Raw genomic sequence first — 113749 nt, forward strand, 5'->3', positions numbered from 1 at the left:
AGACCGGCCAGGCCCCCAGCGCCCCGCCGGCCGCGAACGGCAGCACGTCGCGCAGCGTCGCCCACAGCGCGCACGATGGGGCATCCTCGATCAGCGTCGCGGTTCCGAACGGCGCCAGCAATTCGCGCAGCGAGCCGGCGCGGTGGGCGGCCGACGCCGTGATGCCCTCAAGCCGCAGCAAGGTCATCGCCTCGCCCTGGCCTGCAATGTCGCCGAGCCCGTCGGTCTTGGCCCTGAACGCCGATTTCGGCAGGTGCGCGGCGCCGGAGACGTCGAAGGGCGAGCCGAGCGCGGCGGTCATCGCCTTGTTGGCGGCGGCATCATCTAACCCGCGCAGCAACAGCGTCCGCTCGGCCTCGGGCTTGGGCATCACCTTGAGCGTGACCTCGGTCATCACCGACAGCGTGCCCCAAGAGCCCGCGAGCAGCTTGCAAAGGTCGTAGCCGGTGACGTTCTTCACCACCTTGCCGCCGGTCTTGAAGCTGTCCCCGAAACCGGAGACGGCATGCGCGCCGAGCAGATGGTCGCGCGCCCCGCCGGCCCGGATCCGCCGCGGGCCGGCGAGCCCGGCCGCGATCATGCCGGCGATGGTGCCCGATACCGCCGTGCCGAGCAGCGGCGCGGTGTTGACAGGCTCGAAGGCGAATTGCTGGTTCTTGGCATCGATCAGGGAGAGCACGTCGGCGAGCGGCGCCCCGGCCTGGAGCGTCACGATCAGTTCGTTGGGCTCGTAGGAGGTCACGGCGTTCAGCGCGGAGATGTCGAGCACGGCGTTGGTCGCCATGGCATGGCCAATGCTGCGCTTGCTGCCATGGCCGATGATCTCGAGCGGCTGCTCATTGGCAATCGCCGCGCGCACCACCTCTTCGACGTCTTTGGCGTCTCTGACCCTGAGCGTATCCACGGGAAAAGCCGGTAGCGAAATTCGCTACCAAAATCAAATGCGGCGTGGCGCCGGGCACCCATTGCCGGCGCGCTCGGGACCTCCATCGGCCTCCCAACGCTTCGGTCATCACCGAAGCGTTCACGACATCGACACTTCGATGAACGGCGAACCAACCGGACCGGCGCTCGCTACAAGCTCAGACCGATCGCGATCGAGACTGAAGTCCAGCAGCGAGGAGGATGACCATGAATCACTACGCTACGCAGAAATCCCTCAGCGACGCCGTCGACGGCGGCGGTCTGCTCGTCGTCGCGCAATGGGAGGCAAAGCCCGGCGAGGCCGACAAGGTCGCCGGGATCCTCGACCGCTTCCTGCCGGACGCGCAGCGCGAGGACGGCGTCAAATTGTTCCTGATCTCGCGCGGCAAGGACAATCCGGCCCAGTTTCTGTTCTACGAATTGTTCCGCGACGAGGCCGCTTTCAAGGCGCATCAGGAGAGCGCGCATTTCAAGACATGGATCGCCGGCGAAGCCCTGCCGCTGCTGGCCAAGCGCGAGCGGGCGCAATACGGGTTGCTGTGAGGTCGCGGGAAAGGGCTCGCACCGCGAGCCCTTTCGCGAGCGCCTAGAACCGCGGGATGTCCGGGAACGGCAGCTTCCCCGCGTGGACATGCATGCGGCCGAGCTCGGCGCAGCGGTGCAGGGTCGGAAATACTTTTCCGGGATTGAGCAGGCCCTGCGCGTCGAAAGCGCATTTCAGGCGCTGCTGCTGGTTGAGATCGATCTCGGTGAACATGTCGCCCATGAGGTCGCGCTTCTCGATGCCGACGCCGTGCTCGCCGGTGAGCACGCCGCCGAACTCGACGCAGGCGCGCAGGATGTCGGCGCCGAACGCCTCGGCGCGCTCGATCTCGCCCGGCTTGTTGGCATCGTAGAGGATCAGCGGGTGCAGATTGCCGTCGCCGGCGTGGAACACGTTGGCGCAGCCGAGCTGGTATTTTTCCGAGAGCTCGCGGATGCGCGCGAGCGCCTTCGGCAGCGCGCCGCGGGGGATCGTGCCGTCCATGCAGAGATAGTCGGGCGAGATGCGGCCGACGGCCGGAAACGCCGCCTTACGGCCGGCCCAGAACAGATTCCGCTCGGCTTCCGAGGTCGAGATCTGGCAGGTGGTCGAGCCACAGGCATTGGCGATGGTCTCGACGCGCGTGATCAGCTCGTCGACCTCGATCTTGGGCCCGTCGAGCTCGATGATCAGCAGCGCCTCGACATCGAGCGGATAGCCGGCATGGACGAAGGCCTCCGCGGCGTGGATCGCGGGCTTGTCCATCATCTCCATGCCGCCGGGGATGATGCCGGCGCCGATGATGCGCGCCACGCATTCGCCGGCTGCCTCGACTTGTGCAAAGCCGACCATCAGCGCGCGGGCCGTCTCCGGCTTTTGCAGGATCCGCACCGTGATCTCGGTGATGACGCCGAGCAGGCCTTCCGAGCCGGTGATGACGCCCATCAGATCGTAGCCGGCGTTTTCCGCGGACTTGCCGCCGATGCGCAGGATCTCGCCGCTCATCAGCACGATCTCGCAGCCCAGCACGTTGTTGGTGGTCATGCCGTATTTCAGGCAGTGCACGCCGCCGGAATTCTCCGCGACATTGCCGCCGATCGAGCAGGCGATCTGCGAGGACGGATCGGGCGCGTAGTAAAAGCCGGCATCGGCGACCGCCTGGCTGATCGCGAGGTTGGTGACGCCGGGCTCGGTCACGACGACGCGGTTGTCGAAATCGATCTCGCGGATGCGCTTGAACTTGCCGAGCCCGAGCAGCACGCCGTCCTCCAGCGGCAGTGCGCCGCCTGATAGCGATGTGCCGGAGCCGCGCGGCACCACCTTGATGCCCTGCGCGGCACAATATTTCAGGACGCGCGAAACCTGCTCGGTCGTATCGGGCAGCACGACGACCATCGGCGGCTGGCGATAGGCGGTCAGCCCGTCGGATTCATAGGCCCGCATCTCAACAGGCGTATCGATCACGCCCTCGCCGGGCACGATTGCGCGCAAGGCGGCGACGATCTCGCTGCGGCGCGCCAGCACGGCCTGGTCACTCGCGGGCATCATGATGGCCATATTACGAAGCCTTCGTCCGACGGAGGGAATTGTCCCGGCAAATCAATCATGTCTTGCCGTCTTTGGGTAGGTCCTCCGAAGGTCGCATTGCTTTGTTGCAGCGCAAGTTCTCTCTGGGGCAAGTCTGATATCAGGAAACCTGTCAAAGTTTCGCGGCTTGTCCACCTGCACCGGACCTGCCAAAACCACGACCTCCATCTGACCCGGGAAGAGACGAAGAGCACCCTTATGACAAAACTGACTTTCGGCGCGCTGGTTGCCCTCGCCATGACTGCCGCAGCGTCCACCGCCATATCTTCCGCGATGGCGCAGGATGCCGCCGCCGGCAAGACGTCGTTCAACAAATGCCTGGCCTGCCACGCGATCGGCGAAGGCGCCAAGAACAAGGTCGGCCCCGAGCTCAACGGTCTCAACGGCCGCAAGTCCGGAACTGCGCCGGACTACAATTATTCGGACGCGAACAAGAATTCCGGCATCACCTGGGATGAAGCCACGTTCAAGGAGTACATCAAGGACCCCAAGGCCAAGATTCCCGGCACCAAGATGGCGTTCGCCGGCATCAAGAACGAGACGGAGGTCAACAATCTCTGGACCTTCATCTCGCAGTTCGACAAGGACGGGAAAATCAAGCAGTAACCGCACGTACGACGGCCTGGGCTTCGGTTCTGATCGAATCAGAGCCGAAGCTCTGACGCGCTTTGGTCACACGAAGCGATATCTTCTTCGCGCGAAGACGCTTTAGTCGGCGGCGGCCTGCGCCGGGACGATTTTCCCGATCATCGTCTCGATCTCCGTCTTCACCAGATCCGGCACGGCGTTCTGCACCATGTGGCCGAGATCGGGCAGCACGATCAGCTTCGCATTCGGCACCAATGCTGCGAACGGCCCCGCGTGGATGGCGGTTTTCACCGTCTTGTCGGGCTCGCCGGCGATGATCGTGACAGGTGCCTTGATCTCGCCATAGCGTGCGACCTGCGCGGCAACCGACTCCTTCAGCGTCACCAGATCATAGGCATTGGCGATGAACTCGCGCGGGCGCAGCAGGAGCGGCGTCGCGGAGTCCTGCACGAAACCATCCGGCATAATTTGCGGCAGGAACACGGTGCGTGCGCCGGTCTCCGTGACGAAATAGCCGAGCGGCAGCGTGATGGTATAGGCGAGCAGTGGACCAACGACGGGCGTTGCGATGAGCTCGTTGTAGCGGCCGACGCCGCCGCGCCAGGGATGGGTGACGGGCGCCAGCATCACGAGGCCGGCGACGCGGGCCGGATGATCGAGTGCGAGGCGCGCGCCGAGCGCGCCGCTCCAGGAATGCACGACGAAGACCGCGCGATCGATCCCGAGCTTTTGAAGCGCCTCGTCGATCATCCGCGCCTGAACCTGCGGCGTCGAATCCTGCCGTCGCGCGCGTGTGCTCCAGCCGTGGCCGGGACGGTCGATCAGGACGACGCGATGATCCTGGGCGAGAAGGTCGCCGAGCGGGCGCCGCATCGCTTCGAGATTGGAGCTCGCGCCATGCAGCATCACGATCGGCAGGCCAGCCTCGCGCGCACCGATATCGACGACGTGAAGGACAGCGCCCTGGACCTCGATCATGCGGCCCTGCGGCGGAAAGGCGCGCTGCACGGCGAGGACACCCGCCTGCGTAACCAGCGCCAGCAGAACCAGCGCCGTCACGACTGACATCACGATCATGGAGAGAATCCGGGCAATCCAGGGCACTTCACAATTACGAGCGTGGCGCGCGGCAGTTTCGCCCCGGGCAGTTCGGCACTTCCACAGAAATTAAGGGGGCTGTGGATATGTCCATAATTGCCAAACAGAAAAAGCAAATAGAATCAATGATATTGCTCTGCGACACGCAAGCTTCGGACCAGCTTCATGCGACCGTCATCGCGGCTTCCATATAATCGCCACGGTCGGTTCCGCCATTTAGGCGCGGGTGGGCGCCGATCCTCATCGCAGCCTTCAGAGGATGCGGGACAGGCCGGCAGGATTTTTCCTGGTTTGAACCGGAGAATTTCGATGAGCTTCAGATCGAATGACACTGCAATCGACGAAATCGTCGCAAGCTGCAACGGCGACCTGCGCGGTGCCGTGCGGGCACTGCTCCTGATCAACGAGCATCTCGAGGCCGAGCTTGCCAAGGCCTACGCCGCAGCGGCCGATCGCGGCCTCGCCGAGCGCGGCAGCAGCGTCCTGCATTAGTCCTGGTTCGTACCGTCCCCGGTCTTTTCCTCGTCAGGAGAGAGTGCGGGACAGGCGCGAATCGTCGAGCGGGCAAGCTTGGCATCGGCCCTGGACTTGTAGGGACCGTCGCCGAACCAGATGTCGCCGATGATGACCGGATTGCTGGTCACGATGTCGCATTTGCCGGTTGCGCGATTGCCGACCACCCAGAACAGTCCGTCGGCCAGGCTCATCGTCCCCGACGCGAGCAGCAAGCTACCCGCAAAGATCAAACGCTTCATGGCTGTGCTCCTGCGATGCAGGTAGGCCTGTCGCGGTGCGGGCAATAGGCCTCAAAACGCCGCGCGTCCGATCGTGGTTAATCCGCAGCCGCCGCATTCACTCAAGAACCGATCGAATTCTCGGCTAGATGTCGCGGCCTTCGACCTTCTCGGTCAGCGCCTTGACCTGGTCGGGGATCTTCTCGAGGTGCGGATTGACGGCGAGCGCCTTGCGGTAGGCCTCGAGCGCACGCTTCTCGTCACCGACCTCCTGCATGATCATGCCGAGCCCCGCGAGCGCGCCGAAATGGCGAGGCTCGCGGATCAGCACCTCGCGGATGTCGGCGAGCGAGCGGGCGTAGTCATTCTGCATGTAATAGAGCGTGGCGCGCCGGTTCCAAGCCTCGATGTAGTCGGGCCTGAGCTTGATCACCGAGTCCAGCAGCTTGATCGCAACCTCGATCTTCTGCGCGTCCACCGCGGTCTTGGCCCGCGCCATCAAGAGCGACGCGGTGTCGCTCGGCGTCTGCAGCCAGATCGCCCAGATCCGCGCCTCGACATGCTTGGCGCTGGCCTCGTCAGGCGCCGCCTTCAGCGCGCCGAACAGGAAATCGAGATTCTTGCTGCGGTCGACCTTGGGCAGCTTGGAGGGGGCCTCCGGCAGCTTCTTCTGCTTGCCGGGCGGGCTCGGCGGCTCGATCTGCTGCGCCAAGGCAGGAGCCACAAAGGCCGGAGCGAGGCTAGTGGCGCCCAAGACAAGGACCAGGCACAGCGTGCGCGCGAAAGGGAATCTCACTACCATGGTGAAAGTCTAAACGCGCAAAGCCGCCCTTGCAAAGCAAAGGCGGCGTCAAACTCGTGTGAGGCCGTGGTCTTGCGGGCGCGCGACGGCCCTCGGCAGGGCTCAGCCCTGGCGAGCCTTGAAGCGGCGCTGCACCTTGTTGATCACATAGACCCGGCCCTTGCGGCGGACCAGGCGGTTGGCGCGATGGCGACCGCGCAGCGATTTCAGCGAGTTACGGACCTTCATGGCGGAATCCTGAACGTTCGAAAGGCCGTGTTCGGCACTACCGTTTCGGCACGCGCGAATGTGGCAAAATGAGATCTTTCCCGCTGGCGGACCGACCGCCCGGGACGGGGCGGTTCTTAAGGCATTGCAGGAGGTGATGTCAATGTTAACTGCCCGGTTCCGAACCGGCAATTTCGCGAAAACAACCCCATGCACAGTAGAAGCGGCCGGATCGGGCCGATTTGTCCCGCCGGGGGCCAGGGACAGCAACGACTTTTGCGGACTGTGGTTTTGCCTCCGGCCACGCCTTGCCAAATTCGTTATATCATATAATCAATTTGGCAACCCGTCGGGAGGAAACCAATGCCGAAGCTGAAGCTGCCGAATATCGACGACGTCGTCGCCATCGACATCCACACCCATGCCGAGGAGCCCTGCGGCTGCCACGCCGACGACGGCTATGACGACTTCCAGGCGCAGATGGCGGAATACTTCAAGTCGCCGAACAAGCATCCGCCGACGGTGCCGGAGACCGCGGCCTACTACCGCTCCAAGAACATCGCCGCGGTGATCTTCCCTGTCGATGCCGAGCGCGAGACCGGCTTCCGCCGCTACAACAATTACGAGATGCTGGAGGTCGCCTCCGACCATCTCGACGTCCTCATCCCCTTCGTCTCGATCGACCCGCACAAGGGCAAGCTCGGCGCGCGCGAGGCGCGCAAGCTGATCGAGGAGTACGGCGTGCGCGGCTTCAAATTCCACCCGACCATGCAGGGCTTCTACGCCAACGACCGCATGGCCTACCCGCTCTACGAAGAGATCAACAATGGCGGCGCGATCGCGCTGTTTCACACCGGCCAGACCGGCGTCGGCTCGGGCATGCCGGGCGGCATGGGCATGCGGCTGAAATATTCCAACCCGATGTACATGGACGACGTCGCGGCCGATTTCCCCGACCTCAAGATCATCCTCGCCCACCCCTCCTTCCCCTGGCAGGAAGAGGCCCTGTCGGTCGCGACCCACAAGCCGAACGTCTACATCGACCTGTCGGGCTGGTCGCCGAAATATTTCCCGCCGATCCTCGTGCGCTACATCAACTCGATCCTGCAGGACAAGATGCTGTTCGGCTCGGACTGGCCGGTGATCACGCCGGACCGCTGGCTGTCGGACTTCGCCAAGATCGACATCCGCGACGAGATCCGGCCGAAGGTGCTCAAGGCCAACGCGCGCAAGATGCTCGGGATTTAAGACCTGATCGAATGACCCTTGCCTAGAGCACGAACGGTGGTGCGTTCCCTCCCCCCTGCAGGCTAGGGAGACGGGTAGCGGTTGTCGGCAGACGCATCGGGCGTGGGCACGCGACGGAAAGAGTCCCCGTGTGCCCCCTCCCCCGCCTCTCCCCCGCAAGCAGGGCAATCGCATGTGGGGCGGGTTGCCTGTGGCCATCCTTCGAGACGCCCGCCCTTGGCGGGCCCTCAGGATGGGGACCGAGTGTGGTGCACCTGCGGTCCGGATCTAACGACGCATCTATGCTTGGACAAAGATCCGTCCTGCTGTCGGAATCCGCGGGCCTCACTCGTCCTTTGATTCCAAGGAGGCAGTATCATGACGCGATTGCAAGCCGGGGAAATTCTTTCAATCGATGGCCACGGCGGGTGTCAGGTGCGAGCTCGCGCGTCGGCACCGTAACGCCCAAGATTCGTAGCCGGTTCCCGTAACAACTCAGCCGGTTGCAACGGATAAAGCGCATGACCTGAACAAGGAAGCACACCATGTTCGTCGGCTTTGAATCCTGTCTCATAGACCTTGAAGCTGCCCCGATCTTTGCGAGGGTCGCAGGGCAAGGCCCGCCCCTGCTCCTGCTGCACGGCTTCCCTGAGACCCATTTGATGTGGCGGGATATTGCGCCAATCCTGGCACAAGAATTTACGGTGGTCTGCGCTGATCTGCGCGGGTACGGACAGAGCGGCACGCCGGCATCGACCACGGATCACGGCCCTTACACAAAGCGTGCGATGGCTGAAGACATGGTGAACCTCATGAAGCGACTTGGTCATGACCGCTTCATGGTTGTCGGGCACGACCGCGGAGGACGCGTTGCATATCGAATGGCTCTTGATTGTCCGTCAGTTGTCCGAAAGCTTGCTGTTCTCGACGTCATACCGACGGCGGAGGCATGGGACCGAGCCGATGCCCGCTTTGCACTGAGCTTCTGGCCGTGGAGCCTGCTTGCTCAGCCTGCTCCACTCCCGGAGGACATGATCGGCGCCGCAGCAGATTCCGTCATCCAAGCCGCGTTATCGGGCTGGGGCTCTCCACCTTCGATCTTCCCCCAGGCGGTTCGCGCAAACTACGCGGCAATGCTCAAAGACCGCGAACACCTGCATGCGATATGCGAGGAGTACCGCGCGGCCGCAACGCTCGATCGCGATCACGATGCGGCCGATCGCAGCACTGCAAGGAAAATTGCGTGCCCGGTTCTGGCCCTTTGGAGCGGCAACGGCGGATTAGCGACGTGGTATCTTGAAGAAGGGGGCCCGTTGGCAATCTGGCGCGCATGGTGCGAGAAAGTGGAGGGACATGCCGTGGCGGGTGGTCACTTTTTCCCCGAAGAGTTTCCATCGCAAACCGCCCAGGAATTGGTCGCCTTCCTTGAAGTCTAAAGCGCGATGAGATTTGGTTGAATCGTCTTCGCGCTTTAGGTTGTTGTTGACGCATGATCTTTCCGGAAAACCGCTTCGCACTTTTCCGGATCATGCTTTAGGGCCGCAAACTCCTTCATCGAGCCTTCTTCCGCTGCGATTGCGCTCGCTGATGCGGCGCTCGCGGATTCTTGTCACTGAGGCGACCCTAAAACTCCAGCTTGTCGCGTATGGCGTCGAGTCCGGCCCTGGCGCAGGCTTCGTCAGCATCCCCGCCAGGTGCCCCGGACACACCGACGGCTCCGACCAGCGAGCCGCCGGCTTCGACAATCAATCCGCCTCCTATGATGACCGCGCCGGGGAGATTGCGGATACCGGCTTGCATCATGCCAGGTTGGCTGACGGCATTGAGTTCGGTGGTGCTGGTACGGAATGTTGCTGCGGTCCACGCCTTGCCCGAGGCCGTTGAAACGGTGTGCACGCCTGCGAACCTGTCACGAAGGATCACCTGTGTCCCACCAAAGCGATCGACGACTGCGACGGCGACCTGGTACCCGCGGGATCGGCAATCTTCAAGCGATGCCCGGGCCAGATCCAGTGCCAGCTCGGGACTCAGGGATTTGTAGGTCGTAAGCGGCTCCTGTCCCATTGCCGAGTGCGCGAGCGTCAACAGGACGGTGGTCGCAAGCAGGTTTCGAGCGAGCATGGTTTCTCCGACGTGAGCAGGTCGATGCCGACGGTAACCTAAAGCGCGATGCGATTGGGATGAATCGTCATCGCGCTTCTTGTTCGAGTATGATCTTCTCGAAAAACGGCGGCACACTTTTCCGGATCATGCTCTAGTTCAGCGCACCGTATGTCAGGTCGTCGAACACGGTGACACTGTCCGCCTTGGTCCACAAGCCGATCATGCCGGCGTCCCTGATCGATTCGTCCTTGACCTCGAACATCGGCTTGCCGTCATACGTCACCTTGAACTGCGTTCCCACAAATTCGCAACGCAGGGTATGCCATTGCCCTGATGGCACCGATACCTTGACGCCATAGCCGCCTTTCCGGCCGACGATATCGAGCGCGCTGCGAACACCTTTGATCGTCTTGTAGAGCACAACATTGTCTTCAAGCGCGTTGGCCCGCACGACGTAGTAATTGTCGGCATCCCTCGCGCGCCAGACGATACCGGCAGCGCGATCCTCGGAACCCGCGAGCGCCTTGAACTTGACCTCGATGAACCCGTCCAAAATGCTGGTGCCTTTCCTGAGGGCCACCGGAAACGTCGCCTGACCAGATTGTTTCAGGACGTTCGGCTTGCTTGGCGCCGTCGACTCCGCCTCGACCGTCCATTTGGGCTGGCCGCGCCCCGTCATGGTCAGGGTCCAGCCTTCAGGCGAAGCTCCGGTTGCTGCATCGTCAAAATTCACAGTTTCCGCCATCGCGTTTCCTTCCGCTGACAATAGGAGCGATGCCGCCCCCAACAATGCCACGCTCATCTTCTTCACGACGTCTAAGCTTCCCGCCTGTATCGATCATACAGTGTTGCCGCGTTGTCCCATTTGATCGCTTCCATGTAGATGTCGACATACTTCGCGGCCGCAGCGCCATAATCCATGTGATAGGCGTGCTCATACATGTCGAGCACCAACACGGGGCGTCCGCCGGCCAACGTCGTCGTGTGGTCGGCGGCCCACTGATTGACGAGCCGCTTGTCGCGCGGCGAGTAGGAAAGAATCACCCAGCCGGAGCCGCCACCTTCGGCCTTGCCCATGGCGGAGAACTCCGCGCGCCACCGCTCCATGCTGCCGAAATCGCGTGCAATCGCGTCGGCAAGTGCTGCGCTCGGTTTGCCGGCACCGCCGAGCCCGTCGAAATAGATTTCATGAAGGATCATCGAGTTTGACGCGACGAGTTCCTCGCGCTTCAGGCCGTTGATGACGAAATTCGGAGCTTTCGCGAAGTCGAGCTCGGCGAGTTGCGTTCCGATCGCATTGAGCCGCTTCACGGCGCCGACATAATTGTTCTCGTAATGGCTGACGAGCACCTTCTCCGAGATCCCGGCAATGGATTTCGGATCGAACGGCATCGGCTTGGGCTGGTATGTCATTGGCTTGGCTCCTGCTGGCTGATTGGCTTGCGCAAGGGCTTGCGTCCCCGCGATGATTGCGGTCGATGCCGCGGCGGCCCCCACGCCCCTGATGAAGTCTCGGCGGTCGGTATTGATGGNTCATGGGGTTCTCCACCTGATCGTCGTCCCGAACGTGCCCCGCCTGCTCGCGAGCTCATGCTGCTCGCCGTCTTGTCGGGTGCGCAAATCGGCCGCGCGGTCCTGGTCGATACGGACATCGACGAGGGGCGGCGCGCTGGCGGCGCCAATATGACGGGACAATTTTTCTGATGAGGTCGAGGTGCAAGAAGACATGCAGCGTCCTTGGTGACCAGGACGCGATACTTGGGCATGTCGCCTCGCGGGGAGATCGCAAATCCCCGTGCCCCGAATGAAACGCCTGCCGGCGGCAGTGTCAATCCGCCGCGAGGATCGAAAGGATGACGAATTTTTGAAGACGCTTGCACAAACTCGGAGAAGCGTCAGCACCGCAGCGCATTGCGGGCTTCGATCCCGTTGATCGAAGCCCGCAGGTCCAGGCGAAGACATCAGACCTGCGCCAGGCCTCCGTCGACGAACACCTCGCCGCCGGTCATGAAGCTGCTGTCCGAGGATGCCAGGAACGCAGCCACCGCGCCTGTCTCGGCGGGGTCGCCCACACGCCCGATGGGCGTAGCGCTTCCGAGCGCATTGAACGCTTCCTCGCCGACGACCTCCAGTGCCAGCTCGGTCTTGGTCGGTCCCGGCGAGAGCACATTGACGCGGATGCCGGTGCCGCGCAGGTCCTGCGCCCAGCTGCGGGCCAGATTGCGGATCGCGGCCTTGGTCGCGCTGTAGATGCTGAATTGCGGCGTCCCCATGACCCCCGTGCTCGAGCCGGTGAGAATGATCGACGACCCCTTCATCATCAGCGGCAGGGCCTTCTGCACCGTGAACACCAGCCCCTTCACATTGACGTCGAAGATCTGATCGTAGTGCTCGGGCGTGATCTCGCCGAGCGGTGCAAACGCTCCGGTCCCGGCATTGGCAAAGAGAACGTCGACCCTGCCTCGTTCGGCTTTCACCGCCGCGTACAGCCGGTCGAGGTCGGACAAACTGGTCACCGAACCTCGGACGGCGCGCGCCGAGGGCCCCAGCTGCGCCACGGCGGCATCGAGCTGCTCCTGCCGCCGCCCGAAGAGATAGACGAACGCACCTTCGTCGACGAACCGTTTCGCCGCTCCAAGTCCGATGCCGGTTCCGCCGCCGGTCACCACTGCCGTCTTGCCCTGTAGTCTGCTCATGATGTGCTCCTTCATTGAGGTTGCACTGAGCTGGCGGCGTACCCACCTATCGACAAGTATGCACCTTTTGGTAAGTGCCAAAAAAAAATGTCCGATCCAGTCTCAGCGCCGACGCGGCCTTCTCCTCCTGTCCAGAATTGCACGCGCAATCTGCCCGGCTTCACGTGCGGCCTTGACGCGACCTTGCGGGTCGTCGCCGGCAAGTGGAAACCGCTGATCCTGTATTTCCTCGCCCAGGACGGACCGATCCGCTACGGCGAGCTCCGGCGCGCCGTGCGCGATGTCAGCGACAAGGTGCTGATCCAGCAGCTTAGGGAGCTCGAGGCCGATGGTCTGGTGAAGCGGACCGACTACAAGGAAGTGCCGCCGCGCGTGGACTACAGCCTCACCACGCTGGGCCACAGCCTCGCCCAGGCGCTGGTGCCGCTCTGCGCGTGGGGCACGGAGCACATGGCTGAGGTCAGCCGGGTTTTCGCCGAACGGGAGGGCTGGAATAGGAAAGAAGGGTAGGCTGACCGTCTAGCTTGTGCTGCATTCGTGCGAGCTTTGCTCTGCTGGAAGCATAGATTAGATTCGCCTCAAATCTCAAACATCAGCTCGTACGGGCAACAACCAGCGAAAGACGACGATGGCGGCACCGGCGCCGATGACCTCCGCTGCGATGAAGCCGAGAACATCCTGTGGCCTTATGCCTGCGAATGAGTCGGTGAAAGCGCGTGCGATGGTCACCGCTGGATTGGCAAAGTCGGTCGCCGTAAACCAGAAGGCGCCGCCGATGTAAGCGGCGACGACGCCAGCGACCGACGCCGGACGAAGCCATGAGCAAACCCATACCGCTCCCAGCAGTCCGAATGTTGAGACGAACTCGCTCAATAAATTGGAAAAGCCGCTCCGGTCGTTGACCGATAAGGAAAAGATCGGTGCTGCAAACATTGCATTCGCCACACCCACTCCCAACAAGGCGCCCACGAGTTGAACAGGGACGTATGAAGCCCCCATTTGAAGCGGCAAATCGCCTCTGATGACGAGCGCGGCGGTCACCAGGGGATTGAAATGCGCTCCAGACACGGGGCCCAACCATTCAATCAACGCGTATAGCGCCGCGGCCGTCGCGAGTGCATTGCCAATGAGCGCGACAGCCGTATTGCCGCTTGCCAGCCGGGCCCCAAGAATGCCGGAGCCCACCACCGCCATCAGCAGAAAGCAGGTCCCGATTCCCTCGGCCGCGAGTCGCTGCGACAAGTTGAAGTCGGGAGAATGGGATCTCGAGCCCTCGCTTGCCGTCACGTCAGACAACCTGAAAGATCTTGTAGGCCACCGCGCCCTCGACGAGATAGCCGGTTCCGACGCACACGATGTCATTCATCCAAGCGTAGGAGGACGAGCCTGTTTCGAATAACGGCTGCGTACGGAAATAGTAGCGTGAGGGATCGACCGTGTAACGCTTGGTCGGATCGGCCATATCGGTCTTCAGTTCTGGCGGCGTGATCCAGCGTCCGCCATATGTCATGTAGATCAGTTCGTTGTCGTCCGTACGCAAGGTCAGACGCACGTCGAGTGCCATCTCGCCGTGGGGCCGGAAGAGAGCCCAGTCGCCGCCGCCGGCAAGTACTTCACCGCGCACGCGCTCTCCGACGAACGATCCCCCCGCGGCGCCGAACAGCACCCGCCTGCCAACCGGCGTCTCACCAAAGGAAACACGTGGGTTGAGATCAACGACTATGTCGAACAGCGGCACCGTCTTGATATCGGCAACAGGTTTTATGCGCGGATCCATCGTGCCATTCTCCATTGCGTAAACGTGTGATGCCCCCTCGGATGATTAGAGAACTTCGCCAAAGAGCTTCTGGCGGACCTGATCGGTCGAGACCCCCGACTGCGCGCACAGGGCCGAGAGATCGAAGAAGAAGTATTCGCTTGCAATGAGGTCATTGCGGAAGGTGAAGCGGATGAAGACCGGAAGTTCCGCGCGCTTTCCGTTGGGAGTGACCCCAAAGCGGTCTCCCGTCATGGTCATTCGCGCCTGGCCCCAGCAGACCAGCGTCTCGGCGTCGTTGGCGTGGCCGGACAGCACGACGTTGTAATCCGGGAAAGACTTGAAAAAACGCGCCAGCGCCGCCTCGTTTTCCGCAAGCCCCTTTGCGCGGGTGCCGAACGCGGGTCCTTCGAGCACCATGTCCCGGTCGAGAAAGGCGAGAGCAGAGGCTACGTCTTGCCGACTCTTGGCAGCAGCCAAACCCTGAGCGAGCTCGAGCATCCGATCTCCATTCAAGGCAACCTCCTCTAATTCAACATACCAATAGAATTTCACATACCTTGAGTATGTTATATTCAGTTTGCATGTTTTATGTCAAGAAGTATGTAAATCGGCCATGAACAAGGCTCCTGATGACCAACGAACGCGCCGTGAGGAATATGCGGAAGCAACCCGACAAGCGCTGCTTGCTTCCGGGCGGGAAACATTCGCCCGGGAGGGCTATCAGGCTGCGGGGATCGAGGCGATTTCGAGAGCTGCGAGAGTGACGCGCGGTGCGTTCTATCACCACTTCGAGGACAAGAAGGCTCTGTTCGACGCCGTCGTCGTTTCGCTTCAATCGGACGCCGCGGCACGCGTGCAGGAGACCTCCAAGCGAAAGTCAAAAATATGGGAGCGGCTCTACACCGGCATCGACGCTTATCTTGATGCTTCGATCGAGCCTGCTTACGCGCGCATTGTGGTTCAAGAAGCGCCGGTGGTTTTGGGCAACGCCCGCTTCGCAGAGATCGAAGAGCAGTACCCAATGGCACTTCTGAAGGCGACGCTGAGGGCGCTCAAGCGCGAAGGTGAGCTGGTCTTCGATGATATAGATCTGCTCGGACACATGCTTGACGCGGTCATTTGCGAGCTGTCGATCAAGCTTCCAACGTCGTCCGACCCCAAGAAAACCCGCATTAACGGTCGCAAGATCATAGAGGGGTTGCTGGACTCGTTTCGCCGTAAATAGCGTTCGCTGCGGAGGTATTTGGAGGCGACGCTGCGATTTCCGCTTTCGGCCAGGAGCCGCCGGTCGCGGTTGCAGTGGTCGACTTCCGTTGTTCCTTGGTAGGCTGGCGATGATGCACATCCCCGATCAGAGCTTCTCGTGATAACCGGCCCGGAAGGACAACCCATGAGCATCAAAGCCGTCGTGTTCGACGCCTACGGAACGCTCTACGACATCCAGTCGGTCGCCGACGTCACCGAGGATGCGTTTCCGGGCTACGGCGAGATCATCACGCAGGTCTGGCGCATCAAGCAGCTCGAATATACCTGGCTGCGCTCGCTGATGCGGCGCTACCAGGATTTTGACGCAGTCACCCGCGACTCGCTGGTCTATACGCTGCGTGTGCTCGGGCTCGCCTACGAGAAGGACGCGTTCGAGCGCGTGATCGAGAAATATCTGCATCTCGACCTCTATCCGGATGCAACAGACGCGCTCACCGCCTTGAGGCCGCGAAAGCTCGCCATCCTCTCCAACGGCAGTCCGGACATGCTGAACGCGCTGGTGCGCAACTCGGGGCTCGACCGCCTGCTCGATGCCACCATCAGCATCGATGCGAAGAAGATCTTCAAGCCGAGCCCGGCGGCCTATGAGCTGATCGGCGAGGTGCTCGGCACCGCGCCGGACGAGGTTCTGTTCGTCTCCTCCAACCCTTGGGACGTCGCCGGCGCAAAGTCGTTCGGCCTCAACGTAGCCTGGATCGAGCGGGTGACGCCCGAGGCGATGGCGCTGGCTTGCGTCGAGAACGAACTCGTGGCACCGCTGACGATGTTCAAGGCGATCCGCACCCAGATGGACGAGCTTGGATTTGCGCCGGACCACAGCGTCCGCTCGCTCTCCGAGCTGCCAAGTATCATCTAGGGATCATCCAGGTATCGCCGCCCGCCCGTGAGACTTGAATGAGCCTGGAATCCGTTCGCGCCTTTTTCGCCGAGAAAGCCCCCGACATCTCCGTCATGGAATCCCCGATCAGCTCGGCGACCGTGCCGCTGGCCGCCGAAGCCTATGGCGTCGAGCCCGGACGGATCGCCAAGACGCTGTCGTTGCGTGTTGGAGAGCGCGTGATCCTGATCGTCGCCGCCGGCACCTCGCGCATGGACAACAAGAAGGTGAAAGCGCAATTCGGCGGCAAGCCGAAGATGCTGGGGCTGGAGGAGGTCGCCGAGATCACCGGTCACGAGGTCGGCGGCGTCTGCCCGTTCGGACTGAAGGCGCCGTTGCCGGTCTATTGCGACATCTCGCTGAAGGCGTTCGACGTGGTGGTCCCGGCCGCAGGCTCCACCCACAGCGCCGTGCGGATCACGCCCGAGCGGATGGCCGAGCTGACCGCGGCCGAATGGGTCGATGTCTGCGAGCACAGGCCGTAGGGCAAGAACGCCGGCTCGCTCCTGGCAGACATGGCGCCGTCTGCGCTCCACATCGGTCCGCGCTGAGCCAGGCGGAAATGGCTACTGCGCGCCCACGATTGCTGGCCGCGAGGGCTGCAGCAATGTCCGCCGTACCGGTTGCGTACCGCGCGCGAGATATCGCCCGAGACGACCGACCATATAAATCGCGGCCAATGCGATCAATATTCCGGCGGCGACGTCGACGAAAAAATGTCCCCCGCCGATCGGCGTTGCGGCCACCATGACGCCGTTCCACAGCAGGCCAAAGACTCTCAGCCAACGCAGCGGCCACATGGCCCAGGCATAGAGCACCGCACTGATGGCGTGGAAACTTGGAAAGGTGAAGATCGGCCCCAGGCTAAACGCATCGAGAACCCGGGTGGTGCCATCACGCACCAGCGGAAGCTCCCGCACTGTCGTATAATAGCAGATCGGCTCGATATTCGGATGGTCCGCCTGCACGAGCCCAGCGGCGGCATAGGCGCCCGTGGCCGGAACGAGCACGGAAACGATCATCGTCGCAATCAGCGTGATGCCAAAGGCCAGCGCGAACTCCGCCGCCCGTCGATGATAGCCGAGCAGGGGAAGAAATATGACCAGGGCAAGCAGTTGCCTGTGAAGGGAATCGTAGGTGAGCACGAACGCGCGCAGTACGTCCGGACGATCGTTCACGAAACCCACATAGGCCCGGAAGTCCAATCCGAGCATGCGGTCCAGCGCGAGCAGGCTGGTTTCCTGCATCGGGAGATTCGCCGCCGCCGCGATGTAGCCAACTGACATCACCAGCAAGAGCAGCAGGACGATCTGCGCAAGCGTGAAGAGCGTCGCGAAGATACGCGGGTTTCTGGATCCGGCCCGGACGTTGCGATGTCCAATGTAACCGTAGAGGCCGGCCATCCCGAGAAAAACGAGGTAGCCGCTCAGCCGCACACTGAAATCGGTTAGCAGAAGCCCCAGCTCAAAGACGGTGAGGATGACCGCGATAATCATCCAGTTCAGCCGGAACAGTCGTAAAGAAACCTCTATGTCTTCCTCAGCATTCGGGTTGACGTCAGCCAGCTCCGAATGATCCCGCCCAAATCCGCTGTTGTTTGGCATTCCGGCATTCCAGCATTTTCCGCGAGGTTTTTGCCAGTACAACCATTAATAAACACACAACATGTGCGTGCGGAAACGCATACAAACAATTATAACGAATCTTGTATAATGAATCTCGCTCGGTGTTATCTCGCGGCGACGGCGATCAATGCGAACCACGCGCCTCGCTCGCGAGGCTTGGCCTGTTCGCAACACCCGGACATCAAGAGGATTGGTTTCAGGTCGCCGCGGTTTCAACTGGCCAACCGCGCCATCGCGGCGGTGTCAGAAGCATAGCCAACGTCGCACGAGCTCACCGTTCCGGATGGATGGCGCGCGAAAGCACGATGAGGTCGGGATGGCTCATCATCGCGCTTCAGGTTGTCGTTTGAGCATGATCCGTTCGGAAAACCGCTGCGCACTTTGCGCTAACGCGGACCTCCGGGTCCGCATCATGCGCTAGTTGTCATCGTCGTAAGTCCGGGGGAGTGTCTGCGCGGCGGCGGGCGGCGGTGGCGCAGAATGATAGCGCGGCGGCGGCGCAATGCGATTGCGCGGGCTCGGCTGCTGCGGCTGAGCCTGGTTGTTCGACTGAAATACGGCCCGACACCCGCTCGAGAGCTGCGGCGTATTCTGCTGCAGACAGGCGACGATGCGGTTCACGTCCGGAATCTGGTCGCTGCACAGCCGCCACACATCGGGCGTGCAGGCCATCTGCTGTTCCATGGTTCCGCGATATTCCTGGGCGAATGTTGCGCTTTGCGCGACGGTGCCCCCGATCGCAAGCGCCACACCCAGTGCAATCCGCTCTGCTCGCATCTTTCTATCCCTTCCCGAGTCTCTCGAATTCTCATCAAACAATGAGACGCGGACAGGTTCTGAACCAACAACAAAATGTGAAGAGGAGTTGGAACCTACTCCACCTTGCCGATCTTCTTCACCGCCGCGATCAGGCGCGTGCTGTCGGCCGCGACGAATTGCGAGAAGGCCGGCGCGTCCTGATAGGCGACGAGACTGCCTGATGCCTCGAAGGCCTTGAGCACATCGGGGCTCGTCATCACCTGTGCCATCGCCTCGCGCAGGCGGGTCGCGATCGGCGCAGGAAGCGAACTCTGCGCGAAGAGGCCCGCCCAGATGTACATCTCGACATCCATGTAGCCGAGTTCCTGGAAGGTCGGCACGTCAGGGAAGCTCGCAATGCGCTGCGCGCCGCAATTGCCGAGCACGCGCAGCTTGCCGTCGTCGACCTGCGGCTTCAGCGTGCCGGGTGCGGCGGCGATGGCCTGCACGGTGCCGCTGAGCAACGCGGTGAGCGCAGGGCCCGCGCCGCGAAACGGCACGTGCATGAGCTTGATGCCGGCGCTGTTGGCGAACATCTCCATCGCGACGTGCAGCGTGCCGTAGGGACCCGACGAGCCATAGGTGATCTGGCCCGGACGCTTCCTCGCATCCTCGACGAAATCCTGAGCCGTCTTCCAGGGCGCCGACGCGGGCACCGCGAGCAGCGTGGGATCGGCCAGCACGCGCGCGATCGGCATGAACTGCGAGACCTCGTAGGCGACGGGGCGGTCGAACAGCCGGTCGGCCTCGGGGAGCACCGCGAGTGAGGACAGCGTCATCAGCAGCGTGTAGCCGTCGGGCTCGGCGCGCGCCGCGGCGGCGTTGCCGACCGATCCACCCCCGCCGCCGGCGCGGTTGTCGACGATGACGGGTCTGCCGAGGATGCGCTCCAGCGCCATCGCCACCGGACGCGCCGCGAGATCGGCCTGGCCTCCGGCCGGAAACGGCACGATCATGGTGATGTTGCGCACCGGATAGGTTTGCGCGAAGGCGTTTTCCGGCAGCGCAGCCCGCAACAACGGCAATGCTGCGGCGGCGCGCAAGAGATCGCGTCGATCCATGGTGGTACCTCCCCCTGATTTTCTTTATGTTTCGCCGACCAGCCTAGCGCGGCGACCGGCAAGAACAAGACGTTTACGAAGCCTTAACCATGTCCGGCCGGGCGCGGAACGCATCGGCCGGCCCGTGGGTTGCCCTCCCCGGGAGGGAGTGATGCGCAACCTTGGGACTATCGACGTCGCTCTGGACGAGATGCTGGTCAATCTCGCCGCCATCGTCTTGCGGCTTTCGGAGCCGGACCTGACACGAACACCGGAAGCGCGGCGGGCCCTGGCGCAATCCGTCCATCAATACGGGGTTTGCGCGGCCCACTCGACCGATCCGCGCGTGCACGAATTGAAGACGCGGCTGGAGGGAACGCTGAAGCCGAGCCTGCGCATCGTCGCGATCAACGGCGTGAAGGTGTCATAGTCGGGCCCTCGGGCAATACGCTTGGGCACGCTTCCGCCTTCGCTCTTCGAGCTCCGGCGGACAAGTCGCTTTGCGCACCCTACGACAGCTTGCGCGGACGCTAGACTAGCGAGGTCTTGCAGGGTGGGCAAAGGCGCAAAGCGCCGTGCCCACCAAAGTAGTTATCCCGTTTTGCCGCCCTTCTTCGGCCCCCGTTTGCAGGTGCCCGGCAGCTTCGCCGCGAGGAAATCGCCGAGGGCTTCGACGCGGGCGGGGCGCGGGCCGCCGGGCGGCGTCACCAGGTGCACGGCGCCTTCGGCCTGCTTCCAGTCCTTCAAGATGACTTCGACGGCGCCGGAGGAGATCGCCTCGCCGACGATGAATTCGGGCAGCTCGGCGATGCCGAGGCCGGCGATCAATGACGGCATCACGGCTTCGCCGTTGTTGACGCGGAGCGGGCCGCCCGGACGCACGCTGGCCTGCTCGCCGGCGGAATTGGTGTAGTGCCAGATGTTGGGCGTCGACATATAGGCGTAGCTGAAGCATTTGTGCTCGGCCAGGTGCATCGGATGCGTTGGCCGGCCGTGACGCTTCAGATAGGACGGCGCTGCCACCGTGAAGCGCGGCATGGTGAAAAGCCGGCGCGCGATCAGGGACGAGTCCGGCAGCCGCGCGATCCGCACCGCCATGTCGAACCCCTCGCCGATCAGGTCCACCGTCGCATCGCTCAGATGCAGATCGACCGAGACCTCCGGGTAGGCCTCGAAGAACTCCGGCAGCAGCGGCGCGACGGCCTTGATGCCGAACGTCATGGGCACGGCGAGCCGCACCAGGCCGCGCGGCGCCACCGACTGCGCCAGCGCCTCGTTCTCGGCCGCCTCGCCGTCGGCGAGCAAACGCGTCGCCCGGTCGGCGAGCTTGTGGCCGGCATCGGTCAGCGCGAGCCGGCGCGAGGTGCGGTTGAACAGGCGGGNCGGGCGCCGAGCCGCTCCTCGAGCCGCGTCACGGCCTTCGAGACCGTCGCCTTGGACATCGCAAGCTCGCTCGCGGCCCCCGCAAACGACCGTAATTCCACGACTTTTGCGAAAATCGCGAGCGCCTCGAAATCGGGGAGTTTTGCCATGGGAGCCGCTCCGACTGGAATTATTAGGAAACAATGCGTTTCGATAGTTTCTATTTCTATACCACAGACGAAGCCTTATCCAAGGGTCAATCGCAAACCCACGAAATGGAGACATCCAATGACCAAGAAGCTCTCAGGCAAAGTTGCCCTCGTCACCGGCGGCTCGCGCGGCATCGGCGCAGCCTCTGCCCGCGCACTCGCCGATGAAGGCGCTGATGTCGCCATCAGCTACGTCGCTTCACCGGACAAGGCGGAAGCGATCGTCACCGAGCTGAAGGCCAAGGGCGTCAGGGCGCGGGCCTTCAAGGCCGACCAGGCTTCAGCGAAGGACGTGACGCAGCTCGTCAACGACGTCGCCAAGGAGTTCGGCCGTCTCGACATTCTCGTCAACAATGCCGGCGTCGCCGCGGGCGGCGCGACCGACGACGCCAAGGCCGACATCGACGCCCTCGCCCGCCAGGACCAGGTCAACGTGCACGGCGTGATCGCGGCGATCCGCACCGCCTCGCAGCTGATGGGTGAAGGCGGCCGCATCGTCACCGTCGGCTCGATGCTGGCCGACCGCGCCTCGTTCCCCGGCCTTGCCGACTACGTCGCCACCAAGGCGGCCGTCGTCGGCTACACCAAGGGCGCGGCGCGCGACCTCGGCCCGCGCGGCATCACCGTCAACGTGGTGCAGCCCGGCTCGATCAACACCGACATGAATCCGGACGACGACCGCGACTTCGCGGAAGCCCAGCGCAAGCAGCACGCCCTCCAGCGCTTCGGCCGCCCCGAGGAGGTCGCCGCCGGCGTGGTCTTCCTCGCGAGCCCGGAAGCCTCCTTCGTCACCGGCACGGTGCTCAATGTCGACGGCGGGTTTGGTGCGTAACGCCAAACCCCTCCCCTCCAACCAGGACCCATTTCGATGATCGAACTCAGACCTTTCGCAAAGCTCGGCGGCGCCGACCACGGTTGGCTCAAGGCCAAGCATCATTTCTCCTTCGCCAGCCACTATGACCCGAACAATATGGGTCACGGCGCGCTGCGGGTATGGAACGACGACGAGATCGCGCCGAACACCGGCTTTCCCGCCCATCCCCACGCCAACATGGAGATCATCACCTATGTGCGCGAGGGCGCCATCACCCACCAGGACAGCCTCGGCAACGAGGGCCGGACTGAAGCGGGCGACGTGCAGGTGATGAGCGCCGGCAGCGGCATCCGCCACTCCGAGTACAATCTCGAACCGACCAAGACGCGGATCTTCCAGATCTGGATCGAGCCTGTGGCGCGCGGGGGACAGCCGACCTGGGGCTCGAAGCCTTTCCCCAAGGCTGACCGCTCCGGCAAGCTCGTCACCATCGCAAGCGGCATCGAAGGCGACACGGACGCGCTGCCGATCCGCGCCGATGCGCGGGTGCTCGCCACCAAGCTGAAGGCCGGCGAGAGCGCCGAGTACGAGCCGCAGACGTCGCGGCATCTCTACCTCGTGCCCGCGGCCGGCGCAGTCGAGATCAACGGCGTCCGCGTCAACGCCCGCGACGGCGCCGCGATCCGCGACGAGGCCAGGCTGAAGATCACTGCGCTCGAAGACTCCGAGCTCGTGCTCGTCGACGCGGCGTAACGATCCAAACACCAACCACCTCACCAATCCAAACGGAGACCACACATGACCAAAGTTCTCGTCCTCTATTATTCCGCCTACGGCCATATCGAAGCGATGGCGAACGCCGTTGCCGAAGGCGCGCGCGAGGCCGGCGCAACCGTCGACATCAAGCGCGTGCCGGAGCTGGTGCCGGCAGAGGTCGCCAAAGCCTCCTACTACAAGCTCGACCAGGCAGCCCCCGTTGCCAAGATCGAGGACCTCGCCAATTACGATGCGATCATCGTCGGCACCGGCACCCGCTTCGGCCGCATGGCCTCTCAGATGGCGAACTTCCTCGACCAGGCCGGCGGGCTCTGGGCCAAGGGCGCACTGCACGGCAAGGTCGGCGGCGCCTTCACCGCCAGCGCGACCCAGCATGGCGGCCAGGAGACGACGCTGTTCTCGATCATCACCAACCTCCTGCATTTCGGTATGGTCGTGGTCGGCCTCAACTACGGCTTTGCCGGCCAGATGAAGCTCGACGAGGTCACGGGCGGTGCGCCCTACGGCGCCACCACGATCACCGGCGGCGACGGCAGCCGCCAGCCCAGCGCCAACGAGCTCGCCGGCGCGCGGTATCAGGGCCGCCAGATCGCGGAGACCGCGAAGAAACTTCGTGGCTGAGCTGCATGGCTGATGCGAATGGGGCGGCATTCTCATTCGGGAATGCCGCCCCATCTTTGGTGCACGGACTATTCCAACAAAAGCGATAAGAATGGCTTTCGAACTCCTCCTGATCGCGCAGATGATCCGCAGGCCCGCGCAAGCATTGGCGCGGCGGTGGTATTGCCGCAGTCTGTTCAAGGCCTCGCGCGGACGATTTCATTGTGCAGGGTGCACGAAGTCGTGATGCCGGCCAACACGGTCACGCCCGTTCGGTTTTGCTCCTGACGAGCTTCCCGTCACATCAACGCGTCGAACGGGAAGCAGGTGGCGCCCATCAGCGCGTCCCCTTGCGCATCGCCCGCGCCGCGAGAGCGGCGAGCCTGGGGTGACGGCGCAGACCCTGCGCGGCGTGATCGCGCCAGGCAAGCGGCAATCCGCGCCAGGACAACGCGACGCTGGCGTCGGTCAGCGGTACCTGCCCGGCGCCAAGCCGGCGCTTGTAGTCCTGATTGCCGATGCTGAGATCGAAGCGGCGCACGCCTTGTGCATGCAGCGCCTCCATGGTGCGTTCGGTCGCGAGCAGTCCGGGAGAAAAGTTCGCCCAGGTTCTGCCGGTGTGACTCATGCGCAGCAGGAGGTAGGTCGCACCATAGCGGACGCCGAACGTCGTCGCCGCGATGCCCCTGTCACAGACCAGGGCCGAGATGACGGCATAACCTTCAGCGACACCCTGGCGCGCCACCTCGCGATAGAATCGGGCGTGAACATCGTCGTTCAGGACGAACGGCAAGCCAAGCTGTCTCATCCGCTCCGCCTGCTGCTGGTCCATCACATCGAGGAATTCACGCGCGCGCTCGATATCCGTCGCGAGCTCGAACCGAGCATTGCCAAGGCGGCTGAAGACGCGCCAACACCGCGGTAGCTGCAGACGCCCGATCGACGCCCGATAGTCCGCAAAGTCGTCGCCGACGAGCACGAGGTTGCTGTTGAGCGAGCAGGATCCGACACGGCCGAGCGACACCAGCGGGTTCGGCTTGCCGCCGACCTGCGCCGGCATCTTCTTCAGGCGCAGCAGATCGAAGCGGTCGGGCAAGGCGCGCAACGCCTCGACCAGCGCCCTACCGATCGCATCCACCGCCGCCGAGTCCACGTCGCTCGCCAGGATCGGCGCGTTGTTGTCGCAGATGCCGAGATCGGCGAATTCGACGATGCGGGTGCCGCGCCTGACATGGCTGATCATCGGCACGATCGCGATGTCCTGGCCGGTCGCGGCATCGGAGATCACGGCGATCAGCGGCGCCACATCGCCAAACGCCTCATACCAGGCGCCGAGCCAGTAACCATGCTGGAAAGCGGTGCGATGACCTGCGTTCAGGCGCGGTGCGGCCTGCCGCCAGTCACGCAAGAAATCGACCGCGATTCCCGACGTGCTGGACCCAAGACCATCTGGTTGCTCGACGCGGTGAAACGTCATCGGCGGAACATCTGATTACTGAATGCTTCGAGATAGATATGTTTTGTCGCAGACCACAAGCGACGTCGCGACTTATCCTTAAGCCGGTACAACCGCCGCGACTGCGACAAGGTGTCAGTGTTGGGGTTCCGCCTGGTCAACGCACTGGAACCTTGCGAGGAAGTGCAGGCCCGCTACCGCGACGGTGAACATGAACCAGATCGGGTTCTGTCGTTCGAGCAGGAAAGTCTCGGTGGCGCCGTAGTACAGGCCGAACAGCCAGACGGTCAGGAACAGCTTGGCCAGCGCGCTGCTCCGGTTATGAGCCTGGGCAGACTGGAAATTGCCGAGCGGCGCGAGCACGAAGACGACGACCACGAGCAGCAGCCCGGGAAGTCCGATGGTGACCGCGAGATCGAGATAGGAGTTGTGGCTATGCGCCGCTGACGTCGCCCATTCGGCGCCCTGTGCGGTCTGCCGCGTGGAGACGTCGTCCCAGAAGGCGGCATAGCCGTGACCGATGACCGGCTTTTCGGCGACGGCCGCGAGCGCGAACTCCCAGATGGCGGAACGGCCGGTGAAGGTGGGATCGAGCGGCAGCAGCCGTGTCACCGTCCCGAGCGCCGGGCTCAGCACGCTGCCGACCGTCAGCAGATTCATCGCGATCAGCGGCACGAAGCAGATGAGCCGCTTCAGCCACAGGCTTCGTGTGACGTAGACCAGCGATGCCAGCGCGTAGATCGCAAGGCACAGCACCGACGAGGTCTTGCCGCCGGTGAAGATCAGGAAGATGCTGGCGAGCGCGGCGATCGCCGGACCCATCACGAACGACCCGACGGCCGACAGGTAGATGCCGACATAGACCAGCACGGTCATCACCGGCGAGGCGACGTTCTTGTGGCCGAAGCTGCCGCGCCAGTCGCCTGCAAGCTGCGGCTCGGTGACGTCGAGCGCGGTGTGGATGGAATATTGCGGGGCGAGGACAACGCCGAGATAACATAGCGCGAGCAGCACCAGTGCGGCGACGCCGAGGCAAACATTGAAGCTGCGCTGCGTCGGCGGCAGCAGCGGCAGCAGGACGGCGAGCGACGTCACGCTGGCCGCGAGCGCAAGGCGCTGGATCGAAACGCCGCGGCTCTCGGAGGAGACGATGTTGATCAGCAGCCAGCCGACCAGACACAGATGCAGCGGTGTCACCAGGCTCTTCAGCGCGGGTGCATCCGTGACCGCGACGAGCAGCACCGCAACCGGAGCCAGAAGTCCCCAGGCGACATAGGTCAGCGCCATGCGTCCGCCGACAATTGCAGCCGCGTCCTCGCTGCGCAGGTCGGGAAACGGATCGAGCGTCACCAGGATGAGCAGCAGCGCCGCGATCACGACAAGACAGCGCGCGGCCCGCACGGCATTCAGCTCGGCAAGGCCGTCCCGCAGGATGTGGCCGAGCGATGGGGCCTCGACGTCAGTTGTGTCAGCGGCGCTGCGATCCATGGCTCAAGGCAGGTGGTGAAAGCCGGCGTAGCTTCAGGTCCTACCTCATCGCCATTAACCAACCGTCAACCAGCACGCACCTTCTGCAGCGGAACCGAGGTGTGGCACGCTCCATATTTCTGCAGGCTCAGTGCCGCCGACTTAACGTTATTTGACGAAACCGGCACCGTGCAGCCCTTGCCCGCAACGCTTCGCCGGCAATGCGAGTATCATCCGCCCGCGACTTTTCGATCGTCTGGTTCTCCCCACTCGCCAGATGCGCCCCGGTTAACAGATCATTAAGAACGAGCCGCAGCTTGATCACCGCCGAAGACGTTCTCGAATTGCCGGCCTCCTCCCGCGTGGCGACGCCGGCACGTCTGCCGCGGCAGGTCGGCTCGACGAATTCGGTGTCCGTCGTCATTCCCGCCAAGAACGCTGCGGCCTATATCGGCGAAACCCTAGCCAGCGCGCTGACGCAGGGCGAGGTGAGTGAAGTGATCGTCGTGGATGACGGCTCGATCGACGACACCATCGCGATCGTCCGCGCCGTCCGTGACCCACGGCTCCGCCTGATGAGAAACGACGCCGCCGGCGTGTCCGCAGCGCGCAATCTCGGCGCGCGGCATGCGGGCGGCGAGTGGCTGCTCTTCCTCGATGCCGACGACCGGCTGCGCCCCGGCGCGGTGGCGGCGCTGCTCGCGGCAGCACGCGGCGCGCCGCGCGCGGTCCTCGTCTACGGCGACTACAACACCATCGACAGCGAGGGACGGCAGATCGGCCGGCGCGACCTGCTGAAGGGACGCCGCAAGCCGTCGGGCGACGTACTGACGCGACTTGCGGCCGGCAATTTCATCGTCAATGGCGGCATCGCGCTCGCACGCGCGGAGGCGTTCCGCGCCATCGGCGGCTTCGACACGTCGCTCAGATATTGCGAAGACTGGCATTGCTGGTGCCGCCTTGCCGCGATCGGCGAGTTCGAGTTCGCACCGAAGCTGCTGCTCGACTACCGCCTGCACGCCGCCAACACCATGAACGCGGCGGTGCGGACGCCGAAGGATTTCTTTCCCGCGATCGCGCGTGTCTTCGACGACGGCCTGATCCTGGCGAGACTGCCTGAAGGCACCGCGGCCGGGCTGCGCCTTGCCGCGGAGATTCATCTCGTCACCTATTCGGCGATGCAAGCGGTCCGCTTTGGCAGATATCGCGACGCTCTTGGCTATCTTGCAATCGTTGGCCGGCGCTCACTCAAGGCGCTGCCGCGTGCCGCGGCCAGGACCGTTCTTGCCCGCTTCGGCATCTAATCCTTCCCTGCAGCGTCAGGATACGATCTTCGACGCCTCATAGGGCTTCGGCTCGATGCCGAATGCCGCCAGCATGGAGCCGAGCGCGACCAGCGCTGGATGCATGGCGACGACGGTCTTCGACGTCGCAAGCAGGCGCGCCGCACGCAACAACGACAGCGGCAACCGCCCAAGCATCTGCGCAAACACCCACATCCGCGCTCCAGCGCCCTGGGCGGCCTTGTACTGCACGCGATAATTGATCGCACCGATGCGCAAGCCCCGCTTGGCGATCCAGCTGAAGCTGGTGCGGCTCTGCGGCACTGTCTCGGTGATGACCGCCTCCGCCGTCCAATGAAACAGCATGCCGGCGTCGCGGCACCGCACGAAGAAGTCGCAGTCGCCGCCGCCGAGGAAATTGAAGCGCAGATCGAAGGCCGGAGTGCCGAGCCGGTCGAACGCCGCGCGCGTGATCAGACAATTGCCGCAGCCATAGATCAGCGGCACCGCACCGCTGTAGTCGTAGGCGGGGCAGAACGCAGGATGACGCGCGAGCCAGGGCCGGCTGTCGTCGCCGAAGTCGGGCAGCACCGGGCCGCCGACGACGTCGGCGCCGGTCGCCTCCGCGGTGCGGACCATCAGCTCGAGCCAGTCGCTTGACGCGATCTCGTCGTCGTCAATCATCAGGAAACGGGTTGCGGCGGGAAACAGCGCCTGCGCCGTCTCGAACGCGGCGTTGATCGCCTGGCAGTTGCCCTGCCGCCGCTCGACGAGGCAGATGCCCTGCAGCCTGCCATCGGCGAGATATTCGGCGGCGACCGGCGCGCTCTCGCGCTTTGCCGCGTCGTTCTCGACCATGACGACGGCAAAGGAACGCGGGGTGCGCTGGCGGGCCAGCGAGTCCAGCGTCAGCCGCAGATGCTGCGGGCGGCGGAAGCAGGGAATGCAGACGACGATGCCGACCGACAGGTCGATGACGCGGGAGCTCGCGACGATCTCCCGGTTGGGATCGCGCACCGCATCCGCGATCCGGCTGGCGGAAAGGTCTGTCGGGATCAGCGTCATGGCGTTCTAGATGTCCGAGATTTATTGAAAAAGCCCTGCGTCGATCGTCCACTGTCCTGCGACGGCACATCGCCGCGGGACAGATGCGTCCCAAAATGAACGGGCGAAAAACGGCGTCAAGCCGCCGATCCTCCCGCGCGCATGCACCTGCCCGCCTTCGCGCTCCTGCAAAACCTTCCGCCCGTATTGGTGCAATTCGCAGTCCAGCGCACCGGTAGCGGCCCGACATGAACAATGCCGTAGTTAACGCCCATGCGCATTAACCCGACCGTAAGCACCGCCACCGGTGAAGCGGCGCGGCATCGGATTTGCTCTTCGGGCATGGGCGATTTTTCCTGTAAAATTGAATAGAACAAGCGCGGTCAGAAAATATGAGCAAGCCAGCCACGATCGATTTCGCGACAGCCACGGCGATCCAGATTCCCGCGGCCACAGCACAAATCCAGGCGCTGCACGATCTGGTCCCCGGCGAAGCCCGCGACAGCCTGCTCGCCGTCCACGCCATGCTGCGTCACGAACTGCCGCAAGGCCGGCTCGCCATCTATGAAGCCGGCGGCGGCTCGTGCAGCGTTCTGCCGCCGGAATTGCTGAGCCGCAGCAAGGTCACCGTCGTCGACATCGACGAGGACCAGGTCCGCAACAACACCTATGCGGACGAGGCCATCCTCGGCGATGTGCAGACCTACAGCTTTGGGAGCGAAACCTTCGATCTCGTGATCTGCTACAACGTGATCGAGCATCTGCCCCATGTCGACGCCGCGCTGCTGAACTTCCGCGATGCGCTCAAGCGCGGCGGGATGATCCTGATCGGCGCGCCCAATCCGCGCTCGTTGTCCGGCGTCGTCACCAAATATTCGCCGCACTGGTTCCACGTCTGGTTCTACCGGCACATCCGCGGCATCAAGGACGCTGGCCTGCCCGGCGAGCCGCCGTTCCCCACCTTCTTCCATCCACTGGTGACGCTGCCGCGGCTCGAAGCGTTCGCAGCCGCCAACGGCCTCGAGATGATCTACCGCCGCGAGGTCGAGAGTCCGCGCTATCCCGAGATGCGCCGGCGCCGGCCGTTGTTGGCGGCACTCGTCGATGCCGGCGCCGCCGTGTTGAACGCCGTGCTCCCGCGCGGGACCGACGTCCGTCGCGGCGATTATCACGTCCTCCTGCGGAAACGCTGACCCATGCGCGCGCATTGCATCGCAGGCAACACGCAGTCTCGCGGCCTCGTTGCGCGCGATAACGAACCGTTAATCTCTGAGGGATCCGGGCGTCGCCGCGACGCGTCAAACCGCGGCATGCGCTTAAACGCTTTGTTTGCCATTTCGGTGAATAGTCCCTCAATGAGTATGGTTAATTTTCCCTGTTGCGTTGATTGGGCGCCCATATCCCGGGTGCGTGGCGTAAAGCGAAGAGTAACCCCTCAGCCCGCGACCGTTGGAATGAAAGCTGGGGACCATGCTGGACTATAACCAGCCGATAGACCGGGCCCGACCGGAGGCCCCGCAGCAGAGACCCCAGGCGGGCTTCAGCGCGCTGGAGCTGGTCAACCTGCTTTGGCGGCGCAAGATCGCAATTGCGGCTGCCGCTCTGCTCGGTGCGACGCTCGCGGTCACGGTCGGCAAGAGCCTGACGCCGCGCTACACCGCCACCGCCCAGCTCTATGTCGACCCGCGCGAGCTCCAGCTCGTCGATCGCGAGCTCACACCCCGCGCGCAGGACGTCTCCGGCATGTCCATGGTGGTGGAGAGCCAGGCGCGCCTGATCACCTCCAACAGCGTGCTGCTCCAGGTGATCCAGCAGGCGGGTCTCGACAAGGATTCCGAATTCGGCGGCGGCGACGGCAAGACCCTGATGTCGTCGCTGCTCGGCCTGATCGGTCTTCAGCTCCGCGCGCCCTCCGCCGCCGAGACGAAGGAAGTGCAGCTCGCGGCGCTCGACGCGCTGAACCGGCACATCACGATCCGCAAGACCGAGAAGAGCTTCATCGTCGATGTCGAGGTCTGGTCGACCGATCCGGCGAAGGCGGCGATGCTCGCCAATACGCTGACCAACGTCTACCTCGCGGATTCGCGCAATTCGCAGGCGCTCGCGGCCCGACGTGCCACCAGCGACCTGTCCGGCCGTCTGAAGGAGCTGCGCGACCGGCTGCGCAATGCCGAGACCGCGCTTGCGACCTACAAGGCGCAGAACAATTTCGTCGGCACCCAGGACGCACTGATCAGCGACCAGCAGCTCTCCGCCAGCAACCAGCGGCTTTCCGCCGCCCGCGCGGCGACAATGGATGCGCAGGCCCGGCTCGACCAGATCGAGGCGAGCCGGCGCACGGCCGCTGACGCGGGAGCAATTCCCGAAGCGCTGCAATCGCCGACCATCGCCAATCTGCGCGCGCAATATGCCGATGCCCGCAAGAAATATGCGGAGCAGGCCGGCGAACTTGGTCCGCGCCATCCGGCGCTGCGCCAGACCGAGAAGCAGGTCGAGGATCTCAAGCGCACCATCAGCGAGGAGATCGATCGCTTCGCCCAGTCGGCCAAGAACGACCTGACGCGCGCCCGCGACTACGAGGCGTCGTTGAACCGGGCGCTGGAAGCGCAGAAGCGGCAAAGCGTACAGCTCAGCCAGGCCGCCGTGCGCCTGCGCGAGCTCGAGCGCGAGGCCGATGCCAGCCGCGACGTCTACCAATCCTTCCTCAAGCGCTCGCGCGAGACCGAGGAGCAGGAGAGCTTGAACACCTCCGCCGCGCGTGTCGTCGGCGAGGCCACCGTGCCGCAGCGGCGTTCGTTCCCGCCGGCCATGAGCCTGTTCGCCATGATCGGCTTCATCTTCGGTGCGATCGCGGCATCGAGCTGGTTTGTCGCGTCCGAGCTGCTGTTCGCCGGCCCCCCCATGCCGGCAGCCACACAGGCCCGCCGTGGGCGCACACCGGCGCCGCAGACTCCGCGCGCTCCCGAGCCTGCGCACGCCAGCGAGGCTGCGCTTCCGCAGGTTTCGCGAGCCACGGAGGTTGCGCAAGCCTTGCCGGAACAAGCCTTGCCAGAACCTACCTTGCCGGAGCTTGCCGCGCCACCGCTGCAGCCTGCGGCGGTCGAACGCCCCCTGATCGCAAAGCCGCTGATCGCGCGCCTCCAGGAGGCCGACGTCATCCATACGCTCGGCGCCATTCTCGCCACCGGCGGCGGCGTGGATCTGACACGACTGGGGTGGCCGACGCTGCGCCCGGGCTTTCCCCTGACCAGCCTGCTCAACGCCTGGCGCGACATGCGCGCGGTCGCGGCCCGACGCATCGGCGGCAAGGCGATGCCGGTCATCGCGCTCGTCGGCGGCGGCGAGACCACCGGACGCAGCGTGACCGCGCTGAACTTCGTGCTCGCGGCCGCGCGCGACGGCGTCCGCGTGCTGATGATCGATGCCGACCATCAGGCCCATTCACTCTCGAACAAGGTCCATCGTCCCGGCAAGAGCGAGCCGAGCAGGCTGGGCTGGCTCTCGAACGGCAGCAAGGCTGCGCGCGAGATCAAGACGGTCAACGGCATCTCGGTGCTGCCGGCCGCCGAGGGCGACGCCGGCAAGGCGGCTGAGGCCATCCGCAAGGCGATCGCGCAGGCCCGCTCCGCCGGTGGCTACGACCTCGTGATCCTCGACGGCCCGACGACGCCGCTCGCGGCCGGCGGCCGCAAGCTGCTCGACGAGGTCGATGCGCTGGTGGCGGTACTGCCGACCAGCATGGACATCAACGACAGTCTGGAAGAGATCCTGAGCACGCTCGGCCGCGCCGAGCGCAAGCTGGTCGGCGTCGTGCTCGACGAGCTCACCCCGGCAGCCCAAGCGCGTCAGCGAGGCAGACAATATGCTTGAGCGCCGCGTCAATCTGGACGGTCGGGCTGCAACCGCCGACGTGCCGCGGATCACGATCGGCGGCCTTCGCATGGCCGCGCTCGACCTGGAAGCGACCGCCGATTTCATGATCGAGGCGACCGATCCCAACAATCGCATCGGCCGACCGCTGTACCTGACCTCGGCCAATGGCGAGGTGCTGGCGCGCTGCTCGACCGAACCGCAGACCGAGCGTCTGTTCCGCATCGCCGATCTGATCAATGCCGACGGCCAGCCGCTGGTGGCGGCCTCGAAGCTGCAATCCTGGTTTCCGCTGCCCGAGCGCGTCGCGACCACGGATCTGTTCCACGTTGTCGCGCGCAAGGCCGAAGCGATCGGCCGCACCTTCTACATGTTCGGCGCCAGCGAGGCCGAGAACGCCGCGGCGGTCGCGAACGTCCGCAATCTCTATCCGAACCTGAAGATCGTCGGGCACAGCCACGGCTATCTGCGCGGCGAAGCGCTGCGCGCGAAAGTCGACGAGATCAACGCGCTTGCACCCGACTATCTCTGGGTCGCGCTCGGCGTACCCAGCGAGCAGGCCTTCGTCGAGGAATTCACGCCGCATCTCTCCAATGTCGGCGTCATCAAGACATCCGGCGGCCTGTTCAACTTCCTGTCGGGCAGCCGCTCGCGCGCGCCGCAATGGATGCAGAAGATCGGACTGGAGTGGGCCTGGCGCACCTGGCTCGAGCCTCGCCGGCTGTTCTGGCGCTATCTGACCACCAATCCGCGCGCGCTCTATCTTCTGTTCAGGCGCAAGCGCCCCTTCAGCCGCTGAGAGACGCCGAGCAGGACATGACCGATCGACCGACAGTCCTCGTCACGGGAGGCGCGGGTTACATCGGATCGCACGCGTGCCGCGCGCTGACCGCTGCCGGCTATCTGCCGGTGGTTTTCGACAATCTCTCGACAGGTCACCGCAGCTTCGTCGCCGGGGAGCTGGTGGCGGCGGATCTGCTCGACGGCGCTGCGCTGGCGCGCGCCTTCGCCGAACACAAGATCACGGCGGTGATGCATTTCGCAGCCGCCAGCCTCGTCGGCGAGTCCATGACCGACCCGCAGAAATACTACATCAACAACGTCCAGGGCACGTTGTCGCTGCTGCAGGCCATGCGCAATGCCGGCTGCCACCGCATCGTGTTCTCCTCGACCGGCGCCGTCTACGGCAATGCCGATTCCGAAGCGCTGCCGGAAGACTTTCCCTGCGCGCCGATCAATCCGTATGGCGCCTCGAAGTGGATGATCGAGCGCATGCTCGCCGACTATCGCACAGCCTATGGCTTCGGCGCCTTCTGCCTGCGCTATTTCAACGCCAGCGGCGCCGATCCCGCCGGCGGCATCGGCGAGCTGCGCGACAACGAGACCCATCTGATTCCGCGCGCCATGATGGCGCTGCAAGGCCACGTCGACTTCGCCGTGTTCGGCGACGATTACGACACCCCCGACGGCACCGCGATCCGCGATTACGTCCACGTCACCGATCTTGCCGCCGCGCATGTCGCGGCGCTGAAGCTTCTGGAAGCCGGACATGCCGGCGGCAGCTTCAATCTCGGGACCGGCTCAGGCTTCTCGGTGCGCGAGATTCTCAACGCCATCAGGCAGGAGACCGGGCGCGAGGTGCCGCACACCGTCAAGCCGCGCCGCGCCGGCGATCCCACCTATCTGGTCGCCGATCCCTCTGCGGCACGACAAGTTCTTAACTTCGTGCCGCGTCACTCCGATCTGCCGACGGTGATCCGCACCGCCTGGGCGTGGCACCAGAAGGCCCATCCGCTTAAGGCCCGTTAAGCAACCGTAACATCCGTACCTTGCCTGCCGTGCCTCCAAACGGCTAGAATGCACATTCGCTGCCGCCATTGGCGTATCGCCGACGGCCGCATTTTTGGGCATCACCGACGATGAGGTCGGGATGCAGGGCTCCGCGCGTTGCGCGAACCGATTTTCCTGATGTCGGGACCACAATCGAATCTGCGTGACGGCCTGTCATCAGGCGCGGATTCAAAGGAGTATCGACCGCATGCATCAGGCTGCACGCCTGGAGTTCGAGCGCGTGATGGATGAGTTCGTCCGCTGGCATGTCGTGCCCGAGGACGAGCGCTCGCCCGCGCCTGCCTGGTGGTGGGGGCCCGCCATGGCGGTGGTCGACGACCAGGAGCCGATGAGCCAGACGTGGTGCGCCGGGCTCGGCTTGAACGAGGGCACGAGCTTCGCGGAGGGGGCGCGCAGGATTCTGGCGCTGTTCGTCGAGCAGACATCCCTGACCGGGCCCGCAGATTTTCCAAGCAAAGCCGAAGGCCCCGATCACGACGTCCGCGAGCTGCACCCGCAGCCGTCAGACGACAGCGCGTTTCAGCCGTAGCGCCGCGGCTTCCGTGGCAACCGGATCCGGCTCGGGCTGGAGCGGCGGTGCGACAGGCAGGACCATCGGCCGCAACAGCTCGGCCATCTGCTTCGCCGGCAGCGGCTTCGAGATCAGGAAGCCCTGCATCTCGTCGCAGCCATGGGTGCGCAGGAACGCTTCCTGCTCGGCGTTCTCGACGCCTTCTGCGACGACCGTCATGCCGAGGGCCTTGCCCATGCTGATGATCGCCTGCGCGATCGCCTGATCCTCCGAATCCTGCGGGAGGTCGCGCACGAAGGAACGATCGATCTTGATGGTGTCGATCGGGAAGTGCTTCATCAGCGACATCGACGAATAGCCGGTGCCGAAATCGTCGATCGCAAGGCGGATGCCGCGGCTCTGGATGGCGTCGAGCACCTTGAGCGCACGTCCGACATTGCGCATCATCATGCTCTCGGTGACCTCGAGCTGGAGCAGCACCGGCGACATGCCGGAGGCAGCCAGCGCCTCGTCCACATCCTGCAACAGATGTTCGTCGGCAAACTGACGCGGCGACAGGTTCACCGCCATCGACAGCGGCAGCAATCCGCGGCGCTGCCAGGCCATCGCCTGCGCGCAGGCCTCCCTCAGGACCCAGCGGCCGATCGGCACGATCAGGCCGGTTTCCTCGGCGAGCGGGATGAACTGAGCCGGGGAGATGTTGCCGAGATCGGGATGCGTCCAGCGCAGCAGCGCTTCCACGCCGGTAATCTGGCCCGTCTCCATGTCCACCTTGGGCTGGTAGTTCAGCGAGAACTGTTCGCGCTCCAGCGCCCGACGCAGCGCGCTTTCCAGCGACAGCCGCTCGATCGACTGGGTCTTCACTTCCTTGGAGAAGAAGCGATAGCCGTTCTTGCCGTCCTCCTTGGCGAGATACATCGCCATGTCGGCGTTCTTGGTCAGCGTCTGCGCGTCGGACCCGTTGGCCGGATACATCGCGATGCCGATCGAGGCCGTGGTGTGGCACTCGTGACCGGCCAGCTCCATGGGCTCGGCGAGCGCCGCGAGCAGCCCGGTCGCGATGCGCTGGACGTCGTCGATCTCGCCGCACTGGTCGAGGATGACCACGAACTCGTCGCCGCCGAGACGCGCCACCACGTCGCTGGCCCGCAGCGCGCCGCGCAGGCGGTTCGCCACTTCGAGCAACAGCAGGTCGCCCGCCTCGTGACCCAGCGAGTCGTTGATGACCTTGAAGCGGTCGAGATCGATGAACAGCACCGCAAAGCGGTGATCGTGGTGATGCGCGGTGTCGATCGCCGCGCGCAGCAGGCCGTTGAAGGTCTCGCGGTTCGGCAGGTCGGTCAGGCTGTCGTGCGAGGCGAGATACTCGATCCGCTCGTCCGCCTGGTTCTTCTCGTCGGCACGATCGAAATTCTCCATCGCGAAGGAGACGTTGTCGGCCAGACGCTGCAACAGCTCGACGAACTCGTCCGTAAAGGTTGCCGGCTCGGTCGACATGTAGATCATGACGCCGACGGCATGGTCGTGCGCGATGAGCGGAAACGCCGCGCCGGACCGCGCGCCGTCGCCGCGCACGATGGGGTGGAAGACACGGACGCGATCGTCGTTGAGATAGTCGTTGCTGATGCAGGGCCGGCCTGTGCGGAACGCCGTGCCGCTCATGCCGCGACCCTCGGGACGCTCGGGATCGATGGAGAGGCGGAGGTTGCGCGTGGTGTCCGCAGACGGCCCGGCCGCCGCCACGATCTCGAGCTGGTCGCTGCCGGCCTTGGCCAGCGCAATCGTCGTCGAGGTGAATTTCGCACCGTTCGAGGCTGCGAGGCAGACGAGGTCGAACAGCTCGGCGCGCGACTTCGCCCGCATGATCGCCTCGTTGGTGGCACTGAGTGCCGCGAACATGCGCGTCAGGCGTTCCTTCTGCGCCTCCGTGCGGGCCTTTTCCTCGGCGCGCTCGAAATTGTCGAGGGCGAACGAGACGTTTTCAGCCAGACGTCCGAGCAGTTGAATGAGGTCCGGCGTGAACGCGCCCTCGTGCGGCGAGAGGAACAGCAATACGCCGACGGCCTCGCCGCCGTTACTGAACAACGGGAAGCAGGCGCCCGATTTCGTCCCTTGCGTGCGCGCGATGTGGCGCCAGTGCGCGGTGCGGGTGTCGGTCAGAATCTCGTTGGCGATGCAAGGCGCGCGCGTACGGAACGAGGTGCCGGTGAGCCCGCGCCCCTCCGGGTCGTCGGCCGAGGTCGAGAAGCGCCATTCCTTGATCAGGCCGCAGCTCTCGCCCTTGGTCATGGCAATGTCGAGATAGTGGCCTGTCGCGTCCACTATGGCGATGGTCGCAGAAGAGAAAGTGCCACCCAGCACCGCCGCCTCGCAGACCACCTCGAACAATTCGGAGCGGGTCTTGACCCGCATGATCGCCTCGTTGGTCGCGCTCAGCGCCTCGAGCATGCCCCTGAGGCGATTGCGCTGCATCTCGGCCTTGGCCTTCGCCTCGGCGCGGTCGAAATTCTCCAGCGCAAAAGATACGTTGGCCTGGAGCTTGCGTAGCAGCTCGACGAGCTCGGGCGTGAAGGCAGCATACTCCGGCGAGTTGAACAGGAATACGCCCTCGACCCGGTCGCCGTTGAACAACGGCAGCGCCGCGGAGGACGCGATGCCGCTGCGGCGGGCGCTGTCCTGCCAGGGCGCGATGCGATCGTCGGCGAGCACATCGTTGCTGACGGCAGGCTGGCGCGTGCGGAACGCGGTGCCGGTCAGCCCGCGCCCTTCTGCCACCCGCTCGGAGATCGAGAACTTGAAGTTGCGAACCTCGTCGGCATTCGGTCCGTAGCTGGCGACCACACGCAGCAGCTCGGCACGCTGGTCGACCAGCGCGATGCTGGCCGAGGTGAACTTGGCGCCTTTGGCCGTCGCCTCGCAGACGAGGTCGAACAGCTCCGAGCGCGACCGCGCGCGCAGGATCGCCTCGTTGGTGGCGCTGAGCGCCGCATACATGCGCGCCAGGCGTTCTTCTTCCGCCGCGATCCTGGCCTTCTCGGCCTCGCGGTCGAAATTTTCGATCGCGAACGAGACGTTCTCCGCCATGCGCAGCAGCAGCGCGACGATCTCCTCGTCCTTGGCCCACGAGCGGCTGATGAAGAACAGGAGCACGCCGACACTTTCGCCGCGCTTGATCAGCGGCGCGACCACGCAGGCGGCAACGCCCGTGTTGACGTTGGCCTGCTCCCATGGCGAGCCCTTGGTACGGCTGGCGAGATCGTCCTCGACTATGGCTTTCTGGGTCCGGAACACCTCGCCGGAGATGCCCTTGCCGTAGGGATTTTCCGGGTCGACCGAATAGCTTGCCCGGGTGACGAGCTCGAGGTTCTGCCCGGTGGCGGCGACAGGCTTCATCCAGTGCGAATCCGGCTCGCGCAGCAGCACGATAGTCGCCAGCGACTTGCCGCTGTGCACGGAGGCGTCGCAGACGAGCTGGTACAGCTCCTGCTCGGTCTTGGCCCGCAGGATCGCTTCGTTGGTGGCGCTGATGGCGCCGAACATGCGGTTGAGCCGCCGCGTCGCCCGGTCGCTGGCCTGCCGCGCGGTCTCGCGCGCGAAATTCTCCAGCGCATAGGAAATGTTGGCCGACATGCGTTCGAACAGCGACACCATCTGCTCGTTCAGCGAGTTGGCCTCGCTCCGCGTCACGTAGAGCACGCCGACGCTCTTGCCGTTGCAGAGCAGCGGCAACGCCGCCGCCGCGCCGATGTGCGCCTTGGCGGCCTCCTCACGCCACGCCAGCGAGCGCGGATCGTTCAGATAGTCGTTGCTGATGCACAGTTTCTGATCGCGAAACGCCTCGCCGCCAACGCCCGATCCTTCCGGTGTGGCGGCGTCCGTCGTGATCTCGATCGCGCGCAGACGCGCGATGTCGTCGCCGCAGCCGGCCGCGAAGCGCAGCCACCGGCCGTCCGGGTCGACCAGGAACACGGCCACGGCCAAGAAGTCCTCGCTCGAAAAGCCGGCGTCGCAGACCTTCTGGTACAGCTCGTCCGGCGATCTCGCGTAGAGGATCGCTTCATTGATGGCGCTCAACGCCGCAAAGGTGCGCGCGAGTGTCGTCGACACGATCTCAGCTCCCGGGCATTTCTGCCTATTTATCCCGGGTGCCTTTATGAACGGCGATCGCCTAAGTGGTCGTTATTGCGCGGCGCAAACCGTCGATCAAAGTGAACGAGCTGCGAACGAGCGCCACGAAACTGACGGGAATACCGCCGCACGGGACGAATCTTCGACCAAAGGCGTGTTCCGTTTACGAATTTGCAGCCCTGTATTGGTTTACGGGAGATTGATATCGCGCTGGCGCTTTGAGACGATGGCCTCCAACAAGCAGCCTGTTAAGGGCACCATGTCGGGGAAACGCCATGCCGATCGTCAGGGCCGACCGCCTCACGCGCATCAGCGCCGTCCTGCTCCAGGCGGCCGGAGCTTCCGCGGAAGAGGCCGACGCCGTCGCAAGCGGCTGCGTCAGCGCCAATCTCGCCGGCCACGATTCCCACGGCGTGATCGCCATTCCCACCTATATCGACCGCATCAAGGCCGGGCACATCGTTCCCGGCGCCAAATGGACCATCGTCCAGGAATCGCCGACCACCACTGTGATCGACGGTCATTGGGGGTTCGGCTTCCACGTCAACGCCAAAGCGATGACGCTGACGATCGAGAAGGCGAAGACGGCGAACGTCGCCGCCTGCACCGTCTTCCGGCAGAGCCATGTCGGCCGCCTCGCAGCCTACCCCTTGATGGCGATGCGCGAAGGCATGATCGGGATTGCGACGGCGGACTCCGGCCGCTCGCCGAAGCACGTGGCCCCGTTCGGCGGCAAGGAGGCGCGGCTCGGCACCAACCCGATCTCGATCGCGGTGCCGTCCGATCTCGAGGCTCCGTTCTATCTGGACATGGCGACGTCTGCGGTCGCCGCCGGCAAGATCCAGCTCGCGCTCGCGCGCGGCGAAGAAATCCCGACGGGATGGATCATCGATGCGGAGGGACGGCACACCACCGACCCGAGCCAATATCGCAAAGGCGGCGCATTGCTACCGCTCGGCGGCACCGAGGGCTACAAGGGCAGCGGCCTCGCCGCCATGGTCGAGGTGCTGTGCGGCCTGCTCACCGGCCTCGGCTTCGGCGTCGAGCCCACAGGGCGGCACAATGACGGCTGCTTCATGGCTGTGTTCAACGTCGCCGCCTTCCGGCCACTGCGGGAGTTCAAGCGCGAGGTCGCCGAATTCGCACGCTATCTGAAATCGACCCCGCCCTCCGAGGGCAGCCAGGGCGTCTACTATCCCGGCGAGATCGAGGGCGCGCGCGAGCAGCAGCGCCTGCGCGACGGCGTCGAGATCGAGGATGCGACCTGGGACAGGCTGCGCGCGCTGGCGCGCGAGTACCGGCTCGACACGGCCCTCGGTCTCGTCTGACGCTATCAGGAGAACAGCAGCATGAATCGGCAGATGGTACTGGTCGGCTTCCTGCAGGCGCAAAACTGCACCAACCTGCCGAGCTCGTGGCGACATCCGGACTCGCGCGACGACTCCATGTCCGCGGACTACTATCAGGAGATTGCCAGAATCCTTGAAGCCGGCAAATTCCACATGGCGTTCTTCGACGATCGCCTTGCGATGCCGGACCGCTACGGCAACGACCACGCCCACACCGTCGAATACGGCATCCGCTGCGTGAAGATGGACCCGCTGATCGTACTGACCACGATGGGCATGGTCACCGACAAGCTCGGCCTTGGCGCAACCTGCTCGACCACCTACTACGAGCCCTTCGACGTCGCCCGCCGCTTCGCGACGCTGGATCTGATGTCCGGCGGTCGCGCGGGCTGGAACGTCGTGACGTCGCTGAACGACGGCGAGGCGCTCAACATGGGACGCGACTCCCACCCCGAACATGATTCCCGCTACGACAAGGCAGACGAGTTCATGGAGGTCGTGCTCGGCCATTGGGATACCTGGGAGGACGGCGCAATCATCATGGACAAGCAAAGCGGCCGCTTTGCCGATCCAGCCAAGGTGAAGCGGCTCGATCACAAGGGACCGGCTTTCAAGTCGCGCGGCCCATTCACGGTACCGCGCTCGCAACAGGGCCATCCCGTCATCATCCAGGCCGGCGCCTCCGGCCGCGGCCAGCGCTTTGCGGGGCGATGGGGCGAGGTGATCTTCACCGCCGCACGCAACCTCGCCGCCGCCAAGGAAGGCTATGCGGCCGTGCGCAACCAGGCCGCCAAGGCCGGTCGCGACCCCGACCAGATGTTTCTCTGCAATCTGACGACGCCGGTCTGCGCCGCGACCAGGGCTGAAGCCGAAGACAAGATGGCGCTGATCAACAAGCTGCCGCTCGAGATCGACGCGCTGTCGCTGCTCGCCGAAGCGCTCAATTACGACTTCGCCTCCAAAGACCTTGACGAACCGCTGACGACGGAAGAGTTGAACAGCATGCAGGGCATCCTCGGCATCCGCGACGGCGTGCTGAAGAATTCGGGCAAGAGCAATCCGAGCGCGCGCGACTTCGTCACCTTCTCCGGCCGCGGCCAGGTGCATGACGCCATGGTCGGCGGCCCCAGGGAGATCGCCGACAGACTGGAGGAGATGTTCATCGAGCGCGGCTGCGACGGGTTTGTCATCGCCGCGACCTATGTGCCCGGCTCCTACGCCGATTTCGTCCAGCACGTCGTGCCGGAGCTGCAGCGCCGCGGCCTGTTCCAGAAGGACTACCGCGGCAGGACGTTGCGGGAAAATCTCGGGCTCAGGCGACCGGCGGCAGGCGCCTGGAAGCTGCAGCCGCGCGATGCCGCGGAATAACGGGAGGATCCGACATGCGCTGGCTGAAATTCACCGCCGCGGGCAAGACCTCCTGGGGGATCATCGAGGGCGACAAGGTTCTCGCGGTCGATGGCGATCCCTTCGGCGAGTGGCAGCGGACTTCCCGGACGCATCCGCTTGGCGAGGTCAAGATCGAGCTGCCGCTGATCCCGCGCACCTTCTATTGTGTCGGCCTGAACTATCAGAAGCACCTGAAGGAAGCCGCCGACAAGCGCGGCGAGGTGCCGGCCGTGCCTGACAGGCCCGAGATCGGCTATCGCGCGCAGAACGCGCTGATCGCGCATGACGAGGACGTCGTGATCCCATCCTTGGCGACCGACAAGATCCATTATGAAGGCGAACTCGTCGTCGTCATCGGCAGGAAGGTGAAGCACCTCACCAAAGACAACGCGATGGATTGCGTGTTCGGCTACACCATCGGCAACGACGTCAGTGAACGCAGCTGGCAGAAGGCCGACCGCAGCCTATGGCGCTCGAAGAACGCCGACACGTTCAAGCCGATGGGACCGTGGATCGAGACCGAGGCCAATCTCGCCAGGATGGAGACCGTGGTCCGGGTCAATGGCGAGGAAACCAACCGCTTCTACACCAACGACATGATCTTCGGCGTGGTGCCGTTCCTGGTCGAGCTAACCAAATATTTCACGCTATGGCCCGGCGACGTGATCTGGATGGGCACCGACGGCGCCTCGCCGGACATCGCGCATGGCGATGTCGTGGAGATCGATATCACCGGCATCGGCACGCTGCGGAACAGGTTTGTGCGGGAGCAGCGGTAGATCAGCCGGTGCCGGCCGAGCGGCCCTTCACATGATCGATAAAGGCCCGCAACTTCGGCATGATTTGTCGGTGACCGGGATAGTACAGGAACACGCCTGGTGTCATCGGCGCGAATTGCTCCAGGACGGGAATGAGCTTTCCCGCCGCCATGGCACCGGCGGCCAGCGGTGCGGGCACTTGCGCAAGACCCACACCTTCGACGGCAGCTCCGAGCATCGTAGGAAAGTCGTTGGCGATGAAAGGTCCCGAAACCACAATCTCCATCGAACGACCGTTGTCGTCGAGCGACCATGACGCAAGCGCACCGTTCGATCGTCGCAACCTCAAGCACGCATGCTCACGCAGATCGTCTGGCCGCTCGGGCCGACCGCGGCGGGCGAGGTAAGCCGGACTGCCGAGGATAATGAGCGGTAGCGGATTGGTCAGGCGCACCGCGACCATGTCGGGGGCGATGAACTGGCCCAACCTGATGCCGGCGTCAAAACCTTCGGCCGCGAGGTCGACCAGTTCTTCGCTTGCGGCAAGCTCCACTTCAATCTCGGGAAATTCCCGGCAGAACGACGCGATCAGCGGCTCCAGCAGGATCGGGACGACGGAGCGCGGCACGGTGAGACGCAGGAGCCCGGCCGGTCGCTGTCCGAGTTCGCGCGCCGCACCGCTGGCGGCGACGAGCTCCTCGAAGGCGGGTCTGGCGCGCGCAAGAAATCTTTCGCCGGCTTCGGTCAAACCGACACTGCGGGTCGTGCGGATGAAGAGCGCGGCGCCAACGCGCGCCTCGAGCGCGCGTATCGCCTGACTGATGGCCGATGGCGTGACCCCGAGCTCGGCTGCCGCCCGGCGGAAACTGCGATGTTGGGCGACACTCAGGAACGCCTCCACGCCGTCCAATGCACCATGCCTGACTGTGAAGTTCTGCTTCATAGCCCATCAACATTATCGCGAATAGTGCTGAGCGGAAAGAGCTCCTAAATCCGAACTGCAATTGAGCCGTACCGCCGCACACATCGGCATTTGCAGCACCGCGGCTGTCGCCGTGACCGGAGACGTGACGTCGATGAAGACAATCCGCAGCGTCGTTTTGGCACTTGCCCTCGCCCTGACAGGAGCTCCTTCCATGACCGATCCTTCACTTGCCCAATCACAGACCGCATCGCCGACAATCGCGATCTTGGTCATCCTGACCGTCAAGCCGGGCATCACCCGCGAACAGGTGATGGCCATCATGCCCGACGAAGTCAGGCAGACCGTTCAGCTCTACCTCAATGGGATGGTTCGAGAATGGTATTCGCGGTCCGACGGTCGCGGAGCCGTCTTCCTGCTGAACGTCAAAGACGTCGCCGAGGGACACGCGATCATGGATGGCCTGCCGCTCGCCAGGCAAGACCTCGTCGATCACGAATACATCGCGGTCGGTCCGCTGATGCCGCTCCGTCTGCTGATGGCCAAACCCTGAGCGTCCGCCGGCGCCGAACCGACCGGCTTCGACTGCACCCGGCCGGACAGGCCACCACAAGGGAACCCGAACGTGCCGCAAAGCTTCAACCTTCCGTTCGTGCTCAGCGTCGCCGGCGCTTTCCTGACAAGCGCGGTGCTGGCCTCCATTTACGTCTGGCCGGCACTCCGCGCCATGCCGCGCTATGAGGCCCTGAGACTTCTCGCGGCCTTCCACGCGTTCAGGTTCTTCGGCATGAATTTCATGGTGGCGGGATTCGTATCGGCGGNGTTGAGCCCGAACTTCGCAGCCGAGGTCGGATGGGGAGATTTGATTGCCGCCACTCTCGCACTCGCGTCAATGGCAGCACTGTCGCGGCGATGGTCGTTCGCCGTTCCGGTGGTCTGGGCGTTCAACGTCTGGGGCACGCTGGACCTCTTGAATGCCTACTATGTAGGCGTGACGAAAATCCAGGATCCCGGCCTCTTCGGCGCCGGCGTTTACATTCCAGCCCTCTACGTGCCGCTGCTGCTCGTCAGCCATGTTCTCGTCTTCATGATTCTGCTGAGGACCGGACCAGAGGAAAAAGCCGCCTGATTTGGCCGCTGGTCGCGATCTCCTGCCTCCGCCACAACCGATCTCTCTCGAAGGAACGCCGATGAACAGCGACGCTGTTTCCGTTGCCGTCCCGCCCCAGCCTCCCATCCGGATCGGCTTGATGTGGACCGTTCTGTTCACGATCCTGTGGACCTGGATGATCTACGCGGTCCCTGCACTTCCGGAGAGCGGTTTTCCCGCCCTCGGCGTTCGCCTGCTGGCTCATGGGCTCATTGCACTCGGCCTGTGGCTCGGGCTCGAAAACACCGCGCTGATGCCGGAGCAACGCCGGGCGACCTGGCTGGTCGTCATAGTCCCCTTCACGCTTTGGGCTGCCCTCGCCTGGACGGCCGCCATCAATGGTGCATTCCGCACGGGTGCGTCCTACTTGCCGCTGCTTCCCATGGCGATCCTGCTGCCTGTGATCGTCGGCACTCCGGCGCTGATGCTCTCGAAGCGGGTGGGACAATTGCTCGATGCAATGCCGACGACGTGGCTCGTCGCCCTTCAGGTCTATCGCATCTTTGGCAGTCAATGGCTCGCTTACTGGCTGCGAGGGGCGCTCCCGGGCTTGTGGGCATTGCCGGCAGGAGCAGGCGACGTGCTGACCGGACTGTTCGCCGTTCCGGCGGCGCTCGCCTTGGCGACAGGAACGGCCGAGGGGCGGACAGGTGCGATCGTCTGGAATGTCTTCGGCCTCGCAGACTTCGCCGTCGCGATTGCCCTGGGAATGGCGATGTCGCCTGGCCCCTTCCAGTTGATCTTTCCCGATGGCCCGAGCATGGCGGTAGACACCTTTCCGAACGTGCTGACCCCTGCCTTCGTTGTGCCAAGCTCGATCCTGCTGCATGCACTGTCGCTGCGCCAACTGCGCCGGCGCAGCCAGGCGGAGACGATGTGAGTGCCGTCGCTGTCTCAGAACGGCAGCGCGACGCCCGTCTTGATCTCCTTCAGCACCACATTGCTGCGGACATAACGGATGCCGGGAATGCGGAACATGAACTCGTCGAGGAAGCGGTTGTAGGCCGCCATGTCCTGCACGACGACGCGCAAATGATAATCAGCATCGCCCGTGGTCGCGAAACATTCCAGCACCTCGCGGCGCGTCCTGACCCTGGCTACGAACTCGTCCACGAACTTCGCATCGTGCCGCTCCAGCGAGACGTGAAGGATGGCCGACATCGTAAATCCCGCCTCCTCGCGTGCGACCAGCGCCGCATAGCCCTGGATGACGCCGCCCTCCTCCAGCGCCCGCACCCGGCGCCAGCACGCGGAGGTGGACATGCCGACCTCGTCTGCGAGTTGCTGGTTGGTGGCGCGGCCGTCCCGCTGAAGATGGGCGAGTATGCGCGTGTCCTGCTCTTCGATCATGGAAGCCTCCCGAACCGGGAACCTCTACCAAATTTGATGCCCTCACGCAAAATTCTACCGGATTTGTGATATCAACGGGATAAATAGGTAAGACCTACCAGCTTCCCAGGCATAACCTTCCACCACTAGGGCCAGGATGCTGCGCGAGGTCCGCCATGGACGCCATTCCGTCACTCGACAGTTACGATCTCTCCGACCGTTACGATCGCGAGGAGGGCCGCGTCTTCCTCACGGGCACGCAGGCCATCGTCCGCATCGCGCTCGACCAGGCGAGGCGCGACCGCGCGAGCGGCCTCAACACCGCGGGCTTCATCTCCGGCTATCGCGGCTCGCCGCTCGGCGGCATCGATCTCGAACTGTGGCGCATCCAGGAACACCTCAAGCGAGACCGCATCGAATTCCTTCCCGCCGTGAACGAGGACCTCGCGGCAACCGCGGTGCTCGGTTCGCAGCAGGTCGAGACGCAAGGAGACCGCGAGGTCGATGGCGTGTTCGGCCTCTGGTACGGCAAGGGCCCCGGCGTCGATCGCTCCGGCGATGCGCTCAAGCACGGCAATGCCTACGGCTCCTCGCCGCATGGCGGCGTGCTGGTGGTCGCCGGCGACGACCATGGCTGCGTGTCGTCTTCGATGCCGCACCAGTCCGATGTCGCCTTCATGAGCTGGTTCATGCCGACGCTGCACCCGGCCGATGTCGGCGAATACCTGGCGTTCGGCGAATATGGCTACGCGCTGAGCCGCTTCTCCGGCATGTGGGTCGGCTTCAAGGCGGTCTCGGAAATCGTGGAATCAGGCGCATCCGTCGTGCTGCGCCCGCCGCGCCTCTTCCGCACGCCCGACTTCACGCCGCCGCCCGGCGGCCTGCATTATCGCTGGCCCGATTTGCCGGGTCCGCAGATCGAGGAACGGCTGGAGGCGAAGAAGCACGCCGTCTACGCCTTCGCCAAGGCCAACCCGATCGATCGCCACATCTACGACATCCCCGGCGCGACCTACGGCATCGTCACGACAGGCAAGGCACATCTCGACCTGATGGAAGCGTTGCGGCTGATGGGCCTCGATGAAGCCGCCTGCCGCAGCATCGGCATCGACGTCTACAAGGTCGGCATGGTCTGGCCGCTGGCGTTGCATGACGCCATGGACTTCGTGAAGGGCAAGCGCGAGATCCTCGTGGTCGAGGAGAAGCGCGGCATCATCGAAAGCCAGTTCAAGGAATATTTTTACGACTATCCCGGCAGCAAGCCGGAGCGCATGGTGGGCAAGCACGATGAGCGAGGGGCACGGCTGATCTCCTGGATCGGCGAATTGTCGCCGCGCGCGCTCGCGAGCGTGCTGGCCCGGCGGCTCGACCCGATGTTTCCGGGCCTCAATCTCGCCGCCCGCGCTGCGAGCTTGATGCCGGAGGCCGCGCGCACGATCAACGTGTCAGGCGCAACGCGCACGCCCTATTTCTGCTCGGGATGTCCGCACAACATTTCGACGAAGGTGCCGCAAGGATCGAAGGCTCTGGCCGGCATCGGCTGCCATTTCATGGCGAGCTGGATGGACCGGGAGACCTCGTCGCTGATCCAGATGGGCGGCGAGGGCGTGAACTGGGCTGCTTCATCGCGATTTACCGGCAAGAAGCACGTCTTCCAGAATCTCGGCGAGGGCACCTACTATCATTCGGGCTCGATGGCGATCCGGCAGGCGATCGCCGCCAAGGCCAACATCACCTACAAGATCCTGTTCAATGACGCGGTGGCGATGACCGGCGGCCAGCCGGTCGACGGCCCGATCAGCGTGCATGCCATCGCGCACAGCGTCCGCGCCGAAGGCGTTGAGCGCATCGCGCTGGTGTCGGACGATCCAGCACATTTCAGCCCGGCGGACCTGCCCAGCGGCGTGACCATTCATCCTCGCGAGGAGATGGACGCCGTGCAGCGCGAGTTGCGCGACATCCCTGGCGTATCCGTCCTGATCTATCAGCAGACCTGCGCCACCGAAAAGCGGCGCCGGCGCAAACGTGGGCAGATGGCCGATCCAAAACGCTTCGCCTACATCAACGATCTCGTCTGCGAAGGCTGCGGCGATTGCTCGGTCGAATCCAACTGCCTCAGCGTCGAGCCGAAGGAGACGCCGTTCGGCCGCAAGCGCCAGATCAACCTGTCGGCCTGCAACAAGGACTTTTCCTGCCTCAACGGCTTCTGCCCGAGCTTTGTCACCGTCGAAGGCGCGACACGCCGGAAGAAGAGCGCGAGCCAGATCGACGCCGCCGGCCGCGCCGCCACACTTCCCCTACCCGCTCCCGCCACGCTCGACCGGCCTTACGACTTGTTGGTAACAGGCGTGGGCGGCACCGGCGTGATCACGGTCGGCGCACTGATCGGCATGGCCGCGCATCTGGAACGTCGCGGCGTCTCGGTGCTCGACTTCACCGGCTTCGCGCAGAAATTCGGCCCGGTGCTGAGCTATATCCGCCTGGCCGCCAGCCCAGAAGCGCTGCATCAGGTCCGTATCGACCAGGGCGCGGCCGACGCGCTGATCGGCTGCGACCTCGTCGTCAGCTCCTCGCCAAAGGCATCGGGCACCTATCGCCGCGGCACGCGTGCGGCAGTCAACACCGCGGAGATGCCGACCGGCGACGTCGTCCGCTTCCGCGACGCCGATCTCGCCTCACCTGTCCGCCTGCGCGCGATCCGGCAGGTGATTGGCGACGGAAATCTCGACACGATCAACGCCAACGCGTTGGCCGAGCGGCTGCTCGGCGATGCCGTCTATGCCAACATCATCATGCTGGGCTTTGCCTGGCAGCACGGCCTGATCCCCGTCTCGCTGCAAGCGCTGTTGCGCGCGATCGAGCTCAACGGCGTCGCCGTCGAACGCAACAAGCAAGCCTTTGCCTGGGGCCGGATCGCAGCTTGCGATCCGGACTTTCTGCTTAATTCGGACGATGCCCCCAAAGCCGAGACGCTCGACCAGCTCATCACCCGGCGCACCGAATTCCTTGCGGCCTATCAGAACGCGGCCTATGCGGCGCGCTACCGGGCGACCATCGAGAACGTCCGCCGCGCTGAAGCCCCGCTGAGCAGCGAGGCCCTGACCGAGGCCGTCGCACGCGCCCTGTTCAAGCTGATGGCCTACAAGGACGAGTACGAGGTGGCGCGGCTGCACATGCAGAGCGGCTTCCTCGAGGAGCTGAAGCGCGAATTCGAGGACGGGTTCCGTGTCCAGTACCATCTTGCCCCACCGTTCCTGTCGTCCAGGCACGACGCCCGCGGCCGTCCGCGCAAGCGCGTCTTCGGCCAGTGGATCCAGATGCCACTCGCTGCGCTGTCGCGGTTGAAGAGGTTGCGCGGAACACCGTTCGATCCGTTCGGCTACACGAATGAGCGGCGCGCCGAGCGGGAGCTGATCACCTGGTACGAAGGCTTGATCGAGCGCATCCTCGGCCAGCTCGACGCTGCGTGTCTGCCCGACCTCGTTGCCATCGCAAAGGCGCCGATGGAGATCCGCGGCTATGGCCCGGTGAAAGACGCCGCGATCGCCAAGGTGAAGCCCGAGGTCGAGCGGCTCCTTGCGAATTTGACGACATCGGTAACGCAAATGATGCGCGCGCAAGGTTGACGCGGCTCCAGCGAGGGCTCAGCCTCCGGACGTTAAGGGACGCCCTGTGGCGCCTCCGCAATCAGGTGACGCATCATGGATTTCGATCAGTTGACCCTGACCCAGGCTGCAGCCGACCTCCGTTCCGGCAAGGTGACGAGCACCGCACTCACGACGGAAGCTGTTTCCCGCGCCAAAGCGAATGCCGATCTCAACGCCTTCGTTACTCTGGATGAAGCCGGCGCCTTGAAGGCCGCGGCCGCGTTCGACGCGGCGGGCGACAAGACAAAGCCGCTCGGCGGCGTGCCCATCGTGATCAAGGACAACATTGAGGTCGGAGGGCTGCCGTGCAGCGCCGGGACGCCGGCGCTGCAGGATTACATTCCGAAGGCCGACGCGCCTGTCGTCGCAAAGCTTCGTGCCGCGGGTGCCGTCATCATCGGCAAGACCAGCATGCACGAGCTCGCCTTCGGCATCTCCGGCTACAACACCGCGTTCAAGACCGGCGCGGAGTTCGGCGTGCGCAACGCCTATGATCGCGCCCTGATCGCCGGCGGTTCCTCGTCGGGCACCGGCGCGGCGATCGGCGCGCGGATCGTCGCGGGCGGGCTCGGCACCGACACCGGCGGATCGGTGCGAATCCCCGCGGCCCTGAACGGATGCGCCTCACTGCGTCCGACCGTCGGCCGCTATCCGCAGGACGGCATCGCGCCGATCTCGCACACCCGCGATACCGCAGGGCCCATGGCCGCAATCATGGCCGACGTCGCGCTGCTCGATCGCGTCATTGCGGGCGGCGGTGCTGTCGCACCGGCCGATCTGAAGCAGGTCCGGATCGGCGTCGCCAAGACCATGCTGACCAATCTCGATGCCGACACCGACGCCGCTTTCCAGGCGGCAGTCGCAAGAGTGAAGGCGCAGGGTGTTACGGTCGTCGAGATCGAGATGCCGCAGCTGGCCGACCTCAACGGCCAGCTCAGCTTTCCGGTCGCACTGTACGAGGCCTATGACGATCTGGTCGCGTATCTCAAGCACACTGGTACCGGACTCAGCATCGAGGCGCTGGCGCGGGACATCTCCAGCGCTGATGTGAAGGGCACCTATGGCGACCTTGTGATCCCGCGCAAACTCCCCGCCCCTGATGGCACAGTGGTCGATGCCAAGCCGATCTATGACGCCGCGATCAAGTCCGTGCGCCCGGCGCTGCAGGCGCTCTACAGCAAGACGTTCGCCGACAATCGGCTCGACGCGATCGCCTTCCCGACCACGCCGCGCGTGGCGATCCCCTCCAATCCGGAGTCCAGCACGATGGAGACTCTCGTCCTGTTCATCCAGAACACCGATCCCGGCAGCAATGCCGGCATCCCGGGGATCCAGATCCCGATCGCGCTCGGCGCCAGCAGCAAATTGCCGATCGGGCTTGAGCTCGATGGTCCCGCGGGAAGTGATCGTCGGCTGCTCGCGATCGGAATGGCGCTCGACAGCGTGTTCGGGAGATTGCCGCCGCCACGTTGACGGAATTATGCCCAACGCTACGCCCCTCGTCATTGCGAGGAGCGCTTGCGACGAAGCCATCCGGAATCTTTCGGCGGAGGAATTCTGGATTGCGTCGCTTCGCTCGCAATGACGATGGGATCGTGGACACGGCGCAAGTGCGCCTTTGCCCAACCCGCGGCTCCGTCACCGCGCTCACGAATACGGATTGATCAGCTTCTGCTGCTCGGCGCTGTGCTGCGCGAGAAGGTCGATGAAGGTCCTGACCTTCGCCGACAGATGATGGCGATGCGGATAGACCGCATTCATGGACAGCTCGACCGTCCGATATTCCGGCAACAGGCGCACGAGGCGGCCGGCTTCGAGATCGTCCTGAATGAGAAATCCCGCCATCAGGCACACGGCAGCGCCCCCAAGCGCGACCTTCCGCAGCGCCTCCCCGCTGTTGGTGACGAAGCTGCCGGAGATGCGCACCGAAGCCGGCGCGCCCTTCCGATCAAGGAAGCGCCATTCATCGCCAAAGGGATAGTTGAGGTGACGGCCGCAATTGTGCGCCGTGAGCTCGTCGAGCTTCTGCACCCGGCCGTGCTTCTCGATGTAATCGTGGGAACAGCACAGCACGTGACGCCAGGTGGCGAGGCTCCGTACGATCAGGCTCGAATCCGGCGGCGGCGTCATGCGCAGGGCAACATCGTAGCCCTCCTCGATGAGATCGACATCGGCCTCGCCCATGCGCAGATCGATCTTGAGCTCGGGATAGGCGGACAGAAGCTTTGCCACCACCGGCGTCACGAACGGCACCATGTGGGTGGCGACGTGAATGCGCAGCGTGCCGCGGGGCACCGACTGCAATTCACCGGCGATGTCGTCGGCCTGTTCGATGTCGGCGAGGATCTGGATGCAGCGGTCGTAATAGGCCTTGCCGATCTCGGTGAGATTGACCTTACGCGTGGTGCGGTGGAGCAGCCTCACCCCGAGCCGGTCCTCCAGCGCCTGCACGTGGTTGCTCACCATGGTGGTCGACATGTTGAGCTTACGCGCTGCTGCGGAGAAGCCGCCGGTCTCGACCACCCGGCTGAACACTTCGAGGCTGGTCAACCGATCCATGGCCGCGTGACTATCCGCTCTTGATCGATAATCGCGAGACATTCGCCCCGGATCATCAGTTCACACACATCGCCTGTCCCGCCTGCAGCTTCGCCTGCAAGAGGACGCACGCCTCGGCCGCAATCGCGCGACAGAGGCGGCAATCGCTCTGGGGCAGCCGCGGTCCCGGCTGGGTAGACATCCCGAACCAGCGACGGCTCCGATTATCCACCTCTAATGGATAATCCTTCCAGAATTTTGCCAATTATCACCCGGGCCGGCAAGACCGATAGTCTCAGCGAGCCGACAGGAGATCGCAATGTCCGAGATGCCCCGTACCGAGACCTTCGAGCAAGCGACTGAAATCACACGCGATTTTTCCAAGGCGCCGCCGGCTATCCCGGCCCGGAACACGGTCCGGCGCGCCGCCCTGGTGCTCGCCCTCCTCGCAGGCACGGCAACCATGGCCTACTACGGCCAGGATTACTGGACCCACGGCCGCTACCTCGAAACCACCGACGACGCCTATGTGAAGGCGGACTCCACGATCATCGCGCCAAAAGTCTCCGGCTACATCGCCAGGGTGCTGGTCGGCGACAACGAGAAGGTCAAGGCTGGCAAACCCCTCGCAAAGATCGACGACCGCGACTTCAAGGCGGCGCTGGAACAGGCCCGCGCTGATGTGGCCGCCGGCGAAGCATCGGTGCGCAATATCGACGCCCAGCTCGAGCTGCAGCAACCGGTCATCGAACAGAGCACGGCCGACGTCGCGGCTGCTGATGCCAATCTGAAGTTCGCGCAGGAGGAGCGCGCCCGCTACGACGAGCTCATGAAGTCGGGCTCCGGCACGATCCAGCGCGCACAGCAGACCGATGCGGCGCTGCGCGCCAGCAATGCGCAATTGCAGCACGCGAAATCGGGCCTCGTGGCCGCGCAGCGCAAGGTCGACGTGCTCACCACCCAGCGCGCCCAGGCCACCGCCCAGCTCGAACGCGCCCGCGCGGTCGCTCAGCAGGCGGCGTTGAACCTGTCCTACACCGAAATCACCGCGCCGGTGGACGGCACGGTCGGCGCCCGCAGCTTGCGCGTCGGCCAGTATGTGCAGGCCGGCACGCAGTTGATGGCGGTGGTGCCGCTCGATGCGGTCTATGTCGTCGCCAACTTCAAGGAGACGCAGCTGACGCATGTCCGCCCCGGCCAGCCGGTCGAGCTCCACGTCGACAGTTTTCGCAACCAGACGCTGCGCGGCCATGTCGACAGCCTGTCACCGGCCAGCGGGCTCGAATTCGCGCTGCTGCCGCCTGACAACGCTACCGGCAATTTCACCAAGATCGTGCAGCGCGTGCCGGTGAAGATCGTGCTCGACGACTACAGCTTGAGCGGCCTGCTGCGCCCCGGCATGTCGGCGGTGCCGACCGTCGACACCAAGGCAACGGTGCTGGCCGAACGCGAGACGGCCAAGCGCCTCGCCGACAACACGACGCGCCCGAACGGCGGTTGAAGGCGGGAAGGATCCGGCAGGATTGTCAATTCGTTCCGGACGATCCTTCCAGAACTTCGCCGATTATCGAAACCGACCGCCTAACGCATCCTGTCTCTGTACCCGAGACGAGGCTTCCATGAGCACGCTCCAACCGGCCCTCAACGCCACCTCCGCCAATCTCCCCGCGCCTGCTGCGGCCGCGACGCCGGCGGTCTCCACAAAAACCTGGATCGCGGTGATCGGGGCGACGCTCGGCGCTTTCATGGCCGTACTGAACATCCAGATCGTCAACGCCTCGCTCGCCGACATCCAGGGCGCGATCGGCGCCGGCATCGACGACGGCGGCTGGATCTCGACCTCCTATCTGATCGCCGAGATCGTGGTGATCCCGCTGTCGGGTTGGCTGGCGCAGGTGTTCTCGATCCGCATCTATCTGCTCACCAACGCGATCCTGTTTCTGGCTCTGTCCGCAGCCTGCGCGCTGGCGCAGGACCTGCCGCAGATGATCGTGCTGCGCGCGGTGCAGGGCTTTACCGGCGGCGTACTGATCCCGATGGCCTTCACGCTGATCATCACGCTGCTGCCGCGTGCCAAGCAGCCGGTCGGGCTTGCGCTGTTCGCGCTGTCGGCGACGTTTGCACCGGCGATCGGCCCGACCATCGGCGGCTATCTCACCGAGAATTTCGGCTGGCAGTACATCTTCTACGTCAACCTCGTGCCCGGCGCGATCATGGTCGGCATGCTCTGGTACGCGCTCGAGGCAAAGCCCATGAAGCTCGCGCTGCTCGGCGAGGGCGACTGGGCCGGCATCATCACCATGGCGATTGGCCTCTCCGCGCTCCAGACCGTGCTGGAGGAAGGCAACAAGGACGACTGGTTCGGCTCGCCCTTCATCGTCAAGCTGTCGGTGATCGCGGCTGTTGCACTGACCGCCTTCCTGGTCATCGAGCTCACGGTGAAGAAGCCGCTGCTCAATTTGCGCCTGCTCGCCCGCCGCAATTTCGGCTTCGGCATGCTCGCCAACTTCCTGCTCGGCGTGGCGCTGTACGGCTCGGTGTTCATCATGCCGCAATATCTGGCGCGCATCCAGGGCTACAATGCCGAACAGATCGGCCTGGTGCTGGCCTGGACCGGACTGCCGCAGCTGGTGCTGATCCCGCTGGTGCCGCGCCTGATGCAGAAGTTCGACGCGCGCATCATCATCGGCATCGGCTTCGTGCTGTTCTCGGCCTCGAACTTCATGAACATCTATATGACCAACGACTACGCCGCCGACCAGTTGTTGTGGCCCAATGTCGTCCGCGCCATCGGCCAGGCGCTGGTGATGGCGCCGTTGTCGGCGGTGGCGACCGCAGGCATCGAAGCGGAGAATGCGGGCTCGGCTTCCGGCCTATTCAACATGATGCGCAATCTCGGCGGCGCCGTCGGCATCGCGCTGCTGCAGACGGTGCTGACCAAGCGCGAGCAATATCACTCCAACGTGCTGATGCAGTCGGTCTCCGTGTTCGAGCAGGCGACGCGGACGCGGCTGGAACAACTCACGCAATATTTCGTCAATCACGGCATCCTCGACCGTGCGGACGCGTCGCATCGCGCCTATGTTGCGATCGGCCATGTCGTGCAGAAGCAGGCTTACATCTTCGCCTTCAGCGACACCTTTTATCTGCTCGGCACGGCGCTGATCGTCGCCCTCATCGCCGTATTCTTTCTGAAGAAGCCCGGCCAGACCTCCGCCGGCGGAGCCCACTGAGATCAACCCAGCAAAGGAGAACGACCATGAAACCCCGCATGAACTTCTATCAGGCCGCCCCCGACACGATGAAGGCGCTGATGGCGCTGGAAGAGCAGATCCAGTCGACGGGCCTGGAGAAATCGTTGATCGAGCTGGTCAAGATCCGGGCATCGCAAATCAACGGCTGCGCCTTCTGCATCAACATGCATACCGAGGACGCCCGCAAGCGCGGCGAGACTGAGCAGCGCATCTACCTGCTGAATGCGTGGCGCGAATCCCCGCTCTATTCCGACCGCGAGCGCGCCGCGCTGGCCTGGACGGAGGCCGTGACGCTGATCTCGGAGACCCACGCGCCTGACGACGTCTACGGACAGGTTCGCGCGCAATTCTCCGACGCGGACACGGTGAACCTGACCATGCTGATCGGCGCCATCAATGCCTGGAACAGGATCGCGATCGCGTTCCGCGCGGTGCATCCGGTGAAGGTGAAGGCGTCGGTGGCGTAGGCCGCAGTGCCGCTTCGGACGCAGGTCTCGTTGGGTGGGCAAAGCGAAGCGTGCCCACCTTGCTTCTGCGAACGTGAAAGAAGTGGTGGGCACGGCGCAAGTGCGCCTTTGCCCAACCTACGACAGCGGAGTATGCCGCTTAGACCGCCGTTGCCTTGGCGAACTCCACATAGATCTCGCGCAGGCGCGTTGCCGTCGGGCCGGGCTTGCCGTCGCCGATGGTCTTGCCGTCGATTGCGATCACCGGCTGCACGAACGACGAGGCCGAGGTGATGAACGCTTCCTTGGCGGCAAGCGCCTCGGCGACCGTGAAGGCGCGCTCCTCGACGCGGAGCTGGCGCTCTTCGGCAAGCGCGATCACCGCCTTGCGGGTGCAGCCCGGCAGGATGGCGTTGGAGTTCTGGCGGGTGACGATGACGTCGTCCCTGGTCAGGATGAACGCCGTGGACGAGCCGCCTTCGGTGACGTAGCCATCCTGCAGCATCCAGGCTTCGCCAGCGCCGGCTTCGGCGGCGGCCTGCTTCGCCAGCACCTGGGCCAGCAGCGCGACGCTCTTGATGTCGCGGCGCTCCCAGCGGATGTCGGGCACCGTGATCACGTTGATACCGGTCTTTGCGACGGAAGCGTTGATGATGTCCTTTTCCGAGGTGAACATCACCAGGCTCGACTTGACGTCTTCCTTGGGAAACGGGAAGTCGCGGCCTTTGTCGGCGCCGCGCGTGACCTGGAGGTAGACGAGGCCGCTCTCGAGCTTATTTCGCGCGATCAGCTCCTTCTGCAATTCCGTGATGCGCTCGACCGTCTCGGGCAGCTTCAACTTGATCTCACCGACCGAGCGCTCCAGCCGCGCCAGATGCGAGGCGTTGTCGACCAACTTGCCGTCCAACACGGCGGACACCTCGTAGATGCCGTCGGCAAACAGGAAGCCGCGATCGAGCACCGAGATTTTGGCTTCCGAGAGCGGGACGAATGAGCCGTTGACGTAGGCGATCGAGTCCAAGGCAGGTCTCCTGGGAGGGGAAGGGGATTTGCCTGCTCGTATACGAGATTTGTTGGGGCCACGAAACCCTCAACCTGTCATTCCGGGGCGGCGCGAAGCGACGAGCCCGGAATCCATTTCGCCCTGCGCACGCCGCCCGATGGATCCCGGGCTCGCGCTACGCGCGTCCCGGGATGACGCCGGTGGTCAATGCGACAAAATCTTCGACAAGAACTTCTGCGCACGGTCGCTGCGGGGCTTGCCGAAGAAATCATCCTTCGGAGCATCCTCGACGATCTCGCCGCGGTCCATGAAGATCACGCGGTTGGCGACCTTGCGGGCGAAGCCCATCTCGTGGGTGACGACCATCATGGTCATGCCCTCGCGGGCGAGGTCGACCATGACGTCCAGCACCTCGCTGACCATTTCAGGGTCGAGCGCCGAGGTCGGCTCGTCGAACAGCATGACGATCGGATCCATCGCGAGCGCACGTGCAATCGCAACGCGCTGCTGCTGGCCGCCAGAGAGCTGCGCCGGAAACTTCTGCGCCTGCTCCTTCAAGCCGACGCGCTCCAGCAGCTGCATGCCCTTGGTGACCGATTTGTCGTGGGCCCGGCCCAGCACCTTCTCCTGGGCGAGACAGAGATTGTCGATGATCTTGAGGTGCGGGAACAGCTCGAAATGCTGGAACACCATGCCGACGCGCGAGCGCAGCTTCGGCAGATTGGTCTTGGGATCGTTGACCTTGGTACCGTCGACCGAGATGTCGCCGCTCTGGAACGGCTCCAGCGCGTTGACGCATTTGATCAGCGTCGACTTGCCCGAGCCCGAGGGGCCGCAGACGACGACGACCTCACCCTTGGTGACGCTGGTGGTACAGTCGGTCAGCACCTGGAAGGTCGGGCTGTACCATTTGTTGACGTGGCTGATTTCGATCATGACCGACACACTCTAGCGAATGATGGCGATGCGCGACTGCAGGCGGCGAACGCCGAAGGACGCGATGCAGGAAATGGTGAAGTAGACGACGGCGGCGAACAGATACATTTCGACCAGACGCCCGTCGCGCTGGGCGACCTTGCTGGCCGCGCCCAGGAAGTCCGGGATCGACAGCACGTAGACCAGCGAGGTGTCCTGGAACAGCACGATGGTCTGGGTCAGCAGCACGGGGAGCATATTGCGGAACGCCTGCGGAAGCACAACGTAGCGCATGGTCTGGGCGTAGCTCAGGCCGAGCGCGGAAGCCGCGGCCGGCTGGCCGCGCGAGATCGACTGGATGCCGGCGCGCATGATCTCGGAGAAATACGCTGCCTCGAACATGATGAAGGTGATGAGCGAGGAGGCGAACGCGCCGACGCTGATCGGGCGCGAGGCGCCGGTCAGCCACTGCCCGATATAGGGCACCAGGAAGTAGAACCAGAAGATCACCAGCACCAGCGGCAGCGAGCGCATGAAGTCCACATAGAGGCCGGCAATGCGCCCAAGGGTTTTGTAGCCGGACAGCCGCATCAGCGCGATCGCCGTGCCGAAGATCAGGCCGCCGAGCGCGGCAAGCGCGGTCAGCGTCAGCGTGAAGGTCATGCCCTCATAGAACAGATAGGGCAGTGACCGGCGGATGACGTCGAAATCGAAACTTCCGAGCATGGCGCTATTTCCCCGTGATGTAGCCGGGGATCGCGACGTAGCGCTCGAGGAAGCGCATCGCGGTCACGACGACGGCGTTGACGAGGAGATAGAGGATGGTCGCGGCCGTGAAGGCCTCGAACACCTGGAACGAGAATTCCTGCATCGAGCGCGCCTGTCCGGTCAGCTCGATCAGGCCGATGGTGATGGCGACCGCCGTGTTCTTGATGGTGTTGAGGAACTCGGAGGTCAGCGGCGGCAGGATGATGCGGAACGCCATCGGCAGCAGCACATAGCGGTAGCCCTGCACGGTGGTGAGCCCGAGCGCGGTCGCGGCCATCTTCTGCCCGCGCGGCAGCGAGGAGATGCCGGCCTGCAACTGCACGGCAACGCGCGCCGACATGAACAGGCCGACGCCGATCGCGGCCGTCCAGAACGGCGCGTTCGGCAATTGCTTCAGCCAGAGGCCGGCGGCCTTCGGCAGCAATTCCGGCAGCACGAAGAACCACAGGAAGAGCTGCACCAGCAGCGGCATGTTGCGGAAGAACTCGACCCAGCAGAAACCGAACCAGTATGCGCCCCGCGACGGCAGCGTGCGCATGACGCCGACGATCGAGCCGAAGATCAGCGCGATGACCCAGGCGAGCAGCGCCGTCTTGATGGTCAGCACCAGTCCCGACAGCAGCATGTCGAGATAGGTGCCGGTCCCCATCGGGTTCGGCTCGAAGAAAATTCCCCAGTTCCAGTGGTAGTTCACGTGTCCCCCGCGCGAACGCGCCCATATTGTCCCGGGCGCCTATGCAAATGTCCGGCCACCCCCTCCAGAGTGGCTGGAATTTCTTCCCTCTCCCCGCTTGCGGGGAGAGGGAGACAGCATCTTACTTATAATCGTCCGGGTTCGGCGAGTCCGTCGGCTTGGCGAATTCGTTCTTCAGTTCCGACGAGATCGGCGTGTTCAGGTTGAGACCCTTCGGCGGGATCTTGGCCGTGAACCATTTGGCGTAGATCTTCTCGCCCTCGCCGGAGGTGTAGAGCGCAGCGGTTGCCGCATCGACCACCTTCTTGAACGGCGCGTCGTCCTTGCGCAGCATGATGCCGTAGGGCTCGGGCTTGGAGAACGCGTCCTTGGAGATGGCATAGTCATCCGGCGACTTCGAGCCGGCGACGAGGCTGGCGAGCAGGATGTCGTCCATGACGAAGGCGACCGCGCGGTCGGTCTCGACCATCAGGAAGGCTTCAGCATGGTCCTTGGCCGGGATGATGTTGGCGCCGAGGCCCTTGGCGACGTTGGCTTCGGTGAGCTGCTTGATGTTGGTGGTGCCGGCGGTCGAGACCACCGTCTTGCCCTTGAGGTCGTCGATCGACTTGATGCCGCTCGACTTCTTGAACACGTAGCGGCTGGCGGTCAGGAAGTGGGTGTTGGTGAAGGAGACCTGCTTCTGGCGCTCGGCATTGTTGGTTGTCGAGCCGCATTCGAGGTCGATGGTGCCGTTGGCCATCAGCGGGATGCGCGTCGCGGAGGTCACCGGATTGAGCTTGACCTCGAGTTTGTCGAGCTTGAGCTCCTTCTTCACGGCGTCGACGATCTTGTAGCAGATGTCCATCGCGAAACCGACCGGCTTCTGGTTGTCGTCCAGATAGGAGAACGGGATCGAGGAGTCGCGGAAGCCCAGCGTGATGGCGCCGGTGTCCTTGATGTTCTTCAGCGTGCCGGTCAGCTCCTGGGCCCCGGCCTGGCTGACGGCGAAGGTCGCGGCGAGCGCGAGCCCGATGTAACGGAAATGTTTCACTTTTTTCTTCCCCTTTCAGGATGATGCGGCCGGATGCAAGCACAAATCGGGCCGGATTAGAATGTGACTTTCGGCTGGATGGCCGCTCAGGTTAACGGCTTAGCGAGTGGCTTCGGCAATTCCCCGAGATCCCAGAACAGCCCGGCCATCACCGTCAAGGCCTCTTCGGTCAATGGCAGCAGGATATGCTCATTGGGCGCATGCTGGGAGCAGCCGGGATAGGAGTGGGGGACCCAGATCGTCGGCAGGCCCAGGATCTCGGAGAAGACGTCATTGGGCAGCGAGCCGCCGAAATTCGGCAGAACCGCAGGCGCCTTGCCGGTGGTCTCGAGCACCGAATCCGCCGCCCACTTGATCCAGGGGCTGTCGAAGTCGGTGCGCGAGGCGGCAAAGCTCTGGGCCGCACGCACCTCGACCATCGGAAAGCCCTTTGCGACCAGATGCGCACGCACAGCATCGATCAGGCCGTCGATTTTCGTGCCGACCACGAAACGCAGTTGCAGCACGGCATTGGCGTGCCCGGGAATGGCATTGGCCGGCTTCTCGATATTGCCCGAGGACATCGCCAGCACTTCCAGCGTGTTCCAGGCGTAGAGCCGCTCCGCCGCCGACAGCCCTTCCTCGCCCCAGTTCTCCGCGAGCGCCGGCTCATCTGCGGTGGGCACCACCTCGACGTCGGCGAGATAGCTGCGGATCTGGTTGGTGAGCCGCGGCGGCTTCAGCGCCTCGAGTTGCAGGCGACCATGACCATCGACCAAAGTCGAGATCGCGTTGACCAGGATGGTCGCGGGGTTGGCGAGCACGCCGCCCCAATTGCCGGAATGGTGCCCACTATCGCGCAAATTCACGTCGAGATGAATGCGGATGCCGCCGCGGCAGCCCAGGAACAGCGTCGGACGGTCGGCGGAGAGGCGCGGCCCGTCGGAGGCCATGAACAAATCGGCCTTCAGCGCGTCGCGATTGAGGTCGCAGACCTTTCCGAGATCGGGCGAGCCGATCTCCTCGCCCATCTCGACGATGAATTTGGCATTGAAGCCGAGCTTGCCGCCACGGGCCTCGCGCACCGCGCGGAGCGCCGCCATATTGATGCTGTGCTGGCCCTTGTTGTCGGCGGTGCCCCGGCCATAGAGCCGCGTGCCCGAAACCGTCGTGCGCCAGGGATCGCGGCCCTCGCGCCACTCGCCTTCCATGCCGTCGACGACGTCGCCATGGCCGTAGACCAGCACGGTTGGCAGCGTCGCGCTCTCGTGGTGCTCGGCGAACAGGAAGGGGGCCTTGCCGCTCGGGGATTCGACGATGCGGCTGGTGAAGTCGAGCGCAGCAAAGGCCGGCTGCATCTCCTGTTCCAGATAGGCGCGCAGCTCGGCGCCGCGCGACGGATTCTGACTCTCGGTCTTGTAAGCGACGCGGCGGTCGAGTTCGGCAAGGAACGCACCGGATGTGAAATCGTCACGGGCGCGGGCGATGGCGTCGGCTCTGGTCATTGCTTTCGTTTTCAAGGTTTCGACGCGGGCGAACGTAGCGGGCTACATAGGCCGTCGAAAGTGGCGGGGAGTTGGATCGTTCTTGGGTAGTTCTTGTGATTTCGTTCTTGCTCTCTTGAGATTGGCTTGCCAAGGACATCCGCGCTGCTGATCTTGGTCTTGCCAATACCTAAGCCTTTCTATTCTTGGCCCTTGCCAAGGGCCAATTATATGCAAGAACTTCGCCAAGTTGGGGCGCACATCTATCATTCGAAGAGCGCTCAGTACAGGGCGCCGAGGGACCAGCATGGCCAAAGAGATCAGGCTCAACGCCTTTGCGATGAATTGCGTCGCACACCAGTCACCGGGCCTGTGGACCCATCCGCGCGACCGCACTGCCGAATATAACCGCCTGCCCTACTGGATCGATCTGGCCAGGACGCTGGAACGCGGCCGTTTCGACGGTTTGTTCCTGGCCGACGTGCTCGGCGTCTACGATGTCTATGGCAACAGCCCTGACGCAGCTTTGCGCAACGCAGCACAAACCCCGTCGAACGAGCCGCTGCTGCTGCTGTCGGCGATGGCGGCGGTGACGCAAAATCTCGGATTCGGCGTCACCAGCAATCTGTCGTTCGAGCCGCCCTACCCGTTCGCGCGGCGGATGTCGACGCTGGACCATCTCACCGAGGGGCGGATCGGGTGGAACGTCGTCACCGGCTATCTCGACAGCGCCGCGCGCGGTGCCGGCAAGGACAAGCAGACCGGGCATGATGACCGCTACGACATCGCCGATGAATATATGGAGGTGGTGTACAAGCTCTGGGAAGGCAGCTGGGAAGACGACGCCGTGCTGCGCGACCGGGCGCGCGGCATCTTCACCGATCCCGCAAAAGTCCATCGCGTCAATCATGAGGGCGCGAACTACCGTATCAACAACACCATCCACCTCAGCGAGCCGTCGCCACAGCGTACGCCGGTGCTGTACCAGGCCGGCACATCGCCGCGGGGCCGGCAATTCGCAGCGCGTCACGCCGAATGCGTGTTCATGTCGGGGCCGTCGGCCAAGGTGATCGCGCCGCGCGTTGCCGCGATCCGCCAGGAGGCCGCCGCGCTCGGCCGCAACCCGGCGGAGATCCTGATGTTCTCGATGATGACGATCATCCTCGGGCGGACCGAGGCCGAGGCGACGGCGAAATACGCCGACTATCGCCGCCATATCAGCCCCGAAGGCGCGCTGGCGCTGATGTCAGGCTGGACCGGCGTCGACTTCTCAGGATACGACCTCAATCAGCAGGTGCGTCACGTCCAGAACGATGCCGGCCGCAGCGCGATGGACAACGTCACCCGCGCCGACCCTGATCGGGTCTGGACCGTGCGCGACGTCATCGAGCATGTCGGCATCGGCGGCGCCGGTCCGGTCGTCGTGGGAACGCCCGAGATGGTCGCGGACAAGATCGAGGACTGGTTCGAGAAGACCGACGTCGATGGCCTCAATGTCGCCTTCGCGATCTCGCCCGGCGATTTCGAGGACATCGCCGACATGCTGGTGCCGGAACTGACCCGGCGCGGCCGGTACAAGAGCGCGTATGGCAAGGGCACGCTGCGGGAGAAACTGTTCGGCCAGGGCCGTGCGAGGCTCGATGCCCCGCATCCCGCGGCGGGGTACCGGGTTGGGAAGAAAGGGTAGCTGTCTCCCCCTCGTCATTGCGAGCGAAGCGAAGCAATCCAGAATCGCTCCGCGGACACAGCCTGGATTGCTTCGCTACGCTCGCAATGACGGTGGAGACAGCTGCCTACACCTTCCCGTCCACGATCACCTCGATCAGCTTCGTGCCGGGCCGGCCGAACGCCGACGCCAGCGTCGCCTTCAGCTCGCCGGGATCGCTGACCTTGATCGCCTCGCAGCCGAGCGCTCTGGCGATGCCGGCAAAATCCACGGGTGGATCGACGAAGTCCATGCCGACGTAATTGTCGTCGCCATGAAAGGCGAGCAGCCGCTGCTTGATGATGCGGTAGCCGCCATTGTTGGCGATGACGACGTTGAGCGGCAGCTTGTGATGCGCCGCTGTCCACAGCGACTGGATCGAATACATCGCGCTGCCGTCGCCGGAGAAGCACACGACCGGGCGATCCGGATTGGCAATGCTGACGCCGACCGAGGCCGGCAGACCCCAGCCGATGCCGCCGGAGGCAAGTCCGTGATAGCCGTAGCGGTCGCGGTGCGGACGCAGCGCCGTCACCTGGCGGCTGGAGGTGAGTCCTTCATCGACGAGGATCCCGTGATCGGGCATGGCCTCGACCATTTGCAGCACCAGGAAATCGGGATCGATGGGGCTGCGGCTGGCGCTCTTTCCAATCTGCTCGACCAGCGCGGCGCGCCGCGCGCTCCAGTTCTTCGGCGCGAGCTCGGCGAGACGCTGCTTCGCACGGCTCGAAAGCGTCGTGCCGCCCATCTCCTTCAGCACCGGAATCAACGCGCGCAGCGTTTCCTTCAGATCCGCCTTCAGCGCGATCTCCGCACCGTAGTTCTTGGCGATCTCCCAATCGACGAGCCCGATCTGCACGACGCCGAGGCCGTCAGGCAGCGCGTCGACCTCGCTGTAGACCGACATCCGCAGCGGATCGCCGCCCAGCGCGATCAGGAGATCGTAAGGGGCGAGCGTATCGCGCGCCGCCTTCTGCACGCGCGCAAGCGTGCCGACGAAGCTCGGGCTCTCCGAGAGGAAGTGCGCGCCATAGGGTGTCGAGGATTGGTAGGCGGCCGCGCCGAGCAGCTCGGCCAATTCCGCGGCCTCCTTGAGGGCATCGCTCTTGACCACCTCGTCCATGGTGACGACCACCGGGTGCTCGGCCTTGAGCAGCCGCGCGGCAAACGCCCGCAACGCTTCATCCGACGGTTTTGTGCGCGCATCGATGCGGGTGGAGCGGCCGAGGTCGATCCCGGCCTCGCTGTTGAGGATATCGCCGGGCAGCGAGATGAAAACCGGCCCGGTCGGCGGCGTCATCGCGACCTTGGCGGCGCGGCGCACGATGCGCGGCAGGTCCTCCAGCCGCGTCACCTCGACCGCCCATTTCACCAGCGGCTCTGCCATGCGCACCAAGGGGCCATAGAGCACCGGCTCCATCAGTCCGTGGCCCTGCTCCTGCTGGCCCGCGGTCAGGATCATCGGCGTGCCCGTGAACTGCGCGTTGTAGAGCGAGCCCATGGCGTTGCCGAGGCCGGGCGCGACGTGAACGTTGCAAGCGACGAGCTTTCCCGAGGCGCGGCTGTAGCCATCGGCGATCGCGACCACCAGGCTCTCCTGCATCGCCATCACATAGGTGAGATCGGGATGGTCCTTCAGCGCATGCATGATCGGCAGCTCGGTGGTACCGGGATTGCCGAACAGATGCGTGATGCCCTCGTCCTTGAGCAGCGCAAGAAAGGCGGAGCGGCCGGTGATCTTGTTCTTCATGTTTTCTCCAGGGAGCGGATGTTGCCGCAAGGACGGAAAGCATGATGGCCGAAGTGGGAGGATGCGCGCAAGGAAGCGCGGTCATGGCTGCGTTGCGTATGACGGTCTCGTATTCCGGACGCGACGCGGCGCGCGGTGACGCGGCGCAGGGCCGGGACCCAGATTCGCTGCGAGCTCGCCGCTACGTGGGCCCCGGCTCCGCAGTGCAGCGCGCTACATCTCCCGCCCCAGCTCAAAAGGATCCTCGCCGCTAGCGCGCGTCTTCTTTTTCGAGCGCTGCCAGACCACGCCCGGAAACCCCTTCAGCGGCACCAGCGGCTCGCCGGTATAGGCCCATTCCTGCAGCTCCTCGATGGCGATGTGATAGAGCGGCTGACGACCGGTGCGCTCCCTGAACAGCGCGCGCGGGATGTTGACCATGTGCGGGGCGCGCGGGCGCTCATAGGCGATCGGCGTGCCGCAATGCGAGCAGAAGCTGCGCGCGGTCTTCGTCGCCTTGTCCTCGTAACGGGTCAGCGCAGTCTTGCCGGAGGTGATGCGAAAGCGCTTCTTCCAGCTTCCGACATAGGTGGCGTAAGCCGCGCCGTGGGCACGACGGCTACTGGCAGAGTGATCATGCCAGGCCCAGCGCGCCGGGACGTCGATCTCGAAGGTGACCTTGCCGCACAGGCATTGGCCGGTGGCGGTTCCTGCGGCAGCTGCGGCTTTGGCCATGGTAGGTCCCTCCGTCGTCATTGCGAGCGCAGCGAAGCAATCCAGAATCTTTCCGCAGAGGCAGTCTGGATTGCTTCGCTGCGCTCGCAATGACGGAGTTTGTGGTGGCGGTCGGAGCGACACAATAGTGGCGTAGCCCGGATAAGCGAAGCGACATCCGGGAACGCCAGAGCTGAAGCAAAGAAAGGATATCGCTTCGCTCATCCGAGCTACGGCAGTGTCACGCCGGCGTCAGCTCGCGTGCTCCGGATAGTCCGTGTACCCCTTCTCCTCGCCGCCATAGAACGTCGCGCGGTTATACGGCGTGATCGGATAGTCGTGCTCCAGACGCCGCGGCAGATCCGGGTTGGAGATGAAGATGCGGCCGAAGGCGATGATGTCGGCATGGCCATCGGCGATCGCCGCGTTCGCGCTCTCGCCGGTGAAGCCGCCGGCGGTCATCAGCACGCCGCTGTAAAGCGGTCGGAACAGCATCATGGCGGAAGGCACGTTCTCCCAGTGGACGTCGGCGCGGCCGGTGCCGCTGGAGCGCGGCTCGATGAAATGCAGATAGGCGAGATCCAGTCTGTCGAGCGCCTTCACCACGTGGGTGTAGAGCGGCATCGGATCGGGCTCACCGGAGTCATTGGCGATACCGTGTGGTGACAGCCGCACGCCGACGCGGCTCGCGCCCCAAACGTCGATCGCGGCCTGAGTGACCTCGAGCAGCAGCCGCGCGCGGTTCTCGATCGAGCCGCCATATTGATCGGTGCGCTGGTTGCTGCGCGACTGCAGGAACTGCTCCAGCAGGTAGCCGTTGGCGCCGTGGATCTCGACGCCGTCGAAGCCGGCGGCGAGCGCGTTCTTCGCGCCCTGCCGGAAGGCCTCGACGATGCCCTTGACCTCCTCCGTCTCGAGCGCGCGCGGAGTCTCATAGTCCGAAATCTTGCCGTCGGCGGTCATCGCCTTCATGCCCTCGGCCTTGATCGGGATCGCAGAGGCTGAAACCGGCAACTCCCCGTCGTGGAAGGAGGAATGCGAGACGCGACCGACATGCCAGAGCTGGAGGAAGATGATGCCGCCCTTGGCGTGCACGGCATCCGTCACCTTGCGCCAGCCGGCGATCTGCGCGTCGGTATAGATGCCCGGCGTCGCCGGGTTGCCGCGGCCGTGCGACAGAACCGGCGAGGCTTCGGCGACGATCAGGCCGCCCTTCGTTGCGCGCTGACCATAATATTCGGCGTTGAGCGTGCGCGGCGAAAAGCTCTCGCGCTCGGCCCGCATGCGCGTCAACGGCGCCATCGCGACGCGATGCGCAAGCTTGTACGGACCGACCTGCAACGGTCTAAACAACGCCGGAAATTTCATGCTGGCCCCGATTGGCTATGGAAGGATGCGGATCATATAGCGAGGGGCGGCCCCTCGAAAGGGCGCCGCCCCTGCAAAAAGTCGATATTCCCTGCCGCGGAACGCGGGAGGAAATACGCGTTACGCCGTCTTGATCCAGACGGCCTTCACGTTGAGATATTCCTCGACATGCTGCTTGCCGGATTCCCGACCGTAGCCGCTCATCTTGTAGCCGCCGAACGGCACCGCCGGATCCATTGCCTGGTAGCAGTTCACCCACACCGAGCCGGCGCGCAGCCTCTTCGCGACCGCATGGGCCTTGGTGACGTCGCGCGTCCACAAGCCCGAACCGAGGCCGAACGTGGTGTTGTTGGCGCGCTTGACGAGCTCGTCCATGTCCTTGAACGCGATGGCGGAGATGACGGGGCCAAAGATCTCCTCCTGTGCGATCCGCATGTTGTCCTGCACGCCCGCAAACACCGTCGGCGAGACGAAGAAGCCCTTCGACAGCGCCCCTTCCGTGACGCGGCCGCCGCCGGCGAGCGCGCGTGCGCCTTCTCTCTGGCCGATGTCGAGATAGCCGGTGACGCGCTCGAGCTGCTGCTCGGACACCAGCGGGCCGATCTGCACGTTGGGATCGAGGCCGTTGCCGACCTGCAGCTTCTTGCCGAACTCGGCGACGCGGCCGACGAACTCCTCGTAGATCGCCTGCTCGACGAACAGCCGCGTGCCGGCGCTGCAGATCTGCCCCGAATTGGCGAACACCGCCATCGCCGCGCCCGGCACGGCGGCATCGAGATCGGCATCCGCGAACACGATGTCCGGAGACTTGCCGCCGAGTTCGAGCGAGACGCGCTTGAGGTTGCCGGCCGACGCCCGGATGATCGACTGCCCGGTGACATGCGAGCCGGTGAAGGCGACCTTGTCGACGTCATGATGCGAGGCAAGCGCGGCGCCCGCGGTTTCGCCATAGCCGGGCACGACATTGACGACCCCGGGCGGAATGCCGGCCTCCATTGCGAGTTCGGCGATGCGAAGCGAGGTCAGCGGCGCTTCTTCCGCGGGCTTGAGCACCACGGTGCAGCCGGTCGCGATCGCAGGCCCAATCTTCCAGATCGTTGCGCTGAGCGGGCCGTTCCAGGGAATGATGGCGCCGACGACACCAATCGGCTCTTTCAGTGTGTAGGAGAAGATCTCGCCGGGCAGCGAGTTCTCGATGGTCTCGCCGTGGATCGCCGTGGTCTGGCCGGCATAGTAGCGCAGCATGCCAATGGCGCGCAGGCGATAGGCGCGGGTGCGGCTGAGCGGCGCGCCCATGTCGAGCGTGTCGAGCTGCGACAATTCGTCGAAATTCTTCTCGACGAGGTCGGCGAGCCTGAGCAGCAGGTTCTGCCGCTCGAACGGCTTGACCTTGCTCCACGGGCCCTCGAAAGCGCGGCGAGCGGCGGCGACCGCGCGGTCGATGTCTTCCTTGTCGCCCTCGGCGACCGTCGCGAGCAGCTCGCCGGTGGCTGGATTGCGGGTCTCGAAGCGCTTGCCGGAGGCTGCGTCCACCCACTTGCCGTCGATCAGCATCTGCTTGTAGGACCCGTTGGCGAACGGGTGGCGCGTGATCGGAATCGCCTGCGACACAGCCATGGCTGCACTCCCTGTCAAATCGTTGATTGGGTTCGATCTCGGTGGGACCGTTAGGTCGGTAAGAATACAGCGGTGCCGGAGGGGCGTAAAGGCGGCGTGGAACGAAGACCTCCCATGCCGACTTGTGCAGGGTCGCGCGAGCGCCATGTTATAGCTCGACCGAGCCCCTTGCTGCGGAGACGAGCCATGCCACATCCTGCCATCATCAAGGACAATGTTGCCGTGATCACCGGCGGCGCCTCCGGCATCGGATTTGCTGCCGCCATGGCTTTCGCGCGCGCCGGCATGAAAGTGTGCATCGCTGATGTCGACGAGGCGCGGCTGGCAGAGGCTGCAACAAAACTGTCATCTATCACGTCCGCCACAGATGTGATGACCTTCGCCGTCGATGTCAGCCGCGCCGAGAGCGTGAGGGAACTGGAACGCGCCGTAGGCGCGCATTACGGCGGCACCGACCTCCTCATGAATAATGCGGGGATTCAGCCGGGCAGCACGCTGTTTGCGGAACCCGACAATTGGCAGCGCATCATCGGCGTCAACATGTGGGGCATCATCAACGGCTCGCGCATCTTCGCGCCGGGCATGATCGCACGCGGCAAAGCCGGCCTCATCATCAACACCGGCTCCAAGCAGGGCATCACCACCCCGCCGGGCGATCCCGCCTACAACGTCTCCAAGGCCGGCGTGAAGGCGTTCACCGAGGCGCTGCAGCACGAGCTGCGCAATACCAGCGATTGCCACATCACCGCGCATCTTTTGATTCCCGGCTTCGTGTTCACCGGCCTGACTGCAAAGGGCCGCACCGAAAAGCCGGCCGGCGCCTGGACGCCGGAGCAGACCGTGGATTTCATGCTGGCGCGGCTCGATGCCGGCGACTTCTACATCCTGTGCCCGGACAACGACGTGCCGCGCGCGCTCGACGAGAAGCGCATGCTCTGGGCCGCCGGCGATATCGTCGAGAACCGTCCGCCGCTGTCGCGTTGGCATCCGGATTATGCGGACGCGTTCGCGACGTTCGTGAAGGGGGAGTAGGCTTGCACCACTCTCGTGAGAGGTGCAGAAAGCTAAAGCGTCTCTTGCCTGTGCCCGCAATTCTTGCAGGCGAACTTGACGCGGGTCTGGCCTTTTTCCGCCTGAACCCGGTTTGGCGCGCCGCACTTGCCGCAGACCGCCTCGATGCGGGTCGTGCCCTGCTTGACGACGATGGTCTTCTTTTCCATCGATTCGCGGATCAGGCGCTCGGCCTCTTCACGCAGGGATTGTTTCGACAAAGCTCGTCTCCGCCTCTGAAAGCGCGAGAGCCATATCGCACCTGCGGTGGAATCTCAATGCGTGATCAGTCATTCCGGGATGGTCCGAAGGACCAGACCTCAGGTGCGCAATTGCGCACCGGGGAATCTCGAGATTCCGCATTCGATGCTTCGCATCGCTCCGGAGGGTGGCCTCACACCTCGACGATCACGTAACTATCCTCGACATGCACCGGAAACGTCTCGGCGACATAAGGACCCTTCTGCAGTTCCGCGCCGCGCTCCACCGCAACCGGATATGACCGGATCTTGACACGCTTGGGATCGAACCAGGACTGGCCGTTGCGCATGTCGAATTCCCAGCCGTGCCAGGGACAGCGCAGCATCTCGCCGACGCGCGAGCGCTCATAGACGCCGGGCTCGGGCGAGGTCAGGCGCGCCACGCAAGCCGCCTTCTCCAGCGGCGCGCCTTCGTGCGGGCAGCGGTTCAGCAGCGCGAAGAACTCGCCATTGACGTGGAACACGACGATGTCGCGGCCGGCGATATCGACGACCTTATTGCCGCCGGGCGGGATCTCCGAGGTGGTGGCGACGATGTGCCGGGCCATGCTGGGCTCAGAGTTTGTAGACCGCGCGGGCATTGGTGCTGAAGATTTTCTTCCGTTCCACCTCCGTCAGCGGCGTCTTGAAGGCGAAGCGCGGATCGTCAAAGTCCCAGTGTGGATAGTCCGATGAGAACAGGAGACGGTCGACACCGACCCATTCGATCAGCGCGCGCAGGTGCCGCGCCTCGTCGGGCTCGTCGATCGGTTGGGTCGTGAACCAGAAATGCTCGCGGACATATTCCGACGGCTTGCGTTTGAGATGCGGCACCTCGCTGCGGAAGCGCTCGAAATGCTGGTCCATCCGCCACACCGCCGAGGGAATCCAGCCGAAACCGCCTTCGATGAAGACGATCTTCAGCTTAGGAAACCGCTCCGGCACGCCCTCGATGACGAGGCTCGCAAGCTGTGCCGCGATGGTGTGGGCATTGGACTGGTGCTCCTCTACATAATAGGACGGCCAGCCGCCGCCGGTTGGCGCGTGGCCGCCATAGCCGCCGACATGAATGCCGAGGGGCAGGTCGAGCGCCTCGGCACGCTCGTAGATCGGCCAGTAGCGACGACGGCCGAGCGGCTCGTTGGCGCGCGGTGAGACGTTGATCTGGATGTACTCACCGATCCTGGCGCAGCGCTCGATCTCGGCAATGGCGAGATCCACCCCATCCTGCCCGACCAGGATCGAGGCCTTCAGGCGCGGATCGCGGTGCGACCAGAACGCCAGCTGCCAGTCGTTGATCGCGCGCTGGATCGCGGCGCCGAATTCGAGATTCTGCTGCGAGAAGATGAAGAGATCGAGCACCTGCAGGATGCCGAACTCGACGTCCAGCGGATCGAGATGCTGCTTCTGCATGAAGGCGAGATCCGAGCCCGGCGGCCCGCCAGTCGGCGGCCAGGCATCGCGCCGTGCAATCAGCGGCGAGGAGCGCGGATAGGGCGTCGTGAAGAGATAAGGCGTGCGCAGGTGGCTGCCATATTCCCTCAAATGCTGCTGCCAGCGTTTCGGCAGGAACTCGTTCAGGTCGTTGACCGAGTGCAGGCTCGGATGCACGTCGCAATCGACAATGCGCAGCCGTGAAGCGGCGGGCTTCTCATCATCACGCAGCGGACGGTCGATGACCTCACTCATGCGAACCTCCAAGCTCTTTGTTTGCGCATGATCTCGTCGGAAAACCGGTTCCCACTTTCCGGATCATGCGCTAGTTGATCGACAGCCGCGGAAACGTCTCCAGCGGATTGTCGACGCACATTTTCGCGATCAGGCTGTTCGGCAAGTTCGGCGGGATCGGATCGTCGCCGTCGAACTGCCAGTGCGGATAGTCGGATGCGAATAAGAACATCTTTTCCGAGCCGATCTGGTCGATGATCTCCTCGACGCTTTTGGCATCGCCCGGCGCATCGAACGGCTGCATGGTAACGCGGAAATTCTCGCGGATGATCGCGGCCGGCTCGCGCTCGACCCAGGGCACCTCGACGCGCACGCCGCGCCAGGTCTTGTTGGCGCGCCACATGAAGGCCGGCAGCCAGCTGACGCCCGACTCCATCAGCACGACCTTGAGGTTCGGAAACTTGCCGAACACGCCTTCGTAGATCAGGCTGAGGATCTGCGCCTGAAACGCCTGTGCCTCGACAAAGTAATATTCGTAGCGATGCGAGGGCCAGCCGGCCGAGCTCGGTGCCTGCCGATATTGCGTGCCGGCGTGGATCGCGAGCGGCAGCTTGGACTTTTCCGCGAGCTGATAGACTGGCCAGAAGTGCCGCCGTCCGAGCAGCGTCTCGCCTTGCGCCAGCACCAGGATGGAGACGAAGCGGTGGTCGCCGGCGCGGCGCTCGATCTCCTCGATCGCCAGATCCGGCGCCTGCATCGGCACCACGATGGAGGCGCGCAGGCGCGGATCGCGCGACAGCCACTCGGCGGCGATCCAGTCATTAATGGCCTTGCAGAAGTCGGCCGCCATATAGGCGTCGAACACGGCCTGCGCGCCATAGAGCACGTTCAGGATCGCGTGGCTGGAACCCAGTTGATCGAACGCGCCCTTCTGCACCATGGCGAGATCGGAGCCGGGCTTGGCACCACCCGCCGGTCGCCAGTCGGCGCGGCCCGAAAGCGGCATGCCTGGTGGATAGGAGGTGAGATCGAGCCCGTCGATGGCGCGGCTCACCACCTGCTCTTTCCAATGATCGCTGAGATAGGGAAGCAGCGTCGTACGCGTGCCACCAACCGCCGGATGGATGTCGCAGTCGATCCGCGTCGCCACCATTGAAGGTTTCCTCGGAGCTTCCTCGTGCAGTCCTTGCTGGCGGCGTTCTTCGCGCCGCCTCCGTAGACTGCGCCGGTCGGCGCCGCCACGCAAGCGCGCGCACCCGCGCGATACGTCATGGCTCGGTTGCATTTCGCAATCGCGATATGCGGATCAGGCACGCGGTGGATGTTCCGGCACCCACCGCGTCAGATTGCAAGCCGCTGCGCACTTCCGGGCGCTCTTGCCTCAAGCCGCCTTGGAGACCTCCATCAGCAGCCGCTCGGCCTTGGCATCCTCGATGCGATTCACCAGCCGGCTGCTCTCGTGATTGTCGCGCACGGTCTTGGTCAGGGTGATGCAGGTCTGGATCAGCATCACGACGCCCATGGTGAGATAGCCCTTCATCCAGAGATCGATCGGCAGGAAGAAGATGCCGACGGCGACCAGGAAGGCGGAGGCCGCGAAGGACACGTAAGTGAAGGTGATCCAGGCGCTGCTATGGGGCTGGCCGTTCTGGTTCATGATGGTCTCCTGTTGGTTCGAATGATGATGAAATCCGAGTTCAGGCCGTCTGGGTGCGCTTGGACTTCAACCGCGCCAGCACGTCGTCGGCGGTCGTCTTGAGCCGGGGGCCAAAACCCTGCTCGGCAAGTCTCTCGGCGGTCGCGAGCGGCCCGGTCGCCGCATCGAGCTCGACCAGCGCGTCGTCGGCAGCCTGGGCTTCCATCTGACGCTCGCGCAGACGCCTCAAGGTGCTCTCGGCCTCCGGCAGCGTGGATTCATAGGGACGTGCCGCCTCAATGCCGCTGCGGCGGAGCGAGCGCACCGCTTCCGAGGCACGGGCGAGGCGACGGCCGCGATCGAGCTCGGTGATGCGGGCCTGCGCAGTCGCGACGTGGCGCTTCAGCCGGGCGATCTCGGCCGCGAACAGCGCGCGAGCCGTCATCGCCGCATCGCGGTCGGCTTCGAGGCCCGCGATGGCTTCGGCGGCCTCCTTGGCGAGATCCTCGCGGCCGCCATCGAGCGCGGCAACCGCGCGGGTCTCGAGATCGGCGATCCGGACGCAGGTCGCCTCGAGCTTGCGGCCCTCCTGCTGGTCCTGCGCAATCGCCAGCGCCAGCGTCCGTTTGCTGCGCTCCACCGCGGCGGCGGCATCGCGCATCTGCTGATCGAGGATCAGCAGGGCCGTACGGTCCTCCAGCTCCTCGCCTGCGGCGGCTACGCTGCCGCGGAAAAGTGTCACGACGGTCTTGAACATCTTCGGCTCCCTGTTATGAGCGTTGCTCACATATGCTTTGTAGCAGGAAACTTGAACATCGTTCAATCGAAATTTGAGCGATGCTCAAAAAATTGGTTGCTGATGACTAAGGCCTTGGAACGTCGAGCGAAACTTCGGACCGACCTGATCCAGACAGCCGAGCGGATGATCGCTGAGCGGGGATTGGCGGGTCTGAAAACCCGCGATTTGGCCCGCGCGATCGGCTGCGCCAATGGCGCGGTCTACAATCTCGTCACCGATGTGGACGAACTCGTCCTGCGCGTCGGCTCGCGCACATTGCTTCGCCTCGACGAAGCACTCAGCACGGCGGAAAGCACCGGTGAGCCTTCGCCACGGGAGACGCTGGTCCGCATCGCCATTGCCTATTGCGACTTCGCCGCCGAAAACCTCGAGCTCTGGCGCGCGCTGTTCGAGCACCGCATGGCGGCCGACAAGATCCTGCCCGACTGGTCGGTCAACGACCAGCTGCAGCTGTTCCGTCACATCTATCATCCGCTGGCGCTGCTGTTTCCCAAGCGCAGTCAGGAGGACCTCGGCATCACCGCACGCAGCCTGTTCTCGGCCGTGCATGGCATGGTGGCGCTAGGGCTGGAGCAGAAGCTGGTCGCCGTTCCCCTGCCGGCGCTTCGCAAGGAGATCGCGGACCTCGTCCGCGCGATGATCGACGGGCTGGTCGCGCGGACGGAGTAAAAAGATCGGCGGCGACTGACTAAAATTTCGCCTGTCGCATCGCCAGTGCCGCGCTTAGCTTTCGGGCCGTCCCTCACCTCTCCCCGGAGTCTCTCATGCCCCTCCTCATCCGCGGCGGCATCGTCGTCAATCACGATCATTCGCGCCGTGCGGACGTGCTGCTCGACGGCGAGACCATCGTGGCGGTGGGCCCGTCGATCGAGGCGCCCACAGGCACCGAGATCATCGATGCCGGCGGCGCCTACATCATCCCGGGCGGGATCGATCCGCACACGCATCTCGAAATGCCGTTCATGGGCACGGTGACCGCCGACGATTTCGAATCGGGAACCAAGGCGGCACTGACCGGCGGCACCACGATGGTGGTCGATTTCTGCCTGCCCGATCCCGGCCAGTCCATGCTCGCGGCCTATCAGGAGTGGCGGCACAAATCCGAGAAGGCGGCGAGCGACTACGGCTTCCACATGGCGGTGACGTCGTGGTCGAAGCAGATCTATGACGAGATGGAGACCGTGGTCAAAACCTACGGCATCAACACCTTCAAACATTTCATGGCCTACAAGGGCGCGCTGATGGTGAACGATGACGAGCTCTACAACTCGTTCGCGCGCTGTGCGCATCTCGGCGCCATGCCTGTGGTCCATGCCGAGAACGGCGACGTCGTCGCCCTGATGCAGGAGGCGCTGATCGCGCGCGGCGTCACCGGCCCGGAGGGCCACGCCTATTCGCGGCCGCCGGAGGTCGAGGGCGAAGCCACCAACCGCGCCATCATGATCGCCGACATGACCGGCACGCCGGTCTATATCGTGCACACCAGCTGCCGCGAGGCGCATGAGGCGATCGCGCGGGCGCGGGCGGCGGGAAAGCGGGTCTACGGCGAGCCGCTGATCCAGCATCTGCTGCTGGATGCCGGTGAGTACCAGAACAAGGACTGGGACCATTCCGCCCAGCGCGTGATGTCGCCGCCGTTCCGCGACAGGCAGCATCAGGACAGCCTCTGGGCCGGCCTGCAAGCCGGCTCACTGCAGGTGGTCGCAACCGATCATTGCGCCTTCACCACCGAGCAGAAGCGGTTCGGGCTCGGCGATTTCAGGAAGATCCCGAACGGCACCGGCGGCCTCGAAGATCGGCTCTCACTGTTGTGGACCGCGGGCGTCGCCACGGGGCGGCTGACAAAAGAGGAATTCGTCGCGGTGACCTCGGCGAACATCGCCCGCATCCTCAACATCTATCCGCGCAAGGGCGCGGTCGCCGTCGGCTCGGATGCCGATGTCGTGGTGTGGGATCCCAAGGCGACGAAGACCATCAGCGCCAAGCGGCAGATGAGCCGGATCGATTACAACGTGTTCGAAGGCTTTGCCTGCACGGGCGGAGCGGCGGCGACGCTGTCGCGCGGCCGTATCGTCTGGAAGGACGGCGATCTGCGCGCCGAGGCAGGCGACGGGCATTATGTCGAGCGTCCGGCTTTCTCGCCGGTGCACGTTGCGAATTCGACCTGGAAAGAGCTGACCGCCCCGCGCGCGGTCGCACGCGGAGCGGTCACGCCGTAGCACGATCGAGCGCAAGGCGTGTGACACCGTGAAGCGCGCCGATGGCACACGCCTTGCCTCTTTGTATCGCAGATTTCTCGCAAAAGAGGCACCGATGAGCGCATCACCTTTGGACATCAGCCGACGCAATGTGGTGCTTGGCGGCCTCGGCGCCGGAATGACAGCATTTGCTCCGTCTCTCGCCCCGGCGCAGGGGCGCAGCGAGACGCTGCTGGTGGTGCAGGAGCTCGGGCCGAATTCGCTGGACATGCAGGGCGTCGGCTCCAACCAGACCGTCAATGGTCTCTCCTGGAACTGCTACGACCGCTTGCTGACCTACGCCTCCAAAACACTGCCCGATGGGACGACGTCATACGACCGTGAGAGGCTCGCGCCTGAACTCGCCGAGAGCTGGGAGGTCGCGGCTGATGGCATGTCCTGCACTTTCCGCTTGCGCAAGGACGCGAAATTCCACGACGGCACGCCAGTTACCGCCAAGGATGTCAAATGGTCGTTCGATCGCGCCGTGAAGGTCGGCGGCTTCCCGACCTTCCAGATGTCGGCGGGATCGCTGGAGAAGCCCGAGCAGTTCGTGGTGGTCGACGACCACACCTTCCGCATCGACTATGTCCGCAAGGACAAGATGCTGCTGTTTAACGTCGCCGTCGTCGTGCCCTTCATCATCAATTCCGAGCTCGCCAGGAAGAACGCGACGCCGGAAGACCCGTGGGCGCTGGCGTGGCTGAAGAACAACGAGGCCGGCGGCGGCGCCTACAAGATCGAGAGCTGGAAGCCGGGCAGCGAGACGATACTGGCGCGCTTCGACGACTGGAAGAGCGGGCCGCTGCCGAAGGTCAGGCGCGTCATCGCGCGCGACGTCCCCTCCGCCGGCACCCGTCGCGCCATGCTGGAGCGCGGCGATGCGGATATTTCCAGCGGCTTTGCGCCGCGCGATTTCGAGCAGCTCATCAAGGAAGGCAAGGTCAAGGTCTCGGGCGTGCCGATCCCGAACGCGCTCTGGTACGTGGCGCTGAACACCGCGAGGCCGCCGTTCGACAATGCCAAGCTACGCCAGGCCATCGCATGGGCCATGCCCTACGAGCAGATCCAGACCAGCGCCTTCTTCGGCCGCGCCGTTCCCATGTATGGCGGCGCGGCCGACGTCTCAAAGCCGGTCTGGCCGCAGCCGTTTCCCTACGTCACCGATCTCGACAAGGCCAAGGCCTTGATGAAGGAAGCAGGATTCGAATCCGGCCTGGAGACGACACTGTCGCTGGACACGGGCACGGCCACCGTCGGTGAGCCGACCGCCATCCTGATCCAGGAGAACCTCGCCAAGATCGGCATCAAGACGGGAATCGAAAAAATCCCCGGCGCGAACTGGCGCACGACGCTGAACAAGAAGGAGCTGCCGCTCGCGCTCAACCGCTTCAGCGGCTGGCTCGACTATCCCGAATATTACTTCTACTGGAATTTCCACGGCAACAATTCGATCTTCAACATCTCCTCCTACCAGAACAAGGAGATGGACGCGCTGATCGACAAGGCGCGCTTCACTACGGATGCCTCAGAGTACGACAGATGCGTGAAGGATTTCATCTCGCTCTGCATGCGTGACGTCCCCGTCATTCCGCTCAACCAGCCGATCCACGACGTCGCCATGCAGAAGAACGTCGGCGGCTACGAATTCTGGTTTCACCGCGAACCGGACTACCGCCAGTTCTCGAAGGGCTAAAGCATGAACCGGAAAAGTGCGAAGCGGTTTTCGGAAAAGATCATGCGTTAGACAACGACGTAAAGCGCGATAACGATTCATCCAAGTCTCATCGCGCTTTAGTTCCGACGGACGATGCTGATTGCGCCCGAAGAGGCGCGCGCCTGCGCGGTGGGAAAGCCTCGCTCGAGCCGCGCGGCGCTCGCATGCAGCATCGCCGCATCGAGCCTGCCCTGCCGCGATCCCTCCAAGGCGCAGGCAAACACCCGGTAGAACTGCGCGCCGTCATAGGCGACCAGCAGCAGATCGACACCGGCATTGATCGCCTCGACGACGGCCTTGCAGACGTCGTTCTGGTAGATCGCGCCCATCACGAGATCGTCGGTCATCACCATGCCCTGATAGTCCCATTTGCCGCGGATGATCCCGTCGACAACGAGCTTTGAATGCGAGGCGGCGCGGTCGGGATCGACGGCGGTGAGCCTGACATGGCCGACCATGAGGGCGCTGCGCGAATGCGACAGCACCTCGCGGAACGGCAGCCAATCGGTTGCCTCCAGCTCCTTCACCGGCGTGTTGAGACTGGCACCGAAATGATGCGTGTCGGTGCGCACGCGGCCGATCCCGGGAAAATGCTTCAGCGTGGCGCCGACGCCTGTCTCTTCCAGACCACGCACATAGGCACTCGCAATCGTGCTGACGACGACAGGATCGGTGGCTATCGCGCGCTGGCCGATCAGCGTATGGAAATCGAGGCGATTGCGCCGCTGCGGCGGCTTGAGATCGAGCACGGGCGCGAGATTGAGGTTGACGCCGAGGCTCGCGAGCTCGTGGCCATGGATGCGGCCGAACTCTTCGGCCCTGGCCTGCTGGTCATCCGGCGCAAGCCCGGTGAGCGTCGCCAGCGCCGGCATCTTTGTCAGCGGCGGCGCGAGATGCCCGACGATCCCACCCTCCTGGTCCGCAGCGACGACCATCGGCGGCAGGCCGGCCGCACGGCGCTTATCCTGGAGCGCTGCGATCTCGGCACGCAGCGCCTCGATGCTCCGGCCGCGGATGTTGTGCCGGGTGACGTAGATGCCGCCTATCAGGCCCTGCTCGGCCAGGCGCGCGACCTCGGGGAAGGAGGAATAGCCGACCATGAAGTGAGGTCCGAGCTGCCGCGCCTCCGTCGCGCTCGCGCCAAGGACATCGCGCTTGCGCAGCTCGAACTTCAGATGCGCGGCAGACATCAGCAGCGGCGGCAGGCACCAGAGCATGATGAGCAGCTTGCCGGCGATGGTGTGCCAGCGACCTCTGCGCAGCAGAAGGATGACGATCGCGACGCTTGCAACGACGAGCACGATGTTTCCGGCGCCGCGCAGCGGGACCAGATAAGGATCGTTCTTGTTCGCGGCCGCGAATGCAAGGACCGGCGCGGCCAGCCAGAGCAGAATGAGAGCGATATGGCGGAGGAATTGCATGATGCGTCACGCGCAGGGAGTGGCGAATGCCTCGCACCTATCAAAGCGATTTGCGCTGTACGAGAGGCAAAAGCGCGCCTGCACGAAAACTGCAAAAGACTCCTGAAACCGTGCAGACGATGATCCCGCCGTCTGCACAGACGCCGTTCAGACTTCGTGATGCCACCCATCACGAAAGGTGTTCTGGACATGACGAGCCTGGCTTCGACGATCGCAGCGGACATCCAGCCGGACAAAAACTCCTCGATTCCGGCCAAGCTTGGCTGCGCGCTGGCACTGGCCGCGCTCGCCGACTGGCTGCTCTATGGCGAGCGGATCGGACTGTCGCTCACGTTGTTCGCGTTCGCGATCGCCTGCGCGTCGGTGCTGTTCAATCAAGCGTCACTCGATCTGCGACGCACGGGGATTGGCGCAGCCGTTCTCGTTGCCGGCCTCGTGCCAGCCGTCGAGGAGCTCAACACACTGTCCTTCCTGGTCCTCGTCGCATCGCTGACGATTGCGCTGCTGCTCACGACCAATCCGGAGACCGCCGAGCTCGCCGACCGTGCTCGCGCACTGCGCAACTTCGTCCTGTTCGGTCCCTTCCGGCTCGTCCCCGAGGCGCTCCAGATCTTCAACATGTCGGCCTTCACCCGCGGTATCGCACTGTGGCTGTTGCCGGTAACGCTCGGCACTGTGTTCGTCGCGCTGTTCGCGGCGGCCAATCCGGTGATCGAGCAGTGGATGTCCCTGCTCAATCCCAAGGTCATCTTCGAATATGTCAGCGTGCGGCGCGTTCTGTTCTGGATCACGATGCTGGCGCTGGTCTGGCCTTTCATCCATGTGCGCTGGCGGCGCAAGACGATGGTCACCGCCACAGGGGCCGATGGCCCTGTGCCGCCGCCGTTATCGCCTCCAGTCTCGGCGGAGTTTCTTGGCCCCTCCACCATCCTGCGCTCGCTGACCCTGTTCAACCTGCTGTTCGCGGCGCAGTCCATTCTCGACGGCATCTATCTCTGGGGTCACGTGGCCCTGCCCGACAACATGACCTATGCGGCCTACGCGCATCGCGGCGCCTATCCGCTGATCGTCACCGCCCTGCTCGCCGCGGCCTTCGTGCTGGTGGCGATGCGGCCCGGCGGGCCGGCGGAGAAATCGCAGGTGATCCGGCTGCTGGTCTATCTCTGGGTCGGGCAGAACGTGCTGCTGGTCGCCTCCTCGATCCTACGGCTCGATCTCTATGTCGGCATTTACATGCTGACCTATTGGCGGATTGCGGCCTTCATCTGGATGGGACTGGTGGCGCTGGGGCTGATCCTGATCGTCGCCCGCATCGCGCTCAACCGATCCAACCAGTGGCTCGTCTGCGCCAACCTGATCGCGTTGACGATTGCGCTCTACAGTGCCTCGCTGGTGAACTTCGATGCGTTCATTGCCGACTACAATCTGAAGCACAGCAGTGAAATGGGAGGAAACGGCGTGAAGATCGATGCCAACTACCTCCTCACATTGGGCCCGCAGGCGCTGCCTGCGATCGACAAGGTCATCGCACTGCGCGGCGGCGATTACTGTCTTGCGGGACGTCGGGATCGGCTTGTAGAAGGTCAACGACAGGACCTGACGTGGCGGGCCTGGGGCTTTCGGAGCTGGCGGCTGCAACGCAGACTGGATGCGCAAGCCAAGAGCCCGCCGAGCACTTCGCCGGCAGGATGAGCGGAGAGATTCTTGGCGCATCGCATTCTCATCGTCGATGACGAAGGCCACATTCGCGAGGTCATCCGCGTCGCCCTGAAGAAGGCCGGCATGGACGTGATCGAGGCCCGCGATGGCAAGGAGGCGCTCGCCCGCTTTGCCGCCGACAGGCCCGATCTGATCGTGCTCGACATCGGCATGCCCGAGTTCGACGGCCTCGACGTCTGCCGCGAGATCCGAAAAGTCTCCGACGTGCCGATCCTGTTCCTGTCGGCGCGCGACGAGGAGATCGACCGCATCCTTGGCCTCGAGATCGGCGGCGACGACTACGTCACAAAACCGTTCAGCCCCCGCGAGCTGGTGGCCCGGGTCAACGTCATCCTGCGCCGGCTCAGCCCGCGCAATGGCGAGTCCAAGGCCGGGCCCACGGCGCTCACGCAAGGCGGCCTCTTGATCGATCCCGAGCAGCATGTCGCGTCCTTTGCCGGCACGCCGCTGAAGCTCACCGCGATCGAGTTCGGCATCCTGCGCGCCTTCCTGACGCGGCCGACCTCGGTGTTCAACCGCGAGCAGCTGATGCGCGCGGCCTATCAGCTCAACATCCAGGTCTCCGACCGCACCATCGACAGCCACATCCGCAACATTCGCGCCAAGCTCTCCGCGCTCGCCTGCGACAACGTCATCGAGACCATTCACGGCGTCGGCTTCAAGCTCGGCCGCTGCGAGAAAGAGGCATGAGCGCGGCGCCCGACAAATGGCGGCCGTCGCTGGGGCTCGTGATTTTCGCGGTGCTGGCGACCGTCGCGGTGCTGCCGCTGGTCGGCCTGTTCTTCTTCCGCCTCTACGACAACCAGCTGATCCGCCAGACCCAGGCCGAGCTGATCGCGCAGAGCCGGGTGCTCGCGACGATCTACGCGCAAGAGGTCACGGCAAGGCTCGGCAGCGGCCTCACGCTCGGCCCCGAGGTACCGCCGAACGTGCTGCCCGACCCCGGCGACGAGGTCACCCCGATCCGCCCTGCGCTCGACCTCACCGCCAACGACCTCTTGCGGCGGCGGCCCGATGCGCTGCCGGCGCCGCAAGCCGCGCAAGCAGCCTATGTCGAAATCGGCGCAAAGCTGACGCCGATCATCCGCGAGACCCAGAAGGTGACCCTGGCGGGCTTTCGCATACTCGATCCGCAAGGCGTGGTGATCGCGGGGCGGCAGGAGATCGGCCAATCGCTTGCGCATATCGAGGAGGTGGCGGATGCACTGCACGGACAGTATCGCGCCACCTTGCGCAACCGCGTGCCGGACAAGCCGCCGCCGCCGATCTACTCCTTCAGCCGCGGCCTCGGCGTGCACGTGTTCTCGGCGATGCCGGTCATCGTCAACAACCGCGTCGCCGGGGTGATCTACACCACGCGGACGCCGAGCAACATCTTTGACCATCTCTACCAGGAGCGGGCCAAGTTCGTGCTGGCTGGGCTAGCCGTGATCCTCGGCACAATCCTGATTGGGCTGGTGTTCTCTCGCACCATCACGCTGCCGATGCGCGAATTGATCGACCGCGCTGCTCGAATCGGCCGCGGCGACCGCGAGGCGTTTCGGCCGCTGCGGCATTACGGCACGCGCGAGTTCGCCCAGCTCTCGCACAGCTTCCTCGGCATGGCCGAGCAGCTGGCACGGCGCTCCGACTATATCGCGACGTTCTCGGCCCATCTCACCCACGAGCTGAAATCGCCGCTGACATCGATCAAGGGCGCGGCCGAGCTGTTGCAGGATTCGGTTCAAGGCAAGGCCGGCAGCCTGACGCCGGCCGAGCAGAACATGTTCATCGCCAACATCCTGTCCGACACCCAGCGGCTGGAGGCGATGGCGCAGCGGCTGCGCGAGCTCGCCCGCGCCGAGAGCCTGCCGCAGAACGAGCGCACCGAACTTGCACCCGTGATCGCCGACCTCAGGACCAGGTTTCCGGAAAGCTTCATCGAGGCCAGCGGCAGCCTCGACAGGGCGATCGGCATGTCCTCGGAGAAGGCGCTGATCGTGCTGTCACACCTCACCGATAACGCGGTGCGGCACAAGGCCGGGACGATCAGGCTGGAGGCCGTGGACGCGCGGACGACCCTGCTTGTGACGGTCACCAATGACGGCGAGCCGATATCGGCGCCGAACCGCGACAGGATCTTTGATGCGTTCTTCACCACCCGTCGCGACCAGGGCGGTACAGGAATGGGGCTGGCGATCGCGCGCGCGGTGATGGCGAGCCATGGCGGCTCGATCAGGCTCAAGCCCACCGACCAGGGGGCCGCCTTCGAGCTTCAGTTTCCGGTCGCCTAGATTGCGAACACCCAGGCGGCGACGATGGTGCCGATGGTGACGAGACCGGCGATGGTCCAGCCGGCGGCATATTCCAGCTCGGGATGACCGGTCGCCCGCATGATCTCTGCCGGATCGGCGGTATGCTTCTCTGCCATGACAGCCTCGCACGTGTTTCCCCGTGTCATTAGATAAGTCGCACCAGCCGCGATTAGGTTCCATCACGGAAATGCGAGGAATGACACAGCAGCAGCTAGGCTTGTTCGCCGATCCGCATGAAGGCCCGGCCGGCCTTCGCTATGCGGAGAATTTTATCGATGCCACCGCCGAACAGGAGCTGATCGGCCGCGTCGCAACATTGCCGCTTCAGCGATTCCAGTTCGGCGCGTTCGAGGGCAACCGTCGGGTCGCCTCGTTCGGCTACCGCTATGACTATGCGCTGCAGCGGCTCGCCGAGGCCGATCCGATTCCGGATTGGGTGCTGCCGGTCGCGCGCCAGGCCGAGGCATGGGCGGGGCTGGCGGAGGGCAGCGTCCGGCAGGTGCTGTGCACCGAATACGAGGCCGGCATCGGCATCGGATGGCATCGCGACAAACCTCACTTTGACAAGGTGCTCGGGCTGTCGCTGGGCGCGCCTTGCAAATTCCGCTTCCGCCGCCGCAGCGGCGACAAATGGGAGCGCCATACGCTCGAGGCCCTGCCGCGCTCGCTCTACCTGATCGACGGCGAGGCGCGGTCGCAATGGGAGCACAGCATTCCGCCGGTCGAGGCAAAGCGCTACTCCATCACCTTCCGGACGATGAAGGGGCGTTAGGCAGGCCATCGAAACAAAAACTGCGAAAACAACCCCATGCACAGTAGAACGCCCGCTCCGGCGTGAGGCCGGCTCACGCCGCCCAACAGCTTGACACAGCGGTGCAAAACGCCCCCTCCGCACAATCGTCGGGCGAGTGCCGTCTTGCCTCTCAAATCCGGTTGCATGCTAGACTGGATGCCATCCACGGCAGGAGGGAAGCATGGCCGACAACAAGGCAAAGCGGGGCGGCGCCGATCGCGCCCTGATCGCGCTCACCGAGAAATACGAAGTCGCCTACTGGTCGAACAAGTTCAAGGTGACCCCGGCCAAGCTGAAATACGCCGTGAAGAAGGTCGGCCACTCCGCCAGGAAGGTCGAGGAATACATCAAGCTCCAGAAGCACCGTGCCGCCGACAAGAGCCGGATCGCGCTCGGCGAGGCCTATGAGGTCCGCTACTGGTCGAAGAAGTTCAAGATCACCCCGGCGAGGCTGAAGGCCGCCGTGGCCGCAGCCGGACATTCCTCCAGGAAGGTCGAGGCCTACCTTGCGTCCCGGACGGCGACGAAGAAGGCCAAAAAGACCGTCAAGAAGTCCGCGAAGAAGACCGCCAAGCGCAAGAAGGCCGCCTGAAACGCCGGGAGAGAGGGATGAGATCCGGTCCAGCGACTCTCGCCTGCGCCCTCGTGCTTGCTGGGGCATCTCACGTCCCCGGTGCGGCCGCAGCCACGCCCGCAAAGGTCTCGGGCGCGACCGCGCTGGCGCTCGCGGGGGTGATCGCGCCGCTGTCGCCGGACCTGACCGGGCCTGAGAAGAAGGCGGTGGCGATGCTGTTCGCCGCCAACGCCGACATCCCCTACAAGAAGGCCATTGTGGTGACCGCCGACCGGATCGTCTGTCGCACCGGCAATGTCGACATCACCATTCGCAGTTGCGAAGTGACCTTCGGCAAGAAGGTGAAGACCGTGAACGGCTCCACCGCCAACGAGATCTTCGCCACTGAAGCGCTGGCCGGCGTTCCGCCCGACGGCGCGGCGGGATCGAACTTCGAGAGCCTCTCCAAGCTGAGCTGCACGATCGATCCCAATGCGATCAGGCGGAAGGACGGCAGCGGGGCGGATTGCACATTCCAGCCGGGGAATTGATCGGGCCGGCGCACAGCCGCAGGTGCCGTGAAATCGCCTCAACATCAGCCAAGTAATAAGGCGAATTGAGAAGACAGGCCCAGGAAGCGAGCCAATATCAGGCGCGCAAAGCCCGCATCATGATGAAGAATTACCTCGCATTTTTCCTGTTTCTGACCGTGACCGCGGCTTCCGCCCATGGCCCGTTGCCGACACCGCAGACGCTGCCGTCCGATCTCGTCCTGGCAGGCCTCACCGATTCCGACACGACGGCCGGCGGCACCGCGCGGCTGTGCGAGCAGGTGACCTTCTCGCGCGCCCTGCGCTACGGCGAGGGCGAAGCCAATGTGCTCGATGTCGCCGCCAGCACGGCCAAGGCGGACACGCCGCGCCCGGTGCTGCTGTTCGTGGCCGGCGACACTTTCACCGGCGACCGCACCGCGCCCGACCTGTCCCGCGAAATCCAGGACCAGGCCATGTGCTTTGCCGCGCGCAACGACATGATCGGAGTCCGCGTCAACTATCGCCTGGCGCCATCGGCGACCTGGCCGACCGGGGCGACCGACGTGGCGGCGGCCTTGTCGTGGGTCCACGGCAATATCGACCTGTTCAACGGCGATGCCCGCGAGATCGTCGCGGTCGGCTACGGCGCCGGCGCCTTCCACGTCGCCACCCTGCTGGCGCATCCGGAGTTGCAGACCGACCGGGCCGATGTCGCCGGCGTCGTGCTGGTGTCCGGGATCTACCGCGTCGGCAAGGACGCCAGCGACAGCGAGAAGGCCTATCTCGGCACGGATCCCACTCAATACGACAAGCGATCGGTCTTTCCCGGCATCCTCAATGTCGACGTTCCCATCGTGCTGGCCTGGGCCGCCGACGATTCCGCCGGCCTCGTGGCGCAGGGCGAGACGCTGAAGAAGACGCTGTGCGGCGCCGGCCATTGCCCGCGCAGCGCATTGCTGCGCAGCCGCGACGGCATCGCCGCCGCGTTCGGCCTGGATGGTTCCGGCAACAGCCTCGCCGAACCGACGCTGCTGCTCGTGCACCAGCTCGAGGCGCGCGGGCTGCCGTAGGGGCGCGCGCTCCTTGTCGCCGGCTCGCACACGCTATTTGCTGGGCTACCCCTCTCCCCCGCCCTCCCCCGCAAGGGGGGAGGGAGCGCGGCGGAGTGCCGGGTGCACCGTGGCTCATCACAAGAGCCTGGCGAATCTTATCACCTGCCGCGCACACGGCATGTTCCCTCCCCCCTTGCGGGGGAGGGTTAGGGAGAGGGGTACCACACAGGGATTCTCTCGATCACAAATCGCCGCGTCCTCGTCGGCGCGTCAGCGGGCCTGCCGCTTTGATTGAAGCGCGCCAGCCCAGCCACACGTTTGCCAAACGCTTGACGTAGATCAACCCGCCTTGGTGCGGATTGAGCCGACCTCGTTGGGGGCCAACGACAAGGTGTCGAGCATGCGCGTCACCGGTAGACTATTGTTCGCTCTGACCGTCGCCCTCGCATCGCTCGGCGCGATGTCGCAGCAACAGCACTCGGAGCAACAGCCGAGCGACAAGGAGATCCGCATCGGCAATGTCATGCCGTATTCGGGGCCGCTCTCGGAATTCGGCGCGATCGGCCAAGCGGAAGCCGCCTATTTCGACATGGTCAATGCGCGCGGCGGCATCAACGGGCGCAAGATCCGCTTCATCACGCGCGACGACAATTCCGATCCGGCGACCGCGCTGGAGCTGACCCGCAACCTAGTCGAGAAGGACGACGTGCATGTGATGTTCGGCTCGTTTGGCACGCCCGGCAATCTCGCCACGCGCTGGTACCTGAACGACAAGAAGATCCCACAGCTGTTCGTCGCCTCCGGCGACGAGGAGCTGAGCCAGGCCAGGGCGTTTCCCTGGACCATGGGCTGGCAGCCGTCATTCCGGTCGGAAGGGCGCATCTACGCCAACTACATCCAGGCCTATTACCCCAGGAAGAAGATCGTCGTGCTCTGGCAGAACGACCAGTTCGGGCGCCAGCTCTACAAGGGCATCCAGGAAGGCCTTGGCGATCTGAACCGCCACGTCCTCGTCGACATCGCTTTCGACATCAACGACGAGCATCTCGAAGGACACGTCTCGATCCTGAAGCGGGCGGGCGCCGACATCTTCGTCTTTCTCGGCGTGCCCTCGACCGCGTCCAAGGTGATCAAGCTCGCGGCGTCGCTGAAATGGCGGCCGGTCTTCATCGTGAACGATGCCTCGGCCACGATCGCCAATGCAATGGCGCCGGCGGGCCTGGAGAACTCGGCCGGCGTGATCTCGGCCGCCTTCCTGAAGGATCCGAGCGACCCCGCCTGGAAAGACGATGCCGCCATGAAGGAATGGTTCACCTTCATGGACAGGTACCATCAGGTCGAAAGCACCAACAACAGCGCGGCGGTCTACGGCTACGCCGCGGCCGAGGCGCTGACCCAGGTGCTGAAGCAATGCGGCGACGATGTCTCGCGCGAGAACATCATGCGCCAGGCGGCCTCGCTCAGGGACTATCAGCCTTCGGTCGCCTTGCCCAATATCAGGATGAACACGTCGCCCGACCGCTATCTGCCGATCAAGCAGATGCGGCTGGTGCAGTTCGACGGGCGGTCGTGGCAGCCGTTCGGGGACGTGATCGAGACAGCGTTCACGGAAGGCGCGGCAAGGTGAGGTGGCGAGGGTAGCGCACCTGCCTGTGCCGATTACTGACACCTTTTCTTGGCCACCCTCTCCAACAGGGGGAGATGGCGCAGCGTGCTCGCCGCACTATCTCGTAAATATCAGAATGGCTCGGTCCCCAGCCCCGGCACATCGGCCGGCCGCGGCCCGGGCGCGGCCCAATGAAAGCGGCGGTCCTTCTCGGCGATCGCGATGTCGTTGATCGAAGCCTCGCGGCGTTTCATCAGGCCGTGCTCGTCGAACTCCCACTGCTCGTTGCCGTAGGAGCGATACCACTGGCCGTTTCCATCGTGCCATTCGTACTGGAAGCGCACGGCGATGCGGTTCTGGTCGAAGGCCCAGAGGTCCTTGATCAGGCGGTAGTCCTGCTCCTTCTCCCATTTGCGGGTGAGGAAGGCGACGATGGCCTCGCGGCCCTGGAACACCTCGGAGCGATTACGCCAGCGGCTGTCCTCGGTATAGGCGAGCGAGACCCGCACCGGATCGCGGGAATTCCAGGCGTCCTCGGCCATGCGGGCCTTCTGCGCGGCGGTCTCTCGGGTAAAGGGCGGTAGCGGCGGGCGCGACATGATGGCCTCATCGGTTGCTCGGGGCCGCAAATCTATCGCTGCAATTGGCGGAGTCGATAGGCCATCAGCCATCAGCCGATCACTTATCGGGCGATCAGGAAATCAAATCGGCCTTCATCAAGGTGCGGATCGATTTCGGGATCGGCTGGGCGCGGCCGCCGCTGATGAAGGCGACCCGCACCTCGGCCTTGACCAGCACATCATCAGCCCGGCGCACCTCCTGCGCCAGCATGATCGAGGCGCCCTTCACGGCGATCGGCCAGGTCACGACGTCGAGCACGTCATCCATCCGTGCGGGCTTGAGGAAATCGAGATGCATCGAGCGCACGACGAAGGCAAAGCCTGCGCCTTCGGTCTCGACCTGCTCGAACAGCGCCTGCTGCTCGGCCCCCATCAGCCTGAGATGATTGGTCCGGCCGCGTTCCATGTAGCGCAGATAATTGGCGTGATAGACGATGCCGGAAAAATCCGTGTCCTCGTAGTAGACCCGGACCTGCATGTGGTGGCGGCCGTCGCGGATCTCGCCGTCGAGATGGGCAGTCACGTCGCGAGCCTCTTCGCTAGTCGCTGTCGGTCCGTTTTGCGCAAAAACCGCGGCCCGCGCAAGCATGTCAGGACACAACCGGTCCGCCCCGCCCCAGCGTCACCTCGACGATCTCGGGCGGCACGCCGAAGCGGACAGGCATGAGGCTGCAACCGAGGCCGCCGGAGATGATGACGTCGCATTTCAGCCTGACGTGACCATAGGCAAGCCGCAGGCCATGCTGCTTCGGAACGGCCGGCGACCAGCCGAGCAGGCGGACCTGGCCGCCATGGGTGTGGCCGGACAATTGCAGCGCGACGCGCCCTGGCACGCGCGGCGCGATGTAAGGCTCATGGGCGAGCAGGATCACGGGCGCATCGTCCGTGACCTTGGCGAGCGTCGCGGTGAGATCGTCGGCACCGACGCGCCCCGTGCTGCGGAAGCGCCGCGCCGGCAGGAAGGCGAGCTGATCGCCGAGCCCGGCGAGCCAGAACGGGCGGCCGTCCTTGCTGAGGCGCACGGCGTCATTCTCGTAGACCGGAATGCCGGCCGCCTCCAACGCGCGATGGGCGACCGTCGGCCCATGCCCCGCCTGCTGCACGATCCTGTCGACCCAATAATCGTGATTGCCCATGACGGCATGGACGCCGAGCGGCGCCTTCAGACCCGCCAGCACCCCCGCCCATTCGCTCGACGGAATGATGCGCGTGACCTGGTGAACACCGGCGACATAATCGCCGAGCAGCACGATGAGGTCGGCGTTGAGCGCATTGGTGCGATCGACGATGCCTTCGATCCGCTCCAGCGACATCCAGGGATCGCAGGCATGGATGTCGGCGATGACGGCGATCTTGAGCGGAAAATCCGCCGGCCATTGCCGCGGCATCGGATGATAGCGGGTGACGCGGAGCCGCAGGGGCTCGATCCCGACGCCGTAGGCAGCGGTCGAAACACCGAGGGCGGACAGGCCGCCGATGGAACGGATGAGATGCCGGCGCGTGATCATGGACGCTCGATGGTGATGCTCCTTCGTGATGCGACCCGATTGGAGCGGAATTGGGGTGCGCTCGTGCAGGCCGTCTGCATCTGCGTGCAGAAGTCTGCACAAACCTTACCAGCGGCTTTCACCGATTAGCGCATCCAGCCGCGTCTTCAGTTCGTCGGACGCCCGGTAATACCATACACCGCCGAGCAGATCACGAAAACGTTCGTTGCTCCGCGCCTCGTGCTCGATGCGGTCGATCGTGCCGGCGCTGATCACGTCCTCGAGAGGCCCGGCGGCCAGCAGCGCCAACAGCACCGGATTGGACTCGATCTTCAGGATCCCCAGGATCAGGTCGATCATTCGATCGGGATCGTCCTCGCGCAGGTCGCGCTCGAAATCCATGATCGTGAACAGATTGTCGTCCTGGTCGCGCTCTGACCTGGAATATTGCTCGACCCAGGCGCGCGCGAGTTCGGAAACCGACATGCTGGCGCAATCGAGCGGTTCGCGGGGCGTGCGATGCGCCAGATGGTCGGCCTGCCAGGCCTCGCTGTCGGCGATGCGCGCGATGCGAGGCATCAGCGGGCCGTCGGGACCGGCATGCACGCCGCCAAGCAGCCAGCGCAGGCGGTCATTGTGCGCGGCTTCGCGCTCGATCCGTGCGATCACGTCCGGGCCGTGCGCATAGAGCAGCGCCAGCAGGAACTTGTCGTTGAGTTGCATCACCGTCGGCTTGTCGGCCTCCGTCTTCAGTACCTCCAGCACGAGATCGAGCGCAGCCTGTGGCAGGCGATGCGGCAGATGGTCGAAATAGAGCTTGATGGCCCAGATGCTGCCGATCTGGTCGCGCCGGCTGACGCGCTGAAGCGCGCACCACATCGACGCCAGCTCACTGATCGGCAGGGAATCGAGGAATGCTTCGGTCTCGTCGGGCGTGCGCAGCTCAGGTGCCGCCGCGACGGTCTCGAGCAATCCGCTATTGTCCGCTGGCGCCATTCCTTCCCACTCCGATCCATCAGCGGCGATCCCGTTCGCCGCGCGTTCGGATTAGTGATCGGATGGAACTGGCGGGTTCACCGGCTGCGGCGATCAGTCGTCGCTCTCGTCGGTCCCGAACAGGCCGAACTGCGCCGCATCGCGATTGGGCTCGGCGAGGCCGAGATGGCGGAAGGCGTGCGAGGTGAGCAGGCGGCCGCGCGGGGTGCGCTGGAGATAGCCGCACTGGATCAGATAGGGCTCGATGATGTCCTCGATCGCATCGCGCGGCTCGGACAGCGCGGCGGCCATGGTCTCGACGCCGACAGGCCCGCCCCCATAATTGAGCGCGATGGTCGACAGATAGCGGCGGTCCATGGCGTCCAGGCCCGCGGCGTCGACCTCGAGCGCGCTCAATGCATGATCGGCGATCTTGCGATCGATCGTGTCGGCGTTCGCCGCCGAGGCAAAATCGCGGACACGGCGGAGCAGGCGCCCGGCGATGCGCGGCGTGCCGCGGGCGCGGCGCGCGATCTCGTTGGCGCCATCAGCGCTCATGCCGACATTGAGCACGCGCGCGCCACGGCTGACGATGCTCTCGAGCTCCTCGATCGTGTAGAAATTCAGCCGGACCGGAATGCCGAAGCGATCGCGCAAGGGATTGGTGAGGAGCCCTGCGCGCGTGGTGGCGCCGACGAGGGTGAATTTCGACAGCTCGATCTTCACCGAGCGCGCCGCCGGGCCCTCGCCGATGATGAGGTCGAGCTGGAAATCCTCCATCGCGGGATAGAGCACCTCTTCGACCGCCGGGCTGAGGCGATGGATCTCGTCGATGAAGAGCACGTCGCGCTCTTCGAGATTGGTGAGCAGCGCCGCGAGATCGCCGGCCTTGGCGATCACCGGGCCCGAGGTGGCGCGAAAGCCGACGCCGAGCTCTTTCGCCACGATCTGCGCCAGAGTGGTCTTGCCGAGGCCGGGGGGACCGACGAACAGCACGTGATCCAGCGCCTCGCCGCGCTTGCGCGCCGCCTCGATGAAAATGGAGAGGTTCTTGCGCGCCTGCTGCTGACCGACGAAATCGGACAGCGATTGCGGACGCAGCGCGGTGTCTCCGACATCGTCGCTGCGGCGTTCGGGCGAAACCATGCGGGAGGGAGTAGTCATTTGCCCTTACTGCTCTCCTGCTCTCGCGGCGGGCGCAAAAGCGAACTTGGTTGCCACAAATCTCGCGCAAAGCAATTCGGCGGGGGTCACGACGAGCATCCAATACAGCAGCGTGCGAAAGTCTTCTCTCTGCAACGTCTTGTCGCGGTCAGATATATTTCGATAAGTGACGATTGACCCGCAGAGTGGAATGACAACCAAAAGCACAAACCAAACTGGAATGCGCTTGAAGAACGAAAAATATAGGCTGGCGAGAACCGAGACAAAGGCTTGGGCTGGCAGGATGTACGCGCAGGATAGAACAAACGAACCGAACAGGCCTATTGGTAGAAAACCCTCAAGCGATTCAGGAGGATTTTGAGCGAATAGGAAGATGCGTTCGGTCGCCCAGAATAGCAACCACGAAAGAAATGTACCTCCCACCAGGAAGGTTGCGAAGACGTACGGAGTTCGCATGCTCACTTCGCCAGTTCCTTCAGGCCGAGGCGGATGAGCTGCGCCGTCCCGGCGTTCTCACCCGCACTGCGCGAGGCCGATGCGATCGCTGCAGCCGCCTGCGGCTGGCCGTAGCCGAGATTGACCAGCGCGGAGATCGCATCGGCCACCGGGCGCGGCGCGCGCTGGTCGTCGACGGCGCCGGCGAGATGCACGACGGCGGGATCGACGCTCGCGAAGGCCGGCGCCTTGTCCTTCAATTCGGTGACGATACGCTCGGCGACCTTGGGGCCGACCCCGGGGGTGCGCGCCACCGCCGCCTTGTCGCGCAGCGCGATGGCGTTGGCGAGATCGGACGGCTGTAGGGTGCCGAGCACCGCGAGCGCGACCTTGGCGCCGACGCCCTGCACGGTCTGGAGCAGGCGAAACCATTCGCGCTCCTGGTCGGTGCGGAAGCCGAACAGCTTTATTTGATCCTCGCGGACATAGGTCTCGATCGACAGCACGGCGGCTTCGCCCGGCGCGGGCAGATGCTGCAGCGTGCGCGACGAGCAGTGCACCTGGTAGCCGACGCCGCCGACGTCGAGGATGACGAAATCCTCACCGTAGGAATCGATCAGGCCCTTGAGCTTGCCGATCATATCCCGACCACCTTCAGCCTGAGCGCTGCGCTCTGGCGGTGATGGGCGTGGGTGATGGCGATGGCGAGCGCGTCGGCCGCATCCGCGGACGGCGGCTCGGCTTTCGGCAGCAATATCTTCAGCATCATCGCGATCTGTTGCTTGTCGGCGTGGCCGGCGCCGACCACCGTCTTCTTGACCTGGTTCGGCGCGTATTCGGCGACACTGATGCCGAACATTGCGGGCGCCAGCATGGCGACGCCGCGGGCCTGGCCGAGCTTCAGCGTCGCAACGCCGTCCTTGTTCACAAAGGTCTGCTCGACCGCGGCTTCCATCGGCTGGTGGCTGGACAGGACGGAGGCGAGGCCTTCATGGATCGAGAGCAGCCGGCTCGACAGCGGCAGATCGTCCGGCGGTTCCACCGAGCCGCAGGCGATGTAGATCAGGCGATTGCCCTCGGCCTCGATCACGCCCCAGCCGGTGCGGCGCAGGCCGGGGTCGATGCCGATGATACGAACGGGGCCACGAATCGGAAGCGCAGTCATGGGCCAGTGATAGCCGCTGGCCGCGGCGGGGGAAACAGAAACAGAACGGAAGTAACAGGGGAAAGGGTGAGACGGGAGCTGCCCGCCGCGTACTCCGATGTCATACCCCGCGCAGGCGGGGTATCCAGTACGCCGCAACCTCGCCTTGTCCCTCCGGCGTCTCTGGAATACTGGATCGCCCGCCTTCGCGGGCGATGACAGCGAGTATGTGGGGCGAGCGTGCCCTACCCGCCCATCTTCGCAACAAGCGCGTCCGACACCTCGAAATTGGCGTAGACGTTCTGGACGTCGTCGTGCTCGTTGAGCAGGTCCATCAGCTTGAGCAGCTTCTCGCCGGTCTCGTCATCCACCGCGACCGTGTTCTGCGGCTTCCAGATCAGCGCGGCCTTGCGCGGCTCGCCGAACTTGGCTTCCAGCGCCTTGGCGACATCGCGATAGCCTTCGGTCGAGGCGTAGATCTCGTGGCCGCCTTCGCCGGAGATCACGTCGTCGGCACCGGCCTCGATCGCGGCATCCAGCACCGCGTCGTCGGAAGCGACGCTGCGGTCATATTCGATGATGCCGGTACGGTCGAACATGAACGAGACCGAGCCGGTTTCGCCGAGATTGCCGCCGGATTTGGTGAAGAAGGAGCGGATGTCGGAGGCGGCGCGGTTGCGGTTGTCGGTCAGCGCCTCGACAATGACGGCGACGCCGCCGGGGCCATAGCCCTCGTAGCGGATCTCGTCATAGTTCTCGCCGTCGCTGCCGAGCGCCTTCTTGATGGCGCGCTCGATATTGTCCTTCGGCATGTTCTCCTGACGCGCGGCGATCACGGCAGCGCGCAAGCGCGGATTCATGGCGGGGTCGGGCGTCCCCAGCTTGGCGGCGACGGTGATTTCCCGCGCCAGCTTGCCGAACAGTTTCGACTTCTGCGCATCCTGCCGCCCCTTGCGGTGCATGATGTTCTTGAATTGGGAATGTCCGGCCATGCGTGGTCTCTTGAGGAATAGTCAGCCAAAGGTGAGCGTGGGAAGCGCGGCCTTATAGGCCGCCAACCCACCGGAATCAAAGGGCCCTGAGACTTCAAGGTAGCACTGTAAAGATAGCGACCGTAATGGCCCGTGCCCAGATATCGGGCATTGTTAACCCTGATTTCATTCCGAGCTGCGAAAATAGTGTCCGCCCGCCCCCCGACAAGAGAGAGCTGATGGCGTTCGGACTGTTTCGGAAACGTCTGCCGGATATGGCTGCACCTGCGGTCGCCCCGCAGGCTGCGCAGCCGGCGGCCATTCCCGAGCCGGCGCTGGCCGATGAGGGCGATTCGGCCAGGGAGATCCTGGAACTGCTGGAACTCGAGCTCGGGGCCATGATTCGCCAGCTCGAACGCGCCGCCAATTCGGTGGCCGGCGGCGCCGAGGCGACCGCCGCGACGCTGGCCGCCATTCGCGACCGCACCGACGCCCTGACCGGCCGCACCAATGCCGCCCAGTCGACCGCCTCCACCTTCGCCGATGCCGCCGACAAGTTCACCCAGTCCGCGCAAGGCATCGGGGCGCAGGTCCGCGCGGCCGGCAAGCTCGCCGACGAGGCCAGTGCCGCCGCGCAAGAGGCCCGCGCCAATGTCGACCGCTTGCGCGAGTCCTCCGCCGCCATCGGCAACGTCGTCAACCTGATCGCGCAGATCGCGCGGCAGACGACGCTGCTCGCGCTCAACTCGACCATCGAGGCTGCGCGCGCGGGTGCCGCCGGCAAGGGATTTGCGGTGGTCGCCACCGAGGTGAAGGCGCTCGCGGTGCAGACGCAAGGCGCGACGGAAGAGATCACGAAGAAGATCGACGCGCTGCAGCGCGATGCCGCGGGCTCAGCCGATGCCGTGCACCGCATCTCGCAGGCGATCGAGGCGATCCGCCCGGTGTTCGAGACCGTCAACGGCGCGGTGGCCGAGCAGAACGCCACCACGAGCGAAGTCTCCGGCAACGCCGCCAGCGCCTCGGAGTTCATCATCTCGGTCGGCGAGAGCGCGGCCGAGATCGACGCCGCGACCAAGGCGGCCGAGACCCATGGCGAGAGCGTCGCCAGCGCCGGCAAGGCCGTCACCACCTTCGCCCAGAAGCTGAAATCGCGCTGCGCGGTGCTGCTGCGCCAGAGCGAGCATGACGACCGCCGCAAGACCGAGCGCCTGCCCTGCCATCTCAAGTTCGAGACCGCGCGCGGGGTGATGCCGGTCTATGAAATTTCGATGGACGGCGTGCTGATCGGCGGCCCGGATGCCGGACGGCTGGCCCCGCAGGCGATCATCGAGGGCACCCTCGAACAGGTCGGTGCCTGCCGCCTGCGCGTGGCGGAGCAAACCAAGGCCGGAGCTCGCGCGCAATTCGTCAGCCCCGATGCCGATCTCCGCGAGAAGGTCGAGGACAAGCTCTGGTCGATCCACGAGGAGAACACCGAGTTCGTCACCCGCGCCATGGAAGCGGGCAACGCGCTGACCGCGATCTTCGAGCAGGCCGTTGCGCGCGGCGAGATCAAGGTCGACGACCTCTTCGACACCGACTATGTGGAGATTGCCGGCAGCAATCCGCAGCAATACCGCACGCGCTATCTGGACTGGGCGGACCGCGCGCTGCCGCCGTTCCAGGAGGCCTTCCTCGCCAAGGACCCGCGCATGGCGTTCTGCGCCATGGTCGACCGCAACGGCTTTTTGCCGGTGCACAACAAGATCTATTCGCATCCGCAGCGGCCGGGCGACGTCGCCTGGAACACCGCCAACAGCCGCAACCGGCGCATCTTCAACGATCCAGCGGGGCTCGCCGCCGCGCACAACCAGCGCTCGTACCTGGTCCAGAGCTATGCCCGCGACATGGGCAACGGAAATACGGTGATGATGCGGGAGATCGACGTTCCGATCCGCGTCAAGGGCCGGCACTGGGGCGGATTCCGCACAGCTTATAAACTGTAAGGCCCGCTCTCGTGCACTCCTGGGCAAGACGCCCGGCGCGAATCATCCTCTAAGGTCAAAACTGGAATGGGAATGCCGCCGAGAGCCGATCACCGGCTCTGACCGGAGAAAGCGCGTACATGTCCCTTGCACAACTTGCAGTACTGGATACCGGCTCCAACCGGACGCTCGCCGAACGCCTGATCGACCAGCTCGCCGACCGCATCGGCGGCCTCGGCGTCGAGCTCGCCGACATCGCCGGCAACGTCCAGGAAGTCGCGAACCGCGTCGCCAACCAGTCGGAACGGTTTCATCATCTCCAGAAGACGGCGGAGACGATGGTCTCAGCCAACCACGACATCGCCAACGCATCGCAGGCGGTGCAGACGACGACGTCCGCCGCGGTCGGCGAGATCGCGCAGTCGCGCAGCGCCGTCGATACCGCCGTCAGCCACATCTCGGAGCTCGTCGCCGCCGTGGAACGCATCGAGGCGCGCCTCAGCGCCGTCGGCTCGGCGCTGGCGCAGGTGGCAAAGGTGTCCGGCTCGATCGAGGCGATCGCGAAGCAGACCAACCTGCTGGCGCTGAACGCAACCATCGAAGCCGCCCGCGCCGGCAATGCCGGACGCGGCTTTGCCGTGGTCGCAAGCGAGGTCAAGAATCTTGCGGAGGCCACCCGCCAGGCCACGCACCAGATCTCCGATACCGTGCGCGATCTCGACGGCCAGATCGAAGGCCTGATCGGCGAAAGCAGCGATGCCTCGCAGCGCGCCAAGACCGCGGGCGAAGGTGCCCAGCAGATTTCCGGCATCATCTCGCGGGTCCAGCAGGGCTTTGCCTCGGTGGAAGCGGAGATCGACAGCGTCGCGCGCGCGGCGACCTCGAATCTCGGCCATTGCGACACCGTCATCAGCGAGCTCAACGAGCTCGCCAAGGGCGTCGACCTCTCCTCGCGCGACCTCAGGAATGCCGACCAGCGGGTGGCGAAGCTGCTCGACACCTCCGAAAGCCTGATCGCGCTGATCGCCGACAGCGGCGTCGAGACGTCGGACGCGCCGCTGATCCGCGTCGTGGTCGAGACCGCCAGGCAGATCTCGGCCGAGTTCGAGGCCGCGATCGAGCGCGGCGAGATCACGCTCGACCAGCTCATGGACGAGAACTATCGCGAGATCCCCGGCACCGATCCGAAGCAGTACAACACCGCCTATGTCGAGTTCACCGATCGCGTGCTGCCCGCGATCCAGGACCCGATCCAGAAGTCCGATCCCCGCATCGTGTTCTGCGTCGCCTGGGCCAAGGGCGGTTATCTGCCCACCCACAATCCGAACTACCGGCTCCCCCAGGGCAAGGACCCGGTCTGGAATAACGCCAACTGCCGCAACCGCCGCCTGTTCACCGATCGCGCGGTGAAGAAGGTCGCGGCCAACACAAAACCGTTCCTGCTCCAGACCTATCGCCGCGACATGGGCGGCGGGCAGTTCGTGCTGATGAAGGACTTGTCCTCGCCGATCATGATCCGCGGCCGGCACTGGGGCGCCTTCCGGATGGGTTTTCGCCAGGGCTGACGGCCGCCGCGGCGACGTTTCGCGAGCCCTGAAAGTAAAAGCGCGAAAACAACCCCATGCACAGTAGGCGGTGTGTGTGGAATCAATAGCTTACGCCGACAGGCCGCGGCGCGCTTTGACTCGTCGGGCAAAAGAGGGGCATAATGCTATTATTCCGAAATCGCATATTTGAGCTTGGCAGGGCCTGAGCGCGCCTCGTCCTTCGAGACGACCGCTTCGCGGTCTCCTCAGGATGAGGCTAAGCCGCATTGGTGCTCGTCAAAACTACGGCCGCACGCTTGGTCCTCATCCTGAGGGCCCGCCAACGGCGGGCGTCTCGAAGGATGGCCGCAAGCAAGGACGTGCCGTCGCCCGACTTTCCCAATCGCACGAATTTCGTCATCGCATGGTTTTGCGCATTCGCACGATCCTCTGCGGCGACCATCGACGCGCGGGACGAAAATGTGTCAAAACATGACGATTATCATATCAATTAGCCCGAACTCCTGCAGCAATGGCCGCACAAATTCGTGAATGTCATGGCCCGGCGCCTCGCTCGCGCAAATATGCATTGCGAGAAATAACGATGCTTCATCGTTTCGCGCCGTTATGATTAGGGTCGCGCGCAAGTTCGTCGACCTGATCGCCGCAAGCGATCGTCGAGCAAGGGGATGCATATGGCAACAACTCTCACCATCAACGGCGAAACGAAATCGTTCGACGCGCCACCTGACATGCCCTTGCTGTGGGTGCTGCGCGACATCCTCGGCATGACCGGCACCAAGTTCGGCTGCGGGATCGCGCAATGCGGCGCCTGCACGGTGCATGTCGACGGCAAGGCGGTGCGCTCCTGCGTGTTGCCGGTCAGCGCGGTCGCGAATCGCGCCATCACCACCATCGAACATGTCGGCAGTACACCCGCGGGCGCCAAGGTGCAGAAGGCCTGGCTGGATGCCGAAGTGGTCCAGTGCGGCTATTGCCAGTCCGGCCAGATCATGGCCGCCGCCGCACTGCTGGCGGCAACGCCCAACCCCGACGATTCCGACATCGACGCCGCGATGGCCGGCAACATCTGCCGCTGTGGCACTTATGTCCGCATCCGCGAGGCCATCAAGCACGCCGCCAACGGCCGGCAGTCGTGAGGTCCGCCATGAATGCACACAACAGCGTTTCCCGCCGCGCGCTTCTGACCGGGGGTCTCGCCGGCGGCTTCCTGCTCGCCTTCCACCTGCCGCTGCGCGCCGCCGCCAACGAGCCGGTGCAACGCGATGTGACCGACGGCAAATTCGCGCCCAACGCCTTCATCCGCATCGACGGGACCGGGCGCACCGTGCTGATGATGCCGCAGGTCGAGATGGGCCAGGGCACCTACACCTCGATCTCGGCCGTGATCGCCGAAGAGCTGGATGCCGACTGGAGCAAGGTCGAGGTCCAGCACGCACCGCCCAACGACAAGCTCTACGGCAACCCGACCTTCGGCCTGCAAGTCACCGGCAACTCCAACTCGATCCGCGCCTGGTGGCTGCCGCTGCGCAAGGCCGGTGCCACCGCGCGCGCGATGCTGGTGCAGGCGGCGGCCAGCCAATGGGGCGTCGAGCCGGCAAGCTGCACCGCGTCGAAGGGCGTGGTCACGCATGCCGCAAGCGGCCGCACGCTCGGCTATGGCGAACTGGCGCTTGCCGCGCAGGGCCAGACGCCGCCCAAGGACGTCGCCGTCAAGGACCCCAAAGATTTTGTCCTCATCGGCCAGCCGTTGAAGCGGCTCGACACGCCAGACAAGGTCAACGGCAAGGCGCTCTACGGCATCGACGCGATCCTGCCGGGCATGAAGATCGCAGCGATCGCCAATTGCCCGGTCTTCGGTGGCAAGGTCGGCAAGGTCGACGACAGTGCCGCGACGAAAGTCGCCGGCGTGCGCAAGGTCGTCGTGCTCGACGACGCCGTCGCCGTGATCGGCGATCACATGTGGGCGGCAACGAAAGGTCTCGAAGCGCTCAAGATCGAGTGGAACGAGGGACCAAACGCTGAGATCACCACCAAGGATATCTGGGACGATCTGCGCAAGGCCAGCCAGAAGGACGGGGCGGTCGCAAAATCCGACGGCGACATCGCCAAGGCGCTGGCGAGCGGCGACAGGTTCGAGGCGGCCTTTGAGCTGCCGTTCCTGGCGCATGCCTCGATGGAGCCGATCAACGCCACCGTCCACGTCAGGCCGGATGCCTGCGAGATCTGGACCGGCACGCAGATCATGACGCGCGTGCAATCGGAGGCAGCGAAGGCGGCGGGCCTTCCCGTCGACAAGGTGATCGTCAACCAGCACCTGCTCGGCGGCGGCTTCGGCCGCAAGCTCGAGCCGGACATGGCCGTCGCGGCGGTGAAGATCGCCAAGCAGGTCGACTATCCCGTGAAGGTGGTGTGGACCCGCGAGGAGGACATCCAGCATGACGTCTACCGTCCGGTCTATCGCGACCAGATCACGGCATCGCTGGTGGACGGCAAGGTCGCGGGCTGGAAGTACAAGGTCGCCGGCTCCGCCGTGCTGGCGCGCTGGCTGCCGCCGGCGTTCCAGAAGGGCATCGACATCGACGCGATCGACGCCGCGGTGGATGCGCCCTACGACTTCGCCAACTTCCATGTCGAATATGTCCGCGCCGAGCCGCTGTCGGTGCCGACAGGCTTCTGGCGCGGCGTCGGCCCCAACAACAACGTGTTCGCGGTCGAATGCGCGATGGACGAGCTCGCGCGCAAGGCCGGCAAGGACCCGATCGAATTCCGCAAGTCCATGCTGACGAAGAACCCGCGCATGCTCGCGGTGCTCAATCAGGTCGCCGAGAAATCCGGCTGGGGCCAGCCACTGCCGCCGCGCGTCGGCCGCGGCGTCTGCGTGCAGCCGTCATTCGCAAGCTTCATCGCGACCGTGGTAGAGGCCGAGATCGACGACATCGGCGAGATCACGCTCCGCCGCGTCACCTCGGTGGTGGACACCGGCATCGCTGTGAACCCCGACACGGTGAAGGCGCAGATCGAGGGCGGATTGATCTTCGGCCTTACCGCCGCGCTCTATGGCGAGATCACCATCGACAAGGGCCGCGTGCAGCAGTCGAACTTCCACGACTACCGCATGATGCGCATCAACGAGACGCCGAAGATCGAGGTGGTCGTCGTCAAGAGCGGCGAGGCGCCCGGCGGCATCGGCGAGGCCGGCGTCAATGCCGGACCGCCGGCGCTGCGCAACGCGATTTACGCGGCAACCGGCGTGGCGCTGCGGCGCCTGCCGATCGATCGGAAACTGCTGGCTGCGGGGAAGAAGGCATGAGCAGGACAATGCGTATCCTCGGAAGCCTCGTCGTGATCGCCATCGTGGTGGCGGGACTTGCGGTCTGGATCATCCGCGGGCCCGGCCCGCTCGACTTCGCGGCCGGCCCGAAAGTGGCGCTGGCGGATTACCGCGCCGGCAAGCCGACGGGCGTGCCGGCCAAACTGGAGAAAGCCGGCATCGTCGAACGCGGCGAGTATATCGCCAAGGCCGCCGACTGCATGGTCTGCCACACCAAGCCGGGCGAGAAGGATTATTCCGGGGGGCTCGCCTTCAAGCTGCCGTTCGGCACGCTCTATTCCACCAACATCACGCCGGACAAGGACACCGGCATCGGCAATTACAGCGACCAGGATTTTCTGAACGCGGTCCAGCACGGCAAGCGTCGTGACGGCGCGCGGCTCTATCCGGCGATGCCCTACACGTCCTACACCTTCATGACCGACGAGGACGTGCTGGCGGTGAAGGCCTATCTGTTCAGCCTGCCGGCGGTGCGCGCCAAGGCGCCCGACAATACGCTGTCGTTCCCGTTCAACCAGCGCTGGGCGATGATCGTCTGGTCGGCCGTGTTCAATCCGGACACGCGATTTACGCCCGACACCTCGAAGAGCCCGGAATGGAATCGCGGCGCGTATCTCGCCGAAGCGCTGGCGCATTGCGGCGAATGCCACACGCCGCGCAATCTCGGCTTCGCGCTGGACAACCGCAAGAAGTTCGCCGGCGCCATCACCGCCGGCTGGCGCGCCTTCAACATCTCCTCCGACAAGGCGACCGGTCTCGGCAATTGGAGCGATAAGGATCTGATTGCCTATCTGTCGCTCGGCCATGCGCCGGGCCACGGCTCGGCCTCGGGTCCGATGGGCGAAGCGGTCGACCACAGCTTCAGCCAGTTCGCCCCCGAGGACATCAGCAGCATCATTGCATATTTGCGCAGCGTGCCGCCGCAGCCCTCACCCGACCTGCCGGCCACCACAGCACCCGTCGCTCCCGCCTCGCACCGCGAGGGCGTCACGGCGGACGCGCGCGGCAAGAAGGTGTTCGCCAGCGCCTGCGCCAGCTGCCATGGCTGGAGTGGTGAGAGTCCGGTCTCGCCGATGGCAACGCTCACCGGCACCTGGGCCGTCAACGACCCCGCCGCCACCAACGTCGCGCAGATCGTGATCTCAGGCACCAAGCGGCATACGCCTGACGGTGCACTGTCGATGCCGGCGTTCGGCAATGCCTATACCGACGACGAGATCGCGGCGGTGGCGAACTACGTCACGGCGCGGTTCGGTGCGAAGGGCTCGAAGCTGACGGCGAAGGACGTGGCGGAGCTGCGGGGGCAGACGGCGGAGTAGATCTCGCCGCGATTGACGCTGCACCCTCTCCCCTTGCGGGAGAGGGTGGCCTCGCGAAGCGAAGCCGGGTGAGGGGTTCTCTCCGCGAGTCCAACTCTCGTTTGAGCGCGCGGAGAGAACCCCTCATCCGGCGCATCGCGCCACCTTCTCCCGCAAGGGGAGAAGGTGCAGCGGAATTTGCCGCGCTAGCTAGCTCCACCAGAATCTCGGCGTCGCCGGCTCCAGCCTTCCGCCGACGCGCACCGGCGCAATCTTCAGCGCGAGGCCCGTGGCGTCGTCCGTTTCCACGGCGACGCCGCTGAGCGTCGCGACGCCCGCGGCCGGCTCGAAGCGGCCTGACGGAATTCCGGACGTGAACCGGCGTAGCGGCTCTTCCTTCTGCATGCCGATGATGGAATCGTAATCGCCGGTCATGCCGGCATCGGTCATGTAGGCGGTGCCGCCTGCGAGGATCTGGTGGTCGGCGGTCGGCACATGGGTGTGCGTGCCGACGACGAGGCTGGCGCGGCCGTCGCAGAAGAAGCCGATGCCCTGCTTCTCGCTGGTCGCCTCGCAATGGAAATCGACGACGATGGCATCGGCGGCAACGCCGAGCGGACAGGCCCCTAGCTCGCGCTCGAGCGCGGCAAAGGGATCGTCGAACGGCGTCATGAAGACGCGGCCCAGCGCGTTGACGACGAGGGCGTGCTTGCCGTTCTTGGTCTCGACCAGAGCGGCGCCGCGGCCGGGCGTGCCGCGCGGATAATTCGCGGGGCGCACCAGGCGGTCGGCGCGCTCGATGAACACCAGGGCCTCGCGCTGGTCCCAGGAGTGGTTGCCGAGCGTCACCGCGTCGGCGCCGGCATCGAGGAATTCCTGATAGATCGCTTCCGTGATGCCGAAGCCGCCGGCCGAATTCTCGCCGTTGACGACGACGAAATCGAGCGACCAGTCCTTGACCATGCCGGGCAGATATTCGGCGATGGCGTTACGCCCGCTACGGCCGACGACATCACCCACGAAGAGAATGCGCAACTTCAGAACTCCGGAAATCGAACACGTCCGTTTCCGTTAGCACATAATCCAGCGCCACGTCGTGGGATAGTGCCGGAACCGCCTCGATCTCCTGCGCTGCAAACGCAAGGCCGATGCCGACGATGTGCTTGGCTTTGCGCAAATGCGCGAAGGTGAAATCGTAATGCCCCGCGCCATAGCCGATGCGATGGCCGAGACGGTCGAAGGCGGCGAGCGGCGTCAGCATGATGTCGGGAACGACCTCGGCCGCTGCTGGCGACGGCTCGGGAATGCCGAGCGGGCCGAGCATCAGGCGGTCGTTCGGATGGAAGATGCGGAAGATCAGCGACTGGCCGCGCGCGGTGACGCAAGGCAGCGCCAACCTGGCGCCCTCCTCCGCGAGCTTCTTCAGCAGCGGCATCGGGTCCATCTCGCTGCGGATCGGCGAATAGCCGGAGACGATGCTGCCCGGCAGCAGCTCGAACGGCAGCCCGCGCTTGGCGAGCTTTGCGGCCGCAGCCGCGCGCTTCTTCTCGCTCAGCGCGTCGCGCTTGGCGAGGGCTTTGGCACGGAGCTCGGCTTTGGAGTTGGACATGCGCGCTTTCCCCCGAAGCGGAGCCCTGCTCCGCTGCCATCGCCCGCCTGGTGCGCAATCACGCGCAGGATGGGCGAACCGATATTGCAGAAACGCCAGTGCAAGAACCTCGACGCCGCGGCAGGACACCGAGCCTCAATTGAACCGCAAGCGTGTCGGGGACGCAATTCGACAGAGCAGAAGAAAACAGTGCGAAGCCGCGTACGCCGTTGAAGCACTCGATCCCGGAGTTCCCTACGAAAGTAGGTGGGCACCATATGTCCGGGCCCACGGGCCCGGCCAGGGACAGTTCCCTAAAGGATCGATAAGGCCCCGGGGATATATGGCTCCTGACGCACGTCGCAGCTTCGCCCGCGCAATGTAACAACGATACTGACGAATCGCCAGTGGCGCGAAGCCCCATGCGACCATCCTTCGAGACGCCCGCTTTGCGGGCTCCTCAGGATGAGGACTGAGTGCTTAGCAGCAGATTTTACAGGCAAGCTGCCCGTCAGCCTCATCCTGAGGAGACCGCGGAGTCTCGAAGGACGAGGCGCTTGCGCAGGTCGCGCGGCAGCAGCCTCAGCCGATCGCAATCCCGTTGCCGACGGTCCGGTTCAGCACCTGGGTCGACTTCTCGATGCGCTCGGCGGCGGCGTTCAGGGCGTTCACCACGGCGGTCTGGGTCATGCGGGCGCGCTCGACGGCGGCGTTGCGGAAATCCCGCAGCTCGGTCAGCTCCTGCTCGAGGGTGCGGACACGGTTGGTGGTGTCGATCAGCTCGTCGCAGACGGTCAGCGCGGCCATCACGGTCAGCCTTGCATCGCCGATCTCGCCGAACTTTCCGCGCAGCGACTGGATGCGTGTCTCCAGGGCTTCGGCGAGCTTGAGCAGCCGCACCTCCTGGCCCTCCTCGCAGGCCATGCGGTACTGCCGGCCGTTGATGGTGACGTTGATGTGGCTCATCCGTCCTCTCCGGTATCGAGCACCGAGCGTATCGTGACGATCGCGGAATCCAGCCGGTCGGAGATCTCGCGATTGGTGCGCTCGAGCTTGCGCGCCTTCACCAGCGCGCCGTCGAGCTCGTCGGCAAGCCGCGAGCGGTCGGCGCCGAGCGCCTGGATTCGCGCCGCAAGCTCGTTCTCGTCGCGATCGGCATCGCGCCGCCGCTCGACCGCGCTTTCGAGCGAGTCGAGCGCCGCCATGAGCCTGCGGGTCGCGATCTCGATCTCGACGGCAGACGACTCCGTCATGGCAGAGCTGTTGGACACGCGATCGTTCATGCAGTCAGCGGCGGAACCTGTAGCCTATCCCCTGGGAGCCTGCCGTCCGGCAAAAGACTCGGTTCGGCAAGCGGTTAGAAGCAGAAATTTACGTGGCAAGCTAGCCAAGCGCAACGCCGCCCGGAAACTATGCACCGATAGATCGGAAGGCATCGTCCTGATCCGTCAATTCCTCCCGGTGTAATCACGGGGGAAAACCGGTCTCCACACAGGCAACTTTTACGGTCAAACCGGCGTTTGATTGCCTTGGACTCCCGGAACTGAGGTGCTATCCCAGCCCCGACCTTCCAGCGGCCGAAAGGCTCCTTCCCGCGCGGCGTGCACGCCAAGCGCCTCATTTCAGACGGATTTCAGACATGACGCAGGTCGACCACACCCGTATGGCCAACGCCATCCGCGGCCTTTCGATGGACGCTGTCGAGAAGGCGAAATCGGGCCATCCCGGCCTGCCGATGGGCGCCGCCGACATCGCCACGGTGCTGTTCACGCAATTCCTGAAATTCGACGCCTCAGCGCCCGCCTGGCCGGACCGCGACCGCTTCGTGCTGTCGGCCGGCCATGGCTCGATGCTGCTCTATTCGCTGTTGTATCTCACCGGCAATGCCGAGATGACGCTTGACCAGATCAAGCAGTTCCGCCAGGTCGATTCGCTGACGCCCGGCCATCCCGAGAACTTCCGCACCAAGGGCATCGAGACCACGACCGGCCCGCTCGGCCAGGGCATCTCGACCGCGGTCGGCATGGCGCTCGCCGAGAAGATGCTCGCCGCCGAGTTCGGCAAGAAGATCGTCGACCACCATACCTATGTGCTCGCCTCCGACGGCGACCTGATGGAAGGCGTCTCGCAGGAAGCGATTGCGATGGCCGGGCACTGGAAGCTCAACAAGCTGATCGTGCTCTATGACGACAACGGCATCTCGATCGACGGCCCGACCTCGCTCGCCGATTCCGTCGACCAGGTGAAGCGCTTCAAGTCCGCGGGGTGGGCCGCCGAGAAGATCGACGGCCAGGACCAGGCCGCCATCGCCGCTGCGATCACGCGCGCGCAGAAATCCAACAAGCCGACGCTGATCGCCTGCCGCACCACCATCGGCTTCGGCGCGCCGAACAAGGCCGGCACCTCGAAGGTGCACGGCGAGGCGTTGGGGGCCGACGAGCTCAAGGCCGCCAAGGAAAATCTCGGCATCTCGCTCGAACCGTTCACGGTCGCCGATGACGTGCTGAAGGCATGGCGCGCGGCCGGCAGCCGCGGCGCATCAGTGCGCCAGGAATGGGAGGCTCGGCTCGGCGAGCTCGGCAGCCGCAAGCGCGCCGAGTTCGAGCGCCGCCTGCGCCATGAGCGTCCGGCTTCGCTCGCGAAGGCGCTGCGCGCGCACAAGAAGGAGCTGCTGGAGAAGCCGCTCGTTGCCGCCACGCGCAAATCGTCGGAAGCGGCGATCGAGGCGATCGCAGCGGCAATGCCGATGGAATTCCTCGCAGGCTCGGCCGACCTCACCGGCTCCAACAACAACAAGGCGAAGTCGGCGACCGCCTTCTCGGCGAAGACGCCGAAGGGCCGCTTCATCCATTACGGCATCCGCGAGCACGGCATGGCCGCCGCGATGAACGGCATCTTCCTGCACGGCGGCTTCGCACCGAACGGCGCGACCTTCCTCGTCTTCACCGACTACGCGCGGCCTGCGATGCGCCTTGCCGCGCTGATGGGCGCCGGCGTGGTCTATGTGATGACGCACGATTCCATCGGCCTCGGCGAGGACGGCCCGACCCATCAGCCGGTCGAGCATCTCGCCGCGCTTCGCGCCATTCCGAACATGCGCGTGTTCCGCCCGTGCGATTCCATCGAAGTGGCCGAGTGCTGGGAACTGGCGCTCAACCGCGTCGACGGTCCGACCGTGCTGGCGCTGACGCGGCAAAACCTGCCGCAGCTCCGCACCAACGCCCCGAACGACAACCCTTGCGCAGCCGGCGCCTATGAACTGGTTCCGGCGCAGGGCGAAGCCAAGGTATCGCTGTTCGCGTCCGGCTCGGAGGTCGAGATCGCGGTTGCCGCGCAGAAGCAGCTCGCCGAGCGCGGCATCGCGTCACGGGTGGTGTCGGTGCCTTCGCTCGAGCTTTTGTTAGCGCAACCAGAAGCCAAGCGTGCCGCCATCATCGGCAATGCGCCGGTGAAGATCGCGATCGAGGCCGCGGTACGCTGGGGCTGGGACGCCGTGATCGGCCAGGATGGCGAATTCATCGGCATGCATTCCTTCGGCGAAAGCGGCCCGGCGAAGGAGCTTTACAAGCATTTCGGCATTACCGCCGAGGCTGCGGTTAACGCCGTGCTGAAGCGCGTTTCCTGAGAGTTGAGCTTGTCAAAAAAAAGGACTACGTAACGTCTCATATGATCAAGCACCGCCCGGCCGAACCGGGCGTCCGCCCCTAAAAAACCCTCGCAGGCGCGCAAAGCGCGTTGTGCGGGACGACAACGGTCATTGAAGGAGACGAAACATGGCAGTCCGCGTCGGAATCAACGGTTTTGGCCGCATCGGCCGCAACGTGCTGCGGGCTATCGCCGAGTCAGGCCGCAAGGACATCGAGGTCGTCGGCATCAACGATCTCGGTCCGGTCGAGACCAACGCCCACCTGCTCCGTTTCGACAGCGTCCATGGACGCTTCCCCGGCACAGTGACCGTCGATGGCGACTCGATCAGCCTCGGCGCCAACAAGATCAAGGTGACCGCCGAGCGCGATCCCTCGAAGCTGCCCTGGAAGGATCTCGGCGTCGACATCGCGCTCGAATGCACCGGCATCTTCACCTCGAAGGACAAGGCCTCCGCGCATCTGACCGCCGGCGCCAAGCGCGTGCTGGTCTCCGCGCCGGCCGACGGCGCCGATGCCACCATCGTCTACGGCGTCAACCACGAGACGCTGACCAAGGATCATCTGGTCGTCTCGAACGGAAGCTGCACCACCAATTGCCTCGCGCCGGTCGCCAAGGTTCTGAACGATCTCGTCGGCATCGAGACCGGCTTCATGACCACGATCCACGCCTATACCGGCGACCAGCCGACGCTGGACACGCTGCACAAGGATCTCTACCGCGGCCGCGCGGCTGCGATGTCGATGATCCCGACCTCGACCGGCGCCGCCAAGGCGATCGGCCTCGTGCTGCCGGAACTGAAGGGCAAGCTCGACGGCGTCGCGATCCGCGTGCCGACCCCGAACGTCTCGGTGGTCGACCTCAAGATCGTCGCCAAGCGCGCGACCGATGCGAAGGAAATCAACGCGGCGATGAAGCGCGCCTCTGAGCAGCAGCTCAAGGGCATCCTCGGCTACACCAGCGCGCCGAACGTCTCGATCGACTTCAACCACGACCCACACTCCTCGACCTTCCACGAGGACCAGACCAAGGTGCAGAACGGCACGCTGGTGCGCGTGATGTCCTGGTACGACAACGAGTGGGGCTTCTCGAACCGCATGGCCGACACCGCCGTCGCGATGGCGAAGGTGATCTAGCTTCGCCGCGATTCGTCATTCCGGGATGGTCCGAAGGACCAGACCCGGAATCTCGAGATTCCGGGCTCGCCCTTCGGGCGCCCCGGAATGACTTCCTAGAGGCCCGGGACAAGAGAGAGTGTCCGATGGCGAACAAATTCCGCACCCTCGACGACGTCGACGTGAAGGGCAAGCGCGTGCTGCTGCGCGTCGATCTGAACGTGCCCATGGACAACGGGCGCGTCACCGACGCAACCCGGCTCGAGCGCGTCGCGCCGACCATCACCGAAATCTCGGACAAGGGCGGCAAGGTCATCCTGCTCGCGCATTTCGGCCGGCCCAAGGGCCGGGATGCCAAGGACTCGCTGAAGCCCGTCGCGGAGGCGCTGTCGAGGGTCGTGAAGAAGCCCGTCGCCTTTGCCGATGACTGCGTCGGCGAGCCTGCGGCCAAGGCGGTTGCAGCCCTGAACGACGGCGACATTCTCTGTCTCGAAAACACCCGCTTCCACAAGGAAGAGGAAAAGAACGATCCCGCCTTCGTCGCCGAGCTCGCAAAACTCGGCGACATCTGGGTCAGCGACGCGTTCTCGGCGGCGCACCGCGCCCATGCCTCGACCGAAGGCCTCGGCCACAAGCTGCCGGCCTATGCCGGCCGCACCATGCAGGCCGAGCTCGATGCGCTGGAGAAGGCGCTGGGCTCGCCGACCAAGCCCGTCATCGCCATCATCGGCGGCGCCAAGGTCTCGACCAAGATCGACCTCCTGGAAAACCTGGTCACCAAGGTCGACGCGCTCGTGATCGGCGGCGGCATGGCCAACACCTTCCTGCACGCCCAGGGCGTCGGCGTCGGCAAGTCGCTGGCGGAGAAGGACCTGGCGCCGACCGCGCTGCGCATCATGGAGAAGGCGGAAGCCGCCAACTGCGCGATCATCCTGCCAGTGGATGCCACCGTCGCCTATCATTTCGCGGCGAACGCGCCCTCGCATGCCTATGGCCTCGATGCGATCCCGGCCGACGGCATGATCCTCGACGTCGGCCCGCAATCGGTCGTGCGCGTCCAGGCCGCGATCGACGATGCGGCAACCCTGGTCTGGAACGGCCCGCTGGGAGCTTTCGAGCTGCAGCCGTTCGACCGCGGCACAGTCGCGGCCGCCAAGCACGCCGCCGAGCGCACCAAGGCGAAAAAGCTGATCTCGATCGCGGGCGGCGGCGACACGGTCGCCGCGCTCAACCAGGCCCATGTGGCCGGTGACTTCACCTATGTCTCGACCGCCGGTGGCGCATTTCTTGAATGGATGGAAGGCAAGCCCCTGCCCGGCGTCGAAGTCCTGCGCATCAAGTAGTCAGTCGGCCTCTCAACTCAACTTGCAGGCCCAAACGGGAGAAAAACACACATGGCTCGGATCACGTTGCGTCAATTGCTCGACCATGCGGCGGAGAACGATTACGGCGTACCGGCCTTCAACATCAACAACATGGAGCAGGCGCTGGCGATCATGGACGCGGCCAACCAGGTCGACGCGCCCGTCATCATCCAGGCCTCGCGCGGCGCGCGCTCCTACGCCAACGACATCATGCTCAAGCACATGATGGACGCGGTCACCGAGATCTATCCGCACATTCCGGTCTGCGTGCATCTCGACCACGGCAACGAGCCCGCGACCTGCATGACCGCGATCCAGGCCGGCTTCACCTCCGTCATGATGGACGGCTCGCTCAAGGCCGACGGCAAGACGCCGGGCGACTGGGGCTACAATGTCGGCGTCACCAAGACCGTGACCGACATGGCCCATCTCGGCGGCATCTCGGTCGAGGGTGAGCTCGGCGTGCTCGGCTCGCTCGAAACCGGCATGGGCGACAAGGAAGACGGCCACGGCGCCGAGGGCAAGCTCAGCCACGACCAGCTCCTGACCAATCCGGACGAGGCCGTGAAGTTCGTGCAGGAGACCAAGGTCGACGCGCTCGCGATCGCGATGGGGACGTCTCACGGTGCTTACAAGTTTACCCGCAAGCCCGACGGCGACATCCTCGCCATGAACGTGATCGAGGAGATCCACCGCAAGCTGCCGAACACGCATCTCGTCATGCACGGCTCCTCCTCCGTGCCGCAGGACCTCCAGGACATCATCAACGCCTATGGCGGCAAGATGAAGCCGACCTGGGGCGTGCCGGTGGCCGAGATCCAGCGCGGCATCAAGAACGGCGTGCGCAAGATCAACATCGACACCGACAACCGCATGGCGATGACCGGCCAGATCCGGAAGGTGCTGAAGGACAATCCGGAAGAGTTCGATCCGCGCAAGTACCTGAAGCCGGCGATGGAAGCGATGACCAAGCTGTGCAAGCAGCGCCTGCAGGAGTTCAATACCGCAGGCCAGGCCTCGAAGATCAAGAAGGTGCTGACCACCGCCGAGATGGCCAAGCGCTACGCCAAGGGCGAGCTGGATCCCAAGGTGGCGTAGGCGACCGCGCGCGCGGCATAAGGCCAGCGCATACTCTCTCCGTCATTCCGGGGCGCCGCAAAGGGGCGAGGCCGGAATCCATAACCACGGCCTGGGGTTATGGATTCCGGGCCTGCGCCTTCCGGCGCATCCCGGAATGCCACCGTTTTTCAACATTACGATCCCTCCCCCCTTTACCCTGCGACGAACGTTAACTCGGCAATTGCCCGAGAACGGTCTATTTTCACAGGCAAGGGCAGAATCGTTTTGGGAGGACCTCTCGATGAATCTGACTGAGCTCAACAGGATCGCGACCGCCATGGTCGCATCAGGCAAGGGCATCCTTGCCGCCGACGAATCCTCCGGCACCATCAAGAAGCGCTTTGACGCGATCGGCGTGGAATCGACCGAAAGCAACCGCCGCGACTATCGCGAGATGCTGTTCCGCTCCAGCGAGGCCATGAGCCAGTATATTTCCGGCGTGATCCTCTATGACGAGACGATCTGGCAGGATGCGGCGGACGGCACGCCGCTGGTGAAGCTGATCGAGAGCAGCGGCGCCATTCCCGGCATCAAGGTCGACGAAGGCACGCAAGCCTTGCCGATGTGCCCCGGCGAGCTCGTCACCGTCGGGCTCGACAAGCTCGCCGAGCGGCTGAAGAAATATTACGAGCGCGGCGCGCGCTTCGCCAAATGGCGCGCGGTGATCGACATCGGCAGTGGCATCCCCTCCATGACCGCGATCAGCGTCAATGCCCATGCGCTGGCGCGCTATGCCGCGCTGTGCCAGGCCGCGCAGATCGTTCCGATCGTCGAGCCCGAGGTGCTGATGGACGGCGACCACGACATCGATCGCTGCTATGACGTCACCCAGCGCGTGCTCAACAAGACGTTCCAGGAATTGCGCATCCAGCGCGTCGCGCTCGAAGGCATGGTGCTGAAACCGAACATGGCGATCTCTGGCAAGAAATCCCCGAAGCAGGCCTCCGTCGAGGAAGTCGCGGAGAAGACGATACGGCTGCTCAAGGCCTGCGTGCCGGCGGCGGTACCGGGCATCGCCTTCCTCTCCGGCGGCCAGTCGGACGAGGAGGCAACCGCGCATCTCAACGCCATGCACAAGCTTGGGCCGCTGCCCTGGGGCCTGACCTTCTCCTACGGCCGCGCGCTGCAGGCCGCGCCGCAGAAGGCCTGGTCCGGCAAGGCCGAGAACGTCGCGGCCGGCCAGCGCGCCTTCAGTCACCGCGCCCGCATGAACAGCCTCGCCTCAAAGGGCGAATGGCAAAGCAGCCTGGAAAAGAAGGCAGCCTAGATCTTGTCGAACAAACCGCCTCCGCCGCGCCCGGCGCCGCGCCTTTATCTTGCGACGCCTGTCGTCGATGATCCCGCTGCGCTGGTCACCGAATTGCCGGGCCTGCTCGCCGCCGCCGACGTCGCGGCCGTGCTGCTGCGGCTGAAGGAAACCGACCAGCGCAGCATGATCTCGCGTATCAAGGCGTTGGCGCCGCCGGTGCAGAAAGCGGGCGCTGCGCTGCTCGTCGACGGCCATCCCGAGCTGGTCGCACGTGGCGGCGCCGATGGTGCGCACCTGCCCGGCATCGCCGCGCTGAAGGAGGCGCTGCCATCGCTCAAGCCCGATCGCATCGCCGGCGTCGGCGGGCTGACGACGCGGCACCACTCCATGGAT

General features: G+C 64.6%; 107 protein-coding genes, 1 other RNA gene and 4 pseudogenes (1 of these 112 running past the window's edge). 55 read left to right on the forward strand and 57 right to left on the reverse strand.

The window, feature by feature from the left end:
* Window positions 1-904 (reverse strand): annotated as a pseudogene (locus A5906_RS08955) (FAD-binding protein); the annotation flags it as partial.
* Window positions 905-1131: 227 nt separating this feature from the next.
* On the opposite strand from A5906_RS08955, the gene A5906_RS08960 reads away from it, so the two are divergent.
* Complete coding sequence (locus A5906_RS08960) at window positions 1132-1467, forward strand: putative quinol monooxygenase (protein WP_080135240.1); 336 nt, start codon at window positions 1132-1134, stop codon at window positions 1465-1467.
* Between the two features lie 43 nt (window positions 1468-1510).
* On the opposite strand, the gene A5906_RS08965 is transcribed toward A5906_RS08960, so the two are convergent.
* The gene (locus A5906_RS08965; protein WP_080134831.1) at window positions 1511-3004 is read right to left on the reverse strand and encodes an FAD-linked oxidase C-terminal domain-containing protein; all 1494 of its coding nucleotides are present in this window, start codon (window positions 3002-3004) and stop codon (window positions 1511-1513) included.
* A 228-nt stretch (window positions 3005-3232) separates the two neighbouring features.
* Between A5906_RS08965 and cycA the strand changes: the two genes are divergently transcribed.
* Window positions 3233-3640, forward strand: coding sequence for a cytochrome c-550 CycA (cycA, locus tag A5906_RS08970; protein ID WP_080134832.1), 408 nt, complete (start codon window positions 3233-3235; stop codon window positions 3638-3640).
* 102 nt (window positions 3641-3742) lie between these two features.
* On the opposite strand, the gene A5906_RS08975 is transcribed toward cycA, so the two are convergent.
* The gene (locus tag A5906_RS08975) at window positions 3743-4699 is read right to left on the reverse strand and encodes an alpha/beta fold hydrolase (RefSeq protein WP_080134833.1); all 957 of its coding nucleotides are present in this window, start codon (window positions 4697-4699) and stop codon (window positions 3743-3745) included.
* Window positions 4700-5029: 330 nt separating this feature from the next.
* Here A5906_RS08975 and A5906_RS08980 point away from each other — a divergent pair, with 330 nt between their 5' ends.
* A complete protein-coding gene (locus A5906_RS08980) occupies window positions 5030-5212 on the forward strand; it encodes a hypothetical protein (protein ID WP_080134834.1) in 183 nt (60 codons plus the stop codon).
* On the opposite strand, the gene A5906_RS08985 is transcribed toward A5906_RS08980, so the two are convergent.
* From A5906_RS08985 to ykgO, 3 genes are all read right to left on the reverse strand, one after another.
* Window positions 5209-5475, reverse strand: a complete 267-nt coding sequence (locus tag A5906_RS08985; protein WP_080134835.1) for a hypothetical protein — start codon at window positions 5473-5475, stop codon at window positions 5209-5211. The two genes, A5906_RS08980 and A5906_RS08985, sit on opposite strands and share 4 nt — an antisense overlap.
* Window positions 5476-5599: 124 nt before the next feature.
* The gene (locus A5906_RS08990; protein ID WP_080134836.1) at window positions 5600-6256 is read right to left on the reverse strand and encodes a tetratricopeptide repeat protein; all 657 of its coding nucleotides are present in this window, start codon (window positions 6254-6256) and stop codon (window positions 5600-5602) included.
* 102 nt (window positions 6257-6358) lie between these two features.
* A complete protein-coding gene (ykgO, locus tag A5906_RS08995) occupies window positions 6359-6484 on the reverse strand; it encodes a type B 50S ribosomal protein L36 (protein ID WP_006611362.1) in 126 nt (41 codons plus the stop codon).
* A gap of 342 nt (window positions 6485-6826) precedes the next feature.
* Between ykgO and A5906_RS09000 the strand changes: the two genes are divergently transcribed.
* A complete protein-coding gene (locus A5906_RS09000; RefSeq protein ID WP_080134837.1) occupies window positions 6827-7711 on the forward strand; it encodes an amidohydrolase family protein in 885 nt (294 codons plus the stop codon).
* Window positions 7712-8235: 524 nt separating this feature from the next.
* Entirely contained in the window at window positions 8236-9126 is an 891-nt protein-coding gene (locus A5906_RS09005; protein WP_080134838.1) for an alpha/beta fold hydrolase, read from the forward strand.
* A 187-nt stretch (window positions 9127-9313) separates the two neighbouring features.
* Here A5906_RS09005 and A5906_RS09010 read toward each other — a convergent pair whose 3' ends face one another.
* The 4 genes from A5906_RS09010 to A5906_RS09030 all read right to left on the reverse strand — a co-directional run bounded on the left by A5906_RS09010 (window position 9314) and on the right by A5906_RS09030 (window position 12489).
* Window positions 9314-9811: a GlcG/HbpS family heme-binding protein gene (locus tag A5906_RS09010; RefSeq protein ID WP_080134839.1), complete on the reverse strand. Its 498-nt coding sequence runs from the start codon at window positions 9809-9811 to the stop codon at window positions 9314-9316.
* Window positions 9812-9944: 133 nt separating this feature from the next.
* Window positions 9945-10595: a 3-keto-alpha-glucoside-1,2-lyase-like domain-containing protein gene (locus tag A5906_RS09015; protein ID WP_136615125.1), complete on the reverse strand. Its 651-nt coding sequence runs from the start codon at window positions 10593-10595 to the stop codon at window positions 9945-9947.
* Window positions 10596-10609: 14 nt separating this feature from the next.
* Window positions 10610-11206, reverse strand: coding sequence for a superoxide dismutase (locus A5906_RS09020; RefSeq protein WP_080134841.1), 597 nt, complete (start codon window positions 11204-11206; stop codon window positions 10610-10612).
* Window positions 11207-11754: 548 nt separating this feature from the next.
* Window positions 11755-12489, reverse strand: coding sequence for an SDR family NAD(P)-dependent oxidoreductase (locus tag A5906_RS09030; RefSeq protein ID WP_080135241.1), 735 nt, complete (start codon window positions 12487-12489; stop codon window positions 11755-11757).
* 150 nt (window positions 12490-12639) lie between these two features.
* Between A5906_RS09030 and A5906_RS09035 the strand changes: the two genes are divergently transcribed.
* The gene (locus A5906_RS09035; RefSeq protein ID WP_136615126.1) at window positions 12640-12999 is read left to right on the forward strand and encodes a winged helix-turn-helix transcriptional regulator; all 360 of its coding nucleotides are present in this window, start codon (window positions 12640-12642) and stop codon (window positions 12997-12999) included.
* A 75-nt stretch (window positions 13000-13074) separates the two neighbouring features.
* Here the strand turns inward: A5906_RS09035 and A5906_RS09040 are convergent, their stop codons facing one another.
* Genes A5906_RS09040 through A5906_RS09050 form a run of 3 tightly spaced genes read right to left on the reverse strand, consistent with a single transcriptional unit; the run spans window position 13075 to window position 14746 of the window.
* Entirely contained in the window at window positions 13075-13776 is a 702-nt protein-coding gene (locus A5906_RS09040; protein WP_245326671.1) for an aquaporin, read from the reverse strand.
* A 1-nt stretch (window position 13777) separates the two neighbouring features.
* Window positions 13778-14266: a DUF3237 domain-containing protein gene (locus A5906_RS09045; protein ID WP_201723784.1), complete on the reverse strand. Its 489-nt coding sequence runs from the start codon at window positions 14264-14266 to the stop codon at window positions 13778-13780.
* Between the two features lie 45 nt (window positions 14267-14311).
* Window positions 14312-14746, reverse strand: a complete 435-nt coding sequence (locus A5906_RS09050) for an ester cyclase (RefSeq protein WP_080134846.1) — start codon at window positions 14744-14746, stop codon at window positions 14312-14314.
* 115 nt (window positions 14747-14861) lie between these two features.
* Between A5906_RS09050 and A5906_RS09055 the strand changes: the two genes are divergently transcribed.
* The 3 genes from A5906_RS09055 (at window position 14862) to A5906_RS09065 (ending at window position 16876) form a co-directional block, all read left to right on the forward strand.
* A complete protein-coding gene (locus tag A5906_RS09055; RefSeq protein WP_080134847.1) occupies window positions 14862-15473 on the forward strand; it encodes a TetR/AcrR family transcriptional regulator in 612 nt (203 codons plus the stop codon).
* A 165-nt stretch (window positions 15474-15638) separates the two neighbouring features.
* A complete protein-coding gene (locus A5906_RS09060; RefSeq protein WP_080134848.1) occupies window positions 15639-16370 on the forward strand; it encodes a haloacid dehalogenase type II in 732 nt (243 codons plus the stop codon).
* Window positions 16371-16408: 38 nt separating this feature from the next.
* A complete protein-coding gene (locus A5906_RS09065) occupies window positions 16409-16876 on the forward strand; it encodes a YbaK/EbsC family protein (protein WP_080134849.1) in 468 nt (155 codons plus the stop codon).
* Between the two features lie 81 nt (window positions 16877-16957).
* Here A5906_RS09065 and A5906_RS09070 read toward each other — a convergent pair whose 3' ends face one another.
* The 3 genes from A5906_RS09070 to A5906_RS09080 all read right to left on the reverse strand — a co-directional run bounded on the left by A5906_RS09070 (window position 16958) and on the right by A5906_RS09080 (window position 19875).
* Complete coding sequence (locus A5906_RS09070) at window positions 16958-17995, reverse strand: phosphatase PAP2 family protein (RefSeq protein WP_080134850.1); 1038 nt, start codon at window positions 17993-17995, stop codon at window positions 16958-16960.
* A gap of 438 nt (window positions 17996-18433) precedes the next feature.
* Window positions 18434-18793: a hypothetical protein gene (locus tag A5906_RS09075; RefSeq protein WP_080134851.1), complete on the reverse strand. Its 360-nt coding sequence runs from the start codon at window positions 18791-18793 to the stop codon at window positions 18434-18436.
* Between the two features lie 95 nt (window positions 18794-18888).
* Window positions 18889-19875: a tripartite tricarboxylate transporter substrate binding protein gene (locus A5906_RS09080; protein ID WP_080134852.1), complete on the reverse strand. Its 987-nt coding sequence runs from the start codon at window positions 19873-19875 to the stop codon at window positions 18889-18891.
* Window positions 19876-20026: 151 nt separating this feature from the next.
* Between A5906_RS09080 and A5906_RS09085 the strand changes: the two genes are divergently transcribed.
* Complete coding sequence (locus A5906_RS09085) at window positions 20027-20284, forward strand: hypothetical protein (protein ID WP_080134853.1); 258 nt, start codon at window positions 20027-20029, stop codon at window positions 20282-20284.
* 161 nt (window positions 20285-20445) lie between these two features.
* Here A5906_RS09085 and A5906_RS09090 read toward each other — a convergent pair.
* Both A5906_RS09090 and A5906_RS44150 read right to left on the reverse strand, forming a co-directional pair.
* On the reverse strand, window positions 20446-21236 hold a 791-nt coding region (locus A5906_RS09090), incomplete at its 5' end, for a LysR family transcriptional regulator (RefSeq protein ID WP_245326647.1).
* Between the two features lies 1 nt (window position 21237).
* Window positions 21238-21386: pseudogene (locus A5906_RS44150) on the reverse strand (helix-turn-helix domain-containing protein); the annotation flags it as partial.
* Between the two features lie 118 nt (window positions 21387-21504).
* Between A5906_RS44150 and A5906_RS09095 the strand changes: the two are divergent.
* The 3 genes from A5906_RS09095 to wrbA are packed head-to-tail and all read left to right on the forward strand — an operon-like array spanning window position 21505 to window position 23637.
* Window positions 21505-22257, forward strand: a complete 753-nt coding sequence (locus tag A5906_RS09095; RefSeq protein WP_080134854.1) for an SDR family NAD(P)-dependent oxidoreductase — start codon at window positions 21505-21507, stop codon at window positions 22255-22257.
* 36 nt (window positions 22258-22293) lie between these two features.
* Window positions 22294-22992, forward strand: a complete 699-nt coding sequence (locus A5906_RS09100) for a pirin family protein (protein WP_080134855.1) — start codon at window positions 22294-22296, stop codon at window positions 22990-22992.
* A 45-nt stretch (window positions 22993-23037) separates the two neighbouring features.
* Window positions 23038-23637, forward strand: coding sequence for an NAD(P)H:quinone oxidoreductase (gene wrbA, locus A5906_RS09105; RefSeq protein WP_080134856.1), 600 nt, complete (start codon window positions 23038-23040; stop codon window positions 23635-23637).
* A 316-nt stretch (window positions 23638-23953) separates the two neighbouring features.
* On the opposite strand, the gene A5906_RS42940 is transcribed toward wrbA, so the two are convergent.
* The gene (locus A5906_RS42940) at window positions 23954-25093 is read right to left on the reverse strand and encodes a GNAT family N-acetyltransferase (RefSeq protein ID WP_080134857.1); all 1140 of its coding nucleotides are present in this window, start codon (window positions 25091-25093) and stop codon (window positions 23954-23956) included.
* 114 nt (window positions 25094-25207) lie between these two features.
* Entirely contained in the window at window positions 25208-26560 is a 1353-nt protein-coding gene (locus A5906_RS09115; RefSeq protein WP_080134858.1) for an O-antigen ligase family protein, read from the reverse strand.
* 296 nt (window positions 26561-26856) lie between these two features.
* On the opposite strand from A5906_RS09115, the gene A5906_RS09120 reads away from it, so the two are divergent.
* Window positions 26857-27843: a glycosyltransferase gene (locus tag A5906_RS09120; protein WP_080134859.1), complete on the forward strand. Its 987-nt coding sequence runs from the start codon at window positions 26857-26859 to the stop codon at window positions 27841-27843.
* A gap of 15 nt (window positions 27844-27858) precedes the next feature.
* Here the strand turns inward: A5906_RS09120 and A5906_RS09125 are convergent, their stop codons facing one another.
* Entirely contained in the window at window positions 27859-28887 is a 1029-nt protein-coding gene (locus A5906_RS09125) for a glycosyltransferase family 2 protein (protein ID WP_080134860.1), read from the reverse strand.
* 371 nt (window positions 28888-29258) lie between these two features.
* Between A5906_RS09125 and A5906_RS09130 the strand changes: the two genes are divergently transcribed.
* The 5 genes from A5906_RS09130 to A5906_RS09150 all read left to right on the forward strand — a co-directional run bounded on the left by A5906_RS09130 (window position 29259) and on the right by A5906_RS09150 (window position 35116).
* Window positions 29259-30059 carry a class I SAM-dependent methyltransferase gene (locus A5906_RS09130; RefSeq protein WP_080134861.1) on the forward strand — a complete coding sequence of 267 codons (801 nt, stop codon included), beginning with the start codon at window positions 29259-29261 and terminating at the stop codon, window positions 30057-30059.
* Between the two features lie 277 nt (window positions 30060-30336).
* Complete coding sequence (locus tag A5906_RS09135; RefSeq protein ID WP_080134862.1) at window positions 30337-32736, forward strand: exopolysaccharide transport family protein; 2400 nt, start codon at window positions 30337-30339, stop codon at window positions 32734-32736.
* The gene (locus A5906_RS09140) at window positions 32729-33535 is read left to right on the forward strand and encodes a WecB/TagA/CpsF family glycosyltransferase (protein WP_080134863.1); all 807 of its coding nucleotides are present in this window, start codon (window positions 32729-32731) and stop codon (window positions 33533-33535) included. The genes A5906_RS09135 and A5906_RS09140 overlap by 8 nt, the downstream gene beginning before the upstream one ends.
* 17 nt (window positions 33536-33552) lie before the next feature.
* The gene (galE, locus tag A5906_RS09145) at window positions 33553-34545 is read left to right on the forward strand and encodes a UDP-glucose 4-epimerase GalE (protein WP_080134864.1); all 993 of its coding nucleotides are present in this window, start codon (window positions 33553-33555) and stop codon (window positions 34543-34545) included.
* Window positions 34546-34774: 229 nt separating this feature from the next.
* Window positions 34775-35116 (forward strand): hypothetical protein, encoded by a 342-nt coding sequence (locus A5906_RS09150; RefSeq protein ID WP_080134865.1) that lies wholly within the window; start codon window positions 34775-34777, stop codon window positions 35114-35116.
* Here the strand turns inward: A5906_RS09150 and A5906_RS09155 are convergent.
* Entirely contained in the window at window positions 35090-39205 is a 4116-nt protein-coding gene (locus A5906_RS09155; RefSeq protein ID WP_080134866.1) for a bifunctional diguanylate cyclase/phosphodiesterase, read from the reverse strand. The genes A5906_RS09150 and A5906_RS09155 overlap by 27 nt on opposite strands.
* Before the next feature lie 296 nt (window positions 39206-39501).
* Here A5906_RS09155 and A5906_RS09160 point away from each other — a divergent pair, with 296 nt between their 5' ends.
* From A5906_RS09160 to A5906_RS09170, 3 genes are read left to right on the forward strand one after another with little or no spacing between them, the layout of a single operon-like run.
* Window positions 39502-40554: an Ldh family oxidoreductase gene (locus tag A5906_RS09160; RefSeq protein WP_080134867.1), complete on the forward strand. Its 1053-nt coding sequence runs from the start codon at window positions 39502-39504 to the stop codon at window positions 40552-40554.
* Between the two features lie 21 nt (window positions 40555-40575).
* On the forward strand, window positions 40576-41943 hold the full coding sequence (locus tag A5906_RS09165; RefSeq protein ID WP_080134868.1) for an LLM class flavin-dependent oxidoreductase: 1368 nt from the start codon (window positions 40576-40578) through the stop codon (window positions 41941-41943).
* Window positions 41944-41957: 14 nt separating this feature from the next.
* Window positions 41958-42743, forward strand: coding sequence for a fumarylacetoacetate hydrolase family protein (locus tag A5906_RS09170; protein ID WP_080134869.1), 786 nt, complete (start codon window positions 41958-41960; stop codon window positions 42741-42743).
* Between the two features lies 1 nt (window position 42744).
* Here A5906_RS09170 and A5906_RS09175 read toward each other — a convergent pair whose 3' ends face one another.
* The gene (locus A5906_RS09175; protein WP_080134870.1) at window positions 42745-43665 is read right to left on the reverse strand and encodes a LysR family transcriptional regulator; all 921 of its coding nucleotides are present in this window, start codon (window positions 43663-43665) and stop codon (window positions 42745-42747) included.
* Between the two features lie 61 nt (window positions 43666-43726).
* On the opposite strand from A5906_RS09175, the gene A5906_RS44155 reads away from it, so the two are divergent.
* From A5906_RS44155 to A5906_RS09190, 4 genes and pseudogenes are all read left to right on the forward strand, one after another.
* Window positions 43727-44197, forward strand: coding sequence for a hypothetical protein (locus A5906_RS44155; protein WP_245326648.1), 471 nt, complete (start codon window positions 43727-43729; stop codon window positions 44195-44197).
* Between the two features lie 99 nt (window positions 44198-44296).
* Window positions 44297-44465 (forward strand): annotated as a pseudogene (locus A5906_RS46575) (hypothetical protein); the annotation flags it as partial.
* Between the two features lies 1 nt (window position 44466).
* Window positions 44467-44773, forward strand: a pseudogene (locus tag A5906_RS46580) (hypothetical protein); the annotation flags it as partial.
* Window positions 44774-44834: 61 nt separating this feature from the next.
* Window positions 44835-45674: an MFS transporter gene (locus A5906_RS09190; protein ID WP_080134872.1), complete on the forward strand. Its 840-nt coding sequence runs from the start codon at window positions 44835-44837 to the stop codon at window positions 45672-45674.
* Between the two features lie 14 nt (window positions 45675-45688).
* Here the strand turns inward: A5906_RS09190 and A5906_RS09195 are convergent, their stop codons facing one another.
* Window positions 45689-46144, reverse strand: coding sequence for an Lrp/AsnC family transcriptional regulator (locus A5906_RS09195; protein WP_080134873.1), 456 nt, complete (start codon window positions 46142-46144; stop codon window positions 45689-45691).
* Window positions 46145-46299: 155 nt separating this feature from the next.
* Here A5906_RS09195 and A5906_RS09200 point away from each other — a divergent pair, with 155 nt between their 5' ends.
* Both A5906_RS09200 and iaaH read left to right on the forward strand, forming a co-directional pair.
* Window positions 46300-49749 (forward strand): indolepyruvate ferredoxin oxidoreductase family protein, encoded by a 3450-nt coding sequence (locus A5906_RS09200; protein WP_080134874.1) that lies wholly within the window; start codon window positions 46300-46302, stop codon window positions 49747-49749.
* A gap of 75 nt (window positions 49750-49824) precedes the next feature.
* Entirely contained in the window at window positions 49825-51243 is a 1419-nt protein-coding gene (iaaH, locus tag A5906_RS09205) for an indoleacetamide hydrolase (protein WP_080134875.1), read from the forward strand.
* 174 nt (window positions 51244-51417) lie between these two features.
* Here the strand turns inward: iaaH and A5906_RS09210 are convergent, their stop codons facing one another.
* Entirely contained in the window at window positions 51418-52329 is a 912-nt protein-coding gene (locus tag A5906_RS09210; protein ID WP_080134876.1) for a LysR family transcriptional regulator, read from the reverse strand.
* A gap of 298 nt (window positions 52330-52627) precedes the next feature.
* Between A5906_RS09210 and A5906_RS09215 the strand changes: the two genes are divergently transcribed.
* The 3 genes from A5906_RS09215 to A5906_RS09225 all read left to right on the forward strand — a co-directional run bounded on the left by A5906_RS09215 (window position 52628) and on the right by A5906_RS09225 (window position 56029).
* Window positions 52628-53809, forward strand: coding sequence for an HlyD family secretion protein (locus tag A5906_RS09215; RefSeq protein ID WP_080134877.1), 1182 nt, complete (start codon window positions 52628-52630; stop codon window positions 53807-53809).
* Window positions 53810-53927: 118 nt separating this feature from the next.
* Window positions 53928-55541, forward strand: a complete 1614-nt coding sequence (locus tag A5906_RS09220) for an MDR family MFS transporter (protein ID WP_080134878.1) — start codon at window positions 53928-53930, stop codon at window positions 55539-55541.
* Between the two features lie 26 nt (window positions 55542-55567).
* Complete coding sequence (locus tag A5906_RS09225) at window positions 55568-56029, forward strand: carboxymuconolactone decarboxylase family protein (RefSeq protein ID WP_080134879.1); 462 nt, start codon at window positions 55568-55570, stop codon at window positions 56027-56029.
* Between the two features lie 139 nt (window positions 56030-56168).
* Here A5906_RS09225 and A5906_RS09230 read toward each other — a convergent pair whose 3' ends face one another.
* The 6 genes from A5906_RS09230 to A5906_RS09255 all read right to left on the reverse strand — a co-directional run bounded on the left by A5906_RS09230 (window position 56169) and on the right by A5906_RS09255 (window position 61905).
* Complete coding sequence (locus A5906_RS09230) at window positions 56169-57029, reverse strand: D-amino-acid transaminase (RefSeq protein WP_080134880.1); 861 nt, start codon at window positions 57027-57029, stop codon at window positions 56169-56171.
* A gap of 186 nt (window positions 57030-57215) precedes the next feature.
* Window positions 57216-57947 carry an amino acid ABC transporter ATP-binding protein gene (locus A5906_RS09235; RefSeq protein WP_080134881.1) on the reverse strand — a complete coding sequence of 244 codons (732 nt, stop codon included), beginning with the start codon at window positions 57945-57947 and terminating at the stop codon, window positions 57216-57218.
* A 12-nt stretch (window positions 57948-57959) separates the two neighbouring features.
* Window positions 57960-58652: an amino acid ABC transporter permease gene (locus A5906_RS09240; RefSeq protein WP_080134882.1), complete on the reverse strand. Its 693-nt coding sequence runs from the start codon at window positions 58650-58652 to the stop codon at window positions 57960-57962.
* Window positions 58653-58656: 4 nt separating this feature from the next.
* Window positions 58657-59388, reverse strand: coding sequence for an amino acid ABC transporter permease (locus A5906_RS09245; RefSeq protein ID WP_080134883.1), 732 nt, complete (start codon window positions 59386-59388; stop codon window positions 58657-58659).
* 121 nt (window positions 59389-59509) lie between these two features.
* Window positions 59510-60421, reverse strand: a complete 912-nt coding sequence (locus A5906_RS09250) for an amino acid ABC transporter substrate-binding protein (RefSeq protein ID WP_080134884.1) — start codon at window positions 60419-60421, stop codon at window positions 59510-59512.
* An 86-nt stretch (window positions 60422-60507) separates the two neighbouring features.
* The gene (locus A5906_RS09255; protein ID WP_080134885.1) at window positions 60508-61905 is read right to left on the reverse strand and encodes a M20 family metallopeptidase; all 1398 of its coding nucleotides are present in this window, start codon (window positions 61903-61905) and stop codon (window positions 60508-60510) included.
* 286 nt (window positions 61906-62191) lie between these two features.
* Here A5906_RS09255 and A5906_RS09260 point away from each other — a divergent pair, with 286 nt between their 5' ends.
* Window positions 62192-63571, forward strand: coding sequence for an LLM class flavin-dependent oxidoreductase (locus tag A5906_RS09260; RefSeq protein WP_080134886.1), 1380 nt, complete (start codon window positions 62192-62194; stop codon window positions 63569-63571).
* Between the two features lie 106 nt (window positions 63572-63677).
* Here the strand turns inward: A5906_RS09260 and A5906_RS09265 are convergent, their stop codons facing one another.
* The 4 genes from A5906_RS09265 to A5906_RS09280 form a co-directional block, all read right to left on the reverse strand.
* Window positions 63678-65339 carry a thiamine pyrophosphate-binding protein gene (locus tag A5906_RS09265; RefSeq protein WP_080134887.1) on the reverse strand — a complete coding sequence of 554 codons (1662 nt, stop codon included), beginning with the start codon at window positions 65337-65339 and terminating at the stop codon, window positions 63678-63680.
* A 213-nt stretch (window positions 65340-65552) separates the two neighbouring features.
* Complete coding sequence (locus tag A5906_RS09270; protein ID WP_080134888.1) at window positions 65553-66053, reverse strand: GFA family protein; 501 nt, start codon at window positions 66051-66053, stop codon at window positions 65553-65555.
* A 231-nt stretch (window positions 66054-66284) separates the two neighbouring features.
* Window positions 66285-67400: an alkene reductase gene (locus tag A5906_RS09275; protein ID WP_080134889.1), complete on the reverse strand. Its 1116-nt coding sequence runs from the start codon at window positions 67398-67400 to the stop codon at window positions 66285-66287.
* Window positions 67401-67520: 120 nt separating this feature from the next.
* Complete coding sequence (locus A5906_RS09280) at window positions 67521-69017, reverse strand: aldehyde dehydrogenase family protein (RefSeq protein ID WP_080134890.1); 1497 nt, start codon at window positions 69015-69017, stop codon at window positions 67521-67523.
* Window positions 69018-69203: 186 nt separating this feature from the next.
* Between A5906_RS09280 and A5906_RS09285 the strand changes: the two genes are divergently transcribed.
* Window positions 69204-70049, forward strand: coding sequence for an SDR family NAD(P)-dependent oxidoreductase (locus A5906_RS09285; protein WP_080134891.1), 846 nt, complete (start codon window positions 69204-69206; stop codon window positions 70047-70049).
* Between the two features lie 32 nt (window positions 70050-70081).
* Here A5906_RS09285 and A5906_RS09290 read toward each other — a convergent pair whose 3' ends face one another.
* The 6 genes from A5906_RS09290 to A5906_RS09315 all read right to left on the reverse strand — a co-directional run bounded on the left by A5906_RS09290 (window position 70082) and on the right by A5906_RS09315 (window position 74367).
* The gene (locus A5906_RS09290; protein WP_080134892.1) at window positions 70082-70288 is read right to left on the reverse strand and encodes a hypothetical protein; all 207 of its coding nucleotides are present in this window, start codon (window positions 70286-70288) and stop codon (window positions 70082-70084) included.
* Between the two features lie 173 nt (window positions 70289-70461).
* A complete protein-coding gene (locus A5906_RS09295; RefSeq protein ID WP_080134893.1) occupies window positions 70462-70875 on the reverse strand; it encodes a Rieske (2Fe-2S) protein in 414 nt (137 codons plus the stop codon).
* 7 nt (window positions 70876-70882) lie between these two features.
* Window positions 70883-71995, reverse strand: a complete 1113-nt coding sequence (locus A5906_RS09300; RefSeq protein ID WP_080134894.1) for an amidohydrolase family protein — start codon at window positions 71993-71995, stop codon at window positions 70883-70885.
* Window positions 71996-72065: 70 nt separating this feature from the next.
* Complete coding sequence (locus A5906_RS09305) at window positions 72066-73127, reverse strand: amidohydrolase family protein (RefSeq protein WP_080134895.1); 1062 nt, start codon at window positions 73125-73127, stop codon at window positions 72066-72068.
* Window positions 73128-73355: 228 nt separating this feature from the next.
* Window positions 73356-73631 carry a YiaA/YiaB family inner membrane protein gene (locus A5906_RS09310; protein ID WP_080134896.1) on the reverse strand — a complete coding sequence of 92 codons (276 nt, stop codon included), beginning with the start codon at window positions 73629-73631 and terminating at the stop codon, window positions 73356-73358.
* 40 nt (window positions 73632-73671) lie between these two features.
* The gene (locus A5906_RS09315) at window positions 73672-74367 is read right to left on the reverse strand and encodes a PspA/IM30 family protein (RefSeq protein WP_080134897.1); all 696 of its coding nucleotides are present in this window, start codon (window positions 74365-74367) and stop codon (window positions 73672-73674) included.
* 102 nt (window positions 74368-74469) lie between these two features.
* Here A5906_RS09315 and A5906_RS09320 point away from each other — a divergent pair, with 102 nt between their 5' ends.
* From A5906_RS09320 to A5906_RS09330, 3 genes are all read left to right on the forward strand, one after another.
* Window positions 74470-75078 carry a TetR/AcrR family transcriptional regulator gene (locus tag A5906_RS09320; RefSeq protein WP_136615082.1) on the forward strand — a complete coding sequence of 203 codons (609 nt, stop codon included), beginning with the start codon at window positions 74470-74472 and terminating at the stop codon, window positions 75076-75078.
* A gap of 95 nt (window positions 75079-75173) precedes the next feature.
* Window positions 75174-76628, forward strand: coding sequence for a dihydropyrimidinase (hydA, locus tag A5906_RS09325; protein WP_080134899.1), 1455 nt, complete (start codon window positions 75174-75176; stop codon window positions 76626-76628).
* A 94-nt stretch (window positions 76629-76722) separates the two neighbouring features.
* A complete protein-coding gene (locus tag A5906_RS09330; RefSeq protein WP_080134900.1) occupies window positions 76723-78342 on the forward strand; it encodes an ABC transporter substrate-binding protein in 1620 nt (539 codons plus the stop codon).
* Window positions 78343-78440: 98 nt separating this feature from the next.
* Here the strand turns inward: A5906_RS09330 and A5906_RS09335 are convergent, their stop codons facing one another.
* On the reverse strand, window positions 78441-79784 hold the full coding sequence (locus tag A5906_RS09335; RefSeq protein ID WP_080134901.1) for a glycoside hydrolase family 3 N-terminal domain-containing protein: 1344 nt from the start codon (window positions 79782-79784) through the stop codon (window positions 78441-78443).
* A 189-nt stretch (window positions 79785-79973) separates the two neighbouring features.
* Between A5906_RS09335 and A5906_RS09340 the strand changes: the two genes are divergently transcribed.
* Genes A5906_RS09340 through A5906_RS09350 form a run of 3 tightly spaced genes read left to right on the forward strand, consistent with a single transcriptional unit; the run spans window position 79974 to window position 83776 of the window.
* The gene (locus A5906_RS09340; RefSeq protein ID WP_080135243.1) at window positions 79974-81476 is read left to right on the forward strand and encodes a DUF4153 domain-containing protein; all 1503 of its coding nucleotides are present in this window, start codon (window positions 79974-79976) and stop codon (window positions 81474-81476) included.
* 12 nt (window positions 81477-81488) lie between these two features.
* Complete coding sequence (locus tag A5906_RS09345) at window positions 81489-82193, forward strand: response regulator transcription factor (RefSeq protein ID WP_080134902.1); 705 nt, start codon at window positions 81489-81491, stop codon at window positions 82191-82193.
* On the forward strand, window positions 82190-83776 hold the full coding sequence (locus A5906_RS09350; RefSeq protein ID WP_080134903.1) for an ATP-binding protein: 1587 nt from the start codon (window positions 82190-82192) through the stop codon (window positions 83774-83776). The genes A5906_RS09345 and A5906_RS09350 overlap by 4 nt, the downstream gene beginning before the upstream one ends.
* Here A5906_RS09350 and A5906_RS42945 read toward each other — a convergent pair.
* Window positions 83773-83913: a hypothetical protein gene (locus tag A5906_RS42945; RefSeq protein ID WP_007597071.1), complete on the reverse strand. Its 141-nt coding sequence runs from the start codon at window positions 83911-83913 to the stop codon at window positions 83773-83775. The two genes, A5906_RS09350 and A5906_RS42945, sit on opposite strands and share 4 nt — an antisense overlap.
* A gap of 71 nt (window positions 83914-83984) precedes the next feature.
* Here A5906_RS42945 and A5906_RS09355 point away from each other — a divergent pair, with 71 nt between their 5' ends.
* The 5 genes from A5906_RS09355 (at window position 83985) to A5906_RS09375 (ending at window position 88355) form a co-directional block, all read left to right on the forward strand.
* On the forward strand, window positions 83985-84569 hold the full coding sequence (locus tag A5906_RS09355) for an alpha-ketoglutarate-dependent dioxygenase AlkB (protein ID WP_080134904.1): 585 nt from the start codon (window positions 83985-83987) through the stop codon (window positions 84567-84569).
* Window positions 84570-84771: 202 nt separating this feature from the next.
* A complete protein-coding gene (locus tag A5906_RS09360; protein ID WP_080134905.1) occupies window positions 84772-85182 on the forward strand; it encodes a DUF3606 domain-containing protein in 411 nt (136 codons plus the stop codon).
* A gap of 17 nt (window positions 85183-85199) precedes the next feature.
* Window positions 85200-85694, forward strand: coding sequence for a hypothetical protein (locus tag A5906_RS09365; RefSeq protein WP_080134906.1), 495 nt, complete (start codon window positions 85200-85202; stop codon window positions 85692-85694).
* Window positions 85695-85816: 122 nt separating this feature from the next.
* Window positions 85817-86746, forward strand: a complete 930-nt coding sequence (locus A5906_RS09370; protein ID WP_080135244.1) for an alpha/beta hydrolase — start codon at window positions 85817-85819, stop codon at window positions 86744-86746.
* Window positions 86747-87128: 382 nt separating this feature from the next.
* Entirely contained in the window at window positions 87129-88355 is a 1227-nt protein-coding gene (locus tag A5906_RS09375) for an ABC transporter substrate-binding protein (RefSeq protein WP_080135245.1), read from the forward strand.
* Between the two features lie 110 nt (window positions 88356-88465).
* On the opposite strand, the gene A5906_RS09380 is transcribed toward A5906_RS09375, so the two are convergent.
* From A5906_RS09380 to A5906_RS09420, 9 genes are all read right to left on the reverse strand, one after another.
* A complete protein-coding gene (locus A5906_RS09380) occupies window positions 88466-88933 on the reverse strand; it encodes a nuclear transport factor 2 family protein (protein WP_080134907.1) in 468 nt (155 codons plus the stop codon).
* A 94-nt stretch (window positions 88934-89027) separates the two neighbouring features.
* Window positions 89028-89477 (reverse strand): tol-pal system-associated acyl-CoA thioesterase, encoded by a 450-nt coding sequence (gene ybgC / locus A5906_RS09385; protein ID WP_136615084.1) that lies wholly within the window; start codon window positions 89475-89477, stop codon window positions 89028-89030.
* A gap of 67 nt (window positions 89478-89544) precedes the next feature.
* Window positions 89545-90462 carry a metallophosphoesterase gene (locus A5906_RS09390; RefSeq protein WP_080134908.1) on the reverse strand — a complete coding sequence of 306 codons (918 nt, stop codon included), beginning with the start codon at window positions 90460-90462 and terminating at the stop codon, window positions 89545-89547.
* A 105-nt stretch (window positions 90463-90567) separates the two neighbouring features.
* Complete coding sequence (locus A5906_RS09395; protein ID WP_080134909.1) at window positions 90568-91437, reverse strand: DUF6869 domain-containing protein; 870 nt, start codon at window positions 91435-91437, stop codon at window positions 90568-90570.
* A gap of 93 nt (window positions 91438-91530) precedes the next feature.
* Window positions 91531-92580, reverse strand: a complete 1050-nt coding sequence (gene ruvB, locus A5906_RS09400; protein WP_080134910.1) for a Holliday junction branch migration DNA helicase RuvB — start codon at window positions 92578-92580, stop codon at window positions 91531-91533.
* A 6-nt stretch (window positions 92581-92586) separates the two neighbouring features.
* Window positions 92587-93036 carry a hypothetical protein gene (locus A5906_RS09405; RefSeq protein ID WP_080134911.1) on the reverse strand — a complete coding sequence of 150 codons (450 nt, stop codon included), beginning with the start codon at window positions 93034-93036 and terminating at the stop codon, window positions 92587-92589.
* Between the two features lie 2 nt (window positions 93037-93038).
* The gene (gene ruvA / locus A5906_RS09410; protein ID WP_080134912.1) at window positions 93039-93656 is read right to left on the reverse strand and encodes a Holliday junction branch migration protein RuvA; all 618 of its coding nucleotides are present in this window, start codon (window positions 93654-93656) and stop codon (window positions 93039-93041) included.
* Window positions 93653-94180 carry a crossover junction endodeoxyribonuclease RuvC gene (ruvC, locus tag A5906_RS09415; protein ID WP_080134913.1) on the reverse strand — a complete coding sequence of 176 codons (528 nt, stop codon included), beginning with the start codon at window positions 94178-94180 and terminating at the stop codon, window positions 93653-93655. Before ruvC ends, ruvA begins: the two co-directional genes overlap by 4 nt.
* A 224-nt stretch (window positions 94181-94404) precedes the next feature.
* Window positions 94405-95151, reverse strand: a complete 747-nt coding sequence (locus tag A5906_RS09420) for a YebC/PmpR family DNA-binding transcriptional regulator (RefSeq protein ID WP_080134914.1) — start codon at window positions 95149-95151, stop codon at window positions 94405-94407.
* Between the two features lie 218 nt (window positions 95152-95369).
* On the opposite strand from A5906_RS09420, the gene A5906_RS09425 reads away from it, so the two are divergent.
* The 5 genes from A5906_RS09425 to A5906_RS09455 all read left to right on the forward strand — a co-directional run bounded on the left by A5906_RS09425 (window position 95370) and on the right by A5906_RS09455 (window position 103297).
* A complete protein-coding gene (locus A5906_RS09425) occupies window positions 95370-97118 on the forward strand; it encodes a methyl-accepting chemotaxis protein (RefSeq protein ID WP_080134915.1) in 1749 nt (582 codons plus the stop codon).
* 119 nt (window positions 97119-97237) lie between these two features.
* The gene (locus A5906_RS09430) at window positions 97238-98662 is read left to right on the forward strand and encodes a methyl-accepting chemotaxis protein (RefSeq protein ID WP_080134916.1); all 1425 of its coding nucleotides are present in this window, start codon (window positions 97238-97240) and stop codon (window positions 98660-98662) included.
* Window positions 98663-99318: 656 nt separating this feature from the next.
* Window positions 99319-99783, forward strand: coding sequence for a (2Fe-2S)-binding protein (locus A5906_RS09445; protein WP_186465153.1), 465 nt, complete (start codon window positions 99319-99321; stop codon window positions 99781-99783).
* Window positions 99784-99791: 8 nt separating this feature from the next.
* Entirely contained in the window at window positions 99792-101957 is a 2166-nt protein-coding gene (locus A5906_RS09450; protein WP_080134920.1) for a xanthine dehydrogenase family protein molybdopterin-binding subunit, read from the forward strand.
* Window positions 101954-103297 (forward strand): c-type cytochrome, encoded by a 1344-nt coding sequence (locus A5906_RS09455; protein ID WP_080134921.1) that lies wholly within the window; start codon window positions 101954-101956, stop codon window positions 103295-103297. The genes A5906_RS09450 and A5906_RS09455 overlap by 4 nt, the downstream gene beginning before the upstream one ends.
* 189 nt (window positions 103298-103486) lie before the next feature.
* On the opposite strand, the gene A5906_RS09465 is transcribed toward A5906_RS09455, so the two are convergent.
* From A5906_RS09465 to A5906_RS09485, 5 genes are all read right to left on the reverse strand, one after another.
* Window positions 103487-104311 (reverse strand): TIGR00282 family metallophosphoesterase, encoded by an 825-nt coding sequence (locus A5906_RS09465; protein ID WP_080134923.1) that lies wholly within the window; start codon window positions 104309-104311, stop codon window positions 103487-103489.
* Entirely contained in the window at window positions 104289-104885 is a 597-nt protein-coding gene (locus A5906_RS09470; RefSeq protein WP_080134924.1) for a 5-formyltetrahydrofolate cyclo-ligase, read from the reverse strand. Before A5906_RS09470 ends, A5906_RS09465 begins: the two co-directional genes overlap by 23 nt.
* Before the next feature lie 190 nt (window positions 104886-105075).
* Window positions 105076-105236: non-coding RNA, 6S RNA (gene ssrS / locus A5906_RS09475), on the reverse strand.
* A gap of 210 nt (window positions 105237-105446) precedes the next feature.
* Complete coding sequence (locus A5906_RS09480) at window positions 105447-105830, reverse strand: cell division protein ZapA (protein ID WP_080134925.1); 384 nt, start codon at window positions 105828-105830, stop codon at window positions 105447-105449.
* Entirely contained in the window at window positions 105827-106147 is a 321-nt protein-coding gene (locus tag A5906_RS09485; RefSeq protein ID WP_063694167.1) for a DUF4164 domain-containing protein, read from the reverse strand. Before A5906_RS09485 ends, A5906_RS09480 begins: the two co-directional genes overlap by 4 nt.
* Before the next feature lie 356 nt (window positions 106148-106503).
* Between A5906_RS09485 and tkt the strand changes: the two genes are divergently transcribed.
* The 6 genes from tkt to A5906_RS09515 all read left to right on the forward strand — a co-directional run.
* Window positions 106504-108489: a transketolase gene (gene tkt, locus A5906_RS09490; protein ID WP_080134926.1), complete on the forward strand. Its 1986-nt coding sequence runs from the start codon at window positions 106504-106506 to the stop codon at window positions 108487-108489.
* Between the two features lie 148 nt (window positions 108490-108637).
* Window positions 108638-109645, forward strand: coding sequence for a type I glyceraldehyde-3-phosphate dehydrogenase (gap, locus tag A5906_RS09495; protein ID WP_080134927.1), 1008 nt, complete (start codon window positions 108638-108640; stop codon window positions 109643-109645).
* A 125-nt stretch (window positions 109646-109770) separates the two neighbouring features.
* On the forward strand, window positions 109771-110967 hold the full coding sequence (locus A5906_RS09500; protein ID WP_080134928.1) for a phosphoglycerate kinase: 1197 nt from the start codon (window positions 109771-109773) through the stop codon (window positions 110965-110967).
* Window positions 110968-111018: 51 nt separating this feature from the next.
* Complete coding sequence (gene fba, locus A5906_RS09505; protein ID WP_080134929.1) at window positions 111019-112086, forward strand: class II fructose-bisphosphate aldolase; 1068 nt, start codon at window positions 111019-111021, stop codon at window positions 112084-112086.
* 262 nt (window positions 112087-112348) lie between these two features.
* A complete protein-coding gene (locus A5906_RS09510; protein WP_080134930.1) occupies window positions 112349-113374 on the forward strand; it encodes a class I fructose-bisphosphate aldolase in 1026 nt (341 codons plus the stop codon).
* Between the two features lie 3 nt (window positions 113375-113377).
* Window positions 113378-113749 carry the 5' portion of a thiamine phosphate synthase gene (locus A5906_RS09515; protein WP_080134931.1) on the forward strand. Its footprint extends 315 nt past the window's final position, so the window shows 372 of its 687 coding nt (coding positions 1-372); its start codon is at window positions 113378-113380; its stop codon lies off the right edge, out of view.

This window comes from Bradyrhizobium sacchari, from assembly GCF_002068095.1.
In the GTDB taxonomy this organism is placed as follows: Bacteria; Pseudomonadota; Alphaproteobacteria; order Rhizobiales; family Xanthobacteraceae; genus Bradyrhizobium; species Bradyrhizobium sacchari.

Coding starts and splice junctions, on each gene's coding strand:
- A5906_RS09190 (WP_080134872.1), top strand. CDS start 44,835: ATGAACAGCGACGCTGTTTCCGTTGCCGTCCCGCCCCAGCCTCCCATC.
- A5906_RS09200 (WP_080134874.1), top strand. CDS start 46,300: ATGGACGCCATTCCGTCACTCGACAGTTACGATCTCTCCGACCGTTAC.
- A5906_RS08960 (WP_080135240.1), top strand. CDS start 1,132: ATGAATCACTACGCTACGCAGAAATCCCTCAGCGACGCCGTCGACGGC.
- A5906_RS09395 (WP_080134909.1), bottom strand. CDS start 91,437: ATGGCGCCAGCGGACAATAGCGGATTGCTCGAGACCGTCGCGGCGGCA.
- A5906_RS42940 (WP_080134857.1), bottom strand. CDS start 25,093: ATGACGTTTCACCGCGTCGAGCAACCAGATGGTCTTGGGTCCAGCACG.
- A5906_RS09130 (WP_080134861.1), top strand. CDS start 29,259: ATGAGCAAGCCAGCCACGATCGATTTCGCGACAGCCACGGCGATCCAG.
- cycA (WP_080134832.1), top strand. CDS start 3,233: ATGACAAAACTGACTTTCGGCGCGCTGGTTGCCCTCGCCATGACTGCC.
- A5906_RS09350 (WP_080134903.1), top strand. CDS start 82,190: ATGAGCGCGGCGCCCGACAAATGGCGGCCGTCGCTGGGGCTCGTGATT.
- A5906_RS09365 (WP_080134906.1), top strand. CDS start 85,200: ATGAGATCCGGTCCAGCGACTCTCGCCTGCGCCCTCGTGCTTGCTGGG.
- A5906_RS09425 (WP_080134915.1), top strand. CDS start 95,370: ATGGCGTTCGGACTGTTTCGGAAACGTCTGCCGGATATGGCTGCACCT.
- ruvB (WP_080134910.1), bottom strand. CDS start 92,580: ATGACTACTCCCTCCCGCATGGTTTCGCCCGAACGCCGCAGCGACGAT.
- A5906_RS09370 (WP_080135244.1), top strand. CDS start 85,817: ATGAAGAATTACCTCGCATTTTTCCTGTTTCTGACCGTGACCGCGGCT.
- A5906_RS09085 (WP_080134853.1), top strand. CDS start 20,027: ATGCGCAACCTTGGGACTATCGACGTCGCTCTGGACGAGATGCTGGTC.
- A5906_RS09100 (WP_080134855.1), top strand. CDS start 22,294: ATGATCGAACTCAGACCTTTCGCAAAGCTCGGCGGCGCCGACCACGGT.
- A5906_RS09390 (WP_080134908.1), bottom strand. CDS start 90,462: ATGATCACGCGCCGGCATCTCATCCGTTCCATCGGCGGCCTGTCCGCC.
- A5906_RS09060 (WP_080134848.1), top strand. CDS start 15,639: ATGAGCATCAAAGCCGTCGTGTTCGACGCCTACGGAACGCTCTACGAC.
- A5906_RS09295 (WP_080134893.1), bottom strand. CDS start 70,875: ATGGCCCGGCACATCGTCGCCACCACCTCGGAGATCCCGCCCGGCGGC.
- A5906_RS09170 (WP_080134869.1), top strand. CDS start 41,958: ATGCGCTGGCTGAAATTCACCGCCGCGGGCAAGACCTCCTGGGGGATC.
- ruvC (WP_080134913.1), bottom strand. CDS start 94,180: ATGACTGCGCTTCCGATTCGTGGCCCCGTTCGTATCATCGGCATCGAC.
- A5906_RS09020 (WP_080134841.1), bottom strand. CDS start 11,206: ATGACATACCAGCCCAAGCCGATGCCGTTCGATCCGAAATCCATTGCC.
- A5906_RS09305 (WP_080134895.1), bottom strand. CDS start 73,127: ATGGTGGCGACGCGGATCGACTGCGACATCCATCCGGCGGTTGGTGGC.
- A5906_RS09235 (WP_080134881.1), bottom strand. CDS start 57,947: ATGATCGAAATCAGCCACGTCAACAAATGGTACAGCCCGACCTTCCAG.
- hydA (WP_080134899.1), top strand. CDS start 75,174: ATGCCCCTCCTCATCCGCGGCGGCATCGTCGTCAATCACGATCATTCG.
- A5906_RS09000 (WP_080134837.1), top strand. CDS start 6,827: ATGCCGAAGCTGAAGCTGCCGAATATCGACGACGTCGTCGCCATCGAC.
- A5906_RS09125 (WP_080134860.1), bottom strand. CDS start 28,887: ATGACGCTGATCCCGACAGACCTTTCCGCCAGCCGGATCGCGGATGCG.
- A5906_RS09450 (WP_080134920.1), top strand. CDS start 99,792: ATGAATGCACACAACAGCGTTTCCCGCCGCGCGCTTCTGACCGGGGGT.
- A5906_RS09500 (WP_080134928.1), top strand. CDS start 109,771: ATGGCGAACAAATTCCGCACCCTCGACGACGTCGACGTGAAGGGCAAG.
- A5906_RS09095 (WP_080134854.1), top strand. CDS start 21,505: ATGACCAAGAAGCTCTCAGGCAAAGTTGCCCTCGTCACCGGCGGCTCG.
- A5906_RS09215 (WP_080134877.1), top strand. CDS start 52,628: ATGTCCGAGATGCCCCGTACCGAGACCTTCGAGCAAGCGACTGAAATC.
- A5906_RS09355 (WP_080134904.1), top strand. CDS start 83,985: ATGCGAGGAATGACACAGCAGCAGCTAGGCTTGTTCGCCGATCCGCAT.
- A5906_RS09330 (WP_080134900.1), top strand. CDS start 76,723: ATGAGCGCATCACCTTTGGACATCAGCCGACGCAATGTGGTGCTTGGC.
- A5906_RS09265 (WP_080134887.1), bottom strand. CDS start 65,339: ATGAAGAACAAGATCACCGGCCGCTCCGCCTTTCTTGCGCTGCTCAAG.
- A5906_RS09335 (WP_080134901.1), bottom strand. CDS start 79,784: ATGCAATTCCTCCGCCATATCGCTCTCATTCTGCTCTGGCTGGCCGCG.
- ykgO (WP_006611362.1), bottom strand. CDS start 6,484: ATGAAGGTCCGTAACTCGCTGAAATCGCTGCGCGGTCGCCATCGCGCC.
- A5906_RS09135 (WP_080134862.1), top strand. CDS start 30,337: ATGCTGGACTATAACCAGCCGATAGACCGGGCCCGACCGGAGGCCCCG.
- A5906_RS09045 (WP_201723784.1), bottom strand. CDS start 14,266: ATGGATCCGCGCATAAAACCTGTTGCCGATATCAAGACGGTGCCGCTG.
- A5906_RS09150 (WP_080134865.1), top strand. CDS start 34,775: ATGCATCAGGCTGCACGCCTGGAGTTCGAGCGCGTGATGGATGAGTTC.
- A5906_RS09255 (WP_080134885.1), bottom strand. CDS start 61,905: ATGACCAGAGCCGACGCCATCGCCCGCGCCCGTGACGATTTCACATCC.
- tkt (WP_080134926.1), top strand. CDS start 106,504: ATGACGCAGGTCGACCACACCCGTATGGCCAACGCCATCCGCGGCCTT.
- A5906_RS09285 (WP_080134891.1), top strand. CDS start 69,204: ATGCCACATCCTGCCATCATCAAGGACAATGTTGCCGTGATCACCGGC.
- wrbA (WP_080134856.1), top strand. CDS start 23,038: ATGACCAAAGTTCTCGTCCTCTATTATTCCGCCTACGGCCATATCGAA.
- A5906_RS42945 (WP_007597071.1), bottom strand. CDS start 83,913: ATGGCAGAGAAGCATACCGCCGATCCGGCAGAGATCATGCGGGCGACC.
- iaaH (WP_080134875.1), top strand. CDS start 49,825: ATGGATTTCGATCAGTTGACCCTGACCCAGGCTGCAGCCGACCTCCGT.
- A5906_RS09380 (WP_080134907.1), bottom strand. CDS start 88,933: ATGTCGCGCCCGCCGCTACCGCCCTTTACCCGAGAGACCGCCGCGCAG.
- A5906_RS09405 (WP_080134911.1), bottom strand. CDS start 93,036: ATGCGAACTCCGTACGTCTTCGCAACCTTCCTGGTGGGAGGTACATTT.
- A5906_RS09470 (WP_080134924.1), bottom strand. CDS start 104,885: ATGTCCAACTCCAAAGCCGAGCTCCGTGCCAAAGCCCTCGCCAAGCGC.
- A5906_RS09480 (WP_080134925.1), bottom strand. CDS start 105,830: ATGAGCCACATCAACGTCACCATCAACGGCCGGCAGTACCGCATGGCC.
- A5906_RS09160 (WP_080134867.1), top strand. CDS start 39,502: ATGCCGATCGTCAGGGCCGACCGCCTCACGCGCATCAGCGCCGTCCTG.
- A5906_RS09260 (WP_080134886.1), top strand. CDS start 62,192: ATGGCCAAAGAGATCAGGCTCAACGCCTTTGCGATGAATTGCGTCGCA.
- A5906_RS09320 (WP_136615082.1), top strand. CDS start 74,470: ATGACTAAGGCCTTGGAACGTCGAGCGAAACTTCGGACCGACCTGATC.
- A5906_RS09315 (WP_080134897.1), bottom strand. CDS start 74,367: ATGTTCAAGACCGTCGTGACACTTTTCCGCGGCAGCGTAGCCGCCGCA.
- A5906_RS08980 (WP_080134834.1), top strand. CDS start 5,030: ATGAGCTTCAGATCGAATGACACTGCAATCGACGAAATCGTCGCAAGC.
- A5906_RS08985 (WP_080134835.1), bottom strand. CDS start 5,475: ATGAAGCGTTTGATCTTTGCGGGTAGCTTGCTGCTCGCGTCGGGGACG.
- A5906_RS08965 (WP_080134831.1), bottom strand. CDS start 3,004: ATGGCCATCATGATGCCCGCGAGTGACCAGGCCGTGCTGGCGCGCCGC.
- A5906_RS09165 (WP_080134868.1), top strand. CDS start 40,576: ATGAATCGGCAGATGGTACTGGTCGGCTTCCTGCAGGCGCAAAACTGC.
- A5906_RS09240 (WP_080134882.1), bottom strand. CDS start 58,652: ATGCTCGGAAGTTTCGATTTCGACGTCATCCGCCGGTCACTGCCCTAT.
- A5906_RS09455 (WP_080134921.1), top strand. CDS start 101,954: ATGAGCAGGACAATGCGTATCCTCGGAAGCCTCGTCGTGATCGCCATC.
- fba (WP_080134929.1), top strand. CDS start 111,019: ATGGCTCGGATCACGTTGCGTCAATTGCTCGACCATGCGGCGGAGAAC.
- gap (WP_080134927.1), top strand. CDS start 108,638: ATGGCAGTCCGCGTCGGAATCAACGGTTTTGGCCGCATCGGCCGCAAC.
- A5906_RS09175 (WP_080134870.1), bottom strand. CDS start 43,665: ATGAAGCAGAACTTCACAGTCAGGCATGGTGCATTGGACGGCGTGGAG.
- A5906_RS09360 (WP_080134905.1), top strand. CDS start 84,772: ATGGCCGACAACAAGGCAAAGCGGGGCGGCGCCGATCGCGCCCTGATC.
- A5906_RS09445 (WP_186465153.1), top strand. CDS start 99,319: ATGGCAACAACTCTCACCATCAACGGCGAAACGAAATCGTTCGACGCG.
- A5906_RS09195 (WP_080134873.1), bottom strand. CDS start 46,144: ATGATCGAAGAGCAGGACACGCGCATACTCGCCCATCTTCAGCGGGAC.
- A5906_RS09015 (WP_136615125.1), bottom strand. CDS start 10,595: ATGAGCGTGGCATTGTTGGGGGCGGCATCGCTCCTATTGTCAGCGGAA.
- A5906_RS09010 (WP_080134839.1), bottom strand. CDS start 9,811: ATGCTCGCTCGAAACCTGCTTGCGACCACCGTCCTGTTGACGCTCGCG.
- A5906_RS09275 (WP_080134889.1), bottom strand. CDS start 67,400: ATGAAATTTCCGGCGTTGTTTAGACCGTTGCAGGTCGGTCCGTACAAG.
- A5906_RS09080 (WP_080134852.1), bottom strand. CDS start 19,875: ATGGATCGACGCGATCTCTTGCGCGCCGCCGCAGCATTGCCGTTGTTG.
- A5906_RS09005 (WP_080134838.1), top strand. CDS start 8,236: ATGTTCGTCGGCTTTGAATCCTGTCTCATAGACCTTGAAGCTGCCCCG.
- A5906_RS09220 (WP_080134878.1), top strand. CDS start 53,928: ATGAGCACGCTCCAACCGGCCCTCAACGCCACCTCCGCCAATCTCCCC.
- A5906_RS09270 (WP_080134888.1), bottom strand. CDS start 66,053: ATGGCCAAAGCCGCAGCTGCCGCAGGAACCGCCACCGGCCAATGCCTG.
- A5906_RS09510 (WP_080134930.1), top strand. CDS start 112,349: ATGAATCTGACTGAGCTCAACAGGATCGCGACCGCCATGGTCGCATCA.
- A5906_RS09210 (WP_080134876.1), bottom strand. CDS start 52,329: ATGGATCGGTTGACCAGCCTCGAAGTGTTCAGCCGGGTGGTCGAGACC.
- A5906_RS09050 (WP_080134846.1), bottom strand. CDS start 14,746: ATGCTCGAGCTCGCTCAGGGTTTGGCTGCTGCCAAGAGTCGGCAAGAC.
- A5906_RS09485 (WP_063694167.1), bottom strand. CDS start 106,147: ATGAACGATCGCGTGTCCAACAGCTCTGCCATGACGGAGTCGTCTGCC.
- A5906_RS09075 (WP_080134851.1), bottom strand. CDS start 18,793: ATGCGAGCAGAGCGGATTGCACTGGGTGTGGCGCTTGCGATCGGGGGC.
- A5906_RS09430 (WP_080134916.1), top strand. CDS start 97,238: ATGTCCCTTGCACAACTTGCAGTACTGGATACCGGCTCCAACCGGACG.
- A5906_RS09420 (WP_080134914.1), bottom strand. CDS start 95,151: ATGGCCGGACATTCCCAATTCAAGAACATCATGCACCGCAAGGGGCGG.
- A5906_RS09065 (WP_080134849.1), top strand. CDS start 16,409: ATGAGCCTGGAATCCGTTCGCGCCTTTTTCGCCGAGAAAGCCCCCGAC.
- A5906_RS09055 (WP_080134847.1), top strand. CDS start 14,862: ATGAACAAGGCTCCTGATGACCAACGAACGCGCCGTGAGGAATATGCG.
- A5906_RS09300 (WP_080134894.1), bottom strand. CDS start 71,995: ATGAGTGAGGTCATCGACCGTCCGCTGCGTGATGATGAGAAGCCCGCC.
- A5906_RS08975 (WP_080134833.1), bottom strand. CDS start 4,699: ATGATCGTGATGTCAGTCGTGACGGCGCTGGTTCTGCTGGCGCTGGTT.
- A5906_RS09070 (WP_080134850.1), bottom strand. CDS start 17,995: ATGCCAAACAACAGCGGATTTGGGCGGGATCATTCGGAGCTGGCTGAC.
- A5906_RS09310 (WP_080134896.1), bottom strand. CDS start 73,631: ATGAACCAGAACGGCCAGCCCCATAGCAGCGCCTGGATCACCTTCACT.
- A5906_RS09340 (WP_080135243.1), top strand. CDS start 79,974: ATGACGAGCCTGGCTTCGACGATCGCAGCGGACATCCAGCCGGACAAA.
- A5906_RS08990 (WP_080134836.1), bottom strand. CDS start 6,256: ATGGTAGTGAGATTCCCTTTCGCGCGCACGCTGTGCCTGGTCCTTGTC.
- A5906_RS09115 (WP_080134858.1), bottom strand. CDS start 26,560: ATGGATCGCAGCGCCGCTGACACAACTGACGTCGAGGCCCCATCGCTC.
- ruvA (WP_080134912.1), bottom strand. CDS start 93,656: ATGATCGGCAAGCTCAAGGGCCTGATCGATTCCTACGGTGAGGATTTC.
- A5906_RS09140 (WP_080134863.1), top strand. CDS start 32,729: ATGCTTGAGCGCCGCGTCAATCTGGACGGTCGGGCTGCAACCGCCGAC.
- galE (WP_080134864.1), top strand. CDS start 33,553: ATGACCGATCGACCGACAGTCCTCGTCACGGGAGGCGCGGGTTACATC.
- A5906_RS09225 (WP_080134879.1), top strand. CDS start 55,568: ATGAAACCCCGCATGAACTTCTATCAGGCCGCCCCCGACACGATGAAG.
- A5906_RS09375 (WP_080135245.1), top strand. CDS start 87,129: ATGCGCGTCACCGGTAGACTATTGTTCGCTCTGACCGTCGCCCTCGCA.
- A5906_RS09280 (WP_080134890.1), bottom strand. CDS start 69,017: ATGGCTGTGTCGCAGGCGATTCCGATCACGCGCCACCCGTTCGCCAAC.
- A5906_RS09030 (WP_080135241.1), bottom strand. CDS start 12,489: ATGAGCAGACTACAGGGCAAGACGGCAGTGGTGACCGGCGGCGGAACC.